Origin of the sequence: Pontibacter amylolyticus, assembly GCF_014638845.1 — a bacterium.
GTDB lineage: Bacteria > Bacteroidota > Bacteroidia > Cytophagales > Hymenobacteraceae > Pontibacter > Pontibacter amylolyticus.
The window spans coordinates 339997-434015 of the sequence record NZ_BMFP01000005.1; the positions used below are offsets into that span (position 1 = coordinate 339997).

Consider the following 94019-nt stretch of genomic DNA (forward strand, 5'->3'; position numbering starts at 1 on the left):
GTCGAGGATGGCGTCGCCAAGCTGCGCCACCGGCACGGCAATGTCTTCGAGCAACACTGTGCTGCCGCTGGCCCGCACCGCTCCCACAGCCGGGAACATGCCTTTGCGTACTTTCCACAGGAAAGCCTGTTCGATCGGATCGGTTGTAAAGACAGGTTGCTCCAGCAAAGCCAGCTCAGGTGCCAGCGCCATGAATTTCAGGATCTTCTCCTGTACCTCTTCGTGTGTGTTTGCCTGAAACTCGACCAGCAGAGCCGCTGCCGTATCGGACAAAGTTTTGATAACCGCCGGAACGCCCGCCATGTGCTCGATGGAGCGCAGCGAGGCCCGGTCCATTAGCTCGACTGCCTCAGCACCCGCTTCTGTCAGCGGCACAATGGCCTGGCATGCGGCGTAGATGTCGGGGAAATATAGTAAGGCAGTCGACTTAGCCGGATAATCGGGTACGGTTTGCAGCACAGCCTCAGCGATGAAGCCAAGCGTGCCTTCCGCACCGATCAGCAGATGCGCCATGATGTCGAGCGGATGCTCGTAGTCGATGAAGGCGTTGACGGAGTAGCCAACCGTGTTCTTGGTCTTGTACTTGTGCCGGATCAGGTAATGCAGTTCCGGATTGCTGCGAATCTGTTTCTTGATTTGATGCAGCGTCAGGTATAGCTCCGGGCACTCCTCGCTGAAGCGCAAATAATCGATCTGCTTCTCGGTGGTAAAACACTGGCCATTCGGCAGCACAAAGCTGATGTATCGGGTGGTATGGTAGGAGTTCTTGCTCACGCCGCAGCACATGCCACTGGCATTGTTGGAGAGGATCCCGCCCATCATAGCCGAGTTGATGCTGGCCGGGTCGGGCCCTATTTTACGCTTGTACGGGCGCAGGTGCGCGTTCACGATGGCTCCGATCACACCGGGCTGCACCCGTACCTGTGCTCCCTCCTGCTCTACCTGCACCTTGTTCCAGTACTGGCTTAAGTCTACGAGTATACCGTCTGTTATAGACTGTCCCGAAAGGCTGGTGCCGGCCGTGCGGAAAGTCAGCGGCACCTTGTGCTGGTGCGAAAAAACAAATAGCTGTTTGATCTCCTCCACTGACACCGGCTGCACCACAGCCTTTGGCCTTAGGTAATAGAAGCCAGCGTCGGAAGCGTAGGACACGACATCGATCATGCGTGCCCGTATGCGCGCTTTTGGCAATATGCTCTCCAAAAGCAATGCTGTGTCCATAGAAGGTAGTATCTTAATAAGTAGTCTGTTTTACTTTGGTGCCTCTTTCGGCATCTTTCAGGGCATCCATCAATACGCCACCGCCCTTTGAGCTTGTCGCCAGCAACAGGATGAACGTAATCGCGGCGTTCAGCACAATGAGCTCAAAACCCATAGCATAACCAGTCCACTCCATTGAGTTGGAGTCCAGAACATAGGTTAGGATTGGCGAAACGATACAGATGTAAGGCACCAGTTTGTCGGCCACGGCACGTTTGTTAGCCATACCGAAAGCAAACAAGCCCAGCAGCGGACCATAGGTATAGCCGGCCGCCTTGAAGATGGCGTTCACCACTGAGTCGTCGTTGATGATTCTGAACACGAGAATTACCAGCAACATCACCACCGAAAAACCAACGTGCACCAGGTGACGGGTACGGATCAGCTTCACATCGTCGTGGTTTTCTTTTTTAGTGAAGTTCAGGAAGTCCACGCAGAAAGAGGTCGTAAGCGCTGTCAGCGCAGAGTCGGTGGTGGCGAAAGTAGCTGCCGTCAGGCCCAGCATAAAGATGATGGCCGGTACCATGGCCATGTGGTTCAGGGCAATCTCGGGGAACAGGTGGTCCGGCGTTGCCAGCGCCGCTACGTCGATGCCATTGGCCTCGGCATACATGTACAACAGGGCGCCCACACTCAGGAAGAAGATGTTGATCGAAACGAACACACCCGTAAAGGATAGCATGTTCTTCTGGGCCTCGCCGATGTTCTTACAGCTCAGGTTCTTCTGCATCAGGTCCTGGTCCAGACCGGTCATGGCGATGGTCACGAAAATACCGCCGATGAAATGCTTCAGGAAGTGGCTCTTGGAGCCCATGAAATCTTCCCAGAAGAACATCTTGGAGTAGGAGCTGTTCTTCACGGCTTCAAAAGTCTGCACAACGTTCAGGTCGAGGCTGTTGGCGATGAAGATGATGGAAAAGATAACAGACCCGATGATGAACACGGTCTGCAGCGTATCGGTGATCACGATCGTCTTCAGGCCGCCCTTGTGGGTATAGAGCCAGATGAGGACAAGGCATATTGCCACGGTGGCCACAAAGGGCACATTCCAGGCATCGAAGATGAAGCGCTGCAGCACGATGGCCACCAGGTACAGGCGGAAAGCCGAGCCGATGGTGCGCGACACCAGAAAGATCATGGCGCCTGTCTTATAGCTCCAGTAGCCGAAGCGTTTCTCCAGGTAGGTATAGATCGAGATCAGGTTCATGCGGTAGTAGAGCGGCAGGAGCACAAAAGCGATCAGGATGAAGCCCACGGTGTTGCCGAGCACAAACTGGAAGTAGCCAAAACTACTGTTGACGACCGCTCCCGGCACGGAGATGAAGGTCACGCCCGATAAAGCGGTACCAATCATCCCGAAGGCCACGAAGTACCACTTCGAGTTACGGTTGGCGATGAAGAAACTGGAGTTGTCTGACGCTCCCCGCGAAGTGTAGTAGGATATACCTATCAGCACCGCAAAATAGCCGATCAGGAAAGAGAGAAGGATAATTGGCGACATAATACGTTAATTATTCATTCGCGAAAGGAGGAAATCTGCACTCCTGCCTATTCCTTGCGCTTCCGCACATGTGTGTAAGTTACTAAGTTTTGCCGAAATGGCGGCAATGTTGTTTGGTTTCAGCTTCGTTTTAACCCTGCTATAGAATGTCTGGATCAGGATTCGAGGATTCCCAGGATGCTCGTGCACGATTGTCATTCCCCTGCCCCTTTCTTTGTCGAGGGGCACTACTTCCAAGGGGGACTGTTTGGCTACTGCCTTTCAACAGGTATAGGCATTGTCGCTTCAGTATTCTGTGCATGATTAACACACCCCTGCCCCTCTCAAGAGGGAATTTTTCAGCCGCTGCCATTTCACAGGTAAAAGAGTTGTAGTTTTCTTTTGCAAATACCGGGTCTAACCACCCCTAACCCCTCCTTGTCTAAGGCGGGGAATCTGGAATTGCCATTTTATAGGTATATGTTTTGTAGCACAGACCACTGGCAGGTATAGCAAGACAAACTTGCCCCGGAAGCCATGAAACAAATAGCATCAGCCCGGTGCACACTTGACGATTTTGTGTCTGAGCGGTCAGCGAGTTTAAAATCGTCTTGATTTTTTTGCCTACTTTTTTTATCAAGAAAAAAAGTAGGGCCCGCCCGGCCAGGGCAAACTACAAAGCAGAACAGGTTGCTATACCTGCAACTGCCGCACCACTTGCCCGCCGCACAGGCGAAGCTATAAAACAATAAAGTTTGCTATACCTGCAACAACCGCCTCTACACTAACAAAAACTTCTCCTCACGTGGCCAGAGCCCGCTGTATATCGCACACTCGCGGGACGCGAGCGGGGGCAGTGTTTTCCAGAAGCTTTCAGGCAAGAAGGCAAAACCCTACTTCGACACAAACACACTCGCTACTGCCTTCCGCACACTACCGTGCTTCTCAAGCAAGGCAGATGCGGTCGCTTCATCGGCACCGGTTTCCGCCATCACCATGCGCACGCCGCGATGGTAAAGCTTGTGGTTGGTCAATTGCATATCTACCATCTTGTTGCCACGCACGCGGCCAAGCTGGATCATCACTGCGGTGCTGAGCATGTTGAGTACCAGCTTTTGGGCAGTGCCGGCTTTCATGCGGGTGCTGCCTGTCACGAACTCAGGTCCTACCACCACTTCTACCGGGTACTGCGCCTCTGCGGCCACCGGGCTGCCGGAGTTGCACACAATGCAGCCGGTTGCCAGCCCATATTCGTTGGCCATGCGCAGACCGCCGATCACATAAGGTGTTGTGCCGGAGGCAGCAAGTCCTACAATCACATCGTGCTCACCCAAACCGTATTCTTTTAGGTCTTCCCAAGCTTGCTCTGCGTCGTCCTCGGCAAACTCCACCGCTTTGCGGATGGCTGTGTCACCTCCGGCAATCAGGCCTACCACCATGTCAAATGGCACGCCGAAGGTTGGCGGGCACTCGGAGGCGTCCACCACGCCCAGGCGGCCGCTGGTGCCTGCGCCGATGTAAAACAGACGACCACCTTTTTTCATGCGGTCGGCTACGATCTCAGTTAGTTTTTCTATTTGCGGGAGCGCCTTTTCTACGGCAAGAGGTACGCTTTTGTCTTCCCGGTTGATGTTCTCCAGCACTTCCCTCACCGACATCTTTTCCAGGTCGTTATAATTCGAGTCTTTCTCGGTTGTAATTTCCATTTTGTGTAAGTATAAATCCTTCTAAATCAATCGCTATACCTGTGTGGCTATACCTTATTTGGCAGGCACATACTCCAGGCAGGCGATTTTCCCATCCATCGTGCTCACGACCACCCTGTTTTTGCCAAGCGGCATTACCGGGTTCATGAGACTGTTTGAACTTTTGTATTTCCAAAGCACCTCTCCGCTCTGGCGGTCCAGCGCGCTGACCAAACCTGAGTGCGAGGGCACCAGTACGACCTTATTGTGTTCGACAATAGCCGAAGGGGCCAGTTCGTAAGGCAGCTGCAACGACGATTTCCAGTCTACCTGCAGGGCGTCGGCCGAAGTGGAAACGCCGTATACCTGTCCGTCCATGGTTTTGACATAAACCAGCTTGCCGTCAGTTGATATGCCCATTGATTCCCGCACGCGGCCTTCTTTCATCTGCTCCCGCCACACCACTTCGCCGGTGTTCGCATCAAGCGAAGTCATGAAGCGATCGGGGGCTACGATAAAAATACGGTCATTAGCGGCTACCGGGTAGCAGGCAGCCGGCGAGAACATGCGATTGCTGGAGCCGTTGCTCCATTTCCAGGCCAGCTGACCCGTTTTCGCATCAAGGGCGTAAAAATCGTTGCCCCAGCTGCCAAAGTACACTTTGCCCTGGTACAGCAATGGCTTGTTCACCACAAAGTTATTGACCTGATCAAAGTCCCACAGCAGCTTGCCGCTTTTGAGACTTAAGGCACGGAAGTGGCCGTCTGAAGCGCCGATGTAGACGATTCCCCTCTCGATCAGCGGTGAGCCGAGCACTGGCCGGTTAGCTGTAAATTTCCAGACCAGTTTGCCCGTAGCGGCGGAGAGGCAGTAAATGTTGTTATCAGAAGAGCCCACCACCACATAGCCATTGGCTACGGCTGGCGTGGAGTAAATCTTGCCGTTGGTGCGGTAAGTCCATTCGCGCTTCCCTGTTTTGCTATCCAGCGCATACACCTGACCGGTGGTGTTGGTGGCAATCACCAGGTTCTTATGAACTGTCGTTCCGGCTCCCACATCGCTATCGTCCTGGTACTCCCAAACCAACTTCACGTTCGGGTATAGCCCGTTCACGGCAAAAGAAGGGCGGTGGTGTTTAGTCGAGTCGTTGGCGAAATCATGCTTCACCAGCGGCACTTCCAGCCATTGCGGCAGGGTTTCTATACCTGGCTTGCGGGTCTCAAAACTAGCTTTCCCGTCGGCAATGGTTACAATGTTGTAGCCACCGATCGGTTCCTTGGCCCGCAGGTTAGAGCGGCCCATCACGGCAGGTATACCATCGTAGCTAAACTTGCGGTTGCCATGGCCGTGGCCGTGCAGAATGAGTTGGGTGTTTCGGGCGCGCAGCCGGTCAGTCACGTCGTACCAGTTGTTGAGCGAAGAGTCCTGCGGGTAGTGGTTCAGGAAAACGATCGGCATTTCGGGATCCGGCAGGTGGTTCAGCACAGAGTCGAGCCACACAATGTTCTCACGCGGAATCTGCCCAGGCCCCATGCGCATGTTTGGGCCGGAACCGGTGCCAGCGAAGAGATAGCCTTTGTGAGTAAAGGCAAACGTCTCCGCCCCGAAAACTACCCGAAAGCTGTTGCTGCCGCTCTCCGACCAGTTGGTGTCATGGTTGCCGGGCAAAATGTACCAGGGCTTTTTAATCGTATCAAAGATCTGTTTGGCCAGTTTCAGTTCTTCATCAGAACCAAATTCGGTGATGTCACCGGTAATGACAACGAACTCAAGGCTGGGGTTGGAATTGATGTCGGCGATGGTGCGCGCGAGGTCTTCCTGTGCGGTGGGGTTGCCGATATGGGTATCGGATACAAAGGCGAACTGAAAAGATTGTGCCTGGCAAAGACTGGAAACCAGCAATAGAGCGATGAACGCTACATACCTTTGTATTTTCATTGATTCAAGGCATTCGTAAAACAAAAGGACTCAGTAAGACTAAACTAAAAATGTATCCATCCTGCTCACGCGACTCTTGTTTGGAGAACTAGCGCAGAAAACCGCACAAAAGCGCATGAGCAAAACGAATACTGTCCCTTTATTTATGTTAAAAATAGTGACCGTATTCGAGTAGTCCAAATTTTTAAGCATGTTTTTTTCATAAACCGGCAAGAACACGCAAAAACAGGGTTTTTAATACTTTATTAATGGCTGCTATACCTGCACAAACCCGCACCATGCGGCGATACCCGGTATCTAATTAGCGTTAATTAGTTGCCTGAAGCGGGGCAGTTCCGAGTACAACCCAGCCCCCGGACAGGTGGTTTGAGCAAAATCCTTGTGCGCGCCCAGGCTGTCGGCGGGTATACCGTAACGTTTGGCCAGAGCGGGCACCAGTTTCTCGAGCGTCCTCAACTGGGCCTCGGTAATGGCCTCCTTCTCAAAGTTACCCTCTACCACCACCAGCAGGTGCCCGGCCGGGTCGTAACTGGTATTCGAGTCGCCGGCGTAATTCAGGTCCCGCGCCTCCCCTACTGCCCCGTTGACATCCACATACAGGTGATAAGGCACATCCGCCCAGGCCGGTTTCATGCGGCCATCCGCCAGGGGACTATCCTCCTGCGAGAATTTCTGCAGGTTGCGCAGCTTGTCAGCCAGGCTACGGTCAAACAGTTGCGGCACGCCGGTGTGGTGGATGGTCAGCCTCGTCAGTTTGTGCGGCCGCATGGGCAGCACAGGGTCCTTGGCGTCCCACTCCTCCCGCGACAGAAAGGTTATACCTTCAGGTATAAGCGGTGTGTCGGAGGTAGCCGCCGGCTTCTGGCAACTTATGAAGCTGGCAAGGGCACACATCAGTAGCAGTATCTTTTTCATTTGGTTCTGATCTTTTTTAAAGCGCAGGTATAGTACCCTGCTTTGTCAATTCTTTCTTTGCTCCAGCAAATCGTCCAGCCTCACAAAACGATAGCCTTTCTGCTCCAGCAGCGTCATCATCTCATCCAGCCGGTGGTAGAACTTGTCCTCCCGCCTGGGGTCTGTGCCTATGTGCAGGAGCAACATAAAGCCATTCAGTCCGTTACGGTCCTTCGCCTCATACCCCATAATGGACTGCAGCACCGTTTCCGAACTCACATACCGGTTGCCCATCTCGGGGTAGGTATAATCAGCGGCGGAGCGGGTCCCTGGCGAAAAATTCACCAGTTGCAGGCCTTCTGCCTCCGTCCAGTTGGCGATGCTGTGGTTGTACCACTCGTATGGCGGCAGATAGTAAGGCGCGTCTGACTTCTTAACGCCAAAGGCCTCCATACGCTGATAATTCCGCTGCAGATCCTCACTGAACTGCTCCCGCGTCACCAATAGGCTGTCTCGTTTTGTCCAGTCGCAGTACAGCAGGTGCTCGTCGGAGTGCGCGCCCAGGTAATGTCCGTCTTTTTTAAGCTCCCGGATCAAGCCCTTGAAATCCGGATTCCGGTAAAAGCGACCCGTGAGGAAGAAGGAGGCTTTGGCCTGGTGCTTTTGCAGCACTTTGCTGATGACCTCTCCTCCGTCTGCAAACTCATCGCCAGTAAAGACTAGCGCAATCTGCCGGGAAGTTGTGTCGCCCCGGACGATCGCGCCGTGGCGGTCTACGATTACTTTTTTACCTGGCTCCCCTCCCGTGAGCTATACTCTTTGGAAGCCAGCAGGTAGATCAGCGACGCGGTCCCATCCATCGTCGGTTCGTTGGTGCTGTAGTCGCCGAAGTCGTCGTGGTATACGGCCAGCTTAGACTGGAACTCGGCGTAGGCGTCCTCATTGTAAAGCTTTAGATGCTGCAGGTTATTGAAGATGCTCCCGTATACCGGTCCGTCCACCAGCCCGCCGTCGATTGGATACTTGTTCAATCGGGTGAAGGCCGAGTGCGGGTCTGTCGGCGTGTCACCATGCGCTGGCAGGCCATACACCATGCTCGTTCCCCAGGGATTCACGCCAAACAACCAGTCGATGTTCGCCTGCTCCAGCTCCGCATAAGTCTGGTCGCCGGAGAGCTGGCGGTACAGGAAGTTCTGAATAGCGAAAGAGGTCGTCAGGTTGTTGGAGCACCAGATAAACGGCACCCCGCGGTAGAAGGCGTTTTTCTTGGCCTTGGCGTATACCTTTTCTATACCTTCTTTGTAAAAACCGATCAGTTCGGCCTTCGTCTTGTCATCAGATTTCTTGGCCAGTTCAAAATGCCCGAAGTTATGGAAAGGATACCACTGGTAGTGACGGGCCGTATCAGCACCCATCCACGGCGTCACTTTTTCCTGAAGACCGTAATCATAGGCCTGCTTGAAAAACTCCTGCTTGCCTGTCAGCTGATAAAGCGCAGCTGCGCCCAGCTGCATGTCGTCCACCCAGTTGTCTTCCTCATAGAAATAAGGCGCTCTGTTGGGAGCGGTCTGTGCCACGCCCGGCTTGGCGAGGCCCAGTTTGTAAGCAGACTGTGCTTTCTGACCAAACAGATTCGAAAGATTTTGATCCTTGGTGCTGTAAATCTGAGCGGCCAGACCGAAGGCGCTGGTGAACTTTCCTGCAATGGAGGCAACCCCGGTCGCCCGGTTCTTATATTTACCCAGGCCCTGCGGTTCCCCGGAAGCGAAGTATACCGGACGCGGTCCACCTCCACCCATGCCATAGTCGACAGGGTCATTCGTAGGGAGGCGCATGCCCTGGTGATCGCGGTCGTCGGCCAACTGGTTGAACAGCCAGTCCTCGCGCGGGTGCAGTTTCAGGAGCCATTCCAGTCCCCATTTCGCCTCGTCGAGCACGTCAGCCACGCCATTGGTGCCTTCCAGCCCGTTTGCCTGGTGCTTGTCGGTGAACACACCCGGGAAATCGCGGTAGGCGGCCAGCAGGTGGTAAGTGGCGTTTGCTGAAGTGGTCGCATACTGCAGGTAATCCGAGGCGTCGTGCCAACCTCCCGACACATCAATGATGGTGCTGTCAGGCATCGGACCATACATGGTATAGCCGTCCTGGGTATGGCAGGAGTCTTTCAGGAAGGGGTTGAAGCCGCTGCGCTGCTGGCGCATGTAGCGCAGCGCAAAGTCAGCCGTGCCTTCGTACACATCCGCATCGATCCGGAACTCCGGCGACTTAGCTTCCCCGGCCTGCAGGTAGTAGGTGCCCGGCTTGTTGAATTCTGTAAAGTTCAGCCTGTAAGATTCCTGAAAAGGACCGTAAGCACCAAAAGCCTGACCCGCCTTTCCTTTAAACACTACTTTGCCAGTGCTGGCATCTACTAACTCAAACCGTTTTAGCTTGCCTTTCGACTTACTTCCCCAAACCGCCACTTTTATACCTGTCGGGGTATAGCCCAGTTGGTTGATGCGGATCCAGGCCGGCCCTTTGGCAGCAAGTTCTGCCTCCTCAAAATCAGGGGTGGCCTTGTTGGAAAAAGCGATGGCATTGGCCGCCACAATCATCGTCGCCAGCACCAGTGCCAATATGGTCTTATTTCTGTTCATGTCTTACAGTTGTTAATTCCGGACGTTTCTGAATTTAGGATGCAAGCTATACCTAGCGTATTTTCTTTAGGTAAACATTAGAAGGCGCACTCTCATTTTTGAGCCGGTCAATGGACGTCACCACGTATTTGTAGGTCTTTCCGCGTTCGGCCGTCTCGTCATAGAAGCCCAGCTCGTAGTCGTTGAACTGAATGCGGCGGATGTTGCGGGCATGCTCCAGGTTGATCGGCTCGTTCTCGTTGAAGCGGTATACCACGAAGCCATACACATCCTCCTCCTGATCCGGATAATCCCACCGGATAACGGCTTTACGCAGTCGTGGGAAAACGAACAGGAACTTGTCTTCGCGCAGCGCATCAGGTTGGGCCGGCTTGGCCATTCCTAGCCAAGGCATAACAGGCTGCAGGGCCGGATAGCGGTACAAATCGTGCTGCAGCGAGTCGCGGAAACCGGCCAGATTGTTGGTGAGCGAGCGGGAGCTGAAGTACACACTGCCCTGCACCCGCGGATTGGCGCGCAAGTAGCGCACCTGGTTTGGCAACTGCTGCCGGTCGCGCCAGCCTTCGCGGTCTTCCATGGCACGGTAGGCACCCTGACCTATGTACACATGCTTGCCAAAGGCGTTATCCGCCCACCAGTCCAGCAGTTTCTCGTAAGGCGCCGGTGTATAGCCGAAGGGGAAGTAGAGCTGCGGGTTGATGTAGTCGATCCAGCCTTCCTGCACCCACTTGCGGGCATCGGCATAGAGGGCGCTATACCCGGACAGGCCATTGCTCTCTGAGCCCATCGGGTCCTGGGCCTTGTTGCGCCAGATGCCGAACGGACTAATACCGAACTTCACATGCTCCTTTTCTTTCTTTATCTCTACTGACAGGTCTTTGATCAGCTGGTCCACGTTGTTGCGGCGCCAGTCCTCCACGTTCGCTATACCTTGCTTGTGCAGCATATAGGTGATCGAGTCGGGCAGGGCGGCTTTGCCTGGGTATGGGTAGAAGTAGTCGTCGAAGTGAATCCCGTCGATGTCGTAGTTGCGCACCACGTCCATGATCACGTCCACGAGGTAGTGGCGCACCTCAGGCAGGCCGGGGTTGAAGTATTTTTTGTCGCCGTAGGTAAAGAACCAGTCCGGCTGAATGCGGGAGATGTGCTCGGTGCTCACCAGGGAATCCACCAAACTGGTAGAGGCACGGTAAGGGTTGATCCAGGCGTGCAGTTCCATGCCGCGCTTGTGGGCCTCTTCGATGGCAAACTCCAGCGGATCGTAAAATGGCTCGGGCAGCGTGCCCTGTTTGCCGGTCAGGAACATGCTCCACTGCTCACGGCCTTTGGCATAAAAGGCGTCGGCTGAAGGGCGCACCTGCAGCATGATGGCATTTATACCTGCTTTCTGATGGGCGTCGAAGATATCAATCAGCTCCTGCATCTGCTGCTGGGAGTCTACGCCCTGCTTGGGTTTGGAGGGCCAGTCGATGTTCTGCACCGTGGCGATCCAGACACCTCGGAACTCACGCTTGGGAGGCTGCTTGGATACCTGGGCAAAAAGGCTGATCGAGCTGAGCAGCAGGGTGGCTAAAAGTGTAAAGTTTCTAATCATTGTTCCGGTTGGTAAGAGGGTGGCTAAAAAAAAGCCCTCCGTTAGGGTTAGTAAAGGAGGGGCTCTTTCATGGTAATAAAACTATTCGTAAGCTAATCTATCACTACTATCTATTCTTCTATGCATGATGGCCTTCATACGACCTGCATCAGTTCAGAAGCAAGGGGAAAATAACCCGGGGCCAGCGCAACCCCGGGTTTACCACCTTATCTCTCTCTCCAGTAATCTATCTGGGCTGCTTTTGGCGTTAAGGAGTAAGCACCACGAATCTGTGTAGTGTATACACGCCCTAACGAAGCCACCGCGAATGATTGCTGAATGTAGGCCTTGGAAGTGGCAGGATCATACTCTGTTCCTGAAGCGAATACTTTGTAGGTATAGGTTCCTGGCTTCAGCTCCACGTAAGGGCCGTGCTGTTTAAACGCAAGACCTTTACCCAGCTCATATACTTCAACTGGCTCTGCTGGCTTTGTTTCAGTTGCTGCTACAGCGGAACGTACTGCATAGGCATCTACCGCAAAAGGCATGTCGGCCATCGTGTTCATAAAGCGCCACCAGATTTTGGTGTAGTCGGCTGGCGGCAGGTTGTCCTCCACCATGAACACTTCATAACTGGCCGGTGTACCCGCCAGGTAAGCCGAGTAGTGCTTGTTAGCAGCCAGGCTTACGGAAGTGCTTGCCAGCACATCGGCCGTGCCTTTCCCTGCCACGGTGTCAATTGCGCTCATGTTGAAGCTTCCGGCTGGCACCAGTGCGTAGGCGTTGCTTGGGTATACCGATCCATAAGCGTTGCCCAGTACGATGTCCGTAGCGGTAGGCGCTACACCGGTCACTTTCTTGCTATCCAGGTAGAAGTTAGCGCGTGGTGCTCCTTCCACCTGGAAGAAGAACTTTACATAGGCGCCGCCGTCCTGCACTGGTTCTGTCACTTCAGGGATGGCGTTTTTTTCGCAGGCTCCCAACATGAGGCCCGCTGCCAAAAACAGGAATGCTCTTTTAAATATCTTCATCATCTCTTTTTCTGATTATTCGTGTTTGCTGAACCAAGTTTCATAAGTGTGGTAGTTCTCGTCGTTGCCGCCCAAAGCACGCAGCGCCTCCTGATTCCACATATACTCTGAGTTGTATCTCGGACGCGCTCTGTAAGCAGGCACTCCCTGGTTAGCCACGTTCAGCATATCAGGCAGTGCAAAGTTAACATACACGTCACCATCCTGGTTGTAGTGGTATCTTCTCATATCTGACCAGGTTTCGAGGAAGCCCCAACCCCAGGTTGCGATATATTTCTGCAGCATGATCTTAGAAAGCGTCAGGTCGGCAGACGTTTTTGGCATTATTGCCTCGCTAGCCAGGTAAGCCGCCTTGCGCTGATCAAACATCGCCGGATCTGGTGCATAAGTACGTGAGAATTCGATGTGAGCTGTTACGCCTTTGGTATAAGCATCCAGAGCTACGTCTTTCATACCAGCGATCCAGGCAGCTTCTGCTTTGATAAACTGCAGCTGCGAGTAGGTCATCAGCGGGAATGGGGCCGCATTACCGAAAATATAGATCTGGCGTGGCTGTGCCGTAGATACACCCACAGAACCCCACAGGTTGTTAGGAACCTCGGCAGCAGGTATACCTGTGATGCCTTTTCCGGAACGAAGACCTCTGTACTGGCCGTCCGGCGATGGCGCCAGCATAGCAGTCAAACGTGGGTCTTTCAAATGCTGTCCTGCAAACACAGGATCGGCCTCAGCCAGGGCCGCGTCGCGCAGCGATGGGTTAGTACCATCCAGCAAACCTACGATGTAGTCAGTCTGACGGTTAGAAGCGATGTTGTTACGGATCGGTCCGAAGAAGTTTGTGTTGGCGCTTACTTCTCCCTGGAAGCGGATCATGGCGTTGTCAGCATTGCTGGCAAGCGACTGGTCCACATACGCGATCACTTTGCTCGGGTCGTAAGAGCTCTTGTTTGTCAGGCGATGAGCGTTGATAGCCATCATACCGTATGCAAACTTCTTCCACTTGTCCCGGTTACCTGCGTAGATCAGGTCGCTTTTGCTCAAGCCAGAACTGGCGGCATCCAGCCCGTCTGTACGCTCCAGGCTTTTAACGCCCTCTACCAGCAGTCGCTGAATTTCCGGGTAAACAACCTGCTGATCGTCGTAGTTGAAAACGCGCTTGTCAGTATTGAAGGCCTCTGTCATGATGATTGGACCATGGTAGTCGGTCAGGGTCTGCCAGCCGTACGCACGCATGATGTGGCCCACGCCTACGAAGTCATACTTCTTGCTGCGCTCGCCGCTCTCGATCATGTCCGACAGGTTATAGCCCATGCTCCAGTACACGGCTCTCCAGAGCTGTGCGTAGGAGTCAGACAATGGGTTGCCGTGCAGGTCAATAGCGTTGTCAGCGGCTGTAGAAGCCCAGTTCTGCACGTACTGTCCTGCCCATCGGCCATCCCACTGTACCGCTACTGCCATTTCAGACTGTATTTGCGGGAGGAACAGCTCCGGCTGCAGCAAGGCATCCGGACCGTTCGGGTTTGTGTTTACGTCTAGGTAATCTTTACAGCCAGATGCCGAAAACACGCTGGCCGCTATAAGAGAAGCAACTAATATCTTTCTCATTTTCATCTTAATTAAAATCCTGCTCTAATACCAAAGTTAATTCCTCTAGGTAACGGGAAGTTACCGTAATCAAGGCCGCCACCACCGGCACCACCTACTGCAGCAGAGTTACCGTTAGCAACCGGATCCAGACCAGAGTAGTTTGTGATCAGGAACAGGTCAGTGCCTGTTACAAACACGTTCAGGTCTTCGATGAACTTCACGCGCTCCATGATGCTGGTTGGCAAGCGGTAGTTCAGTGTCACGTCGCGCAGACGTACCCAGTTCACATCCTTCTCGATGAAGCTCTGGTGTGGGTAGATAGACGACCAGTAAGTAGAGTTTCTGTACAGGTCGATCGGAATGTTGTTCTGCGTTGGGCTAACTGTGTTTTCCAGACCGTCTTTCAACACACCTGTCACGATGCGCGGCGTTTCACGATCCAAAGTACGCTTGCTCAATCCAGTAACAGTCAAATAGTGTTCTGTTGCGTTGTACACATCACCGCCTTTGCGGATGTCAAGCAGGAAGTTGAGTGACAGGTTCTTGTAAGTGAAGGTGTTGGTCAGACCGATGTTGAAGTCCGGGTTACGGTCACCTACTATTTTCCACTCGCTGGTGTTCAGGATAGGCAGACCAGTTGATGGGTTGATCAGCACGTCGCCATTGTCGTTGCGCTGGTAGTCGTAGCCAGTGAAGGTAGTCAACGGACCATCTACACGTGAGCCTACACGCACGTTGCCATACAGCCAGGTGTCAGAGTTGTAGAACTCCTGCACGTCACCAGGAAGCTTAGTCAGCTTGCTGTTGTTCTTCGTGTAGTTCAACAACACATCCCATCTGAAATTGCTGTTCTCCACAGGTGTACCGTTTAGCTGAAGCTCTATACCTGAGTTCTCCATCTCACCGGCGTTAAAGGTCATCAATACGAAACCAGTTGCATAGCTCAGACGCAGGTTCTGCACGATCTGGTCAACAGACTTCTTCTTGAAGTAAGTCGCATCAATACCGAAGCGGTCGTTGAAGAACTTCAACTCTGTACCGAATTCGTAAGAAGTAGTCATTTCCGGACGCAGGTCCAGGCTTGGGCCTGTGAAACCATAGCGGAAACCACCACCCGTTGTCATAGCCGTTTCGTAGAACGGACGGATGCTGTACGGACGGGCGTCTTTACCTACCTGGGCAATAGAGCCTCTGATCTTACCATAGGACAGCACGTTCTTAAAGCCCTGGAATGGCTCCAGCTCGGTGAACACAAAGCTCAGACCGGCAGAAGGATAGAAGAACGAGTTGTTCTGCACTGGCAGTGTAGAGCTCCAGTCATTACGGCCCGTCAAGGTCAGGAAGAGGATGTCGTTGTAGCTGGCGTTGAAGCTACCCCAGGCACCTACCAGACGGCGCTGCGTCAGGTTGTTGTAAGCGCGCTGTGTGGTAAGGGTTGTGTTGTTGATCGAGTACAGGTTCGGTGCCATGAACTGCTCACCGGTAGCGGCTGCACTGAACGTGTTCCAGTCATATACTGTGCTACCCAGTTTCAGGTCGGTGCGCAGTTTGTCATTGAACAGCGTAGGGGCTGTGAACTGAGCATAGTACTGGAACGTCAGGTTACGGTTCGTGATCACGGCCTGGTCGAAGATACCGCCGAAAGAGCGGCCTGCATTAGACTGCGGGTGACGCACGATCGTGTTTTTTTCTGTGTAATAGTCAACACCTGCCTGGCCTACGAGTTTCATCCAATCCGTTACGTCAGCTGTCAGGCTGGCATTCAGTCTGTAGCGGTCAGTCAGGGAGTTGAAGATGTTCTTGTTCACGTTGAAGAACGGGTTCTCGATAGCAACTGAGTAAGCACCGAAGTCTCTTCTGTCACCAGTTGGAGTCAGGTAGTTGCTGGCGTCGTCAGTAGATGGCCAACGCAGCAGCTGCAGCAATGGTCCACCGGCGCCTCTGAAGGCCTGGTCGTTATCAGAACGGGTATAGTCAAACGTTACGTCCGTTGAAAGGCGCTTGCTCAACTTAGCTGTAATAGCAGAGGAAAGCGTGATACGCTCCAGACCTGTGTTCGGGATGAAGCCCTGTGCATCGGTGTAAGAACCGGAGATGCGGTACTGAGCAGCTTCGTTACCACCCGTGAAGGCCAGATTGTGCTTTTGTGTGAAGGCATCATCAAAGAAGTTCTTCACGTTGTCGTAGAACTGTACTTCAGATGAGTAAGGAGCACCGAAGTAAGAAAGGCTTTCGTCACCTTCCGTGGTATAACCGTTTGCGCCTCTGTCGTACTTCTGCTGAATCTCAGGGTAGCGCACGATGCGGTCGATACGGAAGCTGTTGCTGTAGTTGATACGTGGCTTACCGGCCTGACCGCGCTTGGTGGTGATCACGATAGCACCAGAGGCAGCCTCAATACCATAGAGAGCAGCCGCTTCAGGACCTTTCAGTACGGTGATGGATTCGATGTCCTCCGGGTTGATGTCGGCGGCACGGTTGGTAAAGTCAACGCCTCTGTTCTCGAATGAACGGGAGCCTGCACCGATAGAAGAAGCAAACACACTGGTAGAAGTGGTGTTGTTGCTGATCGGAAGACCGTCTACCACAAACAGTGGCTGGTTGCTACCGCTCAGGGAGCTGATACCGCGGATCACGATAGAAGAAGAAGAACCTGGCAGACCAGAAGAAGCGTTCACTTCCACACCCGCCACACGACCGGCCAGGCCGTTCACGAAGTTCTCGCGCTGTGTCTGGGCAATGGTAGCACCTTTAACCTCTGTTACGGCATAACCCAGGGCTTTCTTTTCCTGCTTGATACCGAGGGCAGTTACTACTACCTCGCTCAGGCTTTGCTCATTTGCCTGCAGTGCCACGTTGATGACTGTGTTCGTGCCAACAGGCTTCTCAACGGACTTCATGCCAATAAAACTGAACACCAACACATCGGATGGTGCTACCGAAATAGAGAACTTGCCATCCGTGTTGGTATTCGTACCACGCGGCTGACCTTTAACGGCTACCGTAACACCTGGCAGCGGGGAATTATCGGAGGCGGCAGTTACCGTGCCGGATACAGTCGTGCTCTGAGCATTGGCTGTAAAGTGAAACAGAAGGAAACATATCCCCCATAGGTAACACTGTAATTTTTTCATCATAACTACGTGGCTATTGGTTAAGATTATTGTGGGTAGATTGGTTATTGGTTATTGGTAAAACATAGAATTAATTCTCTCCAGGACGCTGACCGGGTACTACGGCAAAAAAACTTTGCATAATACAATTCAGCCGGTTGCATTCGCTCTTCTCTATTCAGGTACAGATTAAACTCACATTAAAACTAGTAAAAAAGGCTTATAGCACACAGGTTGTTGCAATCATTTTCGCTAAAAAAGAAAAAAGCAGCAATATCAGCTTATACGCAAAAACGCAGAATCGTGCATATAAAATTAAACTTATTTAATATACTTTTAAACATTTATTTTAATTTAATACTCTTATCGAACAACAACCGCTTCTATCGCTTTTAAAGCTGCAATTGCTTCAAAATCCAATGTTACGACAGCAAGCAAAACGCGCACAATCCCGCAAATTCAATCTTTTCAAATATGCAGACACCGGAAGGCGTAAACTGTGTTGCTGCGGTTTTTTCCGGTCAAAGCGCGGGACGTAACACATTCTGCATGTTCCTGTTTCTGCTCCCGGACCCTAAAACCAAGTCCTGAAAATCTTCAATCTGACACGCCTTCGCTATCAGGGATAAAGCAGGTAATTTTGACGCATTTGCTTGTACTGACTCAGCCCCGGCTCCCAGCTCTGGCGAATCTCTTCTTCCGATACCCCGGCGATGATCTGCTCCTTAAACTTTTTGGTACCGGCTAGCTTGTCGATGTTGCCGATCTGGTTGCTCTGCTTGTAATCGAAGAAGCGCTCCTTATCCGGGTAAGCCTGGTAGAGCTCCATCATCCAGCTCAGGTTAATTCTGCCTGTCTTCCGGAAAGTGCTGACATCATAATTGCGCAGGTCCAGACCGTAACATACCTTGTCCTGGTGCAATGGCGTTTCGGCCATCCCTTTTATACCTATAGGCGTGTAACTGAAAGAGTATTTGTCTTTCATGTCCGGATGCCCCATCACGGTGAACGGGAACATGGTGCCGCGACCGTGGTTAAAGATGGTGCCTTCGAAAAGACAGGTAGATGGGTATAGCAGGATGGCTTGTTGCGTGTTCAGGTTAGGGGAAGGCCACACGGGCAGGTCGTAAGGCATGTCGTGGTTGTAGTTTTTCACCGGCACGATCTTCAGTTTGCACTGCACGCCGTTGGCCAGCCACTTTTCGCCGTTTATCATCTGGGCAAACTCCCCTACCGTCAGGCCGTGCGCAATAGGGATAGGATGTATGCCGATACCCGATTTGTTCTCAGGCTCCAGGATGGGGCCGTCTACCAGGAAACCGTTCGGGTTTGGCCTGTCCAGCACCATCAGCTCAACTCCATTCTCGGCGCAGGCCTCCATTACGCGGTGCAGCGTAATGGTGTAGGTATAGAAACGGGTGCCCACGTCCTGTATGTCGAAGATCATCAGGTCCACATCAGCAAGGTCCTCTTTGGTAGGCTTGTTGCGCTTGCCGTAAAGCGACACCACCTTTATTCCTGTTTTAGGGTCCACGCTGTCCTCCACCTTTATACCGGCAGGAGCATCGCCTCTGAAACCGTGCTCCGGACCGAACACTTTCACGATGTTCACCCCGAGTGCATGCAGACTGTCCACACTTAGCTTATCACCGATGATGGAGGTCGGATTCACCACCATGCCTACACGCTTGCCCTTCAGGTAGGGCAGGTAGGCCTCTGTCTGGTCAGCGCCTGTGATGATGGGAGCCTGTGCGGTTTCGGGCTTTGCTGCTGTGCTTTGCGCAACCGGCGCCGCCTCTTGTTGCTGCGGTGCTTTGCACGAGGCTGCCGCAAGCAGCAGTGCCAGCGCACCGTTCATCAGCATTTTCACATTGAAGGAAGTATACATAGTAGTTTGATTACTCTGAAAGCCTCGCCTTTTAGCAAGGTTAGGCAGGAAGCAAAGTGCGCAGTTTTATGCAACCCGACGCGACATTACCGCTTTTTCCTTCACTAATTAACTCATTTATATTTCTATATACCAAATTTTATGCATATTTTTTTATTAAATCCGCAAAAACATGCAGCAAAACAGTTTCTCCATTAACATTTTGATAACCCTCAGCGCCAAAGGGCAGGTATAGCCTCTGCCCTACCCTTCAGAAAGCGCCTGCTTTAGATCAGTTTTACTCTATATAATATAGGAGTAGTGAGTAAGTCCTCAATTCCACTGCAAGTAGTCTTCAACACCAGCTATAGTGCAATTCACTATTGCATTTCTCCCTCCCGTTATTCAGAAAATGATTGTTTAAAATTTTAGCAGAAGACCTGCTTTGATAAACGCAGAAGTCTTTGCTAACTTAGAGGCTTCTAAGAGAGCATGTTCAAACTTCATCTTTCCTATAGCATTCACTTCGCAGCGGAAGCCACTATTCGCTACCTCAGGACGCACTTTGCTGCCAGGCGGCTTTAGTACTATTCTGAAGTTCTGCTCCTATCCGCTCTTAAAGGCACCTGAAAGTTTAAGCATTCTCTAAGCACCGCATTGCACAATTCACCTTATATGAAAAAGAGTCTACTTCTTTTTTCTCTTCTGATACTCATTATCAACCTAGCAATTGCACAGGACGCACCTTCTGGCAAATCTTCCAGGTCGTCGGCCATCAAACTGCAGTTCCCGGCTGAGCCTGGCTGGAATGTGCTGAAAGAAGGGCAGCAGCTCGAGTTTGAGGTACAGGCCAGCGGCGGCACCGGCTCTGAGTTCAGGTATAGCATCAAGCAGGGCAAGGTTGAGGGCATGGTCTTCGACTCGCTCGGCTATTTCTCCTGGACGCCCAGCTACGACTTTGTAGACAGGCTGAGCGGCGGACGCGTGCTGCAGGTGATCTTTGAAGTACGCAATGACAAAGACGAGAGCGCCAGCCAGGTGGTGGACTTTAAGGTAGAGCACGTGAACCGCCCGCCCGTGGTAGGCGAATTGAAACCGCTTTACGTACGATACAACGCCCAGAACACCTATACCATTGAGTCAGCGGCGGTGCAGGACGAGGACGAGGACCCGATCGTGTTTGTGGCCATTGCCGAGGGGATGCCCGAGGGAGCCAAATTGTCGGCACAGGGAGAGTTTACCTGGAAGCCATCGCTCACGCAGTTCAACCGCCTGCGCAACAAGCCCATTCTGGTGGAGTTTTACGTAGAGGACCAGCCCGCCAAGGCCCGCACGAAAGGTGCTTTTAAAGTGGAGGTGACACAGCAGGACCTGCCCCCCACCCTGCAGATGATTCCCTCGCAGAAGCGCTTCGTGTACAAAGAGGACGCAACGGTGAACATCAAGTTCCAGATCTATGACCCGAACGGGGAGTCCGACATCGCCACGTTCAGCTTTATTTCCACGAACACCAACGTGCCGGCTACTGCCCTGGTAAAGAATACGCCGTCCCAGTACGAGTTCATCTGGCGGCCGGGCTACGACTTTGTGCGCGACCCGCTCGACTCGCTGGCTTTCGAGATGACCTTTTTCGTGCTGGACAAATCGAATAAGCGCGATGAACGCACCGTGTCGTTTACCATTCTCAATGCCGTAAACGAAGGCGAAAAGGACCAGAAGCTCTACAACGAGTACCGTGCCTCGCTAGTGCGCGCCTGGGACCTGATGGAGCAGCTCAAGGAAACCGAAAAAGACCTGAAGAAGAAGTATAACCGTGCCCGCAAAGGCAAGAAAGGGCGCTCCCTGGCCAATGCCTCCATGGGCGCTGTAACCGGAGTGGCTCCCGTGATCATCGACGAACCGGCCACCAGCAAAAAGATCACCACCATTGGGGGCACCACCGTCATGACCATCGGTACGCTGGAGGCGACAGAGGTGATCGGACGCTCCACCAAAGACCTGGTTGAGCGCCTGAATTACATCATAGAGAAGCGGAACGAACTGCAGACCAAAGGCGATGTTTTCGCCCGTAAGTATGCGCTCAAGTCATCGCGCCGCCGGCCGGAGTTTATAAAGGATGTGGATGACTTTGTAGCGGTGATGAACCTGAAGGGCCTGGTAGCGCTGGAGTTGGATGCCAGTTGGAAGAATAAGAATAAAGCCAGCGACGAGAACATCGCCAAGACGTTTAAGGATTTTGGCTACGAGAGTCAGAATTAAGTCGCATTTTTGAAAGATCACTTTAAATGAAGAGCCCTGTTGGTGTTTTGCCAGCAGGGCTCTTTTTGTTGTAGGTATGCAGTGGCTTATTACAGGTACAGCAGGTATGGCGCGAGCGCCCTCGCTCGTGTCTACTATGGTGGGGCCTCTGGCCGAGAGGTATAGGTATAGCTGCACCCATGCATCGTGCCGCAGGTTTAGCGATAGCGCAACTAGTGGTTTGCGCGCTGGCCAATTTACAACTGGCGTAGACCTGGCTTACAGGTATAGCCACCTTTTCTATTTCATAGCTTCGCCTGTGCGGCGGGCATCCCGAAAGCTTTCGGGACAAAAAAGTCAAGACGCTTTTAAACTCGCTGACCGCTCAAACACAAAATCGTCAAGAGTGCACTTGGCAAAGCGATCTGTTTCATTGCTGCTGTATTAGTATGTTTTGCTATACCTGCCAGTGGTCTGTGCTACAAAACTTATACCTGTAAAGTAGTAGTTACAGATTCCCCGCCTTAGACAAGGAGGGGTTAGGGGTGGTTGGAACCGGGCCTGCAAAGTAACTGCTGGAGCTACAGCGCCTATACCTGTGATTGGGTGGTAGAGGGTAATCCCCTCATGCGAGGAGGAGTGTATTATAGCAACTGCCTAACCTTGCTTCCACCAAGATCCTTCCAGGATGACATATCGAAAAGCAGCTACCGAAAAGTCCCCGCCTGGGGTAGGGGCCCTCGATAAAGGTGGGGCACGGAGACAATTCGCTTTGAACATAACAAGTATAGCCTGTCAGATCATGTTCACAAATGCTGTTACAGTCTATGTATTGACACCAACAAAATACCCCCAAAAACAAAAAAAGCTGAAGGCAGCCCATTGCGGTGCTTCCAGCTCTTTTGCTTTAGCCAAACTTATATCTTAAGAAGCCAGTATCTTTCTAGCTAGCTCTATTTCTTCGTCCAGTATGGTATGTGGTCGGCCTGGGTATACCTTGCGGGTCACTTTGGCGCCCATACTTTCCAGTTGCTTCACGGTTTCGTCTACCCTGCTTACCGGCACATGCGAGTCCGGGTCGCCGGTCGTGATGAGCACGGGCGTGCCTTCGAAGTCGCCTTTGTAGTTGCTCGTGTTCAGCTCCTGCCCGACCAGGCCGCCTGTGAAGATCAGCAGTCCGCCGAAGCGCTGTGCGTGCCGGCTCGCGTACTCTGCTGTAAGGCAGGCGCCCTGCGAGAAACCGAGCAAGTAGATATCTTTGCTCGCTATACCTTGCGCCCGTATGCCTTGCACGGTTTCGTGGATCAGTTCCAGGGCTGAGTTCAGGGCGGGCTGGTTCTGATCAGTTGGTGCCATGAAACTGTAGGGATACCAGGTGTTGTTCGTGGCCTGCGGTGCAAAAAGCGTGAAATCGTCGGCCCCCAGTTCCCGCGCCAGTGGCAGGATGCTGGCCGCGGTGGCCCCTCTGCCATGGATCAGGATCAGCGCTTTGCCAGTTTCTGACAAAGGTTTTCCCTGCGTGCGTATGTCCTTTTCGTGTGTGTACATGCTATACCTTTCGTTAAATTTGAGAATATCGCCTTAGTCCAGACGCGGCAACACGGCCTCTATTTTAGCCCTGTGCGGTTCGTACTGCAGTGGCAGCAAGAGCTTTTTGCCCAGGTCTTCTACCGACTCGTCTGTCGCAAAGCCCGGGTTGTCGGTGGCGATCTCGAACAGCACGCCGCCGGGCTCACGGAAGTAGAGGGAGTAGAAGTAATTGCGGTCGATCTTCTCGGTGATGTTGAAGCCTTTGCCCGCTATTTTCTCGCGGAACCGCATCAGCACTTCCTCGTCCTTCACCCGGAAAGCAATGTGGTGGTTCGTGCCTGCACCGCCTTCGCCGCGCCCGATACTCGTATTCTCCACTATATCGATGTTGTTTGCTCCTTCTACCGCATCGGTGCTATACCTGTAAGTGCTGCCTGTCTGGTCCTGCAAGGTATAGCCCAGGATATCGGTCAGAATAGCTGCCGTTTTCTCGGCCTTGTGCAAAGTGAGCGTCACGTTGTGGAAGCCTTTCGTAGCCACGTCGGCTTTCACTTCGTCCGTTTCCCAAGGCTTGCGGTTGTCAGCGTTCTTAGGAATCACCAGTTCCAGCAGCAGTCCATCCGGGTCCTGGAAAGGCAGGTATTGCTCCCCGAATTTCTCCGAAGGACGACCGTAGCGTACCTTGTGCTCCTCGAAGCGCTTCATCCAGAAGTCGAAGCTGCCTTCGGGCACGGCGTAGCCAATGTGCGTAGCCATACCTGCGCCGGCCTTGCCACGGCGTGCCCCCTGGTACGGGAAGAAGGTCAGGATAGTACCCGGACTGCCTACCTCGTCGCCGTAATAAAGGTGATAGGTGCCGGGGTCATCAAAGTTGACCGTCTTTTTGAGCAGCCTCAACCCGAGCACTTTGGTATAAAAGTCCAGATTGCTTTTCGCCGAATCGGCAATGGCTGTGATATGGTGGAGTCCTAAGATGCTGTCTTCCATGGTATTGAAATTAATTAACTGGTATTAAGGTATACGCGGGGCCGGGTGTTCTATGTCATTCCGAATATGTGTGAGAAATCAGAAGACTATAACTCCCGATTCCCACACATTCGAAACAACACTTAAAACCTTAGGCCTGCTTCACCAACTGTATTTCAGCCTGCAGCTTGATCTCGTCGCTTACGACTACGCTACCCGCTTCGGTTACCGCATTCCAGGTAAGGCCAAACTCTTTGCGGCTGATCTTACCGGTCACCGTAAAACCTGCTTTGTGCTGTCCGTAAGGATCCACCACAGTGCCACCAAATTCCACGTTCACTGTCACTGGTTTAGTGATGTTACGGATAGTCAGATCGCCGTGCAGTTTGTATTCGTTACCGCCCACGTTCTCATAGCGTGTGCCCACAAAGCGCACTTCGCCGTGATTGTCCGCGTCAAAGAAGTCGGCTGACTTCAGGTGGGTGTCGCGCTGCTCGTTGTTGGTGCTGATCGAGTTCACATCGGCCGTGAACACAATATTGCGGGCACCATTGAAGTTCTCGTCTTCGCTCTCGGCCTCCACGGTGAACTTCTCGAAGTAACCTGTCACGGTTGTGATCATCAGGTGCTTTACTTTAAACTGTACTTCGCTGTGGGTGGGGTCTACAGACCATCTTACGTTTGCCATAATCTTAATCTTATTGTTTTAGTTTAATTGGTTCTCTGCTACAAATCTACAACAAATGTATAGACTTTAAATGTATATACATCAATTATTTTAAAAAGGTTTCTTTTGACCTCTAGTTTTCTTGTTTTTCAGGCAGCTGATTAGTCGTTAATTACTGTTGCTTATCTATTTATATCAGGAGGGATTAGGTGGCGTATGTTGTCCTTTTACACTGGTCACTCAAAAGCCTGTTTAGCCACTGCCTCTGCCCTTTGAGGTATACCACGCTTTTAACCGGACACAAAAAAAGGAGCTTGATCAGCTCCTTATACCTGTGGGGCATTGTTACCCTGACCAAGCTTTACTCCGTGGCGTACTTGGATTTTATCAACTCTACCATGTTTCTGCAGTGTTCTTTATCGCCATTGGTTACGAATAGTCGCCAGAGCCCTTCTACGAGCAGCATCAGCACTTCCGATTCCATTTCAGGATCCTTATAGCCCAACTCCCTGAATGCCTCCACCAGCTTCTGCATCACCGAGTGGGTATAGCGGTTGTGGTGCTTCTGCGCGATCTCCTCATCCACAAGGCGGAACTGCATACGCCAGAAATTTCTTTCGTCTTCTACCAGGCGCTGCGGCATGTCCAGCACACTGCTGATCAGTTTCAGCGGGTCATTTTCCATGGCCAGGCCTTTGCTTTTGTCCGTAATGCGCCTGTAGCCAGCCTTAATCACCTCCTCCAGTAAGTTCGACTTGTTGATGTAGTGCTTAAAAATAAGCCCTTCGGACACATCGGCTTCCTTGGCAATGAGACTGGTGGGAGTAGCCTCGTACCCTCTGTCGGCAAACAGGTCTAAAGCGGTTTCTAAAATATGCTCTTTCTTTGATTTAGACATTCTGGTGAAGGACTAATAGTTTCTAAGGGAATGCAAACAGAAATGCACCGGCAGCGCCATCTGAAAGCACCTGCGTTGATTTTATGCAAAAATAAGGGCTTGCCAGACAAACTAAAAATCCGATGCCTGTAAGCAGAATAAATTTAAAGATAATTTAATAATAAGCCATACCCGGATTGCCAGTAAACGCGCCGTATACCTGCAATCCTATACCTGTCGCTGTTCCTGACTGCTGCTTCTACTTTATTTACCACTACAAAAAGTAACCCCACCGGCTTGTCTCCGGCGGGGCTCTTATGACATGCTATTTTATAAACTGCCAGGCTATACCTTACGGCAGCAAAATTTGATTGCCTTAGCGCATCAGGAACCGGAAGCGGTCGATGTTGCGGGTGGCAATGCCGGTGCCCCGCACCACAGCGCGAAGCGGGTCTTCCACCACATGGGTCGGCAGTTTCGTTCTGGCAGAGATCCGTTTGTCCAGGCCGCGCAGCAAAGCGCCGCCGCCGGTCAGGTAGATGCCCGTCTGGTGGATGTCAGCCGACAGTTCGGGAGGGGTCATTTCCAGCGTTTTCATCACGGCCTCCTCAATCTTCGCCAATGAGCGGTCCAGGAAGAAAGCGACATCCGAATACGAAACGTATACCTGTTTCGGCAAGCCGGTGAGCAGGTCGCGGCCTTTGATGCCTACGTCTTCCGGGGGATTCTGCAGTTCGGGAAGGGCCGCCCCTACTTCCAGCTTTATCCGGTCGGCGGTGGATTGCCCGATGAGCAGGTTGTGATGCTTGCGCATGTAGTGCACAATGTCGGCGGTAAAGCTTTCGCCCGCCACCTTCAGGGATTGGTCGCAGACAATGCCGCTCAGGGCAATCACGGCGATCTCGGTGGTACCGCCGCCAATGTCGACGATCATGTGCCCGTTCGGCTCCTCCACATCCAGCCCGATGCCAATGGCGGCGGCGATCGGTTCGTGCACCAGGTATAGCTCCCTTGCCCCGGCAATGACGGCGGAGTCGCGTATGGCGCGCTTCTCCACTTCGGTTATACCGGAGGGCACGCATATCACCATCCGGAACGAGGACCCGAATTTTCTTTTCCCACCATTGATCATCTCCAGCATGCCCTTCATCATGTGTTCTGCCGCATGGAAGTCGGCGATCACGCCGTCCTTCATAGGCCGCACAATGCGGATGTCCTCATGCGCTTTCCCCTCCATCTGCATGGCCTTGTGGCCAATCGCCAACACTTTGCCCGATGATCTGCTGTAAGCGACGATGGACGGTTCGTCCACCACCACTTTGTCACCCTGCATGACCAGGAAATTGGCCGTGCCCAGATCAATGGCAATATCCTCTCTAAAAAAATCTAAAAAACCCATTCTCTATGGCGTAAAAATTCCTCTCCGACAAACCCGCGGACTAAAGGTTAAGGTTACCTGCAGCCTCGGGCTGATACAACACCTCCATCACCTCATACACCATGGTACCTTTTGGCCCCGGCCGCTCTACCTTGTCGCCCACTTTGCAGCCCAGTATGGCCGTGCCCACAGGCGCCAGCACTGAGATTTTGAACTTGGAAAGGTCAGCGTCTTTCGGGTATACTACCGTCAGCTCCATCTGGGCACCGCTCTTCAGTTCTGTCAGCTTCACCAGCGAGTTCATGGTCACTACATTTTCCGGAATCTCTTCGGATGCCACCACTTTGGCGCGTTTCAGTTCCTGGCTGAGCGCTTCTACGGTATGTGCACCGCTAACCGCACGCTGCGCCTGTACCAGGCTGTGCAGTCGTTGGAAATCCTTTTCAGTTAGATAAATCGGGTTCATATATTTTTAATTTTTAAAGCTTTATAAAATCATGCAGGTAAAGCGCCATGCCCGGCCCCAACGGCGGGCGCTAAGCCTCCGGCGCGTGCTGCGTGGAGACGAATAAAAAAGGCAAACGCACAAAAACTCCCTTACCTGCGGCCTTTGCGCTTAGTAAAGGTGTTCTGTGGAATCGCGAATTTTAGAATTTTGAACAGGAATAACCTGTGAGAAGGTATGGTGGCTTTCGCCCGGGGCCGGAGGTTTCCGGCTTAGTTAATGAAGGCCTTAGGGGCTGTATAAAAGAAAAGACAATAACCATTCAGCACATCACTTTGAGATACGTGATGCGATGCCGCAACAAAGCCTGTAAGCGGCTCTGAAAAGAGATGAATTGTTCTATTAGGTGGCAGCACGGTTCTGATAGTAATCTTTCAAAGTAACGGAAGAAACACCATAAAAGCAAGGAAACAACCACTTTACCGCCTATACAGCAGGTATACCGCGCTGTGTGCATCCGCCTGTACCTGGCCGTGCGTTGCAGGTATGGCACACCAACTGCCAAACCGCCAGTGCCGCAGATTTAAAAGAGAAGAAAGAGCCCGTTCTGCACAACCTGAAAAACCAGGCCTGTTCCCCTCCTCTTCCTGTGGTTTGCTGTGGTCAATTATAGGGAACAGCGCTCTCCGGAAACCCTGCACATCAGCGTCCAAGGCCGGAATCCGCTCCTGCGCTACGGTTTAACCTGTATCCTATTGTCTGTTTTTCTATCAGGCACTACCATGAGTTTATTGTTCACTAGCACAGTCGTAAAGCGCACATCGTACACGTATTCCAGAAAATCGCTGGCGTGGAAATCAAACCCGGTGGTCGGCGTCACCACGGTCCGGTCTTTCATAAAGTAGCAATGGTCGGCGTACAGGAAAGCCATGTTTGGGTCGTGCATGATGGCGATAACCGTCAGGTCGTTCTCCGTCAGCTTTTTGAGCTTCTCCAGCACATAGGTCTGGTAGTACACGTCGAGGTGGTTGGTGGGCTCATCGAGGAGAATGATTTTCGGATCCTGCACCAGCACCCGCGCAATCATGACCAACTGCTGCTCGCCGCCCGAGAGCTCGGTATAGGGCCTGTCGGCCAGGTGGCTGATGCCCAGTTCTTCGAGGGACTGCCCTACCTTTTCCATGTCACTCTTTCTGGGGCTGAAGGCGGAAAAAGCAGCTCTGCCGGTCAGCACCACATCCTTCACATGGAAGGGGAACACGGACTTATGGAACTGGGGCAGAAAGCCGAGCACACGGGCGCAGTCGGAAAATGATAGCTTGCAGCGCTCCTTGCCCATCAGCTTCACAGAGCCATGCCTGTACTTCTGCAGGCCCGCCATGATGTTGAAGAGCGTGGACTTGCCGCTCCCGTTGCGGCCCAGCAGCACCGAAAAACGGTTGGCCGGGAAGGCTACCTGCACCTGCTCCAGTATGGGAGTTTTGCCATACCCAAAGCTGAGGTTTTCTACTTCTATCGCCGTCTCTGTCATACCCAGTTGATTTTGTTTTTCTTCATTAAAAAGAGAAAAAAGGGCGCGCCCAGCAGCATGGTAAAAATGCCAATCGGTATTTCGAAGTCCATCAGCGAGCGGGAGAAATTGTCGATGATGACCAGGAAAGAACCGCCAAAGAAGATGTTGGCCGGCATGGCTTTCCGGTTATCCGGCCCGACCATCATGCGGGTGAGGTGCGGTATAAAAAGCCCGTACATGCTGATGACACCCGCCGCTGCCACCGAGGTGGATGTGGTGAGCGTCGCCAAGGCGACTAAGGTAGCCTTATCGGCGGTGGGGTTCACGCCCACGGCCTTTGCCTCCTGTTCGCCCAGCGCAAGCAGGTTGAGCCGCCAGCGCATCAAGTACATGCCCACTATACCTATACCTACCGGCAAAGCGGCTGTATTGAGCTTGTCCCAGGAGGCGTGGTGGAGGTTGCCCATCGTCCACTGCACAATGGCCTGCAGCTTGTAGGGGTCGCTCATGTACTGCACCACGGTGAGCGAAGCCGTAAAGATACCCGACACGATCATACCCGACAGGATGACCGCCACGATAGACGACTTGTTGTTACTGAAAGCGAAGGAGTAGGTCATGATAACAGAGGCCACCCCCAGCACAAAGGCCATCACGTTGATGTGCAGCAGCGGAAAAGCAATGGCCAGCGCCGCCCCGAAAGCCGAGCCCGAGGAAATGCCCAGCACATAGGGGTCGACGAGCGGATTCCGGAAGATGCCTTGCAATGCTCCCCCGGAGGAAGCCAGTCCCGCCCCAATGATGAACGTGAGCAAAACCCTGGGCAGACGCACATTCCCGATGATGTTGTTGAGCATGTATACCTTGGTCGAGCTCTCATGGATATTGCCGCTCAGCGCCTCCCTGCCCCATTCCCAATAGTCCGCGAACACCAGCCCCTGCGACGGACCCACCGTCAGGGAATACAGCAGCAGCGGTATAGGCAGGCCGTAAATCAGAAAACCGGTCATTACTTTTCTCATTCAAGTAAGGCAGTAGCTTTGGCACCGTACAGGTTCGTCATGATGTCCCTTCGGTTCTCGTCAAGGTCGAAGTGCTCGTTTGCACCATAGGCGACGTTGTGCAGCTCGATGGCGGCATACATAATTTTTAAGGTATGTGGGTCGTAGAAAAAAGGGGGATCCAGCACGTGCACGTTCTTGTTTTTGACCGCTTGGAGCACCGCCAGTTCTTTCTTGTCGTAGAGCACCTGCGGGTCGGTGCTCCAGAGCAAAATAATGTCAGGGTCCCACGAAATCAGTGTTTCGGGGTTGATGTTGGGCTGGTCTATGGCAAAAGTACAGGCGTTCCGAACCCCCGCCAGCCGAAAGCACTCCGCCATGCGGCTGTTCTGCCCTGAGGTAGAATAAATCCGACCGCCCGACCAGGCATAGTACACCGACTTCTTTTGCTTAATGTGATCCGTTGCTTCCGCTATCTCGCCGAGCTTGCGGCGGGTATAGGCCAGCAGCTCGACTGCCCGCTCGTGCGTGCCCGTCAGTTTGCCTATGCTTTCGATTTCTTCAAACAATTGCTCGTTGTTCTGAGGCGACACCGCATATACCTGAACATCCAGACTCTCAAGCAAACGAATAGCGTCGGTCTGGCCCGAGGCGATGATCACCAGGTCGGGCTTGAGCGCCAGCACGCTTTCGATGTTAGTGGAGGTTTCCCAGTTGCCCGGAGCCGGCAGCTGTTTTCTGGCGATGCGGGGGTCCAGTTTGCTGAAGTATCTGAAGGTCTCGGGGTTGGTGTAGATGTTGTTCTGTATACCTACCACCGTGTGCTCCGCGTTCAGCATGTACATACCATCCAAAGCACCCTGGTACAATACGATCACCCGTTTGGCTGGCTCGCTCAACCGCACTTCCTTGCCCCGTATATCCGTCACCACAATCGTGTCAGCCGAGGTCGCCATACTTTCCCCGTTCTCACTGTTGCAGGCGCTCAGCAAAAACAGCCAAGCGCTCACGTTTACGACCAGAAGAAAGGCCATCACTCTCCTCAGATACATCTTATATGCTTCACAAAATTGCTGTGCACTTCCTATTGAGGCCATCATACAGACTAGTCATTTATACCTTGATTGTTGCCTACCAAAAGGCAGGCTATTCCGCTTGCATCGGCTGAAACAATCTGCTTTTTATGCTATAGCTATACCTGCATCTTTCGTCTATACCTGCCAGGGCCTTCACAATAGCACTTTGGCACCACATCGCCGCTTACTTTTGTCGCCTGTTGCCATAGGCTTTGATCATCTGCGCAGGGTGCAGTACCCGCTCTTCAATCCCCATTTCGAAGCCGCCACACTGCAACAACTGGTAGAGCAGGGCGTCGTAGGCCACACATACCTCGTTCTCGTCTGTGATGAAAATCGGCACGTGCTTGTTGCCAATTTCAAAACAGATCGTTCCCACTTCCTGCAGGCTCCGCGGGTATAGCACCACACAATCACATGGCTTTATCTTCAGCAGAATCGCTAGCTCCTCCGACAGGTATAGCAAGTCCCCGTCTTCCAGCGGGTCTTTACGCGACTTCTCGACCAGCACGGCTGCCCCGCCCTGCGTCTTCTTTTTCATGCGCGACTTGGAGGCCTCGTACCACTCAATCTCAAAAAATTCGATCGTGCGGCCGCCCAGACCCTGATCCTTCGCAAGCGCTTCCGTTACGACAATGGGCTCCGTCAGCATAGACAAATTAGTCGCCATGCCGGGTTAAGCAGTCGCCAGCTTGGCTTTCTTTTCGGCTACCTTCGCCAGCAGCCAGTCGCACCACTCGTCCATCCCCTCGCCTTTCAGGCTACTGATGGTCATCACCTCGATGGTGGGGTTTACTTCCCGGGCATCCTGCGTGACGGCCTCTACCAAGAAGGGCACATAGGGCAGCAGGTCCGCTTTGGACACCACCATCAGCTCACTGGTGAGGAACATGCGCGGGTACTTCTTGGGCTTGTCGTCGCCCTCGGTGGCGGCCAGCACGGTCACGCGAATGTCTTCACCCAGGTCAAAGGCGGCCGGGCAAACCAGGTTGCCCACGTTCTCAATGAAGAGCAGGTCCACGCCAGTCAGGTCGATGTGGTCGAGTGCCTGCAGAATCATCTGGGCCTCGATATGGCACATACCGCCGGTCACGATCTGGAGCGCGTTAATGCCCACTTCCTTCATGCGCACGGCATCACGGTCGGTTTCCGGGTCGCCCACCAGCACGGCCATGTTGAGCTTGTCGCTCAGGCGCCTGGCGGTCTCCTGCATGAGCGTGGTTTTGCCGCTTCCGGGGGAGGAGCACACGTTGATCACCAGCACTTCCGGCAGCCTGTCGCGGATGGCCTTGGCCACGAAGTCGTTGGCTTTTAACAGGTTCAGGGTGGTGTTATCGCATTGCACAGCGCCTACTGGCATTCTGTTGCTTTTAGGTATGGATGGTGTACTCATATCTTCTGTCTTATAGTTGATTCTCTAAAAATTCAATCCGGCTGATCTGCAGCTCCTCTCCCTGCACAATGTTCTTGGAAGGCGTGCCGCAGCCGCACACAAACTTGTGCCGCTTCACTTCAAAGTCTCTGTCGCAGGCGTCACAGTGGGCGATGATGGGCAGCAGGATCACCTCCAGCTCGATTTCAGCCAGTGCCGGCTCTTCCACGATCAGGGCCTCAAAGGCATTCTGGATCAGGATGGGCTGGATGTTGCTGAGCAGCCCCGCTTCTATCTGCACCTTCGTGATCCGCTCAAACTTGTCGGGGTAGGTTTCCTGCAGCGTCTCAAAGACGTTTCTTACAATTGAAATCTCGTGCATGGCTCCTCCTTACTTCTCTATCACGGCTTCGGCAATAACTTCTTCCAGTTCTTCTTGAGCCAGTGCCTCAGGTATAGCCTTTGCTTTTTTGGCAGCTCCTTTTGCAGTTACTTCCTTTTTCGCGGGTTTTGTGCCACTTCGTCTGGACTGTTTCCTCTTACCGGGGCTTTCTTCTGCAGCCTGTTGTTGAGGTGTTTGCTCCTCCTCCGACCCGCTTTCGTCCAGCCCCTGCTTGTGCATCGTAAATTCCCAGCACAGTTGCCCCATGGCACCCAGCCAGTCGTGCAACAACCCGCCCTCATGGCCCATCGCCCTAATCATGACCGCATTGGGAGCGCATTGCGTAAAGCCAAACGTGATCTCATCGTACCGAACCGCCAGGATCTCGTCGAGCTCCGCCTTCAGTTCAGCCGCAAATGGCGACACGTAGATTAGGGTGGCCTGATGGGTATAGTGCTCGTAAAACAGAATCGAGTCGAAGGGCTGCCTGCCGGGCTCCAGCAGTTGATTGTCCAGCAGCACGAGCTTTTTGTTGCAGTATACCTTGGTGACGCTGTGCAGGCGCGTGAACTTAAACGACTCCCCGGAATGCACCCGCCCCGAGGCGATGATGTCCCCCCAGATCAACGTAGCGCTTTCGTCCAGGTGGATTTCATTGTACAGCTTGAATTTGGAGTTTGCAAAAGGGATAACCGGGTGGGGCGTGAACTTGTAAACACCATCCTTCTTCACCTGTACCTTCGTCCGCTGGATCGCTCCCTTCTCCATGGGGTGCAGCTTGCCAAACGACTGGGTGAAAAATTTCAGATGCGCCCCTTCGTGCACATTTATCTCGATATCGATCTCGTCCTCGTCCATTATACCCGGAGTAGCACTCAGCATGATCAGTTCCAGGTGCTTGTGGAAATGCCGCGAGCCATAATGGAGCACTTTATAGGGCGCATTACAGCTGCTCCCTTTCAGAACCGTCTGCTTGCCCTCCCGCTCTGCGTTAACCTTAATGGTACTAAGCATGCGCCTCTGTTTTTTCCAGTAAAGCAAACTTCTTGATCCAGTCAATCACCTCGTCGAGGCCCTCCAGTTTCATCAGGTTCGTGAAGATGAACGGTCGTTCGCCGCGCATCTTCTTCGAGTCGCGGTCCATCAGGTCCAGGTCGGCGTTCACATAAGGGGCCAGGTCGGTTTTGTTGATGATCAGCAGATCGGAACGGGTGATGCCCGGGCCTCCTTTGCGGGGCATCTTGTCGCCCTCGGCCACGTCGATCACAAAAATGGTTACATCGGCCAGGTCTGGGCTGAACGTGGCCGACAGGTTGTCTCCTCCGCTCTCCACAAAAACGATCTCCGTATCCGGATGGCGCTCCACCAGTTCTTCCACCGCCTCAATGTTCATCGAAGCATCCTCGCGTATGGCGGTGTGGGGACAGCCTCCTGTCTCCACGCCCATGATGCGGTCGGCGGGCAGGCAGGAATTCTTTGTCAAAAACTCAGCATCCTCACGGGTATACACATCGTTGGTCACAACGCAGATGCTGTACTCATTACTCATTTGGCGGGTCAGCCGCTCGATCAAGGCTGTCTTACCGGATCCTACTGGACCAGCAACCCCTATTCTCACATGTTTCTTCGACATAAAGTATCTGCTTAGGTGATGGTTTGCTTTATGATATGTATAGTCTTGAATATTGCTTTTCGTGCTGCATACAGCGAATCTCCTGCCCGATGCAACAGAGTCCGACCATTTCCTCTTCCATATTCTCCTGCTCATCCACCAACTGTTTAATGGTTGACTGCAGGTCGAAGAGGATCTTCTGGGCATCGCCCTGGCCGATGGGCACCAGTTTGGCGCAATTGGTCACAATGCCGTTGAGCATGTTGTAATAGAAGGCAAGCAGGGCGTCTTTTAGGGTAATGCCGCTGGCATGCGCATACAAAGCAAAGGCCACGGCGTAATGCCCATGCAGCTTGCCTTTCTGTATCTTGATGAGGTAGTTACTGCACCGCTTAACCGGGTGAAGTTCCTGCGTCAGCTTCAGGAAACGGATCGCCAGCTTTCTGCTGGCATCCCTTATCTCAAAAGGGACCTTGAGCGCCGTGATCAGCTCGTCCAGCTTCTGAAGCCCCCGCGCAGGCTTTTTAGCCTCCAGTAAGGCCCATGTCTTCTGCAAAAAGGCGGCGTCGTTGTAGTAAATGCTGTGACGCAGCATGTTTTTGGCATACACGGCAGCCGACGGCGTGTCTTTCACAATGCCCTGACTCACGTAAGACTCCAGGCCGTAGGAATGGGTGAAACTCCCGATCGGAAACATCGAGTCGTTGATCTGCAGGAGGGTTAACAGTGGCTGCATAACGGTGCCTTATTTAATGGTTATTTTCCTGGTGTAGTTGTTTCCATGCCGGCGCACCCGCAGCGCGTGCGTTTTCAGCAGCTTGCGCACTTCCCGATGGGGCTCGTAACCTGAGCGCTCCAGCAACCTGTACAGCGGGTTCTCAAACTCCACCAGCACCTCAGCCTCCTCGTTGATGAAGATGGGGATGTGCTTGTTGCCTATCTCGAAGCAAATGGTGCCCATATCTCTGAAGCTTCCGGGTTTGAACACAATGCACTCGCAGGGAAGTATGTTGACCACAATGGCCCGCTCCTCATCCAGGTATAGAATGTCGCTGTCTTCCAACGGGTTTGAGTCCTTGCGTATACCTATTTCCTGGCCTGCCCTCGTTCTCTTCCGGAGCGTGGTCTTGCCTGTGTCAAACCAGTCGAGGTCCAGGAAATCAATTAAACGGTTTCCTGTTACTGTGCCTGAGAGATTACCGATTACCTTTTCTATTAGTAGCATAGGGTGTAAGGGTGTTGCGGGCTATACCTGTGCCGGCAACACGTTTTTAACAGTTTAGAACAGGAAGTAACGCTGCGCCATCGGTAGAACTTTCATGGGCTCGCAGGTCAGCACCTGACCATCGGCCGTCACGACAAAGGTTTCCGGGTTCACCTCTAGCTTCGGCGTGGCACTGTTATGGATCATGTCTTTCTTGGAGATTTTACGGACGCCTTTCACGGGCAAACAACCTTTGGTCAGCCCCAGACGCTCTATATTGCCATTCTCAAGCGAGACACCTGAAACGAAGTTGAAGCCGTTCCGCTGAATCGCCCTGCCGTAGTAACCGTACATGGGTCTGTAGACGACAGGCTGCGGCAGCGATATGGCCCCGTTCGGGTCACCCATCCGGGCACCCACCGCCATCCCGTTCTTAAAGATGATCTCCGGCTTCACCCCGAAAAAGCCCGGGTCCCACAGCACCAGGTCTGCGTATTTGCCCACCTCTACAGAGCCTACATACTCACTTATGCCGTGCGTGATAGCCGGGTTAATGGTATACTTGGCGATGTAGCGCTTTACGCGGTAGTTGTCATTGTTTTTGCCTTTGTCGTCCTGCAGCGGGCCGCGCTGTACTTTCATCTTGTGGGCCGTTTGCCAGGTCCGCAGAATGGTTTCAGAGATGCGGCCCATGGCCTGGCTGTCAGACGACATGATGCTGAGTACGCCCATGTCCTGCAGAATATCCTCCGCCGCAATTGTCTGCGGACGGATACGCGATTCGGCAAAGGCTACGTCCTCCGGAATGCTCTTGTCCAGGTGGTGCACTGCCATGAGCATGTCCAGGTGCTCATCCACGGTGTTGATAGTGTATGGCTTGGTCGGGTTGGTGGAGGCCGGCAGTACGTTCGGGTACATGGCGATCTTGATGATGTCCGGCGCGTGGCCACCACCGGCACCCTCTGTATGGTAAGAGTGGATGACACGGCCATTGATGGCTTTTACCGTATTTTCCAGGTAGCCTGCCTCGTTCAGGCTGTCCGCATGAAGCGCCACCTGCACGTCATACTTGTCGGCCACCTGCAGGGCTATGTCGATAGCGGATGGCGTAACACCCCAGTCTTCGTGAAGTTTCAGGCCAAGGGCCCCGGCCTCCACGGGCTCGGCAGCCGCTTTAAAGGTAGAGGTGTTGCCTTTGCCTGTGAAGCCCAGGTTCATGGGGGTATTCTCGGAGGCCTCCAGCATGCGCTCTACCCACCATTTGCCCGGCGTTACGGTAGTGGCCAGCGTGCCGTCCGAAGGTCCTGTGCCACCGCCAATCAGGGTGGTGACGCCACTGTAAAGCGCTACCTCTATCTGCTCGGGTACGATGAAGTGAATGTGCGTATCGATAGCGCCTGCCGTTATAATCTTGCCCGCACAGGCCTGCACCTCTGTGGCGGCACCAATGATCATGCCCTTTGTCACCCCCTGCTGGGTGTCCGGGTTACCGGCTTTTCCTATACCTACTATTTTGCCATTCTTGATGCCGATATCGGCCTTCACGACACCCCAGTGGTCAATGATGATGGCGTTGGTTATCACCAGGTCCAACACGTCGTCCTGCGCCGCCCCCGCAGACTGGCCCATACCATCGCGGATGGTTTTGCCGCCACCGAACTTGTTTTCATCTCCGTACACGTTAAAATCCTTCTCGATTTCAATGAACAGCTCGGTGTCTGCCAGGCGCACTTTGTCGCCTGTGGTGGGGCCAAAAAGCGCCGCGTAGCGGTCACGTGGTATGTACAGCTCTCCATCAACGTATTTTACGGAGGAAGAATCACCGCCCAACCCCTCAAAGCCAAGCAGTGAAAGCCCGGCTGTAGATAGCCCCACTACCTTTATCCATTCGCGTCTACTCCAGTTTGACATGGTTTCCTGATTTAATGGTGATGTTATTTCCTATCCCTTTTCTTAGCAGGCGCGGCAGTTCCCCCTGCTCCTTTATACCCTTCTTTCTGGGCCTTCTGAAGTGCAGCGTCACGCACACCCTTCTTCGACACATCGCCTTCGGTCAGGTTATTGAAGCCCTTTATCACTTTGTTGCCCGCGAACTCCACCAGGATGACCGCTTTCTTCTCACCTGGCTCAAAGCGCACCGCCGTGCTGGCCGGAATGTTAAGCCGCATGCCGATGGCAGCCGCCCGGTCAAAATCAAGGGCCTTGTTGGCCTCGAAAAAATGGTAGTGTGAGCCTACCTGAATGGGCCGGTCTCCGGTGTTGGCTACCGTCAGGCGCACTATCTTGCGCTTGTCATTCGCCTTTATCTCTCCTTTTTGCAGGATGTATTCGCCTGGTCTCATATAGAAGTGTTTAAATTGTCCTTTGCAGGTGCTAGCGGATGGGGTTGTCGACCGTGATCAGTTTCATGCCGTCGGGGAATGTCACTTCTATCTGTATAAAGTGTATCATCTCGGACACACCCTCCATCACCTGGTTCTTTTTCAGGAGCGTAGTGCCGTGTTCCATCAGTTGTGCCACCGATTTCTTCCCATCCCGCGCCTCTTCCATCAGGTTGCCACAGATATAGGCAATGGACTCAGGGTAGTTTAGCTTCACGCCTCTCTTGAGCCTTTTTGCTGCGAGCTCCCCGGCAAGGTGAAGCAACAGCTTTTCACGTTCTACAGGATTTAAGTGCATATAACTGCTTGTTAATGTGAATGATTACAGAAACGTTTGAAATGGAATGGCAAACTCTTCCCGGTAGTTGCCGCCTGTGGCCCGCGATCCCGGGGTTTTCCGGTGTTGGCGAATAATGGCTGCAGCCGTGCCTTGGCCCGTGTTCAATGGCAGCGCGCCTCTATCAAAAGTTGGGTTGCGTGGATGATCGTTAATCCGTGTTGGGAGGAAATTCGCTGTTATGCGGAGCCGTGGTTGGCGCAAGCGCATAAACCAGCTCGAGGGGTACTCTTTGTCGGTGGCAGTCAGCTTGAGGCGGTTGCGGATGTCAGGTGCATGGATAGGTATAGCCCGAGACGGGCATAGTGCAATCAGAAAAGGTATACCTGCTAAAATTTTACACATAAATTTTACTATATTGTTATTGATGTGCACTTAATCAAGTTTTACTCTTCTTAGCCAGAAAAGTTCCGCAGCCGAATCAGGCAGATTTAAATACAGGCGCAGCACAGCAGGCTGAATTGAGAAGGAGGTAGAAGGGAATTAAGAATCTTGAAGTTATTATACATTGGGTAAGCAGGGAGGTGGTATACTACCTGAAAACTAGCTGCAGATAAGATGGCCATTACAAACCCGACAGGTATAGACAGGTGTAGAGGATAGTGGCTCGTATTTCGGCACCGTCTGCAGAAATGGAATAAACCATATAACTCTTTTTAGCTATGTAGCTCAAACCACCTTATATTCGTGTCTTTAAATGTGCCTGTATCTCCCAGGCAATCCGACCGCATTAACCGCGCAGGCAAGAATATGATAGAGCTTTCGGCACAGGGCTTCACTACCTTTTTGGACCTCCTGGGGACTTTCGCGTTTGCCGTGAGCGGTATCCGCTGGGCTGCCAACAAGCAGTTCGACTGGTTTGGGGCCTATGTCATTGGGCTGGTAACGGCCATCGGGGGCGGCACAACCCGGGATTTGCTGCTCAATGTCCCGCCTTTCTGGATGCAGAATGCCAGTTACCTGATCGTGACAGGTATAGCCCTGCTGGCCACGATCGTATTCCGGAACCAGCTTTTCCGTTGGGGCAGAGCCTTGTTTCTGTTCGACTCCATTGGGTTGGGTTTGTTTACGGTGGTCGGGATAGGGAAAAGTCTGGAGGCGGGGCTGCCCTTCTGGGTATGCATTATGATGGGGGCCATCACCGGCACGGTGGGTGGCGTCATCCGGGATGTTTTGCTCAACGAGATGCCGCTCCTGTTCCGGAAAGACATTTACGCCCTGGCCTGTATTGTGGGTGGTATCGTGTATATGATCAGCTATCAGTACGACCTGTCCATCTCCATAACTGAACTCCTGGCTGCCCTCACCGTCATCCTGATCCGGATAGTGGCGGTGCGGTACCATATCCAACTGCCTTTTCTAAACCCCATTGACTCGGAGCGCGGGGGCAGGAACAAAAAGGAATAGCTGTTGCTAGGGGTGGCTACAGTAGTCGGTTGTTTCTGACTTCCCTAATGGTTATGCTTTGCGGATCTACCACGACCTGCAGTGGTGGCCGCCCTGGCTGAGTAGCCTCTATTTTGGTGCTGTATAGCGATACAGGCACAAACGCTCTGATCTTAGCCTCCTGCGCCGCCAACTCTTTGATCAGGGCCTGGGCCTCGGCCGTGTTTTTATCAGCGTTTGTTTTGTTCTCAACAAATTGCTTTAGCGAATCAAAATCCACCTGCTGCTCGTCGGCCAGGGCAGACTCCGTTACCTGCGCCTTTTTGCGTACATCATATGTAGCCTGTAGCTTTTCTCTGAGTTCCAGAATTCTGTTGCTGCAAAGGTAAAATTGGTCCTGTGTCATTTCTGTGAGTTAAGCAAGGTTGTACATGATGGGGTTGTAGCGCTGAACCAGGTCTTCGATGGTGATCAGCTGTACGCTTTGTACCAGCGTGGCCCTTAACCCGCCTACCATAACTGATTCGACTGAGGCGTCTAGTATGAGATAGTGCTCTTCTTCCGCATCCTTTTCCTCAAACATAACAGAGTAAAACCGGTGCCCTGCTTCTCGACTGTGCAACTCAACAAGGCCTCCTTTCATAGTCCCGTCCGATAGCAGCCGCACAGCTGTGCTGTTCGTGTAACTAATAAGGTATGCGTTGTTCTTTAATGATCGCCTGTTTATCAGCATCAGGTTCTGGTTGCCTTCAAAACTGAGCAATTCGATCATGCCCGGCTTTCTTCCCAGTTGTTGAGCAAGGTAAGCAGCATGGTCGCTGTAGTTAACGTTGTCATATTTCATGGTCGAAGTTTAAGCAGCGGGACGAGTAAAAGCGGGGCAGCCAGACGGCCTGTCGATTTTGGCCATCGGGCCGGGTGAGTGCTGAGACTATGTAACAAGCGCGATGCCCTTAATAGTTTAGAAATCAATGGTATTCTTCTGTGCAAAACAAGAAAGCTATACCTACTCCGTGTCGGCAGAAAGCGATAAAAACCAACTATGTGCCCTGAGATGGCCACGAAGTGCTTTTTAAAATATAAATGTCTTATTATCAATAATTTACGCTTAACGCATTTGTTTAACCGTATACTATAGTAGGATAATAGAACATACCTTTTCCTGCCAACATGAAAAACAAGACCCTTTTTATTACACTGCTCTCCGGAACGCTGCTGCTAGCTTTTTCTCCTACATTCGCTCAGACGGAACAAACTGAGAAAGAGCGCAAAACCGAGCAGCAGAAAGCGAAAGTGGAAGCAGACAAGCAGCGCCTGGACGACGCCTCCGATCTCAGAAAAGACACGAAGGCTGACGCACGCGAGGCCAAGGCAAATGCCAAAGAGGCCAAGCGCATCGACAAAGAAGCAGCCTATGCAGCCAAGCACGCCAAACGTGCTGCCAAAATGGAAGCAAAGGCACAACGGAACCGTACAGAGGCCGACAAACAGTCCAGGAAAGCTGCCAAAGCCACCCAGAAGTCAGATCTTAACTAGCCTGTATTTATACTACTATGGAAAATAAATACCCTGAGGGGTCTATCGTGTATGCCAAAGTAAACCCTGGCCTGAAACTGGCGGTGAGACGCTACGCCAGGCGCATCTATTACTGCACCAACCTGGAGCACCCCCTGGCGAAAGAGCTTGTGTACTATGAGCGGGAATTGATGGACGGCCCTACGGCGGAGGGCAATTAGCCTGCCCACGAGTGGTTACTTGCAGCGCTCCCCACCCCCCGAAGGCTTCGGTTATCAGTTTAGATATGGAGCACTTTGTAGCGCCTGACAGGTATAGCCGACCTCAACCTGTAGCGGCTTGAGCCATGCCAAACAAACAAAAAAGCCCCACTGGTTTAACGTCAGTGGGGCTTTTTTGCTTTGGGTTGTGGAGATGCAGGGATTCGGATTCTGGTCCAGATAAGGAAATCATCAAGCTTTTACCTGCCTGGATTCGCCATTTAGTGTTCGAACCGATCTTTGACAGGTAATACGTCCATCACCCGACACGCTTCTGTCTTTTCACCTTTTCAGTAACGCCTCAGAATTATAGAAAAGCAGACGCTAAGCTTGCTCCGGAGTAAGTGCGCAAAAAGGATGCAGGTATGGAGGTAGCCAAGTGATATCGTTGCCGCAGATAGCTGTAGCCGCCAGCTCTTTTAGTTTAGGCGGGTGCGATGGAGCCACGACGTTGGGAATATCCTGCTGCATAGGGCCTTTGTAAAAATACCCTACAGTATACGGCCATCGCTGCTGAAGATGGTAACAAATTACAATGTATATCCCAACCGAAAGAATGAGACGGCCGGTGGCTCTTAATATCGTTATGCTAAAACATTTCTTTTAGCGTATGGTCTTCTCTTGAGATCTCAATTTGCCATATCCTCACCCACCCGTGATGGCAAAGTTCAGCGTTAAATGAACCTGATTTTTGCAGCATTATGCACTCGCTTATATTAGACTTATTGCAGTAATCTTTGACCTGAGCGAAGTTAGCAAACCACAACCTTACAAAAGTAATACTTCAAGCTAGCATGAAAGGAATGAATTTTGTAGTTTTAGGCATGCTACAAAGAATCAACCTCACTCCTCTCAGAGAATTTTTAAGATCCGGGTCAGCAGGCGGCTTTATTTTAATGGCCTGTGTTGTGCTCTCTTTACTTATCGCAAACTCTCCCCTTGGACCTGGGTTTGAGCGCTTTCTTGCGCAACAAATAGGGTATGAGTCGGAAGCGCTGCAACTGAGGTACCCCGTTCTGCTTTGGATCAATGACGGCCTGATGGCAATATTCTTCCTACTGGTAGGATTGGAAATTAAAAGAGAGCTGGTAGAAGGCGAACTGTCTTCTTTTAAGCAAGCCGCTTTACCTGTGTTTGCCGCCATCGGCGGGATGTTGGTGCCAGCCGCAGTTTATACCTTGTTTAACCTGGGCACACCAACTGCAAATGGCTGGGGCATCCCCATGGCAACTGATATTGCCTTTGCCATCGCCGTAATAACGCTGCTGGGCAAACGAGTACCGCTCTCGTTGAAGGTGTTCTTAACGGCACTGGCCATTGTGGATGATTTAGGCGCCATTGTGGTGATCGCCGTGTTCTACACGAACGAAATGCACCTGAACTACCTGCTGTATGCGACAGGCGTTTTCGCTTTGTTGATCGTCTTTAACCGGATGGGTGTGAAGAACATATGGCTATACCTGCTTCCCGGCGTCGTGATCTGGTACTTTATCCATCATTCAGGTATACACGCAACCATTGCAGGCGTACTGACCGCATTGACCCTGCCCACCACACCTGACGAAAAGGAATCTCCGCTGGAGAAACTGGAGCATGCCTTAGTTAAGCCTGTAAACTTCCTTATCATGCCGATCTTTGCCTTGGCCAATACCAATATCGCGTTTGAGGCAAGCATGCTCGATGGGCTAACCAGCACGCTCGGTATGGGTATCATCTTCGGCCTGTTGGTAGGAAAACCGATCGGTATTGTCTTTTTCTCCTGGCTGTCGGTAAAGCTAGGTATAAGCTCCCTGCCTGCAGGCACCAAATGGTTACAGTTCGTAGGCTTGGGCCTACTGGCAGGTATCGGGTTCACCATGTCCATCTTTATCGCCCTGCTCTCTTTCAGTGATCCGGCCTTCCAAACGCAGGCCAAGTTCGCCATACTTGTCGCCTCTATTGTAGCAGGTGTGTCCGGATACCTCTTCCTGAGAAGGATGGGCGCCAAGAACGAGCTGACGGAAGTGCCAATAACCCGGGAAGAGACGGTTCCGCAAGCAAGCAATCCATAGCATAAGTACCTGCTCAGGAGATTAGCTATCGTTACCAGATTGTCAGAAAATAAATAAGGCCTTGCAAGTTGTATACCTGCAAGGCCTTATTTATTGTACTAAGTGGAGATGCAGGGATTCGAACCCTGGTCCAGACAAGGAAATCGACGGGCCTTCTACATGCTTAGACTTATTCGGATTGTCGGGAGCTTGCAAGTATAAGTCAAACTTATGCGCACTCCTTAGATGCTTTATTTCGCCTGTGCACCGCACCTTTACACAGACTAGTCAATCGAGTCGAAGCCTCTGATGTGCAAGCAGATTCACGAAACCTGCACGAGACTATGGCTAGTGCTTAATACCTAGATTAAGCAGCCATGGCGTAGTTATATTCGCCAGTTATTGTTCGAACGGATTTTTAACAGGTGGTACGTTCATCACCCGACATGCTTACACGCAATCTGCACAAGCTGTCAATTCCAGTCATCCCCGTAAGTTAAAGAACGTTGTATTCTTAAGCGGTATACTTCAAGAAGTATGCCACAAAGCTACACTTTTTTCGGCATACCGCCATTAGTTAGCTGCCTATAAAACACGTAGCCCACACAATTTAGTTTCGTTCTACGAAACAGAATAACACACCAGCCGCCCTTTCCGCACAATCTCTTCCATAGCGCCTGATTATCAATACGCTATGCGCATACCGCTGCTATACCTACTCCAACAACCTATGCGAACGGCAGCCGTTACAAGGTCAATATCGTGCTTTTTCTATCTTATCACGAAATAGCATCCCTATGACAAGGAGTAGCTTGGAGCAGCAGGTAACTGACATGTTGGCAACAGCCGGCATCACCGTGAACGGTCCTAACCCCTGGGATCTGCAGGTGCAGGACGATCGTTTCTATAAACGGGTGCTCAGCCAGGGCTCACTTGGCCTGGCTGAGTCGTACATGGACGGCTGGTGGCACTGCGACCGCATAGACGAATTTGTGAACAAAGCCATACGGGCAGACTTGTACCGGAACGCCCGGTTTGGCTGGCGCACTGTGCTGGAGGTACTACTTGCGAGACTAATCAACCTGCAACCCAAGGGCAAGGCGGCCCGCAATGCCCAGCGCCATTACGACATTGGCAATCAACTCTACCAACGCATGCTCGACAAGCGCCTGGTCTACAGCTGCGCCTACTGGAAAAACGCCGACGACCTGGACCAGGCCCAGGAGCATAAGCTTGACCTGGTATGCCGCAAGCTGCGGCTACAGCCCGGGCAGCGGGTGCTCGACATTGGCTGTGGCTGGGGAAGCTTTGCCCGGTATGCGGCCGAAAGGTATGGAGTGGAAGTGGTGGGCGTGACCGTATCCAGGGAGCAGGCGGCACTGGCCCGCGAGCTTTGCAAGGGACTGCCCATCGAGATCAGGCTGCAGGACTACCGCGACGTGCGCGAGCAGTTTGACCACGTCGTGTCGATCGGGATGGCGGAGCATGTGGGCTACCGCAACCACCGCACCTACATGCAAACGGCCGCCCGCTGCCTCAGAGACGAAGGGCTGTTTCTGCTGCACACCATTGGCGTCAATTTCTCTAAAACCTCCCCTGACCCGTTCATCGACAAGTACATCTTTCCAAACTGCCTGATCCCTTCGCTGCGGCAACTCACGGCCGCCATGGAGCACATTTTTGTGGTGGAGGACCTGCACAACTTCGGCCCGGACTACGACCGCACCCTGATGGCCTGGCACCAGAATTTCAACCAACACTGGCCCGAGCTGCAGGGCGAGTATGGGGAGCGCTTCTACCGGATGTGGAATTACTACCTGCTGTCCAGCGCTGGATCTTTTAGGGCCCGCAACAACCAGCTGTGGCAGTTCGTGCTCTCCAAAAAAGGTATACCCGGCGGCTACGAAGCGGTGCGCTAGGTATAGCAGGCAGGTATAGGTATAGTGGGTCTAGGTATGAGGTATACCGAAAAAAGCAAAGGCCGGTGGAGTGAATCACCGGCCTTGCCCTGTCAGGATAGTTAAACACGCATTATTTCTGCATCACAATTCGGATAAAGGACACGCCTTCGTCTGTTACCAGCCTGGCGATGTACATGCCGTTTGACAGTCTGCCTTTCTCGAACTGATAGACTTTGTGCTCACCCGCTCTGCCAGTGCCCTGTGCCAGCACAGTCACTACGGAGCCGCGCATATCGAGCACCTCCAGGGTATAGCCACCGTCCTGCGTCAGTGTAAAGCCGATGTCAGTTCTGGCGCCGAATGGGTTTGGTGTTGCACGCAGGGCCATTTTCTCAGCACTGATCTCAGCTTTGGCCGTGGCAGTTGCCGTAGCAGCCAGACCGCAGTTACCCAGTGTGCCATTCGCAGCGGTCAGCAGGTATGGCACTGCATTCGGGGCCACGCACTCTGCCACCCCGTCCACACATACCAGCACCTTGTCTTTCTTCTTGCCATCGCCGCAACGCACATCTACCACCGTAATCGTGATCGTCTTGTGCTTGATACAGCCATCGCCGTTAACGGCACGCACCGTGAAGGTATAAGTGCCGGCTGCTTTCGGCGTGAAGACCACACTGGCGCCCGACGTTGCACTCAGGCCTTCTGCTCCGCTCCAGGTATACACATTGTCAGCATCGCCACCCGCCTGCAAGCGCACGTTCTGCGGACCGTAGCCTAGGTATAGGTTAGAAGCTACGCCACCTGTGTAAACATTAGAAGTAGCCACCGCCTCCAGGGTGAGCGGCGTAGTACAGGCGTACGTTTCCGGCAGATCGAAAGCCTCTACCTGGTCGAAACGATTGGTGCTTAGCCCTTGTTTCGCGCTGTAGCCCAGGCCTCTTCTGGCAAACACTTTCCAGATCAGTTCCTGGTTGGCACCCTCGTAGTTCTGACGGTCGGCCAGCAGGATGGCATCACGACCATCGATGAAGCCAGGGCGGCAGACCTGCAGTTTCAAACCGTCGATCACCAGCTGCATGGCCATGTTGTTGCCACCTTTGCCATTGTACAGGTCCGCATCGAAACCGTACTTGTCGATCATCGCCCAGGTCAAATCCCACAGCATGGTAGACCACACAAAACCGACACCGTGCGGCTGGCTGATGGCCGCGTTGTTGGTAGAGGCATAGGTATGCGGGTTAATGCCGAAGTCAGTGGAGTAAGGTGCAGGGCGGATGCCGTTTCCATCAGTTGCCTGTCCTTGTGCATACGTACCGATGCCGCGCTTCTTAGCGCCTGTGTCACCTGGCTTCATGGTCATCATCAGGCCGAACCAGTCGCTCCATCCCTCGCCCATCTGCTCGGCGTTGCTAAGGCAGCCCGTTACGGTGCGACCGCCTGTCAGACGGTTGGAGATGCCGTGGCCATACTCGTGCACGATGATGCCGTTGTCGAAGTCGCCGTCAATTTCGGGTCTGCCATCGTCTTTCAGACGAACGATCACTTCCTCTCCGGCATCAATGCGGGCTCTGAGGAGCGCGCCTGCCTCCTGGCTGATCATCACAGCAGGTATAGTAATGGGCATGGTGGGCGTTCCACCCATCGCAATCGGGCCTCCGGGAGCATTGTTGATGACGATCACAGCGATAGCGCCAGCCAGTTGGGCTGCCTCCACTTTCTCGGTAAACGGACAGTTCCCTCTGTACGCCACGGCGATGTTACCGGCAACCTCCGCCGTGTTTGACAGCACGCCGCAACCTTCCTGCGGTACAGCGGACGTGCCTTGCCCTACCACCAGTTTGCCTACTACAGGGTCAGAGGTGAGTTTGCGGGCCCAGGCCGCTTCTGTAGCCGGATAGCTGCCCGCTACTGAGGATGGCGAAACGACGGATACCATGTCGGGGTCTGGCGGGCTGCTCCACAGGTACATCTGCATGCGTGGAGCAAAGCCGTCGGCCGGCGTAGCGAAGTTGGCGTTGTTGCGGGAAGTGCCGTTGCGATTGTCCTGTGCCTCTGCCAGCACCGGGTCACCCTGCGAGCCGCCTTTGCCATAGTTGTTGAGCTGGAAGTTACCGCTGGCCTCATCGAAGCCGTACTGGTACCACACATCGTGGATCACGTTGTTCCAGTAAAACAGGTTGGTGATGGCCGCGTCACGGTTAACCACCGGCGGTTTGGTGAAGTCGATCGGGAAGTCGAAGCTGAGGTCAGCGCCACCGTCCGGGCTGTAGTTCAGGCTCCAGCTGTTGTTGTTGTTCGGGTCTTCGTAGGCGTACACGTTGTTGCCACGTGTTCTGGTTTCGGTGTGCCAGCCTTGTGGTGACGCCAGTTGGTCGGCAGCAGAAGTGCTTACGATGGAACGGGGTCCGTGGCTGGGGCTCTCTACCGGCATGGCGAATACGTTGTAGGCATTGGATACCCGCACGATGCTTGCCTGGGGTGCCGCTACATAAGGCGATGCCGTGCTATGGCTGTGGTTGTCGTGCATAAACTTGCCTCCGGGCCCGTCATTCTCAAACTGGCAGTGCACCACCATGTTGTCTTTGTCGAGCACAGCGCCGGTCGTGGCATCCAGGCGGAGGTTCCACCAGTTCTGGGCATCCAGTTCGTAGATAGACACTTCCCAGGCCAGGCGCAAACTGCCGTCTTCCATGGGTTGGTAGACCAGCTTGGCAGGTATAGGCTCGAGTGAGATTCCGGCTTTGGAGAAGACAACGGCTCTGTTTCGGCCATTGCCCCGCTCCTGCACGGTCAGTTGTTCTTTCATGGCTATACCCAGATGCTGCGCCGCTGCTGCCACAGCGCCGGCTGCGTCCAGGCCCGGCTGGTTTGATTTTACCCGCTTGCCCACCTGCTTCTGCATGCGGTTGCCCATGGTAATCACCTGCCCTTCCTTGCTCATGCTGATGTTGGTCACGGCGCCATGCACTTCAATCCCTCGGTAAAGTTGCTTGATGTACAGGTGCTTCATGCCGCTTTTGGGGCTCTCGTTTTCGCTGGCCAACTCGAGCTCAGCGACATCTTCGTCTTCTAATCCGAGCTGCTTTTTGTTATGCTGAATGTGGTTCAGAGCAGCCTGTGGAACGGCTCTTTGATCAGACCTTCCCTGCCCGTAGGCAGTAAAAGTGCCGGACAGGAATACGACCAGCAGCAGGAGCTGCCAGTGCAGTTGTACACGTTTTTTCATGCGCTATGTTTTTAAGAGTTTGACAATCGCGGTTGGAAGGCACGGATTGCTGGAGCGGAGTAAATAACTTCTTAAAAGTAAGCACCTTACAGCATGAATAACAGGAATAATAACTGCCAAAAGTAACTATGAAAATACACCTAAAACGTTAGACAAAAACAATATAATATTGATTATTTTGTCCAAAACCCAGAAGAAGAAAGGAATTTTCATCTCGTATAGTTTATCTTATATATAGACCTTGATAGATTCAATTAAGGAAACTTTTGCTATCTTTTCCCCACTCCGATTCACTTGGCATTGTGGATAAACCCCGGGAAAACTACTGTATAAAAAGCTCTCCCATCTGAGCATCAGATTGATTATCTTTGTAGGTAATGGAAAATTTTGTAGTATCAGCGCGTAAATACCGTCCGGCCACGTTCGACAGCGTGGTGGGGCAGCACCATATCACCAACACCCTCAAAAATGCCATCAGCAGCCATCATCTGGCGCAGGCGTTCCTTTTTTGCGGGCCGCGCGGTGTGGGCAAGACAACCTGTGCCCGCATCCTGGCAAAAACCATTAACTGCCAGAACATCACCCCGGAGGTAGAAGCCTGCAACGAGTGTGAATCGTGCCGCAGCTTCAACTCCAACAGCTCGTTTAACATACACGAACTCGATGCCGCCTCCAACAACTCTGTGGAGGACATCCGCAACCTGGTGGAGCAGGTGCGCTACGCCCCGCAGACCGGCAAGTACAAGATCTACATCATAGATGAGGTGCACATGCTCTCGAACCAGGCCTTCAACGCATTTCTGAAGACGCTGGAGGAGCCGCCTGCCTATGCCATTTTCATCCTGGCCACCACGGAGCGCCACAAGATCATCCCGACCATCCTGTCGCGTTGCCAGATCTTCGACTTCAACCGGATTCGCATCGAGGACATGGTGCGCCACCTCGGCAACATCGCCCAAAAGGAAAACATACAGGCCGAGCCCGACGCCCTGCACCTGATCTCGCAGAAAGCAGACGGTGCCCTGCGCGATGCCCTGTCGATTTTTGACCAGATGGTGACTTTCTCAGGTCACAACGTGACGTACAGAGCCACGGTCGAGAACCTCCACATCCTGGACTACGACTACTACTTCCGCCTGACAGACCACCTGCTCACGCAAAACTTATCGGGTGCGCTTTTGCTGTTTGACGAGATCCTGAAGAACGGCTTTGACGCGCACAATTTCCTGATTGGCATAGGCGAGCATTTCCGCAGTCTGCTGGTGTGCAAAGACGTGCAGACAGTACAACTGCTGGAAGTATCGGACAACATCAAGGCCCGATATGCGGAGCAATCGCAGCAGGCCTCGGTATCTTTCCTGCTTTCGGGCCTTAACATCGTGAGCACCTGCGACACCAATTACAAGAGCAGCAAGAATCAGCGCCTGCACGTGGAGCTGTGCCTGATGAAAATGGCGCACCTGAACGCGGCCTTTAGTTTCGCGCAGGAAGGAGCCGAATTAAAAAAAGCTAAGGTAGTAGCCCCGGCACCAGCCGCTACCAAGCCAGTAGGTGCCCCGGCTATACCTTCGGCAGCCATGCAGCAACCTGTCAGCGGCGCCGTGCCCTCGGCGGCCATGCAGCAGCAGGGCACGGCTATACCTTCTGAGAGCCTGCAGCCACCGCATCAGCAGGGACATGTGCCCTCTGAGGAATTGCAGCAGCCTCCCAAGCCGCAGCACGTGATGCCCGATGGCCGCTTGTCGGCACCGCAGCAGGCACCCGCTGCTCCGGCACCTCCCGTACAGCGCGCGTCTATACCTGTGCCGCCCCAGAAAAAGCTCGGCAAGCTGCCCAGCCTGAAAGACCTGCAAAACCCTCCTGTCGCTGTAGCTGATATGGCCGTGGCGGAGGAAGAAGACGAAGCCGCTTATGGTGCTGCTGCCCCACTCGACCAGGCCCGCCTGAACACGGTATGGCACTCCATCCTGCGCCGCAAAAAGTCGGAGAACATGATGGAGTATACCTTGCTCAACCGCCAGTTCCACATCGGGGAAGGCAACGAGATCGTACTGCACCTGGAGAACCACGTGATGATGGACCAGTTCACCAGCCTGAGTCGAGAAATACTCCGTGAACTGAAACAGGAGACCGGCAACCGCAGCATCAAGCTCCGGGCAGAGGTGATGGAGGTGCAGGAAGGAAACAAACTGTATACCTCGCAGGACAAATTCAACTACCTGGCCGAGAAATACCCGGTGCTCGTCGATTTAAAACAGCGCTTCGGTCTCGACACTGATTTCTAATTCAGAAATAATTTTATATTTGTAAAGTTCTAATTAAAACACAAGGTGAGTCATGAGGCTTTCTTCCCGGAAGCTTCATGATTCGGCCTTTTCTGTTTTGCTATACCTTATCCTATACCTAACGTCACACCCATGAAAAAAGGATTATCGTTGTTATTGGTTGCGTCCGCGCTCACGCTCACGCAATGCAAGAACGAAACGTATCAAACCTCTTCAGCAACTGAAAATGCGGTAGCCACTACGGCGCAGAAGGAGTACAAGTACGAAACCGTTCCAAACGACCCGCTCAACGCCCGCGTCTATACCCTGGACAATGGCCTGAAGGTATACCTGACGGACTATGAAGATGCGCCACGTGTGCAAACCTTCATCGCGGTGCGTGCTGGTTCTAAAAATGATCCGGCCGATGCTACTGGTCTGGCGCACTACCTCGAGCACATGGTGTTCAAGGGCACCAGTCAACTAGGCACACAGGACTGGGTCAAAGAGAAAGCCGAGCTCGACAAGATCGAAGCCCTCTATGAGCAGCACCGCAAGACCACTGACCCGGCTCAGCGCAAGAAAATTTACCACCAGATCGACTCTATCTCCGGTGTAGCTGCTACTTATGCTGTGGCTAACGAGTATGACAAGATTCTGGGCGCTATCGGGGCCAAAGGCACCAATGCCTATACCTCCGTAGAGCAGACGGTGTATACCAACGACGTTCCGAGCAATCAGCTGGAGCGCTGGGTGGCCCTGGAAGCGCACCGTTTCGGCGAGCTGGTGCCGCGCCTGTTCCACACCGAGCTGGAGGCCGTGTACGAAGAGAAAAACCGCACGCTCGACAACGATGGCTGGAAGGTGATGGAGACCCTGAACGCCGCCATGTTCCCGACCCACCAGTACGGCACGCAGACCACGATCGGTACGGTGGAGCACCTCAAAAATCCGTCTATCATAGAGATTAAGAAGTACTTTGATAAGTACTATGTGCCAAACAACATGGCCGTAGCGCTGAGCGGCGACATCGACTTTGATCAGACCATCCGCATGATCGACGAGCATTTCGGTAAGCTGAAGCCCAGCACGGCGCCTGCCTTCACGGTAGCCCAGGAGAAGCCCATCGCGCAGCCGATTGTGAAGGAAGTGAGCGGCCCGAGTGCCGAGAACGTTTCTATCGCCTACCGCTTCCCGGGCATGAGTTCCCGCGACGCGCAGGTATTGAGCATGATCAGCGCCATCCTCTACAACGGACAGGCGGGTCTGATCGACCTGAACCTGAACCAGCAGCAGAAGGTGCTGCAGGCCTATGGCTACGACAACCAGATGAAAGACTACTCGGTGTTCCGCTTGGGCGGTTCGCCACGCCAGGGCCAGAGTCTGGACCAGGTGAAAGACATGCTGCTGGCACAGGTAGAATTGGTGAAGCAGGGCAAGTTTGACGACGAGCTGATCCCGGCTATCGTCAACGACAACAAGATCAGCCTGATGCGTGCCTACGAGCGCAACTCAGACCGTGCCGATGCCTTTGTGACGGCCTTCATCTACGACATTCCGTGGGCGGATTATGTGGAGCGCCCGGAGCAGTTCGCCAAAATTACGAAGCAGGATGTGATGGAGGTGGCCAACAAGTACCTCGGCAACAACTATGTGCTGGTGTACAAGCGCAACGACAAGAACGCCACTGCCCAGAAAGTAGAGAAGCCAAGCATCACGCCAGTACCGGTAAACCGTGACGCGCAGTCAGCTTACTACCAGAACTTTATGACGCAGGAAGTTTCGGAGCTTTCGCCTGTATTCGTAGACTACAAAGCCGACATCAAGGAGGCCAAACTGAAAAACAACATCCCGCTCCTTTATACCAAAAACAACGAGAACGGCTTGTTCCAGATGTATTACATTTTGGACATGGGCACCGACAACGACCAGAAACTGGGTATGGCAGTGAACTACCTCCGCTTTTTGGGCACGGATAAGTATAGCGCCGAAGAACTCAAGAAAGAGTTTTACAAGCTGGGCACTTCCTTCAACGTGTCAACTTCCGGCGACCAGGTATACGTGACCCTCTCCGGCCTCGACGAGAACTTTGAGCCGGCACTGGCTCTGTTTGAGAGCGTACTGCAAAACCCGAAAGCCGACCAAAAGGCCCTAGACGACATGGTACAGGGTATACTGAAAGCCCGTAACGATGCCAAGCTGAACAAAGGCGTTATCCTGAACCAGGCGTTGGTGAACTATGCAAAGTACGGTCCGAAGAATCCGTTCACGACCGTATTGTCAGAGAAGGAACTGAAGGCCGTGAAGCCGCAGGAACTGGTGAACCTGATCAAGAGCATCCCGACCTACGAGCACCGCGTGCTGTACTATGGCCCACGTGAAACAGACGCTCTGGTAGCGACGCTGAACGCAGACCACATTGTGCCAGCCAAGCTGAAGCCGGTACCGGCCGAGAAGGTATACGCCGAGCTGGATATCAAGCAGCCGACGGTATACTGGGTAGATTACAACATGGTGCAGGCCGAGCTGATCTTCCTGACCAAAGCCGATGCCTTTAAGAAAGAAATGGTGCCGACTATCCGTCTGTACAACCAGTACTTCGGCGCTGGCATGAGCTCGATTGTGTTCCAGGAGCTGCGTGAGTCAAAAGCCCTCGCCTACTCGGCTTACTCGAGCTACAGCACAGCCAGCAAGAAAGACCGCTCAAACTACATCCAATCATACATTGGCACGCAGTCAGATAAGTTACCCGAAGCGATGGCAGGTATGCAGGAACTGCTGACCAACATGCCACTGGCAGATGAGAATTTCAATCTGGCGAAGGCATCGCTGCGCAACAGCATCTCTTCGGAGCGCATCACCAAGTCGTCTATCCTGTTCGACTACGAGCGTGCCAAGCGCCTCGGCCTGGACTACGACATCCGCAAGGACGTGTACGAAAGCGCCAACAGCCTGACCTTCGACCAACTGCAAACATTCCAGAAGCAGTTCGTGAGCGGCCAGCCACAGGCAATTCTGGTGATCGGCTCGAAGGACCGTCTGAACTTCAACGAGCTGGAGAAATACGGCAAGGTAAAGCAATTGACCCTGGAGCAGGTATTTGGGTACTAAGCCTGAGTGCTATACCTAATCAAAAACAAAAGCGGCAGCCCATTCAGGCTGCCGCTTTTGTTTTTAGCTCCCCGATGATCTGTACTGTCAAATTAAATCTAAGACTCCAATTGTCATCTCGAATGCAATGAGAGATCTGGACCATTCCACCGCATTGGCAAAGTCTCAAACTTCTCCTAATGGTCGAAATGACACATAAAGGTTCAGCTAGTGCGAGCTTGCAGCTCGTACTACTACACGTGCTGAAACTAATAGCTGCGTGAAGCGGCAAGGACACGAGCTGCAAGCTCGCGCCAGCGGGAGTCATTAATCTCTTTTTCGGACATCTGTGCCCGAAAGCTTTATCGAGGGCCCCTACCCCCATTTGCTGGGGATGCCCACATCCCCGTAAGCCGATGCCGTTATCAGGTATAGGGGACATGGATGTCCCCGGCAGAAATACTTCCGGACACAGATGTCCGAAAGAGCGTTCACCGGTTTTCGGCTTACCTGCCAGTAGCTACCGCTTTTGCTAGTGCGGATTACAAATCCGCGGATATGATGCTTTCGGATTGCAAATCCGAAAGAGCGAGTATAGTGACTATATCTACCAGCATGACATTTAAAATTAAAAGCCCATAGTAGTTTTTAAGTCAATATTCAGCCAGGTATAGCCAAGTCCAAAAAAAGCTTGGACATACACCGCAGCCTGAGAAAGTATCCCTATCTAAACCCTCCCGTATTTGACTGCATCTTTCGGAGATATTGGGTATCTTGAGCCAACCGCCCCGCTATACCAATGAATAGAAGAATAAAGCAACTGTCCCGCATCACAACCGAGCTTCAGCTTCCCAGAGCGAAACGCCTGCTGATGTTTTTCGGAATTGCGCTGATTGGTGTGCTGGCGGGGTGGGTCACTTCAGCAACAACGGATTACCCACCGCCCGTTGCCTACATGACGGGGATTCTGGTGACGGCGGCCTTTCTTTGGGCCACCGAAATCATTCCCCTCTTTGCGACCTCCCTCCTGATCATAGGCACCCAGATCATCCTGCTGGGCAACCCGGGCGAATGGGGCATATTGCAGACGCCAGGTATAGCGGCCATCCCTTACCAAAGCTTTCTGGCTCCCCTGGCAGACCCCATTATTTATCTCTTCCTGGGTGGCTTCATCTTGGCCAAAGTCGGGGTGAAGGTGAACGTGGATGTATACCTGTCGAGTGCCATGCTGCGGATCTTCGGGCTGTCTGCCAAAAGCGCGCTGCTCGGCGTCATCGTCTGCACCACTATCTTTGGCATGTGGATCAGCAACACCGCCACCACGGCCATGATGATTACGCTCACCGCTTCTTTGCTGGCTTTTGTGCCGGCGGGCAACTCATTCCGAAAGGGCCTCACGCTGGCAATCCCTTTCTCAGCCAGCATCGGCGGCCTGATGACGCCCATCGGCTCTCCTCCCAACGCCATCGCGGTCGGGTTGTTGGCAAAAGAGGGCGTGCAAGTCGATTTCCTGACCTGGATGGTGATCATGTTCCCGCTCGTGCTGATCCTCCTCTTCATCCTTTTTCAACTGCTCTGGTACAGGTATAAGCCTGAAGAGCCCCTGATGCTGACGCCTGTCGAAACCAAGCCGTTTGGCGGCGAGGGCATCTTCGTGATCGTCGTGTTCACGATTACTGTGCTCCTGTGGCTCACGGACAGCCTGCATGGCATTCCCTCGGCGGTGGTGGCTTTGTTTCCGGCCATTATGTTTACGGCTTCGGGACTGCTCTCCGTAAAAGAGTTTAACCGGCTGGAGTGGAACATCCTGTTTGTGATTGCGGGCGGACTGGCGCTGGGGCAAGGCATGAACCTCACCGGCCTTGATCAGGTCATCGCAAACTCGCTGCCGCTGGAGAGCGAATGGATCGTGCTGATTATTTTTTCGACCACGCTGGTTGTCGGCACATTCATGTCCAACACCACTACGGCTATCTTGTTTATACCCATGGCGATGTCGATGGCCCAGCAGCTGGAGGGCGTCAACATGAAGTTTATGGCGCTCGGACTGGCTGTGATGGCCGGCAGTAGTATGGCACTGCCCATCAGCACCCCTCCCAACGCCATTGCCTATTCCTCTGGCGAACTTACCTCCAAGGATTTTATCATCAACGGTGTTGTGATAGGTGTGTGCAGTCTCTTCATCACGTACGTCTACTTCTGGCTGCTCACGTACTTTGGTTTATGGTAGGTATAGGCTGCTCCTGGATGTTTCCTTCTCCCCGGCTTCGGTTATGAGTCCTATTATTTTGCACATCATGTATAGCTCGCTTACATCTGTTTTCCAGAAAAAACCCTGGTTAGTCCGGTCTATAGCCTGGTTGGTATAATTGTAACAACCTGCGTCGCTGCAATTGCTATATTAACATAGGCATCAGGCACTTACCAACAGGTATAGCTACGTCTGAAGTGCCTATCAACAAGCATTTACTTAATGACTCAGAACATGGAAAACAAGATGAACTATACCAAAGCGATACTACTTATAGTGTCAGGCATTATTTCGATTGTAGCTTCACTGTGGCTGGGCGCAGGAAGCGAAACTTACGGGTTTTTGATTGGCTATGGATATACTGCCCTGGTTGGTGGTGTTCTGGGAATGGGGTATAGCTATTTTAAGAAGCAGGGAGATAAGAAGAAAACTGTAGTGCGCTAGTTTCTACTAAAACGGATTTCCCTGCTATACCTAAAGTTTGACATCTGCTTGGTTGTGCTGTAAGCAGTTAAACCTTTACCGCTTCGCCAGCACTTCGGCTACGCTAGTCCATTTCATTTCAGGGTAGCGATCGTTATCCAGCGGCTCTAGTTTGGGCAATCCGCTGAACATGTCACGCATGTACTGCATACCCTGCCAGGCCGGGAAGACTTCCTGACTACGCGGTGTGAGCGCTTTCGTGACTTTGATGATGGCATTGAATAAGCCCAGTCCCCCTACCCGGAACAAGCTAAACTCTTCTCCGGTTGCTTCAGTGGCTGCCTCTTTCAAGCCACGTGCACTGAGTACATTGCCGGCAATGCGCAAATCGCGCGGTGTGGAGGGGTCAAGCGCAGCGGCTGCGGTATAATCGGCTGTATTTTGAATAGTGGTGAAATCCAGCAACTGGTCCGCATTACCATAGTACATCACGCGCTTTAGAGGAAAGAGCACGACTGGCGCCTGCCCGGTAAGCAGATCAGCAAACATGCCGTTGTGGATAGAAGTGACCGCAATAGATGCTTTGTCTAAACGTTCTCTGAATTCTTTCCGGAGGTCGAGGTTGCGGTTATTGCCGTAGGGCAATTTCGTAAAATCGATCGCGAAGTCGGAAGGTATAAAGCGGGGCACGCCTGCCGCCACAGCCGCTTTCAGCAACAGGCTCTGTATACCCACCATCACATAGTGCAGGCCCGACAAAGCCGACACCACACAATCAGCGCCCTCGCAGGCTTTCGTCAGGTCAGCGGCGTTGTGGTAGTCTACTTCATAAATCGTAGCTCCTTGCTGCCGCAAAGCGTCCACTTTACCGCCATCACTATCCTTGCGGACCAGCGCTCTTACTTGGGCGCCTCTCGTAAGAAGCACCCTCGCAATGCGACTTCCTAGGTCCCCTGTAGCTCCTGCCAACACGATAGTTGGCTTTTGTGATGCTGCATTATTGTTACTTTCCATGGCTGCCTGTTTACCTTTGGTTTCTAACAGGGTTTGGTTGGAAAGGTTGCGGGCAAATACAGTAGGTATAAAGCAGCTCTGGGTATAATATCCCTTAGAAAGGCTCTCTAACTATCACTATTTCTACTCAGGTTCAGCCAATCGTCTTTGGTAAGTGAACTGAAGAAGCTATTATCAGCAGTAACCAGATCGGTGGCCAGTTTGGATTTGCTCTGCTGCAGTATCTGGATCTTCTCTTCCACGGTGTTAGGGCAAATAAGCCGCACGGCAATCACTTTTTTCTCCTGCCCGATCCGGTAGCTTCTGTCAATGGCCTGGTTTTCCACAGCTGGGTTCCACCACGGGTCCACTATAAACACGTAATCGGCTGCTGTTAAATTAAGGCCTGTGCCACCCGCTTTCAGGCTCACCAGGAACACGCGTATCTCCTCGTCTGTCTGAAACTGGTTCACGACTTCGCCCCTGTTGCGGGTGCTGCCTGTGAGGTAGGAGAACTTGATATTTTCCTTCACTAGCTCCTTTTTGATCAGGTCCAGCATACCGACAAACTGCGAAAACACCAGCACTTTGTGGTGCCGCGCCACATTCTGGATCTGCTGCATAAGCACCTGTATCTTAGCGGAAGTGTCTGAGAAAAGCTTTGCATCGCCGGTGAGCAGGGGTGAGTTACAGATCTGGCGCAGTTTGGTAATGCCCCGCAGCACGTGCATCGGGTGCTTGGTCAGTTCCTCTTCCCCGCTGGCGTTAATGTAGTCTCTGAATTCCTGCTCGGCTGTGTCGTATACCTTGCGCTGCTCCTCTCCCATTTCGCAGTATAGGACCATTTCCGTCTTGTCAGGAAGTTCTCTGGCTACTTCGGCCTTTGTTCTTCTCAGCACAAAGGGGCCAATCCGCTCCTGCAAAGCCTGTGCGCTGCGCCTGTCCTTAAACTTGTCGATGGGCATGGAGTACGTGTTCCGAAAGTAGGTCCTGGTGCCCAGCAGGCCTGGATTGACAAAGGAAAGCTGCGCATAAATGTCGAAGGTGTTGTTCTCAAATGGCGTACCTGTGAGCACCACTCTGTTGCGTGACTGCAGTAAGCAAGCTGCTTTGTAGCGCTGCGAGTTCGGGTTCTTGATGTTCTGCGACTCGTCCAGGAAGGTATAGCCGAAGGTGTATTTCTTCAGAAAGTCAATATCAGTGAGTAGCGTGTTGTAGGTGGTGATGACCACATCGTATTGCTGGAAAGCGTCTGTGGCCTTTGACCTATTTGGACCGTGGTGTACGAGTACTTGCAGCGATGGCGCGAACCTGTCCAGCTCCGCCTGCCAGTTCGGTATAAGCGAGGTAGGCACGACCAAGAGGTGTGTTTGCCGCTCCCGTTTTTCCTGCAGCAACAGCATGAACGCAATTACCTGCACTGTTTTGCCCAGGCCCATGTCGTCGGCGAGGCAGCCGCCAAATTGCAGATCGTCTAAGAAGTTGAGCCAGCTCAGCCCCTGCAACTGGTATGGCCGCAGGGTAGCTTGCAGTCCGGCCGGCACAGGTGCGGCCGCAATGTTCTCCACGTTGCTCAGCTGCGCCTGGTACCACCACAGCTCTTTGTGCACCTGCTCGTCCAGCATGTAGTCTTCGAACAGCTCGGTGAGCACGGCAAAGTTTGTTTTGGGAATTTGCAGTTGCTCCTCCTCCACTATACCTGTGTCGAAAAAGACTTTTAGCTTCTGCAGCCACTCTTCCGGTATAATGCCCATGGTGCCATCGTCGAGCAGCACGTACCTGCTCTTGTTCACGACTGCCTTCTTCAGCTGCTTGATCGAAGCTTTTTTACGTCCGAACTTCACGTTCACCGTCACATTAAACCAGTTGAGTCCGCTGTCTACCTGTATAGCCACTGTGGCTTTGTGCTGGTTGAGCTTGTTGCCTTGCAGGTCGTTAAAGCCCAGAATCGTAACTCCATGCGCAGCCAGGTTGTCGAAGACATCCAGGAACCAGGCCTCGTCCAGGAAGCGCTCCTTGTGCAGGTAGAAGTAGTCGAGCATGTTATCCAACTGCTCCCAGAAGTGCGGGTGCTGCTGGATAAGCAACTTGGTATAGGCTGTTTCTAACTCGGTGTTTCGCGCCACATAGAATGGTCTGCCCAAGTTATCCTGATCATAAATCAGCTTATTCGACAGCAACGGGATCTCAATTTCGCCATACCGCACGAAAGGATGCAGCAACACGTAATTTTCCGACTCGATCAGGTATAGCACCTTTTCCGGCGGCTGGTTAAAGCCTTTGCTTCGCAGCTGGACTCTAGTGGCAGGTTTCAAATAGGTATGCTCTACCGGCACATGCGACTCCATTTTGGCCAGAACCTGCCGCTGAAATTGCAGAAAAGTATCGTGCGGAAGCCGCAGCTCGTTCCCATGCTTTTTGAAATAAACCACCACAGATGGCAGGTGTGGGTTGGAGCACAGGTACCAGGCATGGTCGGCAACCAGGAAGTGGCCGAATCGGACGTTGATGCGGTTAAGAGGGTAATAGGTGCCATTTACAAACAGATCGCTGGTGACACTGAACACGTCGCTACTCAGGCCGATGCGCACTTTAAAGTCGATACTGGGTTGCGTGACCTGCACAGGTGTAAGCGACTTCGCTGTTATTTTCTCGGAAACTTCGCTATCGTGGAGATAGAAGGTATAGCGCAGCGGGTTGCGCACAAGCGCCTTCAGACTGGCCGTATCAGCAGCTGCCTTTTCATAGAAGCTCTGAAAGCGGGCAATGGCGCTGTAAAATTTCAACTCCTCCGGCCTTTCGGTCCGCCACACCAGTTCCAGCGGATTCAGCACCGTAAAAGGCGCTTTTAGCTCTCCTGTAACGCTCAGACTACAGGAGACGAGTTGGGCACTGAACAGGTTGTAGTAGCGGTGCCTGCCAATCACAATGATCGTTCTCAAATCAGTGGAAGCTCCAGACAGCTGTGGTTGAGAAGCAAGGTGTGCGGCAAAAAGCGACTCCGGGTCGTCGGTGCTGTCAAAAGGTTCGAACGGTGGGTATTGCTCTTCCATTGGTGCTTCTCAGGCAGGCGATGTGCTTCAGGTATTAGCTGCGCCCTAACTTCAAAGTTAAGCAAATGCAGATTCAGACGTAGGATTTTAACAGCTTGATATTACGTGGTGCTCCAGAAGAGAAGTTAGACAATGACTTATTCAGCGTCTCACTCGGGCATATGGCTTTGCTGGTGATTAGGCATGCAGCCATTTTCCAATTGGCGGAAGTATACCTTGTGGATTTACGCCAGTTACAAACTGGACTTATGGTAAGCCATATGTTACGCTGACGCTAAACTTATGGTACGGGTGGAATTCGGATCAAAATCTTTGCAAGTTACCATAACTACTTGTTTACTTTGGCTTGCAACAGGCTTCTAAGGGAAAGGTTACGCGTTATAACAAGGGTTTATTTAAAAAAAGCTCTAAAATAATTTTTTTCCAATTTAAATCTTGTACGCTTTTGGCAAGTAGCTTGATCGGTAATTATCAGCTTGCATTTTTAGGCCCTGATTATAAGACCAATGAGGTACTTTAATACCATCATAATCAAATATGCGTTCTAGTCCCCCTGAATTAATATGTTTTATGATTGACAAAATTAACTCACAACATTCGTCTGTAAATTTATAGACCTGTTCTTCCGAAAAACGAACAATAATCCAGTTACCATTCTCAAAGTATCGATTTCTCAAGTCATCTGTTTCAATATGATGTATTGGTCTAGAATGTAAACTAAAACTATAGGGCTCATCTATCTCAACATCAATATATAAAGTATTAATGCCTACTTTTGACGATATAACAATATCTGGATAATAAGTTACATCGCTAAATCTAACTTCGTATTCGTTATCTACGAATTCTAAATTCAAATATTTTAGCAGCTTTCTCTTGAAGTACAATTCACTGTGGCCTCTTTTAGACTTTTTTGTAGTAATCCTTGGCACAACAGCTTGCTTAAGGCTTTCATCAATTTTATTTACAATATATAAATTTGCATCAAATAATTCATGTTTTCCATTCCTAGTGTAGGAAACTGTAGACCGAGGCTGAAAAGCATCGTTTAAATACAATTTATATACAGCATAAGCCTTTTCATAAATCTTCTTTTCAGATTTAACCTTTTTGATATTATGATATAGTAAAATAAAAATAAAGCCTGAAATAATTATTGGCACCGCATTACCAATCAAAATACCAAAAGCAATAAAAAATAGTGCAATTAAACATACAAAAACAGCGTTCTTAATGACTATAGGAAATGGCGGATTATTACATATAGGCTCTTTTGGTGGCAGTAATGCATTAGTGATTGTAGTAGGGATGATCACCTTAGGATATGTATACTTACATTTATCTATCAACTTTTTCTATATTAGTATGGGATTTTAATTAAAATACCAACCACAAGGTTTTGAAAACAATTCATATTTGAGTAAACATTACCTATAAAGTCTGACAAAAAACAAAAGAAGGCTGCCCAATCACTTAGGCAGCCTTTCTATTTAACTGTATACCTTAGACTAGAAACCAGCCAACGCCGCATTCAGCGTCTCACTCGGACGCATGGCTTTGCTGGTTTTCTCTTCGTTCGGGTGGTAGTAACCGCCGATGTCTACCGGTTTGCCTTGGGCGGCGATCTGCTCGTCCACGATCTTCTGCTCGTTGTCGGTCAGCTCCTGCGCCAGCTTCAAGAACTTGTCTTTCAGTTCTTGGTTCTTCGACTGCTCGGCCAGCGCCTGTGCCCAGTATAGGGCCAGGTAGAAGTGGCTGCCGCGGTTGTCGATGCCGCCTACTTTACGGGCCGGTGACTTGTCTTTCTCCAGGAACTCAGCGTTCGCTTTGTTGAGGGCTTCTGCCAGTACTTCTGCTTTCTCGTTCTTGGTTTTGTAAGCCAGGTCTTCCAGCGATACCGCCAGGGCCAGGAACTCGCCCAGTGAATCCCAACGCAGGTAGTTCTCTTCTACAAACTGCTCTACGTGCTTCGGTGCAGATCCGCCCGCACCAGTTTCGAACAGGCCACCACCGTCCAGTAACGGAACGATCGAAAGCATCTTCGCGCTGGTGCCCAGCTCGATGATCGGGAACAGGTCCGTCAGGTAGTCGCGCAGCACGTTGCCGGTTACGGAGATCGTATCTTTGCCCGCTTTGGCGCGCTCGCAGGTATAGCGCATGGCCTCAACCGGAGACATGATCTTGATCTCAAGACCGTCTGTATCGTGGTCCTGCAGGTATTTTTCTACTTTTTGGATCAGGTTGGCGTCGTGCGCACGCTGCGGGTCCAGCCAGAAGATGGCAGGCGTGTTCGTGATGCGGGCTCTTGTCACGGCCAGTTTCACCCAGTCCTGGATCGGAAGGTCTTTGGTCTGGCAGGCTCTGAAAATATCGCCTTGCTCTACTTTCTGCTCCATCAACGTGTTGCCATTGGCGTCAACTACACGCACCACACCAGCTTCAGCGATTTCGAAGGTCTTGTCATGCGAGCCGTACTCTTCTGCCTTCTGCGCCATCAGGCCGATGTTTGGTACCGTGCCCATCGTGGTCGGGTCGAAAGCGCCGTTCTCTTTGCAGAACTGGATCACTTCCTGGTAGATCTGCGCATACGAGCGGTCCGGAATGATCGCTTTGGTGTCGTGCAGTTTGCCGTCTGGGCCCCACATCTGGCCGGAAGAACGGATGGCCGCCGGCATCGACGCGTCGATGATCATGTCGCTTGGCACGTGCAGGTTGGTGATGCCCTTGTCAGAGTTTACCATCGCCAGTTCAGGGCGCTGCGCCATCTCCGCTTTCAGATCTGCTTCGATCTCGGCACGCTTCTCGGCTGATAGGTTCTGGATCTTCGCATACACGTCGCCCAAACCGTTGTTCGGGTCAACGCCGATTTCTTTGAACGTAGCGGCGTGCTTGGCGAACGTGTCTTTGAAGAACACGGTCACCGCGTGGCCAAACATAATAGGATCAGACACCTTCATCATCGTAGCCTTCAGGTGCAGCGATAACAGGATGCCTTGCTCTTTTGCCTCCGCAATTTCCTTCTCCAGGAACGAACGGAGCGCGTTACGGCTCATCACCGAAGAGTCCATCACTTCGCCGGCCTTCAAGGCTACTTTGTCTTTCAGCACTTTGGTTTCGCCGTTAGCACCAACAAACTCGATGCGTACATCGGTCGCTTTGTCTACTACTACAGACTGCTCGCTGCCGTAAAAGTCGCCGCCCGTCATGTGGGCCACGTGGGTTTTAGAGTCAGACGACCATTTGCCCATGGAGTGCGGGTGTTTCTTGGCGTACTGCTTCACGGCATCCGCCACACGGCGGTCCGAGTTGCCTTCGCGCAGCACCGGGTTTACAGCACTACCCAAAATCTTCGCGTAACGTGCTTTCGCATCTTTCTCAGCATCGTTTTTCGGATCGGCCGGATAATCCGGGATGTTGTAGCCCTGCGACTGCAGTTCTTTGATCGCCTCTACCAGCTGAGGTATAGATGCACTGATGTTTGGCAGCTTGATGATATTGGCTTCCGGCGTTTTGGCCAGGTCGCCCAGGTAGGCCAGGTCGTCTGACTGCTTCTGGTCTTCCGAAAGGTTTTCCGGGAAAGCGGCGATGATGCGGCCAGCCAGGGAAATGTCTCTGGTCTCTACTTCGATGTCGGCGGCTTTGGTGAAGGCCTGCACAATCGGCAGGAATGAACGCGTTGCCAGTGCAGGCGCTTCATCTGTAATGGTATAAATGATTTTTGATGATTTTGTCGTCATGTAGGTCCGTATTTAAATAGTTAGTTTCGGGAAACTGAATCTGCCGCCATTTCTCAGCCGGTAACACCATGTTCCCCCACGCTAGTTTAAGAAGCAAATATAAGAGTCTTTTTGATAAGGCTAAACCTTCCCCGGGTGTTTCGTTTGCACCACTTGGCACAGACGCCTTTTCATAAAATTGGACAATAATCAGGTGACGTTCACAATCTAAATGCAACCGAATTTCATACTTCTCGTTTTTAGCCACTGTGCTTCCCTTACTAATTACTTGTAAACCACATTATGTTTTCGAAACTTAAGATCGACTTTAGATATCTATTACTCCTTTCATTTATCCTATTCTCCACAGCCTGTACTGACGATGAGACCAAAGAAGAGATAGAGCCGCAGCAGGAAAGTATATCACTCAAAATTATGCCTTTGGGTAACTCCATCACGCAGGGAGGAGAGGTTAACCCCAGTTACCGGTATGAACTCTGGAAGATGCTGGTAGATGCCGGGGTAAAATTTGAGTTTGTAGGCTCTATGGACACGAACTGGTACCGGAATGCTCCCAATACGGAGCAAGGCGCTGACGTAGCCTCTCCTGTTATGGGGCAAACGTACAAAGGGCAAACTTTCACGAACAAACATGAAGGGCACTGGGGCTGGAATACCAGTGATATGCTGAACGGCTACGAAAAACCAACCCAGTACAAGCGCGACAAAGGCAAGTTGAGTGATTGGCTCAAGGGCTATACCCCGGATGTGGTGTTGATGCACCTGGGCACCAACGACATGATTCACGCCAAAACAACTGACGGCACTGTAAAGAGAATAGAACAGATCATCGGGCAGCTGCGCGCTGACAACGAAAATGTCGCGATCCTGCTGGCCAAGATCACCCCTATACCTGCGGAGTTCGCCAACGTTGACTCAACACAACATTTTGTGTCGCTGTTGCCTGCCCTGGCAACACGTCTTACAACTCAGAAATCTCCAATTATAGTAGTGGACATAAACTCCGGCTACAATCCGGCTACCCTTACCTACGACGCGCTGCACCCGAATACGGAAGGCGAAAAATTCATTGCCAAGCGCTGGTATGACGCCATCCGGGCAAATGAAGAGACATTGTACAATTTAGCAGCGCAACGCCACCGCAGAGAGACGGGCCAATAGCACCTGACACCCTGCACTAAGCGCAACTCAACAGCGCTGCGCTCGTTTTATGAGCTACTTATTACCAATCACTTAGCTTACAGTTCTATGCTCTCCCTTCTCTACCGCCTCCGAAAACAAGCTTACATCCTTATCCCTTTTTTATTCTTTGGTTTCGAGGCTCATCCGCAATCCAAGCCGATCAGGATCATGCCTTTGGGTAATTCGATTACGCAGGGGAACAAGGAGCTTGCCAGCTACAGGTATTCTCTGTGGATGAAGCTGATTGATACGGGCGTAAACTTTGAGTTTGTAGGTTCTCAGACAGAGAATGAAGGCGGCAACCCTCCTTTTCAAGATTATAAGGGGCAATCCTTCAGCAACAGAAACGAAGGTCATTGGGGATGGCGAGCTGATGAAATACTGAATGGCAGAGATGGAAACAATATTGCTAAATGGGCTGAAGCGCATAAGCCAGATTTTGTACTGCTGCACCTGGGCACAAACGACCTGTTTCAGAACCAGTCCATAGAGAGTACTATTACTGATCTAAGACAAATAGTTGGGGTCCTGCGAGAAAAGAACCCGGCTGTCTCGATCTTTCTGGCCCAGCTCATCCCGGCCGATCCGAACGATCAGTACCTGAAAGAACTAAGCGAGAAAATTCCGCTCTTCAATGCGCAGGTACCGGCACTTGTCACTTCCCTAAACAACGATAGCCAATATCCTGATTCGCAAGTAGTTTTGGTAGATCAGAACACTGGGTTTAACCCTACCAAAAACCCTAACTCGGCAGGAGGCCAAGGTGACTCTTACGATGGACTTCACCCCAATAAGCTTGGCGAAGAAAAAATGGCGCAGGTCTGGTTTGATGCCATCATGGAAGAAATCATCATTCCGCTGCCGGTAGAACTGCACAGCTTTAAAGGTATAGCCACACAGAGCGGAGTGCAGCTGACTTGGGAAACGGCCTCGGAACTGGACAACGCTTTTTTTGAAGTGCAGCGCGGACAAACTGCCACCGAATTTGACTCCATTAGCCGTGTAGAAGGGGCCGGCACGACCGCCCTTCCGCAAAGCTATACCTTTCAGGACAGGAAAGCCGGCAACGGCGTCAATTACTACCGCCTCCGGCAGGTGGACTTTGATGGCACAGAGAGCTACTCTCCGGTAGTAGCCGTGAGCCTGGCACAGGCCACGATAGAAGAAATGCGGGTATACCCGACCCACACCAAAAGCAGCCACCCGGTTACGGTGCAGCTGCTGGCCTTGCAGCCTTTGGAGAAGTTCAACATCTCGATCTATACCCTGGAAGGAAAACTGGTTAAGGAATATGCAGCGGAAGCTGACAATCGGGGCAATTTCATTCAGCTACTCAACACAGCCGAGCTAAGTGACGGCAGTATGTACATGGTCAGGGCCTCTCTGCCAGGCAGGGCCTTTATCCGCCACCTCATGATCGACCGTTAAGCGCAGCCTATACCTATACCTGACTTTCCTGCCTGAGCAGACGTATTACCTCTTCATCGCTTACCTGTTCAAATTCCTGGTAAAACTGCCCCACCGCCTGAAACATGGGAGGCACCAGCAGGCATACCACTTCATCTACTATCGTCTCAAATTGCTTAATAGCTGCTCGTGGGGCGACAGGCACTGCTACAATGATCTTGCGGGGTTGCTTATGCCGGGCCATGTTCACGGTAGACAGCAGCGTCTTGCCTGTGGCGATGCCATCGTCCACGATGATCACAATACGGTCGCGCATATCCACAGGCTGGCGGTCACCCATGAAGAGTTTGTACTTCTGGCGCAGACTTGTTTTTATTCGTGTTACCTCCGCCTGGATGTACTCTGCTGGTACGTCGGTCCGCTTATCTACCTCCACATCCTCCAGGCTCACCGCTCCTATCGCAAACTCCGGGTTAGCGGGGTGCCCGATTTTCTTGGAAACGATCACATCCAAAGGCATGCCCAATCGCCGGGCAATGGGCGCTGCCACCGGCACCCCTCCCCGAGGTATAGCCAGCACCACCCCCTTCTGCCCTTTGTAGTGCTCCAGCCTATCGGCCAGCAACTCTGCCGCGACGTGTCTATTGGGTATCATGGTTTTTTATTTTTGATTTAGTGATTGAGTGGATGAGTGATTGTTAAATTGTTGATGGTTAAATTGTTGGATTGTTTATCAGATCGATTGAAGTCACTAAATCATTCATCTATTCACTCATCCACTCAATCACTCCATCACTCACTCCCTACCTCTCCCTTAACGGGTGCTGTTTTCCGGGCTCCAGGTATTTTCGGAACCAGTCTGTTGCCAGTTGGGCGGCCATTTCAAGTGCTCCTGGTTCTTCAAACAAATGCGTGGCATCGGGCACGATCTCCAAATCCTTTAAGCATTGCAGCCGGTCCTGTGCCCACTTGTTCAGATCGAGCACCTCTTCGTCCAGGCCACCTACAATCAGCAGCGTTGGGCTCTGCACATCAGGTAGCACCTCACCTGCCAGGTCGGGGCGCCCCCCCCGGCTTACCACCGCACCAATGATATCACCGCCAAGTGCGGCAGCGGCACTGAGCGCCGAGGCAGCTCCGGTGCTCGCGCCGAACAGCCCGATGTGCAGGTCTTTCGTGTAGTCGCTCTGCTGTGCCCAAGTCACGGCATCGATCAGGCGCGTGGTCAGAAGCGCTATATCAAACCGGTTCTCCTGGCGCTGGTCCTCCTCTTCTGTAAGCAGGTCGAAGAGCATGGTGGCAAAACGGGAGCGCTGCAGGTGCTCTGCCACAAAGCGGTTGCGCGAGCTGAGGCGGCTGCTCCCACTGCCATGCGAAAAAATCACCAGGCCTTTTGCATGCTCCGGCACAACCAGATCTGCGGTCAGCAGCGCATTTCCAGCCTTAAGCTGCAGGCTGTCGTTGTAGATAAAATTTACCATCAAGTTTGTTTTCGTTAGTGAAGCGTCTATAAATTAATCTACGTCTTGGTATAGTAATAGTTGAAAAGCTGTGCTGTGATCGCCTCTCAGGTATAAGCCCCATCAGCCAAAACACCGTATAGAGGCTATACCTGAGTTTGATCCGTATGCGTAGCCTTACCCTATCTTCCCTGACCTGCCTGACGCTATTGTCAGGTATAGCCTCCTGCGGATCCAGAGACACGGAGCAAAACATGGCGGAGGAGCGTGCTGATGAGCACCAGCGCTTGGAAGAAGTACAGGAGGAGCACATACGACGGGGCAGCGCTCCAAACCAGGACTCCATTTCTTTCGGGCAGGCCTTCGCCCTTTTCATGACGGCCCTGCAGGCTTCTGACACGACCACTCTCAATCTTCCACCCGGACCACGGGCTTTGGATCATAGAGCAGCCCGGCGCCATGCCCAAAATGACGCGCATGACGGATATCCGGGATTTCAAGCGCGAGTATCAGGACAGGTCCTTCTTCACCATCCGGGACGAAGTAAAGACCTGTGACCTTCGTGAAGAAGCCTGGCCATCCTTCGACTGTGCCGACCTGAACTATGATGAAGGCCAGTCGGGCTACAGCAAGGACGGTTGCTTTGTATCTGATCCCGCCAAGCTTCAGAAAAGTGGCTACTGGGATTATGCCAGCCTTACAGATACAGAGATCAAGCAGATCAAGGCCACCTTGCCCCTTCTGCAAAGATCAGTACTCCACACGGCCACTTCTTTTGAGTTTCACTTCGGCCCTGTAGACGGACAGTGGCGCCTGTTGTTCGCTAAACTGATTTACCCCTGCAGCGCTTGAGTTATTTTCGAATGAGTGATTTAGTGAGTTGGTGAGTTAGTGATTGGGTGGGTTTTGATTAAGTGGGTGAGTTATATATTAAGTGAATTTGCAAAAGTTGGGCAGGAACATAGCGCCTGAATAATTTCACTTGGGGAAAAAGTAGAAACAAAATCTTGAATCAAACAGCCCGGCCAATCTAACGTATCCCCAGAATAACAATCACAAAATCACTCAACCACTCATTCACCAACTCACCAACTCACTAAATCACTCATTCAAAAATGCCTTACTACCGACGCTTCGATCAGCCTGCTCCGGATCCTGCTTTGCTTGCCCGCCTGACCGAGCAGCAACGCGAGATGCAGCGGCGGGTCATCATCCAAAAGCCTGACTTCAACCTGAAACTGATTGCCGGCTGCGACTCTTCCTTTGTGGGGGAGGATCATATCCTTTCGGTGTTTGTGCTGCTCTCATACCCGGAGCTGGAGGTGCTGGAGAAGGTATGGCACTATGGAGAAGTGGAGTTGCCTTATGTTCCGGGCTTCCTTTCTTTCAGAGAAGCGCCCAACCTGCTCAAAGCCTACGAAAAACTGCAGCAAAAGCCTGACCTGATCATGGTGGATGGCCACGGCATTTCCCACCCGCGTCGCCTGGGTATAGCCACCCACCTGGGTCTGCAATTAAATAAGCCTATCATGGGCGTCGCCAAGAAAGTGCTCGTCGGCAGGTATAAGGAGCCGGACATGCAAAAAGGGGCTGTCTCGCCCTTGGAGCACAAAGGCGAACTGATCGGAAACGTGCTGCGCACTAAAGATAATGTAAAGCCCGTGTTCGTCTCCGCTGGTCACCTGATGGATCTGGCGTCTGCTACGGAGATCGCCATGGCCTGCTCGGTGAAACACAAACTACCGGAGCCGACGAGGCTGGCAGACCACTATGCGGCAGTCTTTAAGAGTGAAGTAAAGTAATTAAATACACTAGTTCCCATTTTGTACTTTCCTGATCCGGGGAATCCCAGGCTACACTTTACCCGGTAGCCTACAGACACTCAATCACTTATAACAACAAAAGTAACGCAAACCCCGGCGTTCAAAAAGAATGGCATGGCTGCTCCCTCAGCCAGGCCATTCTTTTTCTCAATTCTTAGCCCTCATTTCATGCACAAGGTGTGGCGGCAGACCTTTGCTGTCTACCTCCAAAGTACCGAAAATGTAACAAATCGGGCTAAAAACCGGCTTTTACCTCATATTACCCTCATTCGTCATTTTAAAAGGTAACCAAGGTCATCTATTGGGCTGCCCAATGTCATACTTTCCGGAGTCAGGCTGCTATAGTTTTGCATCATAGAAATAACACAAATAGCAACAACTTAACCGCCTGTATCATGAAAATATTGAACCCCATAAAATTGCTGAGTTTGTTTAGCATCCTTTTAGGATTAAGCCTAGGCAATACACTGCTCGCCCAGGACCAGTATAAACTGGCCGGCAAGCCCGAACTTAAGGTAAACGGCACTTCTACCATCCACGACTGGGAAATGACATCGGCGCAGGCCCAGGGTACAGCTGAAATGACGTTGGAAGGCGCCACGCTTAAAAACGTGAAGGCTGCCTCCGTGACCATGAAGACGCAGTCCATCAAAAGCGGTACAGCCAAAATGGACGAGATCGCATACGAGTCGCTCAAGGCAAGCAAGCACACTGACATCGTGTTTACCCTGACCTCTTTCCGCACCCTGGACAACAACCGCGCCCAGGCTACCGGTAACCTGACCATTGCGGGCACCACGAAGCCAGTAACTTTTAACGTGGCAACCAGCACAAAATCCGGCGTGGTACAGTTGGCGGGCGAGGCAAACATCAAGTTCACTGACTTCGGCATCAAACCACCCACAGCGCTTTTAGGCACAGTAAAGACCGGTAACGAGCTTAAGCTGAGCTTCAAGGCGAATTTCCAGCCTGTAACTTCTTATTCAAAAAACTAAAGAACTCTTAAATACTGAACATCATGAAAAAAATTACACTTTCCCTGGGCCTGTTGCTTGGCTTAAGCCTGAGCTCTTTTGCGCAGATCACCTTATCGGACCTGCCGTACGCCCGCCCTTACGATAAAAGGGGACTAAATACCTTCGAGACACCGAAGCAGGACACCATCGGCTTTGATGGCATTAAAGTGAGACTCGGTGGCGGCTTTGCCCAGCAGTTCCAGGGCCTGAAGCACAAGAACTCGGCCACAGCGCTGATGCAGCAGCAAGGCAACAACGAGGTAAACCTCAACCAGCTGATGCCAATCGAGAACGGCTTTAACCTGGCCTCTGCCAACCTGAACCTGGACGTAGCGCTTGCGGACGGTGTCCGACTGAACCTGATCACCTACCTGTCATCAAGACACCACTCTGAGGCCTGGGTAAAAGGCGGTTTCATACAGGTGGATAAAGCTGAGTTCCTGAACAGTCCGCTGGTAAACAAGCTGATGGAGAACATCACCCTGAAAGTAGGCCACATGGAGATCAACTATGGCGATGCGCACTTCCGCAGAACGGATAACGCCCATGCCCTGCAGAACCCCTTTGTTGGCAACTACATCATGGATGCCTTCACAACAGAGATCGGTGCAGAAGTGATCTACCAATACAAAGGCTTCCTGGCAGTAGGATCTGTTACAGGTGGCGAAGTACAAGGTGGTATCCAGAACCCGGACCAGCGCAAACCTTCTTTCATCGGTAAGTTAGGCTACGACAGCCAGCTGAAAGACGACCTTAGAGTAAGATTAACAGGCTCTGTGTATACAACTGCAGGCTCTGTGCGAAACACGCTCTATGGTGGCGACCGTGCCGGTTCACGTTACTTCCTGGTGATGGACCCTGCTAAAGTGGCAAGCGGCACAGCAGTAACACCTGCTACGCACTTCACCTCAGGTCATATCAACCCGGGTCTTACCAACAGCATCACGGCCTTTGTAGTGAACCCCTTCGTGAAGTTCCGCGGCCTGGAGTTCTTCGGCAACTTTGAGCAGGCGAAAGGCAAAGGCAGACTGGGCGCAAACGATGAACCAGCAGACCGTACCTGGAGACAGTTGGGCACCGACCTGGTGTATCGCTTCGGAAGCAACGAGAACCTGTACGTAGCAGGCCGATACAATGTAGTGGAAGGACGCCTGGCACCATCTGCTGCCACCCCGAATGTACAGAACAACAGCGTGAACCTGAACAGAATCCAGGTAGGCGGCGGCTGGTTTGTGACCAAGAACATACTTGCCAAAGCAGAATATGTGAAGCAACAGTACAAAGGCTTTGCTCCAACGGACATCCGCCACGGTGGCGAGTTCAATGGCTTCATGATCGAAGGCGCTATATCTTTCTAACACCCAAATACCATGTTACCTCTAAGTACCTTTCTGGTTGCTGTTTCCATGCTGAGCGCCGTAGTGCTGCCTGAGAAAAGAGAGTATGTTGTGATCACGGGCAACAGAGTGTCCGTAGCAGCAGGCACCTCCCTGGGCAACATCAACTGCGCCTACACCAGCAGCCAGAAAGATACACTGGAGCTGAACCGGCAGATTCCCCAGCGAGACAGGCTCAAACTGGCCATACCGGTTAAAGCTTTCAACTGCGGCAACGTCCTCCTCAACAGAGATTTTGAGAAAACGCTGAACGCCAGCCAGCACCCTTATACAGAAATTGAGGTCATTTGCCTGAAAAAGGATGGCAAAAATTACAAGGGAAACCTGAACCTGATCGTAGCAGGAAAGACCATTCCGCTCCAGAACGTGACCTTTTATAACTGTGCCGGTAAGGGCGCAAAAAACCTGAGAAGCAACATTTGTCTGAATTTCTCGGAAATAGGCCTGACCACTCCCAAGAAAATGGGCGGCCTGTTAAAAGTTGAAGACGAGCTACAGGTAATGGTGGAATTACAGTTGGAAGAGTAAAGCAGGTAACATCTGATCTATTGAGCAACAGGCGGCCCTATCGGCTGCCTGTTGCTGTTTTAGCCTATCCCAAAAGCTTTACTCTATGTCATTCTGTCCTGAAAGTGGATTTCCAATAGAATACAGCCTGCCATTATTTCAGTAAAATCATACCATAATACCATTGGTGTACCCTTTGCTATCTAGCTCGTAGAACTAAGACTAAGGAAAAGTAGCGTAAAGCATATGAATTTTAATAACTATACCATCAAAGCCCAGGAGGCCATCCAGAAGGCCACCGAGATAGCAGGCGGCTTCCAGCAGCAGGCCATCGAGACCGGGCATATTTTAAAAGCGATACTGGAGACGGACGAAAACGTCACCAGTTTTCTGCTGAAAAAACTCAACATCAACGGCAACATCCTGCACAGCAAGCTGGACGAGACAGTCGTGGCTTACCCAAAAGTGAGCGGCGGCAGCCCATACCTGGCAAACGAGGCTGCAGCGGCCCTGCAAAAGGCCACCTCATACCTGAAAGAGTTTGGCGACGAGTATGTAGCCATCGAACACATGCTGCTGGGCCTGTTGGCGGGTCGCGATAAGGTAGCCGGCCTGATGAAGGATGTAGGCTTCAATGAAAAAGACCTTAAGAAAGCGATCAAAGAATTGCGTGGCGGCACGAAGGTAACCGACCAGAACGCCGAGGCGAAGTACAACTCGCTTAAGCGTTATGCCCGCGACCTCAACGAAATGGCCCGCAACGGCAAAATCGACCCGGTGATCGGCCGCGACGAAGAGATTCGCCGCGTGCTGCAGATCCTGAGCCGCCGCACCAAGAACAACCCGGTACTGCTGGGTGAGCCTGGCGTGGGTAAAACCGCCATTGTGGAAGGTTTGGCGCAAAGAATTGTGGCCGGCGACGTGCCCGAGAACCTGAAGAACAAAACACTGATGAGCCTCGACATGGGTCTGCTGGTAGCAGGCGCCAAGTATAAAGGTGAGTTCGAGGAGCGTCTGAAGGCGGTGATCAAGGAAGTAGTAGATGCCGAGGGCGAGATCGTGCTCTTCATCGACGAGATCCATACCCTGATCGGGGCGGGTGCAGGAGGTGAAAGCGCCATGGACGCCGCTAACCTGCTCAAGCCAGCTTTGGCGCGCGGTGAACTGCATGCCATCGGCGCTACGACGCTGAAGGAGTACCAGAAGTACATCGAGAAGGATAAGGCTTTGGAACGACGCTTCCAGGCGGTGATGGTAGACGAGCCTAGCGTACAGGATGCCATTTCCATTTTGCGCGGTATCAAAGACAAATATGAAGTACACCATGGGGTGCGCATCAAGGACGATGCGATCATCGCGGCCGTGGAGCTATCGAACCGTTACATCACCGACCGCTTCCTGCCCGACAAGGCCATCGACCTGATGGACGAGGCGGCGGCCAAGCTACGCATCGAGATCGACTCCCTGCCGGTGGAGCTGGACGAGATTCAGCGCCGCATCATGCAGCTGGAAATCGAGCGGGAGGCAATTCGCCGCGAGAACGACAAAGACAAAGAAACGGTGCTCTCGAAAGAAATCGCGGACCTGAGCGGTAAGCGCGATGACATGAAAGCCAAATGGCAGAACGAAAAGCAGATCATCGAGGGCATCCAGAAAGAGAAAGAGAACATCGAGAACTACAAGCTCGAAGCAGAGCAGGCCGAGCGCTCCGGCGACTATGGCCGTGTGGCGGAATTGCGCTACGGCAAGATTCAGGAAGCGGAGGCGAAGCTGAAGGAACTGCAGGAGCAGGTGCACCAGATGCAGGGCGAAAACCCGATACTGAAAGAGGAAGTAACATCAGAAGATATTGCCGAGATCGTTGCCAAATGGACCGGTATACCGGTGAGCAAAATGCTGCAGAGCGACCGCGAGAAATTGCTGCACTTAGAGCAGGAACTGGGCAAACGCGTCGCTGGTCAGGAAGAGGCGATTGAAGCCATCTCTGATGCGGTACGCCGCAGCCGTGCCGGTATGCAGGACCCGAAACGTCCGATCGGTTCGTTCATCTTCCTGGGTACGACCGGCGTGGGTAAGACCGAGCTGGCCAAGGCCCTGGCCGACTACCTGTTCAACGACGAGAACGCGATGGTGCGCATCGACATGAGTGAGTACCAGGAGCGCCATGCCGTGAGCCGTATGATCGGAGCGCCTCCGGGCTACGTAGGCTACGACGAAGGCGGACAATTGACCGAGGCCGTGCGCCGCAAGCCTTACTCCGTGGTACTGCTCGACGAGATCGAGAAAGCGCACCCGGATGTGTTCAACATCCTGTTGCAGGTATTGGACGATGGCCGCCTGACCGACAGCAAGGGCCGTGTGGTGAACTTCAAGAACACGATCATCATCATGACCTCCAACATCGGTTCGCACATCATCCAGAGCAACTTTGAGCTGATGGATGAGATCAACCACGACGAGGTGATCGAGCGCACTAAGGACGAAGTATTCGAATTGCTGAAGAAGTCAGTAAGACCGGAGTTCCTGAACCGCATCGACGAGCTGGTGATGTTCCGTCCGCTGAGCCGTGGCGACATCCGTAAAATTGTGACAATCCAGTTCGGACACATCCAGGATCGTCTGGACGAGGCAGGTATACGCCTGATTGCCACCGACGAGGTGCTGGACTACCTGGGCGAGCAGGGCTACGATCCGCAGTTTGGTGCCCGTCCGTTGAAGCGTGTGCTGCAGCGCCAGGTGCTCAACGAGCTGTCCAAGGAAATATTGGCCGGTCACATCAACAAAGATTCTGTGGTGGAGGCTGTACTAAGCAACGGACAGATTCGTTTCAACAATGTAGACATCGAATTACCGACCGAAAAGTAAGTTGATTGTGTATAAAGAGTAAAGTTTAGTTGAACAAAAGGCCTTCCCGTTTGGGAAGGCCTTTTTGTTTTCGCCCGGTTTATCAGCCACTCGTTTGCATATATAGCTAAAGTTTGATGATATTGAACTGCAAACCTTTCCGTCCTTAAACGATGAGCAGCAAAAGCACTTTATCGCCCACCGAGCTGAAGTATGTGGGCACCGGTCTATTGGCAATGGGTATCATTTCCATTTTCACCTCCTCTGTTATCATAGCGTCGCCTATTAACTACATGACCATCGGGGCGCTGCTCCTGGTATTGACAGGTATAGGCTTCCTGATTTCCTCTTACAAGAAGGCGGGCAGAAAGCAACTGGCTCCTAAGCTATACCTGGCGGCGTGTCTGCTGGCGGTAGTCGCGGTATATTATTTTGCTATTACACACGTATAACCCGGTTCACATACAAAACCTATACCTATGGACGAATTCATGCAACTGGCCATTGACGAGGCGAAGAAAGGCCGCAACGAAGGCGGTATACCGATCGGCTCGGTGCTCGTGAAAGACGGAAAAGTAGTGGCGACAGGGCATAACAAGCGGGTGCAGGAAAACAACCCTATCCTGCACGGCGAGATGGACTGCCTCAACAACGCCGGCCGCATCGGCTCTTACCGCAACACCGTGATCTACTCTACCCTGATGCCCTGCTACATGTGTGCCGGCACCATCGTGCAGTTCAAGATCCCGAAAGTGATCGTGGGCGAATCCAAGACCTTCGATGGCGCCCGCGAGTTTATGGAGTCTCATGGCGTGGAGGTGGTGGACCTGAACCTGCCTGAGTGCATCGACATGATGGAAGAATTTATTAAAGAAAAGCCGGAGCTCTGGAACGAGGACATCATGGAGCTGGAGTAAGAGACACAGAACATCAGACACAGGGCTTTTTCAGGTATAGCCACTCAAAGCTGAAGAGCTATACCTGGTTTCGCGACAAGTCTTTTGTCCTTTGTCTAAAGTTCTTTTGTCCAAGCCACCAGTCTACTCCTCTCCCTGCAACACATACTTCATCGCCTTGTCCTTATCTGCCAGGTCATAGTAGCGGATGCCGTGCTTTTTCACGGGACTGATGAGCTTGGCTGCCCACTCCTGCCACTTTTTCTCCCCCACCATGGCTACCCTGCCGTAGTCAAGCCCGTGGATAATGTCGAATAGCCCGTTTTCGATCGCCGCCACTGGCTGAGTCCAGTCCACATCCACCATCTCGTAATAGATGTGCGTTTCCTTGTGCTTGCGCATCAGGTCTCGCACCAGGTTGCGGTACTGGTCAAAATCAGGTATAGTCAGCTTGTCGCGCACACGCACGGCCAATACGTTATCGCGGGTTTCAGGCAATATTTCGAGCATCGTTCTGCTTTTTGGTCCTCCCTATTCATACGAATCTTTGCCCGAATTCAGGTTGTAAGTACCCCTGGTATAAGTATACCGATAGGAAAAGAAACGCATATTTGAGGTTTTTACTCCCAAATGCCTATTTTGCAGATTCAAGCTACCTGATCAAAATGATGAAACCCTTACGCTATACCTTCACCCTGTGCCTCTGCCTATACCTGTTCACAGCCCAGGCTAAAGTCGACACACTGGTAATTCAGAGCCCTTCGATGCAGAAAACGCTAAAGGCCGGCGTGGTGACGCCGGAGGGTTACCAAAAGAAAAAGAGCGGCCCCTACCCGGTGCTATACCTGTTGCACGGCTACAGCGGTAACTTCAGTAACTGGCTCAAAGTACCGCCCCAGAAGGACCTTCTCCAGACCTTGGCCGATAAGTATCAGCTCATTATCGTGACGCCCGACGGCGGCTTCAGCAGTTGGTACTACGACAGCCCGGTGGACAAATCAAGCCAGTACGAAACGTTCATCACGCAGGAATTGCGACAGGAAATCGAGCGCAGGTATAAAGCTATACCTGAGCGCAGTGGCCGTTTTATTTCCGGCCTGAGCATGGGCGGACACGGGGCGCTATACCTGTCAGCACGTAACCCGGAGCTATACCTGGCGGCCGGCAGCATGAGTGGCGCCCTGAACGTGTCTCGAAGCGAATCGGAACGGCTGCTCAAAAGCATAGAGGCTGTTTTGGGGCCGAAGGAAGAGAATTTGGAACGGTTCCGCCAAAACTCTGTCGTGCACATGGTGCCGCAACTCAAGCAAAGCGGCGTGCACCTGATCATCGACTGCGGTGTGGCGGATATGCTTGTAGAAGACAACCGCGAGCTACACCGCCGCCTGGTATATGAAAAAGTGCCACACGAGTATATAGAGCGCCCCGGAGCACATACCTGGGCTTACTGGGGCAATGCGCTGGAGTACCATCTGCTGTTTTTCCAGAAAGTGAAAGCAACAGCTGAGCAACAAGCCTTGAACTAGTTATGACCTACGCTGCCATCAGGTACCGGATTTGCCGGATCACCCGCTTCAGGCGTACCCGGGAGATATCATAAAACATAGTGATGAACAGGAGACCGGCCGGCACAAAGAAGATGCGGTGCTCCAGCATGGGGTATAGGTAACCACCCGCCACAGCTCCTGCCAGAAAGAAAAAGATGATGACCAGGCGGAGCGTGATCCGTTGCTGGAGCCCACGCTTTTGCTCTGGTGTGGTGTGGGTAGCGGCGGCCAGGTCTATCCCAAGATCGGTAAATATACCTGTCAGGTGGGTGGTACGCACAACCGAACCGGAAACCATGGAAACCAGGCTGTTTTGCAGCCCCATGGCAAAGAGCAGGCTGCCGGCAAACACTTCCTGCATCCTGGTGCTCCCATCGTAGTGGCTGCCATAGACCGCATTTAAGATGAGTATAATGATCTCGATCAGGATCGGGACGGTGTAGGCAAACACCTGGTTGCGCCCGATCCGGCCGATAATGATGCTCGAAGTGAAAGCGCCCAACAGGAAGAGAAACATCCAAAGGCCAATGATGCGGACCAACCGGAAATCGCCCGCTGCCAGGCTTTCGGCAAAATAAGCCGCATGCCCTGTCACATTCGTGGTCAGCACGGCAAAGGCGAGCAAACCGGCTATGTTCACAAAGCCTGCTATCAGGCAAAGCAGTGCTGCCAACTTGATATTATGCCTGAAATTGCGCCGCCGTCCAATGTGCCGTAACATGGGTATAGGAAACCTACTTAAATTCTGATACCGCCTGCAGGCAAACGGGCTTCGCCACAGCCACTGCATGCCCGGCCGGCGCCACACAACCCGTTGTTTTGTCTGCCTTAAAAGTCACGATGTTGGCCCAGGGGCTGTTACTCCATATCATATTTATTGACGAAATCGCGCCTCACCTTGTCCCCCTTCCGAACGAAAGGCCTGATAATCAGACGGGTGCCGTTTTCATAGGTAAAGAACCGGTATACCCAGTTGCTCAGCACCACCAACTTGTTCCGGAAGCCTACTAGTGCCATCACGTGCACAAAGAGCCAGGTCATCCAGGCAAAGAAGCCTCCGAGGTGGATGTTGCCGGGCAGGTCCGCCACCGCTTGGTTACGCCCGATGATCGCCAGCGAGCCCTTGTCAACGTATTCAAACTCCTCCATCTTCTCTCCTTTGACCAGGCGCTTCAGGTTCTTGGACAGCAGTTTGCCCTGCTGTATGGCCGGCTGCGCTACGCCCGGATGCCCTTTCGGCCACTTATCGGTTTTCATAAAGGCGATGTCTCCGATGGCGAAAATGTTATCGAAGCCCAGCACCTGGTTGTATCGGTTCACGTGTATACGCCCACGCTCCACGGCCTCTGCCGGTAATCCGTCGATCAGGGCGCCCTGCACACCAGCGGCCCATACCAGTGTCTGCGTCTGTATCTTCTCCCCTCCTTTTATGGTGGCCACATAGCCATCGTACCCTTCTACCAGCGCATTCAGCTTTACAATAATGCCCATGTCCTGCAGGTATTTCAGCGTCTTCCTGCTCGACTCCGGCGACATGGGCGGCAGCACCCGATCCATGCCTTCCACCAGGTAGATGTTCATCCTGCTAAAGTCTACGCCCGGGTAGTCGGTGGGCAGGATGTGCTTGCGCATTTCGGCCAGGGCGCCGGCGGTTTCCACCCCTGTTGGCCCGCCTCCCACAATCACGAAGTTGAGCAGGCTCTGCTGCAACTCGGGATCAGCGGTCATGCTGGCTTGCTCAAAGCACTGGAACAGGTGGCTGCGCAGGTTCAGGGCATGCGGTACCTGTTTCAGCGGAAAAGCGTTTTTCTTCACCTCCTCGTTGCCGAAGTAGTTTGTTTTGGTACCTGTGGCGATGATCAGGTAGTCGTAAGGCAGGTCGCCCACCAGCGTATGAACGGTCTTCGCGATAGGGTTGACACTATTCACTTTAACCAGCCTGAAGTGGAAATCATCGTACTTGTCGCTGCCGAACATCTTGCGGAGCGGCTCGGCGATAGAATCCGGCTCCAGACCGGCCGTGGCCACCTGGTAGAGGAGCGGCCAGAAACCGTGGTAGTTCTGGCGATCGAGCATGACCACCTGAAAATCTTTGCCTTTCAGTCGCTGGGCCACGTTTATCCCTCCAAATCCGCCGCCGATGATCACGACGCGGGGTTTGGTGGTGTCAGGTATATTGAGTGATAATTTATCTACATCTAGCATAAAGAGATCTGATTTAACTGTTAGAATTCAGTACATGCAACAGGCACCCGCAGGTCAGTCCAGTATACGTTTTTTTCTATATGGAGGAGTAACGCAACCTGCTGATGATGGTTGTTTCTGATGCAATTTAACCAAACTGCCAGCCGAAAAAAAACCCGGCCCAGGTATAGCTGTACCTGGGCCGGGATCCTGTAAATTTTGGTGGATTACTTCTTGCTATTGAACTCTCCGTTTCGGAGCATGTCGAGCAATTTGATGATCGCGAACGGACTGACGGTCGGGAACATATTCCGCTGCTCCTGCCGCTGCACCTGCTGCATGTTCCAGTTCCGGAAGTTGGCGCCGCCGTCCATGGGCGTTGTGCTGAAGAGCTCTTCGAGCCGTTTGGGGTCGAGGTTGCGCATGGCAATGGCCATCCCGTCGTCCGGCAGCTTCACAGCCAGCACGGCCTCTTTGAAATCGCGCTCCGTAGGCCACGGAAACACAGTTACCTCGGGCAGCTGCGTGGGGTCCTCCTGCATCTGCATGATGATGGAGTAGCTTTGGCTCTGGTAGTTCTTCGGTATTTTCAGGTACTGCTTCTTGTAGCCGATGGCGCTGAACACCACGCTGTCGCCGGTGAGTACAGGCACCGAGAAGAAGCCATAAGCATTGGTTTGCGTGCCGCGGCTGGTCTTGGGCACAAACACGTTCACGCCGGCCACCCCGTACAGGCTGTCGCCAATGGTAACGAAACCGGTCAGCTGCACTACGCGTTTGTGGCCCTGCGCCGCCGCCTCGTTGGGCGCTCCCACCAGCAGGAAAGCAAAAAGGGCCAGGGGCAGCAGGAAGCCGATGGCGCGTTTATTTGTAAGTAGTAGTCTTTGTAATTCGGGCATCATGTAGTACAATAATACTTCATATAATTTTATTATAGCAGCTTTTGGCTAATTTTGTTCCGATACGCTTTCAATTATGAGGCTTAAACACTTCAGTCTTACCTTCGGCGAGCAGGTTTTAAAGGCGCTGGCAGACGACTCGCGGCTGCGCATGCTGCACCTGATCCTGCGCAACAAGGAGATGTGCACCTCAGACCTGGAGCATGTGCTAGATTTCACCCAAACCAAGACGTCGCGCCACCTGGCCTATCTCCGCAACGCCGGGCTGGTAACGCCCCGCAAGCTCGACCAGTGGGTGTACTACTCATTAAAGGAAGAAGCCTCCGATTTCGTTCAACAGATTTTCACATACCTGGAGCGCGACACCCTCCTGCAGAAAGACCAGGAAACCTACCGCATCCTGTACTCCAACCGCGAACTGGCCGTTAACCGCATGCAGACCCGCCGCTGGACAGAGAGCTAACTCTTGTAAGACAGGTTTTTAGTTCATTGGTTTAAACAGTAAACATAGGACTTTTAGTATACTCTCGCCTGCTGCTCCCGCACATATTTTTTTAAACATACCGCCCGTCAGGTCGTTTCTATAAAGCTGACACCCGATTATGAAACCATACAAACACATATTCTTTGACCTCGACCACACCCTGTGGGACTTTGAGAAAAACTCTGAGGAGACCCTCTATACCTTATACCACGAGTTTGGCCTGGATGAGTATGAAAAGCTCTTCGACCGCGACTCATTTTACCGCAAGTACAAGTTCGTGAACCACCTCCTCTGGGATCTGTATAACAAAGGCAAGATCGACCAGAAGGAGCTGCGTGAGGCCCGCTTCGTCAAAACCCTGACCGGACTCGGGCTGGAGCCGCACCAGGTACCGACAGGTATATCCGAAGCCTATACCGATCTGTGCCCGCAGAAGACGGCGGTGTTTCCCTATACCTTCGAGGTGCTCGACTACCTGAAACCGAAGTACGGCCTGCACATCATCACCAACGGGTTTAAGGACGTGCAGTACATCAAAATGAACGGCTCCAGGCTGACTGATTATTTCGGTGAGATCGTGACTTCAGAGTGCTGCGGGTACAAAAAGCCCGACAAGCGCATATTTGAGCACGCCCTGGACCGCATTCAGGTACGCTCCGAAGACTGCCTGATGATCGGCGACAACCTGGAGTGCGACATCGACGGTGCCCGCCTGGCAGGTATGGACCAGGTTTTCTTCAATCCGGAGAAGACCAAAACCAAACTCTCGCCCAAACCCACCTACCACATCCACTGCCTGAGCGAATTGCAGGCTATGTTATAGCAAAGCTATACCTGCCAAAGGCCGGAAAATAAAATAATTCGCCTTACCTTTGTATAAGGAGGCTGCCCTGTGCAGTCTGTCGAATGTCTTATTCTGAATCTGTAAAATATCAAACAAGATGGCAACCGGATTTTTTAGAGTACCAACACCAGTAAACGAACCTGTAAAATCGTACGCGCCGGGCTCTCCGGAACGCGAGGAACTGCAGCGCACTTATAAAGAACTTAAGTCAAAAGAGCTCGATGTGCCGATGTACATCGGTGGCGACAAGGTATACACGGACAAAAAGAAGCCGATGCTTCAGCCGCACGACCATAAGCACATCCTGGGTCACTTCAGCGAAGGCGATGCGTCACACGTGGAACAGGCCATCAACGCAGCGCTTGCCGCACGCGAAGAGTGGGCTGCCATGGGCTGGGAGCACCGTCTGAGCATTTTCCTGAAAGCCGCTGAGCTGCTTGCCGGACCGTGGAGAGCCCGCCTGAACGCGGCCACCATGCTGGGCCAGTCGAAGAACGCCTACCAGGCGGAAATCGACTCAGCTTGCGAACTGATCGACTTCCTGCGCTTCAACGCGCAGTATGCTACCGAGATCTACCAGATGCAGCCAGAGTCCTCGCCGGGCGTATGGAACCGCATGGAGCACCGTCCGCTGGAGGGCTTCGTGTTCGCTTTGACGCCGTTTAACTTTACGGCTATTGCCGGTAACCTTCCAGCCTCTGTTGCCATGATGGGTAACGTAGTGGTATGGAAGCCTGCCAACACGCAGGTATACGCCGCCCAAATGATCATGGAATTGTTCCGCGAGGCTGGCCTGCCGGATGGCGTGATCAACCTGGTGTATGTAGACGGCCCGACGGCTGGCGAGGTGATCTTCAACCACGCTGATTTTGCGGGTATTCACTTCACAGGCAGCACCGGCGTTTTCCAGAACATCTGGAAGACCATTGGACAGAACATCCACAAATACAAAACATACCCGCGCATTGTGGGCGAGACAGGCGGCAAGGACTTTATCGTGGCGCACAGCTCGGCCGACGCAAAGCAGGTAGCGACTGGTATCGTGCGCGGTGCTTTTGAGTACCAGGGCCAGAAATGCTCTGCCGCTTCGCGTGCCTACATCCCAAGCAACCTGTGGGAAGATGTGAAAAACTACGTGGTGGAAGACCTGAAGACCTTCAAAATGGGTCCTCCGGAGGATTTCTCCAATTTCATCAACGCCGTGATCGACGAGAAATCATTCGACAAGATTGCCAAGTACATTGATAATTCCAAAGAGAGCAATGAAGTAGAAGTGATTGCCGGTGGCAACTACGACAAGTCGAAAGGCTACTTCATTGAGCCAACCGTACTCCTGTCGCACAACCCACAGTATGTGACCATGTGCGAAGAGATCTTCGGTCCGGTTATCTCGATCTACGTGTACGACGAGAACAATTTCGAAGAGACGCTGGAGCTGGTGAACTCAACTTCCCCGTACGCCCTGACAGGCGCTATCTTCAGCCGCGACCGTTATGCAGCGGAGTTTGCCACGAAGAAACTGGTGAATGCTGCCGGTAACTTCTACATTAACGACAAGCCAACAGGCGCCGTGGTAGGACAGCAGCCTTTCGGTGGCGCCCGCGCTTCCGGCACCAACGACAAGGCCGGCTCTATGCTGAACCTGCTGCGCTGGGTGTCTGCCCGCTCTATCAAAGAGACCTTCGTAACACCAACTGACTACCGCTACCCATTCCTGGGTGAGAATAAATAAGGTATAGCCTATACCTGAAACAAAAGCACCACACTCGAAAGGGCGTGGTGCTTTTGTTTTTAGGGTATGGCGCGAGCGTCCACGATGGTGGGGCCTCCGGCCCCGTTATGGTTATACCTCAGATAGAATCACACTGCTACCCGGATTAGCACTACTGAAAGTATAACAAGCCGCATCTGTTACCAAACCAGCCACAACCGGATTCTGCTCAATGTAGTCTATCTTTTGCTGCAGCATGGGCGTATCCGTCAGGTCAATGGGATGGTTGTGCTGCTGCCAGAACTGGAACTCCTTGTTGTGCGTGTTATGCTGTTTGAAGTAGCGAAACAGGTATTGTAACCATTCCTTTCTACTCTCGGTGGGGTTACTTTCAATCTGAGTGATAATCCGCTTGGCAGTATAGCTCTTGAAGTCTCTGAGAACACCACTCAAGTTGGCGTCTTCAACTGAGCAAATCATGTGCAGGAGGCTGGGTATCAGACAGTAGCTGTAAATCCGAAGCCCTTTATACTTGCTACAGTAGTTCAGGTTCTGTACTAACTCGTCGGCATATTCTCTTCTGGTGAACACATCGATCCAGCCGACCACTGTGAGGGTAATGAAAAACAAGCCGCCGTTGTAGATTTTATACTTCTCGGACATCTGGCTAATGCTTTGGTAAAGAAGTACGAGAAGTAATGATAAAAGGGCCAGAGGCCCCACCATAGTAGACACGAGCGCGGACGCTCGCGCCATATACATTACAATACACCACCCCCCAACCATGTTTAAACACCCATCCCGCTATACCTCAACTGTACTTCAACTTTGAACGGTACAGGCTTTACAAATGGCACAAAACACAGGAATTGCATTCATACCTGCTGATAATACTTTAGAACAATCTTAAACGCTATTTACATTGGATATAGTCTTTTGATTGTTGGCTATTTATACCTAATTTTGCTCCCAAATTTCAATAAAGCATAACAGCAATATGGAAACTACTGGTACTCAGTATCTACCGTCGGACTACCTCCCTATTTTGATACAATTTGCGGCAGCGCTCGGCTTCGTTATTTTCGCGCTGGTTGTCACCCATTTACTGGGCCCGAAAAGAAAAAGTGAGGTGAAGGACAACCCCTGGGAAAGTGGTGTGGAGTCTGTGGGCGATGCGCGCACGCCGATCTCTTACAAGTACTTCCTCACGGCCATCCTGTTCGTGCTGTTCGATATTGAAATTATCTTCATGTACCCTTGGGCAGTGAACTTCCGCGAATTCGGTCTGGAGGGCTTCCTGCCAATGATGTTGTTCCTGGGCGTAATCCTGACTGGCTTCTTCTACGAAATCAAAAAAGGGATTCTCAAGTAGTTGGGCACCATTAAACTTAAATAGGGTAAACGGTGTTTTTCCAAGGGTAAACGCAGATTAAAACCTAGAATTTAGAAGACATGAGCGAATTAAATAAAGATATAAACATGGCAGAGGCACCAGAAGGCCATAGCGGTGCTGGTTTCTTTGCTACTTCCTTTGAGAAAGTGATTGGACTGGCCCGTGCGAACTCGCTTTGGCCATTGCCTTTTGCCACTTCCTGCTGCGGTATCGAGTTCATGGCGACCATGGGCGCTACCTACGATATCTCCCGCTTTGGCTCGGAGCGCCCAAGCTTCTCCCCACGCCAGGCAGATATTCTCCTTGTAATGGGTACCATCGCTAAGAAAATGGGGCCGGTTGTGAAGCAGGTATACGAGCAGATGGCCGAGCCGAAATGGGTCGTGGCCGTTGGCGCCTGCGCTACCTCTGGCGGTATTTTCGACTCGTACTCTGTGCTGCAAGGTATAGACCGCGTGGTGCCGGTAGACGTGTACGTGCCGGGCTGCCCGCCAAGACCGGAGCAGATTCTGGACGGCCTGATGCGTGTGCAGGATCTGGCGAAAAACGAATCACTACGCCGCCGCAACTCTCCTGAGTACCAGGCGCTTTTGGCTTCTTACAACATTAAATAAGCAGCATGGAGCTTACGAACGAAAACGTACTCGGTAAACTGATAGCCCAGTTCGGTGAAGAGAACATCTTCGATGCCTACAACCCGGATGGGATCATGACCATCACCACTACGCGTGAGAACATCATTGCTCTGATCCAATTCCTGTATGACGACAAGGACCTGCAGATTCAGTTCCTGACGACCATGGCAGGCATTCACTTTCCTGACCACAAGGGCAAGGAGTTGTGCATGATGTACCAGTTGCATAGCCTGCGTCACAATTACCGGCTGCGCATCAAGGTGTTTGTGCCTGCAGAAGACCCGGTATTGCCGACGCTGACCAACATCTACGCGGCTGCTAACTGGATGGAGCGTGAGGCCTATGACTTTTACGGTTTCATCTTTACCGGTCACCCGAACCTGATCCGCATCCTCAACATCGAGGAGATGGAGTACCACCCGATGCTCAAGCAGTATCCACTGGAGGACCAGACAAGGGAAGACAAAATCGATACTTATTTCGGACGCTAAGCCAGATAAACCACTATGGCTACTGATAATAAAACAGCTGATACTGATCAGTTACAGGAATTCCGCGACAACCGCGACCTGAAACTGCAGGACAAGAAGAACGAGAACCTGACGACCCTGAACCTGGGTCCGACGCACCCGGCCACTCACGGTATCTTCCAGAACATCCTACAGATGGACGGGGAGGTTATCATGGACGCCGTGCCGACCATCGGCTACATTCACCGTGCATTCGAGAAGATTGCCGAGCGCAGACCATTCTACCAGATTACGCCGCTCACCGACCGCATGAACTACTGTTCGTCCCCTATCAACAACATGGGGTACCACATGACGGTGGAGAAGCTTCTGGGTATCGAGATCCCAAAGCGCGCGCAGTACATCCGCGTGATCATGATGGAGCTGGCCCGTATTTCCGACCACCTGATCTGTAACTCGATCCTGGGTGTGGACTCCGGCGCCTTCACCGGCTTCCTGTACGTGATGCAGGAGCGCGAGCACATTTACGACATTTACGAAGAGGTTTGCGGTGCCCGTCTGACGACGAACATGGGTCGTATCGGCGGCATGGAGCGCGACCTTTCCCCAAAAGCCTTGCACCTGATTGGTGAGTTCCTGAAGCGCTTCCCGAAGGTATGGGCAGAGTTTGAGAAAATGCTGACCCGCAACCGTATCTTCATCGACCGTACGGTAGGCGTAGGCGCCATTACGGCTGAGCGCGCTCTGAGCTACGGCTTCACAGGTCCTAACCTGCGTGCCACCGGCGTGGACTACGACGTGCGCGTGATGAACCCTTACTCTTCTTACGACGATTTCGAGTTCGAAATTCCGGTTGGCGAGAAAGGCGACACGTATGACCGCTACCTGGTGCGCAACGAGGAGGTATGGCAGAGCTTGAAGATTATTGAGCAGGCTTACAAAAACCTGCCGGAAGGTTCTTACCACGCCGACGCACCGCATTACTACCTGCCTCCAAAGCAGGAGGTATACACTAGCATGGAAGCGCTGATCTATCACTTCAAAATTGTGATGGGTGAGATTGACGCTCCGAAAGGCGAGGTATACCACAGCGTGGAAGGCGGCAACGGCGAGCTTGGTTTCTACCTGGTAAGCGATGGCGGCAGAACGCCATACCGTCTGCACTTCAGAAGGCCTTGTTTCATTTACTACCAGGCATATACCGAAATGATTGTGGGCGGTCAGCTGGCCGACGCCATCCTGACGCTGAGTAGCCTGAACGTGATTGCCGGCGAACTCGACGCATAATACAGTATTTTATAAATCATCTAACACCGGCTACTGGCCGGTGACATTTACAAAGATGGCAGAGACTATAAACGCATTTAAGTTTTCTGATAAAGGCCTTGCTGAGATTCAGCGCTACATCAGTCATTACCCGGAAGGACGCCAGAAGTCTGCCCTGTTGCCAGCCCTGCACGTAGCGCAGGCTGAAAACAACGGCTGGGTGAGCCCTGAAGCGATGGACGCGATTGCCGAAATCCTGAACATACAGCCAATCGAGGTATACGAGGTGGCCACTTTCTATACCATGTTCAACCTGAAGCCGGTTGGCAAGCACGTGTTGGAAGTATGCCGCACGGGCCCTTGCTGCCTGCGCGGTGCTGACCAGATGATCGAGACGCTGAAACAGAAGCTCAACATTGAAGAAGGCGAGACAACGGCTGACGGTATGTTTACCCTGAAGCCGGTGGAATGTCTGGCTTCGTGCGGTACAGGCCCGATGCTGCAGGTGCGCGAAACCTACTACGAGAACATCGACAGCGAAGAAGCGGTGGACCAGTTCCTGGAGATGATGCGCAACAAAGAGGTGGAAACGCCTGAGTGGAAGAAATAGCATAGCAGGACTTTGTGACAAAAGACTACCAGACAAAAGACTTCTATACCTGAAAAAGTCCTTTGTCCTTTGTCAAAAATTCCTTTGTCAAAATAAAAACAAAGGCTAATACCAGTAACGGTAGCTGCCAACTTAGACATCCTGTAACAATGGGAATCAAGATATTAACCGAACATATTAACGTACCGGGTATCGAAACCCTGGAGGTGTATCGCAAGCATGGCGGCTACCGCTCGGTAGAAAAAGCCTTGAAAACGATGACCCCGGACGAGGTGGTGGAAGAAGTGAAGACATCGGGCCTGCGTGGTCGTGGTGGCGCTGGCTTCCCGGCCGGTATGAAGTGGAGCTTTTTGGCGAAGCCAGAGGGTATTCCGCGTTACCTGGTATGCAACGCCGACGAATCGGAGCCGGGAACTTTCAAGGACCGCGTGTTCATGGAGAAAAACCCGCACGCCCTGATCGAAGGTATGATCACATCCAGCTATGCGCTGGGTGCGAACACATCCTACATTTATATCCGTGGTGAGTTGTTGTTCATCCTGCGCATTCTGGAGAAAGCGATCGCTGAGGCGTACGCAGCCGGTTTACTTGGCAAGAACATCCTGGGCTCAGGCTACGACCTCGACCTGCATGTGGCGCCAGGTGGTGGTGCTTACATTTGCGGTGAAGAGACTGCCCTGTTGGAGTCACTGGAAGGCAAGCGTGGTAACCCGCGTAATAAGCCGCCATTTCCAGCTGTGAAAGGCCTGTTCCAGTCGCCGACGGTGGTGAACAACGTGGAAACCATTGCGTCTGTGCCGTGGATTGTGAACAACACGGGTGCGGAGTACGCTAAAATAGGTGTAGGCCGAAGCACCGGTACCAAACTGATTTCTGCCAGCGGTAACATCAACCGTCCGGGCGTGTATGAAATTGAGCTGGGCGTGCCGGTGGAGGAGTTCATTTACTCTGATGAGTACTGCGGTGGTATCTGGAAAGGCAAGCAACTGAAGGCCGTGGTGCCGGGAGGTTCTTCTGTTCCGATTCTGCCAGCTGACCTGATTATGAAAACGGCTGCCGGTGAGCAACGCCTGATGACGTACGAATCGCTGTCTGACGGTGGTTTTGTGAGCGGCTCTATGCTGGGTTCGGGTGCCTTTATTGTATTCGACGAAGACCAGTGCATCGTGCGTAACACGTGGAACTATGCTCGTTTCTATCACCACGAGTCATGCGGACAGTGCAGCCCTTGCCGCGAAGGTACAGGCTGGATGGAGCGCGTGCTGCACCGCATCGAGCACGGCCACGGCCATCAGCAGGACATCGACCTGTTGGTAAGCGTAGCCAAGCAGATTGAAGGTAACACCATTTGCCCGCTGGGTGATGCGGCTGCCTGGCCGGTAGCCAGTGCGATCCGTCACTTCCGTGAGGAGTTCGAGTGGCATATCAAGCACCCACAGGAGGCTATAGCTCCGGGCGCAGTGTACAGAGGTCAGTTAGCAGCAGCTACTGTATAATTTAAAATAAATTAACTGCCCGCTATACCTTGGTAAGCGAGCTTTGAATAAAATTAAGATGGCTAAAATAACATTTGACGGCATCGAGGTAGAGGTTGAAGATGGAACCACCATCCTGCAGGCCGCCCGTAAAATCGGTGGTGATGTAGTGCCTCCTGCCATGTGTTTTTATACCCCACTCAAAGGCAGTGGCGGTAAGTGCCGTGTGTGCCTGGTGAAGGTAACGCAGGGTTCTGCCCGCGACCCACGTCCGATGCCAAAACTGGTGGCCTCGTGCATCACGCCGGTGCAGGACGGTATGGTGGTGGAAAACACAACCAACGAAGACGTGCTGAACGCCCGCAAGGGGATCGTGGAGATGCTGCTGATCAACCACCCGCTGGATTGCCCTATTTGCGACCAGGCTGGTGAGTGCGACCTGCAGAACCTGTCTTACGAGCATGGAGTGAGCGCGACACGATACGAAGAGCCGCGTCGTACCTTCAACAAAATAGACCTGGGGCCTTACATCCAGCTGCACATGACGCGCTGCATCCTGTGCTATCGCTGCGTGTACACCGCTGACCAGATCACGGAGAAGCGTGTGCATGGCGTACTAGGCCGTGGCGACGCAGCCGAGATCGGGACTTACATCGAAAACGTGATCGACAACGACTTCTCGGGTAACGTGATCGACGTGTGCCCGGTGGGAGCTCTGACCGACAAGACATGGCGCTTTAAGAACCGTGTGTGGTTCACCAAGCCATTGAACGCGCACCGCGACTGCCCTACCTGCAGTGGTAAAGTAACCCTATGGTCACGTGGTGACGCTGTGCTCCGCGTAACCGCCCGCAAGGACGAGTACGCGGAGGTGGAGGAGTTCATCTGCAACACCTGCCGTTTCGATAAGAAAGAAGTAAGCGACTGGACCATCGAAGGCCCGCGCAACATCGACAGGGGTTCTGTTATCTCGGCCAACCACTATGAATTGCCGGTGATAAACGTGCCGATCGTGCCGAATCTCCCTAAATCTACTGTTAAAAAAATGCCAACGGAATAAAGCATGGATTCTGTACTTCTCATATACAAAGGCATCTACATTCTGGCCATTTTCGGTATTTCGTTACTGATTGCGACCTACTCAACTTACTTTGAGCGTAAGATTGCCGCTTTCATTCAGGACCGTGTAGGCCCGAACAGAGCGGGTCCTATGGGTTTGCTGCAGCCGCTGGCCGACGCCGGCAAACTGTTCTTCAAAGAAGAATTTATACCTGCCAAAGCCAACAAAATGCTCTTTATCCTGGGTCCGGGTATAGCGATGCTGGTGGCAGCCATGTCGAGTGCGGTTATTCCGTTCGGCGACACGCTCATCATAGGCGAAACATCCTTTGACCTGATTGCCATTGACGTGAACATCGGTATCCTTTACATCTTCGGTGTAGTGTCGCTGGGTGTGTATGGTCTGATGATCGGTGGCTGGGCCTCGAACAACAAGTTCTCGTTGCTGGGCGCTATCCGTGCGGCTTCACAGAACATTTCGTACGAACTGGCCATGGGTCTCTCGCTGATTGCGGTGCTGATGCTGAGCGGCTCACTGTCCCTGAAAGTAATTGCAGAGCAACAGACGGGCTTTAACTGGAACATCTGGTACCAGCCGCTTGGCTTCCTGATTTTCCTGATCTGCGCCTTTGCTGAGACGAACAGAACACCATTCGACTTACCAGAATCGGAAGCCGAACTGATTGGCGGTTACCACACCGAGTATAGCTCCATGAAGCTGGGTATGTACCTGTTTGCGGAGTATATCAACATCTTTGTGGTATCGGCTGTAATGGCGACGCTGTACTTCGGTGCTTACAACTTCCCTTTCATGGAGAACCTGCGCAACGCGTTCGACGACCCAGTGCTGGGCAACAACGTGGTAACGATCATAGGTGTCGCGGTGATGTTTGCCAAGATTTTCGCTTTCATCTTCTTCTTCATGTGGGTGCGCTGGACTTTGCCGCGTTTCCGCTACGACCAGTTGATGAAGCTGGGCTGGAACATTCTGATTCCGCTGGCGATTCTGAATATCCTGCTTACAGGCGGTGGCATTTTGCTCTACGAATATTTTACAAAAGGATAACGACATTTGAATGCTGCCATGCTAAGGGCTGTTATAGACAGACGGTATAGACAGCAATCATAATCGAGATACAATGGAACCATTATCAAATAGAAGAAAGAACGTAGCACAAAAGGAGATGACGCTCTCTGAGCGCATGTACCTGCCCGCTATCGCGCAAGGTTTGGGCATTACGATCAAGCACTTCTTCAAGAAGAAAGCCACGATCAACTACCCGGAAGAAACACGCCAGCGCAGTGATGTATGGCGCGGTTTGCACGTGCTGAAGCGTGACGAAAACGGTGCCGAGCGTTGCACGGCCTGCGGGCTGTGTGCCGTGGCCTGCCCTGCCGAAGCAATTACCATGACGGCTGGCGAACGCAAAAAAGGGGAAGAGCACCTGTACCGCGAGGAAAAATACGCCGTGACCTACGAGGTAAACATGCTGCGTTGCATTTTCTGCGGACTGTGCGAAGAGGCCTGCCCGAAAGCAGCTATTTTCCTGCAGGACGACAAACTTGCACCGGCCCGTTACGAGCGCGACGAATTCATTTACGGCAAAGACCGCTTGGTAGAACCGTTAAAAACCACTGAAACCAAATAATCCGATGACAGAAAGCCTGTTTTTCTTCTTTGCATCGCTGACCTTGCTTTGCGCCATCATGGTTGTTATTTCAAAGAACCCCGTGTTCAGCGTTATCTTCCTGATCCTGACCTTCTTTACCATATCAGCGCACTACATTCTGCTGAACGCCCAGTTCCTGGCGGCAGTGAACATTATCGTGTATGCAGGGGCCATCATGGTACTTTTCCTGTTCGTACTGATGTTCATCAACACAGGTAAAAACGTGGAGGGAACCCTGAAACGAAATATGCTGGCCAAAATAGCGGGTACTATAGCAGGTGGTCTGCTATTTACGGTTGTGGTAGCCGCTTTGAAAGATGTGACGCTCGGACACCCGGACCCTGCCACGTACGATTCGCAGGTGGGTATGGTGGAGAACCTGGGCAAAGTGCTTTTCACAAAATACATGCTGCCGTTCCAGTTAGTAGCCGTACTATTCCTGGTATCAATGGTGGGCGCCGTGATGATTGGCAAACGCGAAACAGGAGAACAGAACTTCTAATAGAGGTATAGCTTAAGAAATATAGAAAGCCAGTGCTGTGAAGCGCTGGCTTTTTTGTTTGTCTGAATCAGGATTAACAGGATTAAAGAATTAACAGGATTCTCGTGCACAATTGTTACACCCTGTCCCCAAGGTAGCTTTGGGTTCTCCATCTGTCATCACGAAAGGATCTTGGTTGAGGAAGGTTAGGCTGTTGCTATAACACACCCCTGCCCCTCCCCTTAAAGAGGGCCCCTACCCCCAGAGGGGAATTAGCCGTCGCCAATTTACAGGTAGAAGTATTATCGTGACTGTTTTGCTGTACCGGGTCCAACCACCCCTAACCCCTCCTTGTCTAAGGAGGGGAGTATGTTTCTGCCAATAGATAGGTATAAGCGCTGTCGTTATCGTCACAGACCACTGGCAGGTATAGCAAGACTATTTTGCACGGAAACTACGCAGCAGATAGCAGCGCCAGGTGCACCTTTACGACTACCCACTGTTTGAGCGTTCAGCGAGTTTGGGGAGTCTTGACTTTTTTGCTTACTTTTTGTGTCAAGACAAAAAGTGAGTGCCCGCCGCACAGG

Annotated in this window: 82 protein-coding genes and 1 other RNA gene (1 of these 83 running past the window's edge); 34 read left to right on the forward strand and 49 right to left on the reverse strand. The window is 52.4% G+C overall.

Going from position 1 to position 94019, the window contains the following annotated elements:
• The 12 genes from IEV97_RS14400 to IEV97_RS14450 all read right to left on the reverse strand — a co-directional run.
• A protein-coding gene (locus IEV97_RS14400) for an FAD-binding and (Fe-S)-binding domain-containing protein (RefSeq protein WP_188502178.1) crosses the window boundary here: on the reverse strand, window positions 1-1221 show its beginning. 1605 nt of this gene lie to the left of the window's left edge; 1221 of the gene's 2826 nt are visible here — the first part of the coding sequence; it begins with the start codon at window positions 1219-1221; the stop codon falls past the left edge of the window.
• Between the two features lie 13 nt (window positions 1222-1234).
• On the reverse strand, window positions 1235-2761 hold the full coding sequence (locus tag IEV97_RS14405; protein ID WP_188502179.1) for a sodium:solute symporter: 1527 nt from the start codon (window positions 2759-2761) through the stop codon (window positions 1235-1237).
• A gap of 872 nt (window positions 2762-3633) precedes the next feature.
• The gene (gene murQ / locus IEV97_RS14410) at window positions 3634-4446 is read right to left on the reverse strand and encodes an N-acetylmuramic acid 6-phosphate etherase (RefSeq protein WP_188502180.1); all 813 of its coding nucleotides are present in this window, start codon (window positions 4444-4446) and stop codon (window positions 3634-3636) included.
• 54 nt (window positions 4447-4500) lie between these two features.
• Window positions 4501-6363 carry an outer membrane protein assembly factor BamB family protein gene (locus tag IEV97_RS14415; protein ID WP_188502181.1) on the reverse strand — a complete coding sequence of 621 codons (1863 nt, stop codon included), beginning with the start codon at window positions 6361-6363 and terminating at the stop codon, window positions 4501-4503.
• A 297-nt stretch (window positions 6364-6660) separates the two neighbouring features.
• Window positions 6661-7278 (reverse strand): peptidoglycan recognition protein family protein, encoded by a 618-nt coding sequence (locus IEV97_RS14420; protein WP_188502182.1) that lies wholly within the window; start codon window positions 7276-7278, stop codon window positions 6661-6663.
• A gap of 45 nt (window positions 7279-7323) precedes the next feature.
• Complete coding sequence (locus IEV97_RS20085; RefSeq protein ID WP_373283835.1) at window positions 7324-8037, reverse strand: polysaccharide deacetylase family protein; 714 nt, start codon at window positions 8035-8037, stop codon at window positions 7324-7326.
• Window positions 8037-9893, reverse strand: coding sequence for a glycoside hydrolase family 9 protein (locus IEV97_RS14425; protein WP_229733957.1), 1857 nt, complete (start codon window positions 9891-9893; stop codon window positions 8037-8039). The genes IEV97_RS20085 and IEV97_RS14425 overlap by 1 nt, the downstream gene beginning before the upstream one ends.
• 52 nt (window positions 9894-9945) lie before the next feature.
• Window positions 9946-11487 carry a glycoside hydrolase family 10-like protein gene (locus tag IEV97_RS14430; protein WP_188502183.1) on the reverse strand — a complete coding sequence of 514 codons (1542 nt, stop codon included), beginning with the start codon at window positions 11485-11487 and terminating at the stop codon, window positions 9946-9948.
• Window positions 11488-11693: 206 nt separating this feature from the next.
• On the reverse strand, window positions 11694-12500 hold the full coding sequence (locus tag IEV97_RS14435; protein WP_188502184.1) for a DUF4397 domain-containing protein: 807 nt from the start codon (window positions 12498-12500) through the stop codon (window positions 11694-11696).
• 12 nt (window positions 12501-12512) lie between these two features.
• Window positions 12513-14102 carry a SusD/RagB family nutrient-binding outer membrane lipoprotein gene (locus IEV97_RS14440; protein WP_188502185.1) on the reverse strand — a complete coding sequence of 530 codons (1590 nt, stop codon included), beginning with the start codon at window positions 14100-14102 and terminating at the stop codon, window positions 12513-12515.
• A gap of 11 nt (window positions 14103-14113) precedes the next feature.
• Window positions 14114-17221 (reverse strand): SusC/RagA family TonB-linked outer membrane protein, encoded by a 3108-nt coding sequence (locus IEV97_RS14445; RefSeq protein WP_188502186.1) that lies wholly within the window; start codon window positions 17219-17221, stop codon window positions 14114-14116.
• 595 nt (window positions 17222-17816) lie between these two features.
• Entirely contained in the window at window positions 17817-19085 is a 1269-nt protein-coding gene (locus IEV97_RS14450; RefSeq protein WP_188502187.1) for an exo-beta-N-acetylmuramidase NamZ family protein, read from the reverse strand.
• A 654-nt stretch (window positions 19086-19739) separates the two neighbouring features.
• Here IEV97_RS14450 and IEV97_RS14455 point away from each other — a divergent pair.
• A complete protein-coding gene (locus IEV97_RS14455; RefSeq protein ID WP_188502188.1) occupies window positions 19740-21323 on the forward strand; it encodes a hypothetical protein in 1584 nt (527 codons plus the stop codon).
• A 903-nt stretch (window positions 21324-22226) separates the two neighbouring features.
• Here the strand turns inward: IEV97_RS14455 and IEV97_RS14460 are convergent.
• The 20 genes from IEV97_RS14460 to IEV97_RS14555 form a co-directional block, all read right to left on the reverse strand.
• Window positions 22227-22850, reverse strand: coding sequence for an alpha/beta hydrolase (locus IEV97_RS14460; protein ID WP_188502189.1), 624 nt, complete (start codon window positions 22848-22850; stop codon window positions 22227-22229).
• Window positions 22851-22883: 33 nt separating this feature from the next.
• Window positions 22884-23819 carry a ring-cleaving dioxygenase gene (locus IEV97_RS14465; protein ID WP_188502190.1) on the reverse strand — a complete coding sequence of 312 codons (936 nt, stop codon included), beginning with the start codon at window positions 23817-23819 and terminating at the stop codon, window positions 22884-22886.
• Between the two features lie 130 nt (window positions 23820-23949).
• Window positions 23950-24486 (reverse strand): YceI family protein, encoded by a 537-nt coding sequence (locus IEV97_RS14470; protein ID WP_188502191.1) that lies wholly within the window; start codon window positions 24484-24486, stop codon window positions 23950-23952.
• Window positions 24487-24826: 340 nt separating this feature from the next.
• Entirely contained in the window at window positions 24827-25363 is a 537-nt protein-coding gene (locus IEV97_RS14475; RefSeq protein WP_188502192.1) for a TetR/AcrR family transcriptional regulator, read from the reverse strand.
• Between the two features lie 355 nt (window positions 25364-25718).
• Complete coding sequence (locus IEV97_RS14480) at window positions 25719-26741, reverse strand: rod shape-determining protein (RefSeq protein ID WP_188502193.1); 1023 nt, start codon at window positions 26739-26741, stop codon at window positions 25719-25721.
• Between the two features lie 40 nt (window positions 26742-26781).
• On the reverse strand, window positions 26782-27186 hold the full coding sequence (gene rnk / locus IEV97_RS14485) for a nucleoside diphosphate kinase regulator (protein ID WP_188502194.1): 405 nt from the start codon (window positions 27184-27186) through the stop codon (window positions 26782-26784).
• Window positions 27187-27898: 712 nt separating this feature from the next.
• Window positions 27899-28696, reverse strand: coding sequence for an ABC transporter ATP-binding protein (locus tag IEV97_RS14490; RefSeq protein WP_188502195.1), 798 nt, complete (start codon window positions 28694-28696; stop codon window positions 27899-27901).
• On the reverse strand, window positions 28693-29700 hold the full coding sequence (locus tag IEV97_RS14495) for a FecCD family ABC transporter permease (RefSeq protein WP_188502196.1): 1008 nt from the start codon (window positions 29698-29700) through the stop codon (window positions 28693-28695). Before IEV97_RS14495 ends, IEV97_RS14490 begins: the two co-directional genes overlap by 4 nt.
• A complete protein-coding gene (locus IEV97_RS14500) occupies window positions 29697-30731 on the reverse strand; it encodes an ABC transporter substrate-binding protein (RefSeq protein ID WP_188502197.1) in 1035 nt (344 codons plus the stop codon). The genes IEV97_RS14495 and IEV97_RS14500 overlap by 4 nt, the downstream gene beginning before the upstream one ends.
• A gap of 208 nt (window positions 30732-30939) precedes the next feature.
• Entirely contained in the window at window positions 30940-31425 is a 486-nt protein-coding gene (locus IEV97_RS14505) for an urease accessory protein UreE (protein WP_188502198.1), read from the reverse strand.
• 6 nt (window positions 31426-31431) lie between these two features.
• Window positions 31432-32148 (reverse strand): hydrogenase nickel incorporation protein HypB, encoded by a 717-nt coding sequence (gene hypB, locus IEV97_RS14510; protein ID WP_188502199.1) that lies wholly within the window; start codon window positions 32146-32148, stop codon window positions 31432-31434.
• A 10-nt stretch (window positions 32149-32158) separates the two neighbouring features.
• A complete protein-coding gene (locus IEV97_RS14515) occupies window positions 32159-32509 on the reverse strand; it encodes a hydrogenase maturation nickel metallochaperone HypA/HybF (protein ID WP_188502200.1) in 351 nt (116 codons plus the stop codon).
• 9 nt (window positions 32510-32518) lie between these two features.
• Window positions 32519-33523, reverse strand: coding sequence for an urease accessory protein UreD (locus tag IEV97_RS14520; RefSeq protein ID WP_188502201.1), 1005 nt, complete (start codon window positions 33521-33523; stop codon window positions 32519-32521).
• The gene (gene ureG / locus IEV97_RS14525; protein ID WP_188502202.1) at window positions 33516-34142 is read right to left on the reverse strand and encodes an urease accessory protein UreG; all 627 of its coding nucleotides are present in this window, start codon (window positions 34140-34142) and stop codon (window positions 33516-33518) included. The genes IEV97_RS14520 and ureG overlap by 8 nt, the downstream gene beginning before the upstream one ends.
• A gap of 28 nt (window positions 34143-34170) precedes the next feature.
• On the reverse strand, window positions 34171-34857 hold the full coding sequence (locus IEV97_RS14530) for an urease accessory protein UreF (RefSeq protein ID WP_188502203.1): 687 nt from the start codon (window positions 34855-34857) through the stop codon (window positions 34171-34173).
• A gap of 9 nt (window positions 34858-34866) precedes the next feature.
• Window positions 34867-35346 carry an urease accessory protein UreE gene (locus IEV97_RS14535; protein ID WP_229733958.1) on the reverse strand — a complete coding sequence of 160 codons (480 nt, stop codon included), beginning with the start codon at window positions 35344-35346 and terminating at the stop codon, window positions 34867-34869.
• A 54-nt stretch (window positions 35347-35400) separates the two neighbouring features.
• The gene (gene ureC, locus IEV97_RS14540) at window positions 35401-37236 is read right to left on the reverse strand and encodes an urease subunit alpha (protein ID WP_188502204.1); all 1836 of its coding nucleotides are present in this window, start codon (window positions 37234-37236) and stop codon (window positions 35401-35403) included.
• Between the two features lie 23 nt (window positions 37237-37259).
• Entirely contained in the window at window positions 37260-37667 is a 408-nt protein-coding gene (gene ureB, locus IEV97_RS14545; protein ID WP_188502205.1) for an urease subunit beta, read from the reverse strand.
• Between the two features lie 31 nt (window positions 37668-37698).
• Window positions 37699-38004 (reverse strand): urease subunit gamma, encoded by a 306-nt coding sequence (gene ureA, locus IEV97_RS14550; RefSeq protein ID WP_188502206.1) that lies wholly within the window; start codon window positions 38002-38004, stop codon window positions 37699-37701.
• Window positions 38005-38028: 24 nt separating this feature from the next.
• Entirely contained in the window at window positions 38029-38388 is a 360-nt protein-coding gene (locus IEV97_RS14555) for a hypothetical protein (protein ID WP_188502207.1), read from the reverse strand.
• A 405-nt stretch (window positions 38389-38793) separates the two neighbouring features.
• Between IEV97_RS14555 and IEV97_RS14560 the strand changes: the two genes are divergently transcribed.
• Window positions 38794-39450 (forward strand): trimeric intracellular cation channel family protein, encoded by a 657-nt coding sequence (locus IEV97_RS14560; RefSeq protein WP_188502208.1) that lies wholly within the window; start codon window positions 38794-38796, stop codon window positions 39448-39450.
• A 16-nt stretch (window positions 39451-39466) separates the two neighbouring features.
• On the opposite strand, the gene IEV97_RS14565 is transcribed toward IEV97_RS14560, so the two are convergent.
• Together IEV97_RS14565 and IEV97_RS14570 are read right to left on the reverse strand one after the other, a co-directional pair.
• Window positions 39467-39835, reverse strand: a complete 369-nt coding sequence (locus IEV97_RS14565; RefSeq protein WP_188502209.1) for a hypothetical protein — start codon at window positions 39833-39835, stop codon at window positions 39467-39469.
• Between the two features lie 9 nt (window positions 39836-39844).
• Entirely contained in the window at window positions 39845-40273 is a 429-nt protein-coding gene (locus IEV97_RS14570; protein ID WP_188502210.1) for a hypothetical protein, read from the reverse strand.
• A gap of 326 nt (window positions 40274-40599) precedes the next feature.
• On the opposite strand from IEV97_RS14570, the gene IEV97_RS14575 reads away from it, so the two are divergent.
• From IEV97_RS14575 to nhaA, 3 genes are all read left to right on the forward strand, one after another.
• A complete protein-coding gene (locus IEV97_RS14575; protein WP_188502211.1) occupies window positions 40600-40965 on the forward strand; it encodes a hypothetical protein in 366 nt (121 codons plus the stop codon).
• A gap of 17 nt (window positions 40966-40982) precedes the next feature.
• On the forward strand, window positions 40983-41165 hold the full coding sequence (locus tag IEV97_RS14580) for a hypothetical protein (protein WP_188502212.1): 183 nt from the start codon (window positions 40983-40985) through the stop codon (window positions 41163-41165).
• Between the two features lie 863 nt (window positions 41166-42028).
• Entirely contained in the window at window positions 42029-43255 is a 1227-nt protein-coding gene (gene nhaA, locus IEV97_RS14585) for a Na+/H+ antiporter NhaA (RefSeq protein ID WP_188502213.1), read from the forward strand.
• Between the two features lie 100 nt (window positions 43256-43355).
• On the opposite strand, the gene ssrA is transcribed toward nhaA, so the two are convergent.
• Window positions 43356-43725, reverse strand: a transfer-messenger RNA (tmRNA) gene (gene ssrA, locus IEV97_RS14590).
• A gap of 306 nt (window positions 43726-44031) precedes the next feature.
• Between ssrA and cfa the strand changes: the two genes are divergently transcribed.
• A complete protein-coding gene (cfa, locus tag IEV97_RS14595; RefSeq protein ID WP_188502214.1) occupies window positions 44032-45153 on the forward strand; it encodes a cyclopropane fatty acyl phospholipid synthase in 1122 nt (373 codons plus the stop codon).
• A 112-nt stretch (window positions 45154-45265) separates the two neighbouring features.
• On the opposite strand, the gene IEV97_RS14600 is transcribed toward cfa, so the two are convergent.
• The gene (locus IEV97_RS14600) at window positions 45266-48361 is read right to left on the reverse strand and encodes a T9SS-dependent M36 family metallopeptidase (RefSeq protein ID WP_229733959.1); all 3096 of its coding nucleotides are present in this window, start codon (window positions 48359-48361) and stop codon (window positions 45266-45268) included.
• 377 nt (window positions 48362-48738) lie between these two features.
• Between IEV97_RS14600 and IEV97_RS14605 the strand changes: the two genes are divergently transcribed.
• The 4 genes from IEV97_RS14605 (at window position 48739) to IEV97_RS14620 (ending at window position 56410) form a co-directional block, all read left to right on the forward strand.
• Window positions 48739-50646, forward strand: a complete 1908-nt coding sequence (locus IEV97_RS14605; protein WP_188502215.1) for a DNA polymerase III subunit gamma/tau — start codon at window positions 48739-48741, stop codon at window positions 50644-50646.
• Between the two features lie 132 nt (window positions 50647-50778).
• A complete protein-coding gene (locus IEV97_RS14610; protein ID WP_188502216.1) occupies window positions 50779-53736 on the forward strand; it encodes a M16 family metallopeptidase in 2958 nt (985 codons plus the stop codon).
• A gap of 778 nt (window positions 53737-54514) precedes the next feature.
• The gene (locus tag IEV97_RS14615; RefSeq protein WP_188502217.1) at window positions 54515-55945 is read left to right on the forward strand and encodes an SLC13 family permease; all 1431 of its coding nucleotides are present in this window, start codon (window positions 54515-54517) and stop codon (window positions 55943-55945) included.
• A gap of 255 nt (window positions 55946-56200) precedes the next feature.
• Entirely contained in the window at window positions 56201-56410 is a 210-nt protein-coding gene (locus IEV97_RS14620; protein ID WP_188502218.1) for an MlaD family protein, read from the forward strand.
• 75 nt (window positions 56411-56485) lie between these two features.
• Here the strand turns inward: IEV97_RS14620 and IEV97_RS14625 are convergent, their stop codons facing one another.
• The 4 genes from IEV97_RS14625 to IEV97_RS14640 all read right to left on the reverse strand — a co-directional run bounded on the left by IEV97_RS14625 (window position 56486) and on the right by IEV97_RS14640 (window position 64172).
• Window positions 56486-57403 carry an NmrA family NAD(P)-binding protein gene (locus IEV97_RS14625; RefSeq protein WP_188502219.1) on the reverse strand — a complete coding sequence of 306 codons (918 nt, stop codon included), beginning with the start codon at window positions 57401-57403 and terminating at the stop codon, window positions 56486-56488.
• Window positions 57404-57510: 107 nt separating this feature from the next.
• Window positions 57511-60435: a DEAD/DEAH box helicase gene (locus IEV97_RS14630; RefSeq protein ID WP_188502220.1), complete on the reverse strand. Its 2925-nt coding sequence runs from the start codon at window positions 60433-60435 to the stop codon at window positions 57511-57513.
• Between the two features lie 428 nt (window positions 60436-60863).
• Complete coding sequence (locus IEV97_RS14635; protein ID WP_188502221.1) at window positions 60864-61751, reverse strand: PDDEXK family nuclease; 888 nt, start codon at window positions 61749-61751, stop codon at window positions 60864-60866.
• A gap of 192 nt (window positions 61752-61943) precedes the next feature.
• Complete coding sequence (locus IEV97_RS14640) at window positions 61944-64172, reverse strand: NADP-dependent isocitrate dehydrogenase (RefSeq protein WP_188502222.1); 2229 nt, start codon at window positions 64170-64172, stop codon at window positions 61944-61946.
• 282 nt (window positions 64173-64454) lie between these two features.
• Here IEV97_RS14640 and IEV97_RS14645 point away from each other — a divergent pair, with 282 nt between their 5' ends.
• Window positions 64455-65333, forward strand: coding sequence for an SGNH/GDSL hydrolase family protein (locus IEV97_RS14645; protein WP_188502223.1), 879 nt, complete (start codon window positions 64455-64457; stop codon window positions 65331-65333).
• A gap of 87 nt (window positions 65334-65420) precedes the next feature.
• Complete coding sequence (locus IEV97_RS14650) at window positions 65421-66782, forward strand: SGNH/GDSL hydrolase family protein (RefSeq protein WP_188502224.1); 1362 nt, start codon at window positions 65421-65423, stop codon at window positions 66780-66782.
• Window positions 66783-66795: 13 nt separating this feature from the next.
• Here the strand turns inward: IEV97_RS14650 and IEV97_RS14655 are convergent, their stop codons facing one another.
• The 3 genes from IEV97_RS14655 to IEV97_RS20090 form a co-directional block, all read right to left on the reverse strand.
• Window positions 66796-67416, reverse strand: a complete 621-nt coding sequence (locus IEV97_RS14655; RefSeq protein WP_188502225.1) for a phosphoribosyltransferase — start codon at window positions 67414-67416, stop codon at window positions 66796-66798.
• A 148-nt stretch (window positions 67417-67564) separates the two neighbouring features.
• A complete protein-coding gene (locus IEV97_RS14660; protein ID WP_188502335.1) occupies window positions 67565-68242 on the reverse strand; it encodes a dienelactone hydrolase family protein in 678 nt (225 codons plus the stop codon).
• Between the two features lie 191 nt (window positions 68243-68433).
• Window positions 68434-68700: a hypothetical protein gene (locus IEV97_RS20090; protein WP_229733960.1), complete on the reverse strand. Its 267-nt coding sequence runs from the start codon at window positions 68698-68700 to the stop codon at window positions 68434-68436.
• Between IEV97_RS20090 and IEV97_RS20095 the strand changes: the two genes are divergently transcribed.
• The 8 genes from IEV97_RS20095 (at window position 68681) to IEV97_RS14700 (ending at window position 76725) form a co-directional block, all read left to right on the forward strand.
• Entirely contained in the window at window positions 68681-69073 is a 393-nt protein-coding gene (locus IEV97_RS20095) for a hypothetical protein (protein ID WP_229733961.1), read from the forward strand. The two genes, IEV97_RS20090 and IEV97_RS20095, sit on opposite strands and share 20 nt — an antisense overlap.
• A 263-nt stretch (window positions 69074-69336) precedes the next feature.
• Window positions 69337-70023 (forward strand): deoxyribonuclease V, encoded by a 687-nt coding sequence (nfi, locus tag IEV97_RS14670; RefSeq protein ID WP_188502226.1) that lies wholly within the window; start codon window positions 69337-69339, stop codon window positions 70021-70023.
• A gap of 416 nt (window positions 70024-70439) precedes the next feature.
• On the forward strand, window positions 70440-71039 hold the full coding sequence (locus tag IEV97_RS14675; protein WP_188502227.1) for a YceI family protein: 600 nt from the start codon (window positions 70440-70442) through the stop codon (window positions 71037-71039).
• A 23-nt stretch (window positions 71040-71062) separates the two neighbouring features.
• On the forward strand, window positions 71063-72418 hold the full coding sequence (locus IEV97_RS14680; protein ID WP_188502228.1) for a hypothetical protein: 1356 nt from the start codon (window positions 71063-71065) through the stop codon (window positions 72416-72418).
• A 12-nt stretch (window positions 72419-72430) separates the two neighbouring features.
• On the forward strand, window positions 72431-72985 hold the full coding sequence (locus tag IEV97_RS14685) for a hypothetical protein (RefSeq protein ID WP_188502229.1): 555 nt from the start codon (window positions 72431-72433) through the stop codon (window positions 72983-72985).
• Window positions 72986-73210: 225 nt separating this feature from the next.
• Window positions 73211-75829, forward strand: coding sequence for an ATP-dependent chaperone ClpB (gene clpB / locus IEV97_RS14690; protein WP_188502230.1), 2619 nt, complete (start codon window positions 73211-73213; stop codon window positions 75827-75829).
• A 152-nt stretch (window positions 75830-75981) separates the two neighbouring features.
• On the forward strand, window positions 75982-76260 hold the full coding sequence (locus IEV97_RS14695) for a hypothetical protein (RefSeq protein ID WP_188502231.1): 279 nt from the start codon (window positions 75982-75984) through the stop codon (window positions 76258-76260).
• 27 nt (window positions 76261-76287) lie between these two features.
• Window positions 76288-76725 (forward strand): nucleoside deaminase, encoded by a 438-nt coding sequence (locus IEV97_RS14700; RefSeq protein WP_188502232.1) that lies wholly within the window; start codon window positions 76288-76290, stop codon window positions 76723-76725.
• A 123-nt stretch (window positions 76726-76848) separates the two neighbouring features.
• Here IEV97_RS14700 and IEV97_RS14705 read toward each other — a convergent pair whose 3' ends face one another.
• A complete protein-coding gene (locus IEV97_RS14705) occupies window positions 76849-77214 on the reverse strand; it encodes a SpoIIAA family protein (RefSeq protein WP_188502233.1) in 366 nt (121 codons plus the stop codon).
• Between the two features lie 155 nt (window positions 77215-77369).
• Between IEV97_RS14705 and IEV97_RS14710 the strand changes: the two genes are divergently transcribed.
• Window positions 77370-78230, forward strand: a complete 861-nt coding sequence (locus IEV97_RS14710) for an alpha/beta hydrolase (RefSeq protein ID WP_229733962.1) — start codon at window positions 77370-77372, stop codon at window positions 78228-78230.
• A 7-nt stretch (window positions 78231-78237) separates the two neighbouring features.
• Here IEV97_RS14710 and IEV97_RS14715 read toward each other — a convergent pair whose 3' ends face one another.
• The 4 genes from IEV97_RS14715 to IEV97_RS14730 all read right to left on the reverse strand — a co-directional run bounded on the left by IEV97_RS14715 (window position 78238) and on the right by IEV97_RS14730 (window position 81337).
• Window positions 78238-78972 (reverse strand): YoaK family protein, encoded by a 735-nt coding sequence (locus tag IEV97_RS14715; protein WP_188502234.1) that lies wholly within the window; start codon window positions 78970-78972, stop codon window positions 78238-78240.
• Window positions 78973-78985: 13 nt separating this feature from the next.
• Window positions 78986-79123, reverse strand: a complete 138-nt coding sequence (locus IEV97_RS14720) for a hypothetical protein (RefSeq protein WP_188502235.1) — start codon at window positions 79121-79123, stop codon at window positions 78986-78988.
• On the reverse strand, window positions 79110-80456 hold the full coding sequence (locus IEV97_RS14725; RefSeq protein WP_188502236.1) for an NAD(P)/FAD-dependent oxidoreductase: 1347 nt from the start codon (window positions 80454-80456) through the stop codon (window positions 79110-79112). Before IEV97_RS14725 ends, IEV97_RS14720 begins: the two co-directional genes overlap by 14 nt.
• A gap of 206 nt (window positions 80457-80662) precedes the next feature.
• Entirely contained in the window at window positions 80663-81337 is a 675-nt protein-coding gene (locus tag IEV97_RS14730; RefSeq protein ID WP_229733963.1) for a carboxypeptidase-like regulatory domain-containing protein, read from the reverse strand.
• Between the two features lie 73 nt (window positions 81338-81410).
• Here IEV97_RS14730 and IEV97_RS14735 point away from each other — a divergent pair, with 73 nt between their 5' ends.
• The 3 genes from IEV97_RS14735 to pruA all read left to right on the forward strand — a co-directional run bounded on the left by IEV97_RS14735 (window position 81411) and on the right by pruA (window position 84394).
• Complete coding sequence (locus IEV97_RS14735; RefSeq protein WP_188502237.1) at window positions 81411-81797, forward strand: ArsR/SmtB family transcription factor; 387 nt, start codon at window positions 81411-81413, stop codon at window positions 81795-81797.
• A gap of 139 nt (window positions 81798-81936) precedes the next feature.
• Complete coding sequence (locus IEV97_RS14740) at window positions 81937-82641, forward strand: YjjG family noncanonical pyrimidine nucleotidase (RefSeq protein WP_188502238.1); 705 nt, start codon at window positions 81937-81939, stop codon at window positions 82639-82641.
• A 118-nt stretch (window positions 82642-82759) separates the two neighbouring features.
• Window positions 82760-84394: an L-glutamate gamma-semialdehyde dehydrogenase gene (gene pruA / locus IEV97_RS14745; RefSeq protein ID WP_188502239.1), complete on the forward strand. Its 1635-nt coding sequence runs from the start codon at window positions 82760-82762 to the stop codon at window positions 84392-84394.
• A gap of 111 nt (window positions 84395-84505) precedes the next feature.
• On the opposite strand, the gene IEV97_RS14750 is transcribed toward pruA, so the two are convergent.
• Window positions 84506-85036: an REP-associated tyrosine transposase gene (locus tag IEV97_RS14750; protein WP_188502240.1), complete on the reverse strand. Its 531-nt coding sequence runs from the start codon at window positions 85034-85036 to the stop codon at window positions 84506-84508.
• A gap of 334 nt (window positions 85037-85370) precedes the next feature.
• Between IEV97_RS14750 and IEV97_RS14755 the strand changes: the two genes are divergently transcribed.
• The 10 genes from IEV97_RS14755 to IEV97_RS14800 all read left to right on the forward strand — a co-directional run bounded on the left by IEV97_RS14755 (window position 85371) and on the right by IEV97_RS14800 (window position 93453).
• On the forward strand, window positions 85371-85745 hold the full coding sequence (locus IEV97_RS14755) for an NADH-quinone oxidoreductase subunit A (protein ID WP_188502241.1): 375 nt from the start codon (window positions 85371-85373) through the stop codon (window positions 85743-85745).
• Window positions 85746-85825: 80 nt separating this feature from the next.
• Entirely contained in the window at window positions 85826-86380 is a 555-nt protein-coding gene (locus IEV97_RS14760; protein ID WP_188502242.1) for an NADH-quinone oxidoreductase subunit B, read from the forward strand.
• A gap of 5 nt (window positions 86381-86385) precedes the next feature.
• Window positions 86386-86892, forward strand: coding sequence for an NADH-quinone oxidoreductase subunit C (locus IEV97_RS14765; RefSeq protein WP_188502243.1), 507 nt, complete (start codon window positions 86386-86388; stop codon window positions 86890-86892).
• A gap of 15 nt (window positions 86893-86907) precedes the next feature.
• Window positions 86908-88158 carry an NADH dehydrogenase (quinone) subunit D gene (nuoD, locus tag IEV97_RS14770; RefSeq protein WP_188502244.1) on the forward strand — a complete coding sequence of 417 codons (1251 nt, stop codon included), beginning with the start codon at window positions 86908-86910 and terminating at the stop codon, window positions 88156-88158.
• 55 nt (window positions 88159-88213) lie between these two features.
• Window positions 88214-88747, forward strand: coding sequence for an NADH-quinone oxidoreductase subunit NuoE (gene nuoE, locus IEV97_RS14775; RefSeq protein WP_188502245.1), 534 nt, complete (start codon window positions 88214-88216; stop codon window positions 88745-88747).
• A 149-nt stretch (window positions 88748-88896) separates the two neighbouring features.
• Window positions 88897-90243 (forward strand): NADH-quinone oxidoreductase subunit NuoF, encoded by a 1347-nt coding sequence (gene nuoF, locus IEV97_RS14780; protein ID WP_188502246.1) that lies wholly within the window; start codon window positions 88897-88899, stop codon window positions 90241-90243.
• A 58-nt stretch (window positions 90244-90301) separates the two neighbouring features.
• Complete coding sequence (locus tag IEV97_RS14785) at window positions 90302-91282, forward strand: NADH-quinone oxidoreductase subunit G (protein ID WP_188502247.1); 981 nt, start codon at window positions 90302-90304, stop codon at window positions 91280-91282.
• 3 nt (window positions 91283-91285) lie between these two features.
• Window positions 91286-92347 (forward strand): NADH-quinone oxidoreductase subunit NuoH, encoded by a 1062-nt coding sequence (nuoH, locus tag IEV97_RS14790; RefSeq protein WP_188502248.1) that lies wholly within the window; start codon window positions 91286-91288, stop codon window positions 92345-92347.
• A gap of 73 nt (window positions 92348-92420) precedes the next feature.
• Entirely contained in the window at window positions 92421-92930 is a 510-nt protein-coding gene (locus tag IEV97_RS14795) for a NuoI/complex I 23 kDa subunit family protein (protein WP_188502249.1), read from the forward strand.
• Window positions 92931-92934: 4 nt separating this feature from the next.
• Window positions 92935-93453, forward strand: a complete 519-nt coding sequence (locus tag IEV97_RS14800) for an NADH-quinone oxidoreductase subunit J family protein (RefSeq protein ID WP_188502250.1) — start codon at window positions 92935-92937, stop codon at window positions 93451-93453.
• Window positions 93454-94019 lie beyond the last annotated feature (566 nt).

Bases quoted from the DNA above. Each gene is read 5' to 3' on its own strand.
- IEV97_RS14405 (WP_188502179.1), bottom strand. From the start codon at position 2,761: ATGTCGCCAATTATCCTTCTCTCTTTCCTGATCGGCTATTTTGCGGTG.
- murQ (WP_188502180.1), bottom strand. From the start codon at position 4,446: ATGGAAATTACAACCGAGAAAGACTCGAATTATAACGACCTGGAAAAG.
- IEV97_RS14415 (WP_188502181.1), bottom strand. From the start codon at position 6,363: ATGAAAATACAAAGGTATGTAGCGTTCATCGCTCTATTGCTGGTTTCC.
- IEV97_RS14420 (WP_188502182.1), bottom strand. From the start codon at position 7,278: ATGAAAAAGATACTGCTACTGATGTGTGCCCTTGCCAGCTTCATAAGT.
- IEV97_RS14425 (WP_229733957.1), bottom strand. From the start codon at position 9,893: ATGAACAGAAATAAGACCATATTGGCACTGGTGCTGGCGACGATGATT.
- IEV97_RS14430 (WP_188502183.1), bottom strand. From the start codon at position 11,487: ATGATTAGAAACTTTACACTTTTAGCCACCCTGCTGCTCAGCTCGATC.
- IEV97_RS14435 (WP_188502184.1), bottom strand. From the start codon at position 12,500: ATGATGAAGATATTTAAAAGAGCATTCCTGTTTTTGGCAGCGGGCCTC.
- IEV97_RS14440 (WP_188502185.1), bottom strand. From the start codon at position 14,102: ATGAGAAAGATATTAGTTGCTTCTCTTATAGCGGCCAGCGTGTTTTCG.
- IEV97_RS14445 (WP_188502186.1), bottom strand. From the start codon at position 17,221: ATGATGAAAAAATTACAGTGTTACCTATGGGGGATATGTTTCCTTCTG.
- IEV97_RS14450 (WP_188502187.1), bottom strand. From the start codon at position 19,085: ATGTATACTTCCTTCAATGTGAAAATGCTGATGAACGGTGCGCTGGCA.
- IEV97_RS14455 (WP_188502188.1), top strand. From the start codon at position 19,740: ATGAAAAAGAGTCTACTTCTTTTTTCTCTTCTGATACTCATTATCAAC.
- IEV97_RS14460 (WP_188502189.1), bottom strand. From the start codon at position 22,850: ATGTACACACACGAAAAGGACATACGCACGCAGGGAAAACCTTTGTCA.
- IEV97_RS14465 (WP_188502190.1), bottom strand. From the start codon at position 23,819: ATGGAAGACAGCATCTTAGGACTCCACCATATCACAGCCATTGCCGAT.
- IEV97_RS14470 (WP_188502191.1), bottom strand. From the start codon at position 24,486: ATGGCAAACGTAAGATGGTCTGTAGACCCCACCCACAGCGAAGTACAG.
- IEV97_RS14475 (WP_188502192.1), bottom strand. From the start codon at position 25,363: ATGTCTAAATCAAAGAAAGAGCATATTTTAGAAACCGCTTTAGACCTG.
- IEV97_RS14480 (WP_188502193.1), bottom strand. From the start codon at position 26,741: ATGGGTTTTTTAGATTTTTTTAGAGAGGATATTGCCATTGATCTGGGC.
- rnk (WP_188502194.1), bottom strand. From the start codon at position 27,186: ATGAACCCGATTTATCTAACTGAAAAGGATTTCCAACGACTGCACAGC.
- IEV97_RS14490 (WP_188502195.1), bottom strand. From the start codon at position 28,696: ATGACAGAGACGGCGATAGAAGTAGAAAACCTCAGCTTTGGGTATGGC.
- IEV97_RS14495 (WP_188502196.1), bottom strand. From the start codon at position 29,700: ATGAGAAAAGTAATGACCGGTTTTCTGATTTACGGCCTGCCTATACCG.
- IEV97_RS14500 (WP_188502197.1), bottom strand. From the start codon at position 30,731: ATGTATCTGAGGAGAGTGATGGCCTTTCTTCTGGTCGTAAACGTGAGC.
- IEV97_RS14505 (WP_188502198.1), bottom strand. From the start codon at position 31,425: ATGGCGACTAATTTGTCTATGCTGACGGAGCCCATTGTCGTAACGGAA.
- hypB (WP_188502199.1), bottom strand. From the start codon at position 32,148: ATGAGTACACCATCCATACCTAAAAGCAACAGAATGCCAGTAGGCGCT.
- IEV97_RS14515 (WP_188502200.1), bottom strand. From the start codon at position 32,509: ATGCACGAGATTTCAATTGTAAGAAACGTCTTTGAGACGCTGCAGGAA.
- IEV97_RS14520 (WP_188502201.1), bottom strand. From the start codon at position 33,523: ATGCTTAGTACCATTAAGGTTAACGCAGAGCGGGAGGGCAAGCAGACG.
- ureG (WP_188502202.1), bottom strand. From the start codon at position 34,142: ATGTCGAAGAAACATGTGAGAATAGGGGTTGCTGGTCCAGTAGGATCC.
- IEV97_RS14530 (WP_188502203.1), bottom strand. From the start codon at position 34,857: ATGCAGCCACTGTTAACCCTCCTGCAGATCAACGACTCGATGTTTCCG.
- IEV97_RS14535 (WP_229733958.1), bottom strand. From the start codon at position 35,346: ATGCTACTAATAGAAAAGGTAATCGGTAATCTCTCAGGCACAGTAACA.
- ureC (WP_188502204.1), bottom strand. From the start codon at position 37,236: ATGTCAAACTGGAGTAGACGCGAATGGATAAAGGTAGTGGGGCTATCT.
- ureB (WP_188502205.1), bottom strand. From the start codon at position 37,667: ATGAGACCAGGCGAATACATCCTGCAAAAAGGAGAGATAAAGGCGAAT.
- ureA (WP_188502206.1), bottom strand. From the start codon at position 38,004: ATGCACTTAAATCCTGTAGAACGTGAAAAGCTGTTGCTTCACCTTGCC.
- IEV97_RS14555 (WP_188502207.1), bottom strand. From the start codon at position 38,388: ATGTGTAAAATTTTAGCAGGTATACCTTTTCTGATTGCACTATGCCCG.
- IEV97_RS14560 (WP_188502208.1), top strand. From the start codon at position 38,794: ATGATAGAGCTTTCGGCACAGGGCTTCACTACCTTTTTGGACCTCCTG.
- IEV97_RS14565 (WP_188502209.1), bottom strand. From the start codon at position 39,835: ATGACACAGGACCAATTTTACCTTTGCAGCAACAGAATTCTGGAACTC.
- IEV97_RS14570 (WP_188502210.1), bottom strand. From the start codon at position 40,273: ATGAAATATGACAACGTTAACTACAGCGACCATGCTGCTTACCTTGCT.
- IEV97_RS14575 (WP_188502211.1), top strand. From the start codon at position 40,600: ATGAAAAACAAGACCCTTTTTATTACACTGCTCTCCGGAACGCTGCTG.
- IEV97_RS14580 (WP_188502212.1), top strand. From the start codon at position 40,983: ATGGAAAATAAATACCCTGAGGGGTCTATCGTGTATGCCAAAGTAAAC.
- nhaA (WP_188502213.1), top strand. From the start codon at position 42,029: ATGCTACAAAGAATCAACCTCACTCCTCTCAGAGAATTTTTAAGATCC.
- cfa (WP_188502214.1), top strand. From the start codon at position 44,032: ATGACAAGGAGTAGCTTGGAGCAGCAGGTAACTGACATGTTGGCAACA.
- IEV97_RS14600 (WP_229733959.1), bottom strand. From the start codon at position 48,361: ATGAAAAAACGTGTACAACTGCACTGGCAGCTCCTGCTGCTGGTCGTA.
- IEV97_RS14605 (WP_188502215.1), top strand. From the start codon at position 48,739: ATGGAAAATTTTGTAGTATCAGCGCGTAAATACCGTCCGGCCACGTTC.
- IEV97_RS14610 (WP_188502216.1), top strand. From the start codon at position 50,779: ATGAAAAAAGGATTATCGTTGTTATTGGTTGCGTCCGCGCTCACGCTC.
- IEV97_RS14615 (WP_188502217.1), top strand. From the start codon at position 54,515: ATGAATAGAAGAATAAAGCAACTGTCCCGCATCACAACCGAGCTTCAG.
- IEV97_RS14620 (WP_188502218.1), top strand. From the start codon at position 56,201: ATGGAAAACAAGATGAACTATACCAAAGCGATACTACTTATAGTGTCA.
- IEV97_RS14625 (WP_188502219.1), bottom strand. From the start codon at position 57,403: ATGGAAAGTAACAATAATGCAGCATCACAAAAGCCAACTATCGTGTTG.
- IEV97_RS14630 (WP_188502220.1), bottom strand. From the start codon at position 60,435: ATGGAAGAGCAATACCCACCGTTCGAACCTTTTGACAGCACCGACGAC.
- IEV97_RS14640 (WP_188502222.1), bottom strand. From the start codon at position 64,172: ATGACGACAAAATCATCAAAAATCATTTATACCATTACAGATGAAGCG.
- IEV97_RS14645 (WP_188502223.1), top strand. From the start codon at position 64,455: ATGTTTTCGAAACTTAAGATCGACTTTAGATATCTATTACTCCTTTCA.
- IEV97_RS14650 (WP_188502224.1), top strand. From the start codon at position 65,421: ATGCTCTCCCTTCTCTACCGCCTCCGAAAACAAGCTTACATCCTTATC.
- IEV97_RS14655 (WP_188502225.1), bottom strand. From the start codon at position 67,416: ATGATACCCAATAGACACGTCGCGGCAGAGTTGCTGGCCGATAGGCTG.
- IEV97_RS14660 (WP_188502335.1), bottom strand. From the start codon at position 68,242: ATGGTAAATTTTATCTACAACGACAGCCTGCAGCTTAAGGCTGGAAAT.
- IEV97_RS20095 (WP_229733961.1), top strand. From the start codon at position 68,681: ATGCCCAAAATGACGCGCATGACGGATATCCGGGATTTCAAGCGCGAG.
- IEV97_RS20090 (WP_229733960.1), bottom strand. From the start codon at position 68,700: ATGCGCGTCATTTTGGGCATGGCGCCGGGCTGCTCTATGATCCAAAGC.
- nfi (WP_188502226.1), top strand. From the start codon at position 69,337: ATGCCTTACTACCGACGCTTCGATCAGCCTGCTCCGGATCCTGCTTTG.
- IEV97_RS14675 (WP_188502227.1), top strand. From the start codon at position 70,440: ATGAAAATATTGAACCCCATAAAATTGCTGAGTTTGTTTAGCATCCTT.
- IEV97_RS14680 (WP_188502228.1), top strand. From the start codon at position 71,063: ATGAAAAAAATTACACTTTCCCTGGGCCTGTTGCTTGGCTTAAGCCTG.
- IEV97_RS14685 (WP_188502229.1), top strand. From the start codon at position 72,431: ATGTTACCTCTAAGTACCTTTCTGGTTGCTGTTTCCATGCTGAGCGCC.
- clpB (WP_188502230.1), top strand. From the start codon at position 73,211: ATGAATTTTAATAACTATACCATCAAAGCCCAGGAGGCCATCCAGAAG.
- IEV97_RS14695 (WP_188502231.1), top strand. From the start codon at position 75,982: ATGAGCAGCAAAAGCACTTTATCGCCCACCGAGCTGAAGTATGTGGGC.
- IEV97_RS14700 (WP_188502232.1), top strand. From the start codon at position 76,288: ATGGACGAATTCATGCAACTGGCCATTGACGAGGCGAAGAAAGGCCGC.
- IEV97_RS14705 (WP_188502233.1), bottom strand. From the start codon at position 77,214: ATGCTCGAAATATTGCCTGAAACCCGCGATAACGTATTGGCCGTGCGT.
- IEV97_RS14710 (WP_229733962.1), top strand. From the start codon at position 77,370: ATGATGAAACCCTTACGCTATACCTTCACCCTGTGCCTCTGCCTATAC.
- IEV97_RS14715 (WP_188502234.1), bottom strand. From the start codon at position 78,972: ATGTTACGGCACATTGGACGGCGGCGCAATTTCAGGCATAATATCAAG.
- IEV97_RS14720 (WP_188502235.1), bottom strand. From the start codon at position 79,123: ATGATATGGAGTAACAGCCCCTGGGCCAACATCGTGACTTTTAAGGCA.
- IEV97_RS14725 (WP_188502236.1), bottom strand. From the start codon at position 80,456: ATGCTAGATGTAGATAAATTATCACTCAATATACCTGACACCACCAAA.
- IEV97_RS14730 (WP_229733963.1), bottom strand. From the start codon at position 81,337: ATGATGCCCGAATTACAAAGACTACTACTTACAAATAAACGCGCCATC.
- IEV97_RS14735 (WP_188502237.1), top strand. From the start codon at position 81,411: ATGAGGCTTAAACACTTCAGTCTTACCTTCGGCGAGCAGGTTTTAAAG.
- IEV97_RS14740 (WP_188502238.1), top strand. From the start codon at position 81,937: ATGAAACCATACAAACACATATTCTTTGACCTCGACCACACCCTGTGG.
- pruA (WP_188502239.1), top strand. From the start codon at position 82,760: ATGGCAACCGGATTTTTTAGAGTACCAACACCAGTAAACGAACCTGTA.
- IEV97_RS14750 (WP_188502240.1), bottom strand. From the start codon at position 85,036: ATGTCCGAGAAGTATAAAATCTACAACGGCGGCTTGTTTTTCATTACC.
- IEV97_RS14755 (WP_188502241.1), top strand. From the start codon at position 85,371: ATGGAAACTACTGGTACTCAGTATCTACCGTCGGACTACCTCCCTATT.
- IEV97_RS14760 (WP_188502242.1), top strand. From the start codon at position 85,826: ATGAGCGAATTAAATAAAGATATAAACATGGCAGAGGCACCAGAAGGC.
- IEV97_RS14765 (WP_188502243.1), top strand. From the start codon at position 86,386: ATGGAGCTTACGAACGAAAACGTACTCGGTAAACTGATAGCCCAGTTC.
- nuoD (WP_188502244.1), top strand. From the start codon at position 86,908: ATGGCTACTGATAATAAAACAGCTGATACTGATCAGTTACAGGAATTC.
- nuoE (WP_188502245.1), top strand. From the start codon at position 88,214: ATGGCAGAGACTATAAACGCATTTAAGTTTTCTGATAAAGGCCTTGCT.
- nuoF (WP_188502246.1), top strand. From the start codon at position 88,897: ATGGGAATCAAGATATTAACCGAACATATTAACGTACCGGGTATCGAA.
- IEV97_RS14785 (WP_188502247.1), top strand. From the start codon at position 90,302: ATGGCTAAAATAACATTTGACGGCATCGAGGTAGAGGTTGAAGATGGA.
- nuoH (WP_188502248.1), top strand. From the start codon at position 91,286: ATGGATTCTGTACTTCTCATATACAAAGGCATCTACATTCTGGCCATT.
- IEV97_RS14795 (WP_188502249.1), top strand. From the start codon at position 92,421: ATGGAACCATTATCAAATAGAAGAAAGAACGTAGCACAAAAGGAGATG.
- IEV97_RS14800 (WP_188502250.1), top strand. From the start codon at position 92,935: ATGACAGAAAGCCTGTTTTTCTTCTTTGCATCGCTGACCTTGCTTTGC.